The 115,343-nt window shown below is 59.0% G+C and carries 106 protein-coding genes and 1 pseudogene (2 of these 107 cut by a window edge); 66 read left to right on the forward strand and 41 right to left on the reverse strand.

The window, feature by feature from the left end:
- The 5 genes in view from H9C73_RS01580 to rmuC are tightly spaced (at most 51 nt apart) and all read left to right on the forward strand, a layout consistent with a single transcriptional unit that may run on beyond the window.
- On the forward strand, positions 1–163 hold the 3' end of the coding sequence (locus tag H9C73_RS01580; protein ID WP_236014033.1) for an HDOD domain-containing protein. It extends 962 nt beyond the left edge of the window; the window shows 163 of its 1,125 coding nt (coding positions 963–1,125); the start codon falls outside the window, past its left edge; the stop codon is at positions 161–163.
- A gap of 51 nt (positions 164–214) precedes the next feature.
- Positions 215–580: a response regulator gene (locus tag H9C73_RS01585; RefSeq protein ID WP_209286029.1), complete on the forward strand. Its 366-nt coding sequence runs from the start codon at positions 215–217 to the stop codon at positions 578–580.
- Positions 577–1,200 carry a chemotaxis protein CheC gene (locus H9C73_RS01590; protein ID WP_209286030.1) on the forward strand — a complete coding sequence of 208 codons (624 nt, stop codon included), beginning with the start codon at positions 577–579 and terminating at the stop codon, positions 1,198–1,200. The genes H9C73_RS01585 and H9C73_RS01590 overlap by 4 nt, the downstream gene beginning before the upstream one ends.
- Entirely contained in the window at positions 1,197–2,474 is a 1,278-nt protein-coding gene (locus H9C73_RS01595; protein WP_209286031.1) for a sensor histidine kinase, read from the forward strand. Before H9C73_RS01590 ends, H9C73_RS01595 begins: the two co-directional genes overlap by 4 nt.
- A 27-nt stretch (positions 2,475–2,501) precedes the next feature.
- Positions 2,502–3,983 carry a DNA recombination protein RmuC gene (rmuC, locus tag H9C73_RS01600; RefSeq protein WP_236014022.1) on the forward strand — a complete coding sequence of 494 codons (1,482 nt, stop codon included), beginning with the start codon at positions 2,502–2,504 and terminating at the stop codon, positions 3,981–3,983.
- Positions 3,984–4,003: 20 nt separating this feature from the next.
- On the opposite strand, the gene H9C73_RS01605 is transcribed toward rmuC, so the two are convergent.
- Positions 4,004–4,972 carry an L-threonylcarbamoyladenylate synthase gene (locus tag H9C73_RS01605; RefSeq protein WP_209286032.1) on the reverse strand — a complete coding sequence of 323 codons (969 nt, stop codon included), beginning with the start codon at positions 4,970–4,972 and terminating at the stop codon, positions 4,004–4,006.
- A 46-nt stretch (positions 4,973–5,018) separates the two neighbouring features.
- The gene (locus H9C73_RS01610) at positions 5,019–5,948 is read right to left on the reverse strand and encodes a DMT family transporter (RefSeq protein WP_209286033.1); all 930 of its coding nucleotides are present in this window, start codon (positions 5,946–5,948) and stop codon (positions 5,019–5,021) included.
- 165 nt (positions 5,949–6,113) lie between these two features.
- Between H9C73_RS01610 and H9C73_RS01615 the strand changes: the two genes are divergently transcribed.
- On the forward strand, positions 6,114–6,944 hold the full coding sequence (locus H9C73_RS01615; RefSeq protein ID WP_209286034.1) for an ATP-grasp domain-containing protein: 831 nt from the start codon (positions 6,114–6,116) through the stop codon (positions 6,942–6,944).
- Here the strand turns inward: H9C73_RS01615 and H9C73_RS01620 are convergent.
- The 16 genes from H9C73_RS01620 to H9C73_RS01695 all read right to left on the reverse strand — a co-directional run bounded on the left by H9C73_RS01620 (position 6,941) and on the right by H9C73_RS01695 (position 24,282).
- Positions 6,941–7,399 carry a hydrogenase maturation protease gene (locus H9C73_RS01620; RefSeq protein WP_209286035.1) on the reverse strand — a complete coding sequence of 153 codons (459 nt, stop codon included), beginning with the start codon at positions 7,397–7,399 and terminating at the stop codon, positions 6,941–6,943. The genes H9C73_RS01615 and H9C73_RS01620 overlap by 4 nt on opposite strands.
- A complete protein-coding gene (locus H9C73_RS01625) occupies positions 7,396–8,691 on the reverse strand; it encodes a Ni/Fe hydrogenase subunit alpha (protein WP_209286036.1) in 1,296 nt (431 codons plus the stop codon). Before H9C73_RS01625 ends, H9C73_RS01620 begins: the two co-directional genes overlap by 4 nt.
- The gene (locus H9C73_RS01630) at positions 8,684–9,481 is read right to left on the reverse strand and encodes an NADH-quinone oxidoreductase subunit B family protein (RefSeq protein ID WP_209286037.1); all 798 of its coding nucleotides are present in this window, start codon (positions 9,479–9,481) and stop codon (positions 8,684–8,686) included. Before H9C73_RS01630 ends, H9C73_RS01625 begins: the two co-directional genes overlap by 8 nt.
- Positions 9,481–10,323 carry an FAD/NAD(P)-binding protein gene (locus H9C73_RS01635; RefSeq protein ID WP_209286038.1) on the reverse strand — a complete coding sequence of 281 codons (843 nt, stop codon included), beginning with the start codon at positions 10,321–10,323 and terminating at the stop codon, positions 9,481–9,483. Before H9C73_RS01635 ends, H9C73_RS01630 begins: the two co-directional genes overlap by 1 nt.
- Positions 10,316–11,413 (reverse strand): 4Fe-4S dicluster domain-containing protein, encoded by a 1,098-nt coding sequence (locus H9C73_RS01640; RefSeq protein WP_209286039.1) that lies wholly within the window; start codon positions 11,411–11,413, stop codon positions 10,316–10,318. Before H9C73_RS01640 ends, H9C73_RS01635 begins: the two co-directional genes overlap by 8 nt.
- A gap of 70 nt (positions 11,414–11,483) precedes the next feature.
- Positions 11,484–13,445, reverse strand: a complete 1,962-nt coding sequence (locus H9C73_RS01645) for a sensor domain-containing diguanylate cyclase (protein ID WP_209286040.1) — start codon at positions 13,443–13,445, stop codon at positions 11,484–11,486.
- A gap of 202 nt (positions 13,446–13,647) precedes the next feature.
- On the reverse strand, positions 13,648–14,694 hold the full coding sequence (locus tag H9C73_RS01650; RefSeq protein ID WP_209286041.1) for a 2Fe-2S iron-sulfur cluster-binding protein: 1,047 nt from the start codon (positions 14,692–14,694) through the stop codon (positions 13,648–13,650).
- A 112-nt stretch (positions 14,695–14,806) separates the two neighbouring features.
- Complete coding sequence (locus H9C73_RS01655) at positions 14,807–15,832, reverse strand: hypothetical protein (RefSeq protein ID WP_209286042.1); 1,026 nt, start codon at positions 15,830–15,832, stop codon at positions 14,807–14,809.
- Between the two features lie 292 nt (positions 15,833–16,124).
- Positions 16,125–17,456 carry a serine hydrolase domain-containing protein gene (locus H9C73_RS01660; RefSeq protein ID WP_209286043.1) on the reverse strand — a complete coding sequence of 444 codons (1,332 nt, stop codon included), beginning with the start codon at positions 17,454–17,456 and terminating at the stop codon, positions 16,125–16,127.
- A 15-nt stretch (positions 17,457–17,471) separates the two neighbouring features.
- A complete protein-coding gene (locus tag H9C73_RS01665; RefSeq protein ID WP_209286044.1) occupies positions 17,472–18,239 on the reverse strand; it encodes an SDR family oxidoreductase in 768 nt (255 codons plus the stop codon).
- 71 nt (positions 18,240–18,310) lie between these two features.
- Positions 18,311–19,648: a spinster family MFS transporter gene (locus tag H9C73_RS01670; RefSeq protein ID WP_209286045.1), complete on the reverse strand. Its 1,338-nt coding sequence runs from the start codon at positions 19,646–19,648 to the stop codon at positions 18,311–18,313.
- Positions 19,649–19,689: 41 nt separating this feature from the next.
- The gene (gene dmpG, locus H9C73_RS01675) at positions 19,690–20,718 is read right to left on the reverse strand and encodes a 4-hydroxy-2-oxovalerate aldolase (RefSeq protein ID WP_209286046.1); all 1,029 of its coding nucleotides are present in this window, start codon (positions 20,716–20,718) and stop codon (positions 19,690–19,692) included.
- Positions 20,719–20,732: 14 nt separating this feature from the next.
- A complete protein-coding gene (locus H9C73_RS01680; RefSeq protein ID WP_209286047.1) occupies positions 20,733–21,644 on the reverse strand; it encodes an acetaldehyde dehydrogenase (acetylating) in 912 nt (303 codons plus the stop codon).
- Positions 21,645–21,708: 64 nt separating this feature from the next.
- On the reverse strand, positions 21,709–22,500 hold the full coding sequence (locus H9C73_RS01685; protein ID WP_209286048.1) for a fumarylacetoacetate hydrolase family protein: 792 nt from the start codon (positions 22,498–22,500) through the stop codon (positions 21,709–21,711).
- Between the two features lie 10 nt (positions 22,501–22,510).
- Positions 22,511–23,281 (reverse strand): glucose 1-dehydrogenase, encoded by a 771-nt coding sequence (locus tag H9C73_RS01690; RefSeq protein ID WP_209286049.1) that lies wholly within the window; start codon positions 23,279–23,281, stop codon positions 22,511–22,513.
- 32 nt (positions 23,282–23,313) lie between these two features.
- A complete protein-coding gene (locus H9C73_RS01695) occupies positions 23,314–24,282 on the reverse strand; it encodes a flavin reductase (protein ID WP_209286050.1) in 969 nt (322 codons plus the stop codon).
- Positions 24,283–24,480: 198 nt separating this feature from the next.
- On the opposite strand from H9C73_RS01695, the gene H9C73_RS01700 reads away from it, so the two are divergent.
- Both H9C73_RS01700 and H9C73_RS01705 read left to right on the forward strand, forming a co-directional pair.
- Positions 24,481–25,926 carry an aldehyde dehydrogenase family protein gene (locus tag H9C73_RS01700; protein ID WP_209286051.1) on the forward strand — a complete coding sequence of 482 codons (1,446 nt, stop codon included), beginning with the start codon at positions 24,481–24,483 and terminating at the stop codon, positions 25,924–25,926.
- Between the two features lie 2 nt (positions 25,927–25,928).
- The gene (locus tag H9C73_RS01705) at positions 25,929–26,672 is read left to right on the forward strand and encodes an enoyl-CoA hydratase-related protein (RefSeq protein ID WP_209286052.1); all 744 of its coding nucleotides are present in this window, start codon (positions 25,929–25,931) and stop codon (positions 26,670–26,672) included.
- Positions 26,673–26,812: 140 nt separating this feature from the next.
- On the opposite strand, the gene H9C73_RS01710 is transcribed toward H9C73_RS01705, so the two are convergent.
- The 4 genes from H9C73_RS01710 to H9C73_RS01725 form a co-directional block, all read right to left on the reverse strand.
- Positions 26,813–28,327, reverse strand: a complete 1,515-nt coding sequence (locus H9C73_RS01710; protein WP_209286053.1) for a DUF1302 domain-containing protein — start codon at positions 28,325–28,327, stop codon at positions 26,813–26,815.
- 18 nt (positions 28,328–28,345) lie between these two features.
- The gene (locus H9C73_RS01715) at positions 28,346–29,743 is read right to left on the reverse strand and encodes a DUF1329 domain-containing protein (protein WP_209286054.1); all 1,398 of its coding nucleotides are present in this window, start codon (positions 29,741–29,743) and stop codon (positions 28,346–28,348) included.
- 211 nt (positions 29,744–29,954) lie between these two features.
- Entirely contained in the window at positions 29,955–31,049 is a 1,095-nt protein-coding gene (locus H9C73_RS01720; protein ID WP_209286055.1) for a Rieske 2Fe-2S domain-containing protein, read from the reverse strand.
- A 119-nt stretch (positions 31,050–31,168) separates the two neighbouring features.
- Positions 31,169–32,500: a spinster family MFS transporter gene (locus H9C73_RS01725; RefSeq protein ID WP_209286056.1), complete on the reverse strand. Its 1,332-nt coding sequence runs from the start codon at positions 32,498–32,500 to the stop codon at positions 31,169–31,171.
- 152 nt (positions 32,501–32,652) lie between these two features.
- Between H9C73_RS01725 and H9C73_RS01730 the strand changes: the two genes are divergently transcribed.
- From H9C73_RS01730 to H9C73_RS01770, 9 genes are all read left to right on the forward strand, one after another.
- Positions 32,653–33,729: an MBL fold metallo-hydrolase gene (locus tag H9C73_RS01730; RefSeq protein WP_209286057.1), complete on the forward strand. Its 1,077-nt coding sequence runs from the start codon at positions 32,653–32,655 to the stop codon at positions 33,727–33,729.
- A gap of 35 nt (positions 33,730–33,764) precedes the next feature.
- The gene (locus H9C73_RS01735; RefSeq protein WP_209286058.1) at positions 33,765–35,459 is read left to right on the forward strand and encodes a class I adenylate-forming enzyme family protein; all 1,695 of its coding nucleotides are present in this window, start codon (positions 33,765–33,767) and stop codon (positions 35,457–35,459) included.
- A gap of 201 nt (positions 35,460–35,660) precedes the next feature.
- A complete protein-coding gene (locus H9C73_RS01740; protein WP_209286059.1) occupies positions 35,661–37,391 on the forward strand; it encodes an FAD-binding protein in 1,731 nt (576 codons plus the stop codon).
- The gene (locus H9C73_RS01745; protein WP_209286060.1) at positions 37,388–39,079 is read left to right on the forward strand and encodes an FAD-binding protein; all 1,692 of its coding nucleotides are present in this window, start codon (positions 37,388–37,390) and stop codon (positions 39,077–39,079) included. Before H9C73_RS01740 ends, H9C73_RS01745 begins: the two co-directional genes overlap by 4 nt.
- A gap of 12 nt (positions 39,080–39,091) precedes the next feature.
- Positions 39,092–39,850: a glucose 1-dehydrogenase gene (locus H9C73_RS01750; protein ID WP_209286061.1), complete on the forward strand. Its 759-nt coding sequence runs from the start codon at positions 39,092–39,094 to the stop codon at positions 39,848–39,850.
- Positions 39,851–39,860: 10 nt separating this feature from the next.
- Positions 39,861–41,459: a FadD3 family acyl-CoA ligase gene (locus H9C73_RS01755; protein ID WP_236014023.1), complete on the forward strand. Its 1,599-nt coding sequence runs from the start codon at positions 39,861–39,863 to the stop codon at positions 41,457–41,459.
- A 184-nt stretch (positions 41,460–41,643) separates the two neighbouring features.
- A complete protein-coding gene (locus H9C73_RS01760) occupies positions 41,644–42,144 on the forward strand; it encodes a GNAT family N-acetyltransferase (protein ID WP_209286063.1) in 501 nt (166 codons plus the stop codon).
- A gap of 70 nt (positions 42,145–42,214) precedes the next feature.
- The gene (locus tag H9C73_RS01765) at positions 42,215–43,087 is read left to right on the forward strand and encodes an alpha/beta hydrolase (RefSeq protein WP_209286064.1); all 873 of its coding nucleotides are present in this window, start codon (positions 42,215–42,217) and stop codon (positions 43,085–43,087) included.
- A 69-nt stretch (positions 43,088–43,156) separates the two neighbouring features.
- Positions 43,157–43,600, forward strand: coding sequence for a hypothetical protein (locus tag H9C73_RS01770; protein WP_209286065.1), 444 nt, complete (start codon positions 43,157–43,159; stop codon positions 43,598–43,600).
- Between the two features lie 42 nt (positions 43,601–43,642).
- Here H9C73_RS01770 and H9C73_RS01775 read toward each other — a convergent pair whose 3' ends face one another.
- Together H9C73_RS01775 and H9C73_RS01780 are read right to left on the reverse strand one after the other, a co-directional pair.
- A complete protein-coding gene (locus H9C73_RS01775) occupies positions 43,643–46,096 on the reverse strand; it encodes an efflux RND transporter permease subunit (protein WP_236014024.1) in 2,454 nt (817 codons plus the stop codon).
- A gap of 2 nt (positions 46,097–46,098) precedes the next feature.
- Entirely contained in the window at positions 46,099–47,079 is a 981-nt protein-coding gene (locus tag H9C73_RS01780) for a WD40/YVTN/BNR-like repeat-containing protein (RefSeq protein WP_209286066.1), read from the reverse strand.
- A gap of 276 nt (positions 47,080–47,355) precedes the next feature.
- On the opposite strand from H9C73_RS01780, the gene H9C73_RS01785 reads away from it, so the two are divergent.
- The 11 genes from H9C73_RS01785 to H9C73_RS01835 all read left to right on the forward strand — a co-directional run bounded on the left by H9C73_RS01785 (position 47,356) and on the right by H9C73_RS01835 (position 59,226).
- Positions 47,356–48,582 carry an acyl-CoA dehydrogenase family protein gene (locus tag H9C73_RS01785; protein ID WP_209286067.1) on the forward strand — a complete coding sequence of 409 codons (1,227 nt, stop codon included), beginning with the start codon at positions 47,356–47,358 and terminating at the stop codon, positions 48,580–48,582.
- A 10-nt stretch (positions 48,583–48,592) separates the two neighbouring features.
- Positions 48,593–49,636 carry a ferredoxin--NADP reductase gene (locus H9C73_RS01790; protein ID WP_209286068.1) on the forward strand — a complete coding sequence of 348 codons (1,044 nt, stop codon included), beginning with the start codon at positions 48,593–48,595 and terminating at the stop codon, positions 49,634–49,636.
- A 204-nt stretch (positions 49,637–49,840) separates the two neighbouring features.
- Positions 49,841–50,611 carry an SDR family NAD(P)-dependent oxidoreductase gene (locus tag H9C73_RS01795; protein ID WP_209286069.1) on the forward strand — a complete coding sequence of 257 codons (771 nt, stop codon included), beginning with the start codon at positions 49,841–49,843 and terminating at the stop codon, positions 50,609–50,611.
- Between the two features lie 10 nt (positions 50,612–50,621).
- Positions 50,622–51,719 carry an alkene reductase gene (locus tag H9C73_RS01800; RefSeq protein ID WP_209286070.1) on the forward strand — a complete coding sequence of 366 codons (1,098 nt, stop codon included), beginning with the start codon at positions 50,622–50,624 and terminating at the stop codon, positions 51,717–51,719.
- Between the two features lie 15 nt (positions 51,720–51,734).
- On the forward strand, positions 51,735–52,484 hold the full coding sequence (locus tag H9C73_RS01805; RefSeq protein ID WP_209286071.1) for an electron transfer flavoprotein subunit beta/FixA family protein: 750 nt from the start codon (positions 51,735–51,737) through the stop codon (positions 52,482–52,484).
- Between the two features lie 11 nt (positions 52,485–52,495).
- A complete protein-coding gene (locus H9C73_RS01810; protein WP_209286072.1) occupies positions 52,496–53,434 on the forward strand; it encodes an electron transfer flavoprotein subunit alpha/FixB family protein in 939 nt (312 codons plus the stop codon).
- 98 nt (positions 53,435–53,532) lie between these two features.
- Complete coding sequence (locus H9C73_RS01815; RefSeq protein ID WP_209286073.1) at positions 53,533–54,696, forward strand: helix-turn-helix transcriptional regulator; 1,164 nt, start codon at positions 53,533–53,535, stop codon at positions 54,694–54,696.
- Positions 54,697–54,767: 71 nt separating this feature from the next.
- Positions 54,768–55,610 carry an SDR family NAD(P)-dependent oxidoreductase gene (locus H9C73_RS01820; RefSeq protein WP_209286074.1) on the forward strand — a complete coding sequence of 281 codons (843 nt, stop codon included), beginning with the start codon at positions 54,768–54,770 and terminating at the stop codon, positions 55,608–55,610.
- Between the two features lie 6 nt (positions 55,611–55,616).
- Complete coding sequence (locus H9C73_RS01825; RefSeq protein WP_209286075.1) at positions 55,617–56,783, forward strand: acyl-CoA dehydrogenase family protein; 1,167 nt, start codon at positions 55,617–55,619, stop codon at positions 56,781–56,783.
- Entirely contained in the window at positions 56,780–57,976 is a 1,197-nt protein-coding gene (locus H9C73_RS01830; protein ID WP_209286076.1) for an acyl-CoA dehydrogenase family protein, read from the forward strand. Before H9C73_RS01825 ends, H9C73_RS01830 begins: the two co-directional genes overlap by 4 nt.
- A gap of 11 nt (positions 57,977–57,987) precedes the next feature.
- Complete coding sequence (locus tag H9C73_RS01835) at positions 57,988–59,226, forward strand: NADH:flavin oxidoreductase (RefSeq protein ID WP_209286077.1); 1,239 nt, start codon at positions 57,988–57,990, stop codon at positions 59,224–59,226.
- Positions 59,227–59,321: 95 nt separating this feature from the next.
- On the opposite strand, the gene H9C73_RS01840 is transcribed toward H9C73_RS01835, so the two are convergent.
- The gene (locus H9C73_RS01840) at positions 59,322–60,074 is read right to left on the reverse strand and encodes an SDR family NAD(P)-dependent oxidoreductase (RefSeq protein ID WP_209286078.1); all 753 of its coding nucleotides are present in this window, start codon (positions 60,072–60,074) and stop codon (positions 59,322–59,324) included.
- A 31-nt stretch (positions 60,075–60,105) separates the two neighbouring features.
- Positions 60,106–60,897 (reverse strand): enoyl-CoA hydratase, encoded by a 792-nt coding sequence (locus H9C73_RS01845; RefSeq protein WP_209286079.1) that lies wholly within the window; start codon positions 60,895–60,897, stop codon positions 60,106–60,108.
- A gap of 137 nt (positions 60,898–61,034) precedes the next feature.
- On the opposite strand from H9C73_RS01845, the gene H9C73_RS01850 reads away from it, so the two are divergent.
- The 9 genes from H9C73_RS01850 to H9C73_RS01890 all read left to right on the forward strand — a co-directional run bounded on the left by H9C73_RS01850 (position 61,035) and on the right by H9C73_RS01890 (position 70,881).
- Positions 61,035–61,808, forward strand: a complete 774-nt coding sequence (locus H9C73_RS01850; protein ID WP_209286080.1) for an SDR family oxidoreductase — start codon at positions 61,035–61,037, stop codon at positions 61,806–61,808.
- Between the two features lie 56 nt (positions 61,809–61,864).
- A complete protein-coding gene (locus H9C73_RS01855) occupies positions 61,865–62,836 on the forward strand; it encodes an OB-fold domain-containing protein (protein WP_209286081.1) in 972 nt (323 codons plus the stop codon).
- A gap of 9 nt (positions 62,837–62,845) precedes the next feature.
- Positions 62,846–63,979 (forward strand): acyl-CoA dehydrogenase family protein, encoded by a 1,134-nt coding sequence (locus H9C73_RS01860; protein WP_209286082.1) that lies wholly within the window; start codon positions 62,846–62,848, stop codon positions 63,977–63,979.
- The gene (locus H9C73_RS01865; RefSeq protein WP_209286083.1) at positions 63,951–64,370 is read left to right on the forward strand and encodes a MaoC family dehydratase; all 420 of its coding nucleotides are present in this window, start codon (positions 63,951–63,953) and stop codon (positions 64,368–64,370) included. The genes H9C73_RS01860 and H9C73_RS01865 overlap by 29 nt, the downstream gene beginning before the upstream one ends.
- Before the next feature lie 17 nt (positions 64,371–64,387).
- Positions 64,388–65,563: a lipid-transfer protein gene (locus tag H9C73_RS01870; RefSeq protein WP_209286084.1), complete on the forward strand. Its 1,176-nt coding sequence runs from the start codon at positions 64,388–64,390 to the stop codon at positions 65,561–65,563.
- Between the two features lie 9 nt (positions 65,564–65,572).
- The gene (locus H9C73_RS01875; RefSeq protein ID WP_209286085.1) at positions 65,573–66,739 is read left to right on the forward strand and encodes an acyl-CoA dehydrogenase family protein; all 1,167 of its coding nucleotides are present in this window, start codon (positions 65,573–65,575) and stop codon (positions 66,737–66,739) included.
- Positions 66,740–66,762: 23 nt separating this feature from the next.
- Positions 66,763–67,971 carry an acyl-CoA dehydrogenase family protein gene (locus H9C73_RS01880; RefSeq protein ID WP_209286086.1) on the forward strand — a complete coding sequence of 403 codons (1,209 nt, stop codon included), beginning with the start codon at positions 66,763–66,765 and terminating at the stop codon, positions 67,969–67,971.
- Positions 67,968–69,101 carry an acyl-CoA dehydrogenase family protein gene (locus H9C73_RS01885; protein WP_209286087.1) on the forward strand — a complete coding sequence of 378 codons (1,134 nt, stop codon included), beginning with the start codon at positions 67,968–67,970 and terminating at the stop codon, positions 69,099–69,101. Before H9C73_RS01880 ends, H9C73_RS01885 begins: the two co-directional genes overlap by 4 nt.
- Positions 69,102–69,207: 106 nt before the next feature.
- Positions 69,208–70,881: a methyl-accepting chemotaxis protein gene (locus H9C73_RS01890; RefSeq protein ID WP_236014025.1), complete on the forward strand. Its 1,674-nt coding sequence runs from the start codon at positions 69,208–69,210 to the stop codon at positions 70,879–70,881.
- An 84-nt stretch (positions 70,882–70,965) separates the two neighbouring features.
- Here H9C73_RS01890 and H9C73_RS16195 read toward each other — a convergent pair whose 3' ends face one another.
- The 4 genes from H9C73_RS16195 to H9C73_RS01910 form a co-directional block, all read right to left on the reverse strand.
- Positions 70,966–71,403 (reverse strand): Fic/DOC family protein, encoded by a 438-nt coding sequence (locus tag H9C73_RS16195; RefSeq protein WP_209286165.1) that lies wholly within the window; start codon positions 71,401–71,403, stop codon positions 70,966–70,968.
- 164 nt (positions 71,404–71,567) lie between these two features.
- On the reverse strand, positions 71,568–71,735 hold the full coding sequence (locus H9C73_RS16000; RefSeq protein ID WP_209286088.1) for a YhfG family protein: 168 nt from the start codon (positions 71,733–71,735) through the stop codon (positions 71,568–71,570).
- Positions 71,736–71,915: 180 nt separating this feature from the next.
- Positions 71,916–74,045, reverse strand: a complete 2,130-nt coding sequence (locus H9C73_RS01905; RefSeq protein ID WP_209286089.1) for an NAD(P)/FAD-dependent oxidoreductase — start codon at positions 74,043–74,045, stop codon at positions 71,916–71,918.
- A 50-nt stretch (positions 74,046–74,095) separates the two neighbouring features.
- Positions 74,096–74,926, reverse strand: a complete 831-nt coding sequence (locus H9C73_RS01910; RefSeq protein WP_209286090.1) for an alpha/beta fold hydrolase — start codon at positions 74,924–74,926, stop codon at positions 74,096–74,098.
- A gap of 225 nt (positions 74,927–75,151) precedes the next feature.
- Here H9C73_RS01910 and H9C73_RS01915 point away from each other — a divergent pair, with 225 nt between their 5' ends.
- The 6 genes from H9C73_RS01915 to H9C73_RS01940 all read left to right on the forward strand — a co-directional run bounded on the left by H9C73_RS01915 (position 75,152) and on the right by H9C73_RS01940 (position 81,707).
- On the forward strand, positions 75,152–75,883 hold the full coding sequence (locus H9C73_RS01915; RefSeq protein WP_209286091.1) for an SDR family NAD(P)-dependent oxidoreductase: 732 nt from the start codon (positions 75,152–75,154) through the stop codon (positions 75,881–75,883).
- A gap of 7 nt (positions 75,884–75,890) precedes the next feature.
- Entirely contained in the window at positions 75,891–76,520 is a 630-nt protein-coding gene (locus H9C73_RS01920) for a nuclear transport factor 2 family protein (protein WP_209286092.1), read from the forward strand.
- A gap of 38 nt (positions 76,521–76,558) precedes the next feature.
- The gene (locus tag H9C73_RS01925) at positions 76,559–78,388 is read left to right on the forward strand and encodes a long-chain-acyl-CoA synthetase (RefSeq protein ID WP_209286093.1); all 1,830 of its coding nucleotides are present in this window, start codon (positions 76,559–76,561) and stop codon (positions 78,386–78,388) included.
- Positions 78,389–78,406: 18 nt separating this feature from the next.
- A complete protein-coding gene (locus tag H9C73_RS01930; RefSeq protein WP_209286094.1) occupies positions 78,407–79,618 on the forward strand; it encodes a thiolase family protein in 1,212 nt (403 codons plus the stop codon).
- 3 nt (positions 79,619–79,621) lie between these two features.
- Positions 79,622–80,554, forward strand: a complete 933-nt coding sequence (locus H9C73_RS01935; RefSeq protein ID WP_209286095.1) for a bifunctional OB-fold nucleic acid binding domain-containing protein/MaoC family dehydratase — start codon at positions 79,622–79,624, stop codon at positions 80,552–80,554.
- A 184-nt stretch (positions 80,555–80,738) separates the two neighbouring features.
- The gene (locus H9C73_RS01940; protein WP_209286096.1) at positions 80,739–81,707 is read left to right on the forward strand and encodes a GGDEF domain-containing protein; all 969 of its coding nucleotides are present in this window, start codon (positions 80,739–80,741) and stop codon (positions 81,705–81,707) included.
- Between the two features lie 83 nt (positions 81,708–81,790).
- Here the strand turns inward: H9C73_RS01940 and H9C73_RS01945 are convergent, their stop codons facing one another.
- Together H9C73_RS01945 and H9C73_RS01950 are read right to left on the reverse strand one after the other, a co-directional pair.
- Positions 81,791–83,179 (reverse strand): sensor histidine kinase, encoded by a 1,389-nt coding sequence (locus tag H9C73_RS01945; RefSeq protein WP_209286097.1) that lies wholly within the window; start codon positions 83,177–83,179, stop codon positions 81,791–81,793.
- On the reverse strand, positions 83,160–83,831 hold the full coding sequence (locus H9C73_RS01950) for a response regulator transcription factor (RefSeq protein ID WP_328797918.1): 672 nt from the start codon (positions 83,829–83,831) through the stop codon (positions 83,160–83,162). The genes H9C73_RS01945 and H9C73_RS01950 overlap by 20 nt, the downstream gene beginning before the upstream one ends.
- 154 nt (positions 83,832–83,985) lie before the next feature.
- Here H9C73_RS01950 and H9C73_RS01955 point away from each other — a divergent pair, with 154 nt between their 5' ends.
- A complete protein-coding gene (locus tag H9C73_RS01955; RefSeq protein WP_209286099.1) occupies positions 83,986–84,471 on the forward strand; it encodes a GlcG/HbpS family heme-binding protein in 486 nt (161 codons plus the stop codon).
- A 68-nt stretch (positions 84,472–84,539) separates the two neighbouring features.
- On the opposite strand, the gene H9C73_RS01960 is transcribed toward H9C73_RS01955, so the two are convergent.
- Together H9C73_RS01960 and H9C73_RS01965 are read right to left on the reverse strand one after the other, a co-directional pair.
- On the reverse strand, positions 84,540–85,256 hold the full coding sequence (locus H9C73_RS01960; protein WP_209286100.1) for a response regulator: 717 nt from the start codon (positions 85,254–85,256) through the stop codon (positions 84,540–84,542).
- Positions 85,249–86,892 (reverse strand): ATP-binding protein, encoded by a 1,644-nt coding sequence (locus H9C73_RS01965; RefSeq protein WP_209286101.1) that lies wholly within the window; start codon positions 86,890–86,892, stop codon positions 85,249–85,251. Before H9C73_RS01965 ends, H9C73_RS01960 begins: the two co-directional genes overlap by 8 nt.
- Before the next feature lie 181 nt (positions 86,893–87,073).
- Between H9C73_RS01965 and H9C73_RS01970 the strand changes: the two genes are divergently transcribed.
- From H9C73_RS01970 to H9C73_RS01980, 3 genes are all read left to right on the forward strand, one after another.
- The gene (locus H9C73_RS01970; protein WP_209286102.1) at positions 87,074–88,054 is read left to right on the forward strand and encodes a tripartite tricarboxylate transporter substrate binding protein; all 981 of its coding nucleotides are present in this window, start codon (positions 87,074–87,076) and stop codon (positions 88,052–88,054) included.
- Positions 88,055–88,144: 90 nt separating this feature from the next.
- Entirely contained in the window at positions 88,145–88,618 is a 474-nt protein-coding gene (locus tag H9C73_RS01975) for a tripartite tricarboxylate transporter TctB family protein (protein ID WP_209286103.1), read from the forward strand.
- Positions 88,619–88,622: 4 nt separating this feature from the next.
- Entirely contained in the window at positions 88,623–90,161 is a 1,539-nt protein-coding gene (locus tag H9C73_RS01980; protein ID WP_209286104.1) for a tripartite tricarboxylate transporter permease, read from the forward strand.
- Positions 90,162–90,268: 107 nt separating this feature from the next.
- Here H9C73_RS01980 and H9C73_RS01985 read toward each other — a convergent pair whose 3' ends face one another.
- From H9C73_RS01985 to rimK, 6 genes and pseudogenes are all read right to left on the reverse strand, one after another.
- The gene (locus tag H9C73_RS01985; RefSeq protein WP_209286105.1) at positions 90,269–92,278 is read right to left on the reverse strand and encodes a sensor domain-containing diguanylate cyclase; all 2,010 of its coding nucleotides are present in this window, start codon (positions 92,276–92,278) and stop codon (positions 90,269–90,271) included.
- 3 nt (positions 92,279–92,281) lie between these two features.
- A complete protein-coding gene (locus H9C73_RS01990) occupies positions 92,282–93,268 on the reverse strand; it encodes a substrate-binding domain-containing protein (protein WP_209286106.1) in 987 nt (328 codons plus the stop codon).
- Positions 93,269–93,416: 148 nt separating this feature from the next.
- On the reverse strand, positions 93,417–95,345 hold the full coding sequence (locus H9C73_RS01995; RefSeq protein ID WP_209286107.1) for an FAD-dependent monooxygenase: 1,929 nt from the start codon (positions 95,343–95,345) through the stop codon (positions 93,417–93,419).
- A 129-nt stretch (positions 95,346–95,474) separates the two neighbouring features.
- Entirely contained in the window at positions 95,475–95,930 is a 456-nt protein-coding gene (locus H9C73_RS02000; protein ID WP_209286108.1) for an ATP-dependent zinc protease family protein, read from the reverse strand.
- Positions 95,923–96,210, reverse strand: a complete 288-nt coding sequence (locus H9C73_RS16005; protein ID WP_236014037.1) for a cation:proton antiporter regulatory subunit — start codon at positions 96,208–96,210, stop codon at positions 95,923–95,925. The genes H9C73_RS02000 and H9C73_RS16005 overlap by 8 nt, the downstream gene beginning before the upstream one ends.
- Before the next feature lie 78 nt (positions 96,211–96,288).
- Positions 96,289–97,146, reverse strand: a pseudogene (gene rimK / locus H9C73_RS02005) (30S ribosomal protein S6--L-glutamate ligase); the annotation flags it as partial.
- Between the two features lie 537 nt (positions 97,147–97,683).
- On the opposite strand from rimK, the gene H9C73_RS02010 reads away from it, so the two are divergent.
- From H9C73_RS02010 to H9C73_RS02020, 3 genes are all read left to right on the forward strand, one after another.
- Positions 97,684–98,148, forward strand: coding sequence for a hypothetical protein (locus tag H9C73_RS02010; RefSeq protein ID WP_209286110.1), 465 nt, complete (start codon positions 97,684–97,686; stop codon positions 98,146–98,148).
- Complete coding sequence (locus tag H9C73_RS02015) at positions 98,148–99,176, forward strand: serine/threonine-protein kinase (RefSeq protein WP_209286111.1); 1,029 nt, start codon at positions 98,148–98,150, stop codon at positions 99,174–99,176. Before H9C73_RS02010 ends, H9C73_RS02015 begins: the two co-directional genes overlap by 1 nt.
- Positions 99,177–99,439: 263 nt before the next feature.
- Positions 99,440–100,594, forward strand: a complete 1,155-nt coding sequence (locus tag H9C73_RS02020; RefSeq protein ID WP_209286112.1) for a DUF4238 domain-containing protein — start codon at positions 99,440–99,442, stop codon at positions 100,592–100,594.
- 137 nt (positions 100,595–100,731) lie between these two features.
- Here the strand turns inward: H9C73_RS02020 and H9C73_RS02025 are convergent, their stop codons facing one another.
- Positions 100,732–100,908, reverse strand: a complete 177-nt coding sequence (locus H9C73_RS02025; RefSeq protein ID WP_209286113.1) for a DUF6435 family protein — start codon at positions 100,906–100,908, stop codon at positions 100,732–100,734.
- Positions 100,909–101,210: 302 nt separating this feature from the next.
- Between H9C73_RS02025 and H9C73_RS02030 the strand changes: the two genes are divergently transcribed.
- From H9C73_RS02030 to H9C73_RS02105, 16 genes are all read left to right on the forward strand, one after another.
- Entirely contained in the window at positions 101,211–102,101 is an 891-nt protein-coding gene (locus tag H9C73_RS02030) for a VOC family protein (RefSeq protein ID WP_209286114.1), read from the forward strand.
- A 28-nt stretch (positions 102,102–102,129) separates the two neighbouring features.
- Entirely contained in the window at positions 102,130–103,002 is an 873-nt protein-coding gene (locus H9C73_RS02035; RefSeq protein ID WP_209286115.1) for a CoA transferase subunit A, read from the forward strand.
- A 14-nt stretch (positions 103,003–103,016) separates the two neighbouring features.
- On the forward strand, positions 103,017–103,826 hold the full coding sequence (locus tag H9C73_RS02040; RefSeq protein ID WP_209286116.1) for a CoA-transferase subunit beta: 810 nt from the start codon (positions 103,017–103,019) through the stop codon (positions 103,824–103,826).
- 13 nt (positions 103,827–103,839) lie between these two features.
- Positions 103,840–104,769 (forward strand): enoyl-CoA hydratase, encoded by a 930-nt coding sequence (locus H9C73_RS02045; protein ID WP_209286117.1) that lies wholly within the window; start codon positions 103,840–103,842, stop codon positions 104,767–104,769.
- The gene (locus H9C73_RS02050; RefSeq protein WP_209286118.1) at positions 104,766–105,860 is read left to right on the forward strand and encodes an NAD(P)H-dependent flavin oxidoreductase; all 1,095 of its coding nucleotides are present in this window, start codon (positions 104,766–104,768) and stop codon (positions 105,858–105,860) included. The genes H9C73_RS02045 and H9C73_RS02050 overlap by 4 nt, the downstream gene beginning before the upstream one ends.
- 1 nt (position 105,861) lies before the next feature.
- Complete coding sequence (locus tag H9C73_RS02055; protein WP_209286119.1) at positions 105,862–106,614, forward strand: enoyl-CoA hydratase family protein; 753 nt, start codon at positions 105,862–105,864, stop codon at positions 106,612–106,614.
- Positions 106,615–106,622: 8 nt separating this feature from the next.
- Positions 106,623–107,789 (forward strand): acyl-CoA dehydrogenase family protein, encoded by a 1,167-nt coding sequence (locus tag H9C73_RS02060; protein ID WP_209286120.1) that lies wholly within the window; start codon positions 106,623–106,625, stop codon positions 107,787–107,789.
- Positions 107,790–107,797: 8 nt separating this feature from the next.
- Positions 107,798–108,859: an acyl-CoA dehydrogenase family protein gene (locus tag H9C73_RS02065; RefSeq protein WP_209286121.1), complete on the forward strand. Its 1,062-nt coding sequence runs from the start codon at positions 107,798–107,800 to the stop codon at positions 108,857–108,859.
- Entirely contained in the window at positions 108,859–110,013 is a 1,155-nt protein-coding gene (locus tag H9C73_RS02070) for an acetyl-CoA C-acetyltransferase (protein ID WP_209286122.1), read from the forward strand. Before H9C73_RS02065 ends, H9C73_RS02070 begins: the two co-directional genes overlap by 1 nt.
- A 66-nt stretch (positions 110,014–110,079) precedes the next feature.
- Positions 110,080–110,964: an SDR family oxidoreductase gene (locus H9C73_RS02075; RefSeq protein WP_209286123.1), complete on the forward strand. Its 885-nt coding sequence runs from the start codon at positions 110,080–110,082 to the stop codon at positions 110,962–110,964.
- 11 nt (positions 110,965–110,975) lie between these two features.
- Positions 110,976–111,761, forward strand: a complete 786-nt coding sequence (locus H9C73_RS02080; RefSeq protein WP_209286124.1) for an SDR family oxidoreductase — start codon at positions 110,976–110,978, stop codon at positions 111,759–111,761.
- An 11-nt stretch (positions 111,762–111,772) separates the two neighbouring features.
- A complete protein-coding gene (locus tag H9C73_RS02085) occupies positions 111,773–112,258 on the forward strand; it encodes a MaoC family dehydratase (RefSeq protein ID WP_209286125.1) in 486 nt (161 codons plus the stop codon).
- Entirely contained in the window at positions 112,255–113,460 is a 1,206-nt protein-coding gene (locus H9C73_RS02090) for an acetyl-CoA C-acyltransferase (RefSeq protein WP_209286126.1), read from the forward strand. The genes H9C73_RS02085 and H9C73_RS02090 overlap by 4 nt, the downstream gene beginning before the upstream one ends.
- Positions 113,461–113,525: 65 nt before the next feature.
- Positions 113,526–114,281: an SDR family NAD(P)-dependent oxidoreductase gene (locus H9C73_RS02095; protein WP_209286127.1), complete on the forward strand. Its 756-nt coding sequence runs from the start codon at positions 113,526–113,528 to the stop codon at positions 114,279–114,281.
- A gap of 12 nt (positions 114,282–114,293) precedes the next feature.
- Positions 114,294–114,944: a TetR family transcriptional regulator gene (locus tag H9C73_RS02100; protein ID WP_209286128.1), complete on the forward strand. Its 651-nt coding sequence runs from the start codon at positions 114,294–114,296 to the stop codon at positions 114,942–114,944.
- Positions 114,944–115,343: the beginning of an electron transfer flavoprotein-ubiquinone oxidoreductase gene (locus H9C73_RS02105; RefSeq protein ID WP_209286129.1), read on the forward strand. It continues 1,253 nt past the right edge of the window; the window shows 400 of its 1,653 coding nt (coding positions 1–400); it begins with the start codon at positions 114,944–114,946; its stop codon lies off the right edge, out of view. Before H9C73_RS02100 ends, H9C73_RS02105 begins: the two co-directional genes overlap by 1 nt.

Consider the following 115,343-nt stretch of genomic DNA (forward strand, 5'->3'; position numbering starts at 1 on the left):
GCGAAAGCCTGGGCAGGCGTGTGAGCGTGACCGTGCGCTGGCTGCTCTTCATGTTGCCTGGGTACAGGAAACGGAGGGTGACGACAGCGAACTGCTCGATCATGCTTTCCTGGCAAGTGTTGGCATCACAATTGGTTCGGACGGCAATCTCATATTGGAATGAAATAAGTGTCAGGCGCGTGCATGATTTTAAACAGCATCCCATGGGGTATGTATGAAAACACCTATAACCGTTTGCGACGATTCCATGTTATCGCGCAAAAATGTGATCAAGGCATTGCCAGAAAGCTGGGATGTAGAAGTTACTGAATGCAAACATGGCCTTGAGGCACTTGAAGCCTGTCGTGCAGGCAAGGCAGAGGTTCTGTTTCTCGATTTGACCATGCCGATAATGGACGGTCTGGAAGTGCTTGAGCGGCTTAAGGGGGAAGATCTTAAAACAGTTGTAATTGTCATAAGTGCTGATTTCCAGCCAGAGGTGCAGGAAAAGGTAACGGCTCTGGGAGCACTAACATTTATTCGTAAACCGGTTACACCTGAACAGCTTGAGGGTGTGCTAAAAGGTTCGGGGCTGATATGAATTCCCCTGGCGAAAGGGACGAAATGCGCCAGGATGCGCTGCAGGAGATTCTGAACATCTCTATGGGGCAGGCCGCTGATACATTGGCACGGCTGATAAATGAAAGGGTGCACTTGTCCATTCCCAAACTGCACACTGTGCAAGCAAGTTCACTGAATGCTTTTGGAAAAAGGCTTTTGCGCAAGCCGCGCGGTACACTCACCCGGCAGTCCTTTAATGGTTTGTTCAGGGGGGAGGTGCTGGTTTGCTTTGAGCAGGGGGCCTGCCATGCAAAGCTTGCCAACTGCATGGGCTTTCCAGATGAGCCCGCCGGTGGGCGAACAAGTGAGCTGACACTTGAACTCACGAACCTGCTGGCAAGCGCCTGCCTGAAAGGGGTTGCTGAGCAGTTTGAAGGCTCATTACGGTTTGGTCCACCCTCTATCCTGTCAACATCAGTGACAGTGATTGATTATCTTGAGCGACTCAAGCCCTTGTGGAAAGAAGCCCTGTTTATGGAAATCAGCTTCAGTGTTGATAACCTGGAAATGTCAACAGACCTGCTCATATGCGTTGCTGGACAGGATACCGATGAATTGTGGAGTGGAGTCGATCGGCTATTGGGACTGGAGGCAACATGAAGCATGCTCATTCAGAGGTCATTGAGCAACTTGGCTTGGGTATCCTGATTATTGATGCACAGTTCATTGTACGTTACGCGAACCCATTTATAGAAAATAACAGCAAGCAGAAAAGCCTTGCAGGCAAGAGCCTTTTCAGTCTGTTTCCCGAGTTACCCCAAGTCTGGCTACGCAAGCGTGTAGAGTCTGTCTTGATGCTTGATAATACGACATACACTAATTGGCACCAGCGTCCCAGGCTTTTCGACTTTCCGAGCAGTCGCCCCATTACGGGTAGCGCACGGCTTATGTATCAGAGCTGTTCCATTTTTAAATTGAAGTCGGCCGAGAAAGATGATCTGGTTTGTATAACCGTATATGACTCAACCCCCACGGCTGTCACTCAGCAGCGGTTACAGAATAGCCTGAAGCGCCTCGACAAGGAGCGCAATTATCAGGTCGAACTCAATAGAAAACTGGAAGAAACACAAAGCCAGCTTGTTCAATCCGAGAAACTGGCTGGTGTGGGCCAGCTTGCTGCAGGCGTCGCACACGAAATCAATAACCCGGTATGCTTTATCAAGTCGAACGTGGAATGCCTGCGTGACTACATTGGTAAATTGCAATCCTTGATCAAACACTATGATGACCTCCTGGATGCATCGCTTACGCCTGAGCTGAAGGTTAAGCGTGATCAGGTAAGGCAGTCTCTGGATATGGAGTATGTGCAAGAAGAGCTTCCCGAGATTCTGGATGAAACAGATGATGGCATTACCCGTATAGAAGGGATCGTCGGATCCTTGAAAGACTTTGCACGTCTGGATAGTGGCCAATGGCAATATGCGGATCTTAACGAGGGTATTCAAAGCACGCTGAAAATCGTGCACCACGAACTCAAGTACAAGGTTCGTGAAGTTGAGCAGGATCTGGGCGAACTCCCCAAAGTACAATGTATCCCGGCGCAGCTTAATCAGGTTTTCTTGAACCTTCTGGTAAATGCTGCCCAGGCCATCGAAAAGACCGGAAGTATAAAAGTGACCAGTTGTCATATGCCTGAGAGAGCAAGTGTTGTACTGACATTCACGGACACAGGGTGTGGCATTCCGGCCAGCAAACTGGACAAGATATTTGACCCGTTTTTCACAACCAAAGCTGTCGGTAAGGGAACCGGCCTTGGATTGTCGGTTTCCTATGGCATCATACAAAGTCATGGAGGAACAATTAGTGTTGAAAGTGAACCGGGTGAAGGGACCTGTTTCAGGATAGAGCTACCCGTTGAGCAGGATAATCATTAAGCTCGTCCGGATTTGGATCTTGGCAGCATGATGGCACAGAGTATGGATGTGAGCCTGAGCAGCGTGGATATCTCATTATTGTTGGCGTTTGCCACGTGCGTTTTACTGCTGGCGTTGCTGGCCTGGGGAAGCCGCAAACATGCGGCCATAAGAACCCGGTTTGCCATGCGAGAGGAGCAACTTCTGGCGCAGATTGAGCAGTTGCAGGATGAAAGCGACATGCTGCGTGACCAGAGCCAGTCGTTGCAGCAGGAACATACCCGGCTTGAGATTGAACTTGGACGCCAGCAGGCCCGTGCCGAAGAGCGTGATCAGGCGCTGGAGCGTTATCAGAGCTGGTGGCAGCAGGAACAGCACCGGGTGCGCCAGTTGCAGACCGAGTTGCAGCAACTGCAGTCCGAGCACAGTGCACTGAGCACGGCACGAGAGCAGCAGGAACAGCATTTCCGCGAGCAGATTCAGCAGCTGGAACAGAGCCGTGAACTGCTCAAGAAAGAGTTCGAGCAGCTGGCCAGCGAAATCCTTGAGCGCAAGGGCAAGGCGTTTACCGAGATGAGTCAGCAGAGCCTTAACCAGTTGCTCAACCCCATTCAGTCCGAGATGAAAGGGTTTCGTGAAAAGGTGGAGAATATTCACCTGCACGAGACTGAACAGCGCGTGCAGCTCAGGACGGAGCTGCAGAACCTGCAGCAACTGAACCAGGCGATCACCGATCAGGCGGCCAAACTGACCACGGCTCTGCAGGGGCAGAAGAAGGTGCAGGGCAACTGGGGCGAGTTGATGCTGGAAAATGTGCTCGATAATGCCGGCCTGCGGCTGGGGCAGGATTACAAGCGCGAAGTGAGCATCAACACGGAGGATGGGCGTCAGCGCCCGGATGCCATCGTCTATCTGCCGGGCAACAAACACCTGATTATCGATGCCAAGACCTCTCTGGCGGCCTATACACGTTACGTGAATGCGGAACAGGAGGGCGAGCGCCAACAGGCCCTGCGTGAGCATGCCCGGGCGGTATCCGACCGCATCAAGGAGCTGGCCGAGCGCCGCTATGACAAGCTGCCCGGACTGAATTCACCGGAAATCGTGATCATGTTCATTCCGGTCGAGTCCGCTTATGTGGAAGCGCTCAAGGCGGACGAAACCCTGTATCAGCGTGCGCTGGAGCAGAATGTGCTGGTGGCGACGCCCACCACGCTGCTGACCAGCTTGAACATTGTGCGTCAGCTCTGGCGGTTTGAGGATCAGAGCCGTCACACCGCCGAGCTGGCCGACCGTGCCGAAAAGTTCTACAACAAGCTCAACAGTTTCCTCACCAGCATGCAGGATGTGGGCAAGAAGCTGGATGGAGCCCGTGCCAGCTACGACCGTGCCTTTGGGCAGCTTTACTCCGGCCGTGGCAACCTGATCAAGCAGGCTGCCGAGTTCAAGGATCTGGGCGTGTCCGTACAGAAGGAGTTGCCGCCCGAGCTGGTCGACAAGGCACACCTTGAGCTGGACAGCGGCACCTGATCAGCCAGGCCTGGGACGTTTCAGCGCGCCGAAGCGCGTTTCAGCCGGTCCTGAATATCCGCCCAGTGGGCATCTTCCGGCGGCGCCTCGACCAGAATCTGTTGCGCGCCGGCACAGTCCAGTGCATACAGAGTTGCGTACAGCGCCTTGCGATAGCCGGGGTGCTCTGCCGGCAGGTGGCGCACAAGCGGCCCCTCCAGTGACTTGAACCGATCCGAGTACACCAGTGCCGCGCAGTCGGGCGTGGAGGCCAGGCGTACTGACAGTTCATCCGGTGAGCAGATCATCACCGGTGCGTTGGGCTGGTAATGCATCTTCTTGTTACCCGAAACCGCATGCGCGTGCAGGGCGGGTGTCAGCACGGGCACCCGCAGGTAGGGCTGAATGTCGGCCGCCGCAATCGGTCCGCAACGCAGCACTTCAGCACTCTCGGGCCCGACACGCAGAATGGTCGACTCGGTGCCCACGCCACAGGGGCCGCCATCCAGTACGGCGGCAATGCGCCCGTCCAGCCCTGCCAGTACCTGCTCGGCACTGGTGGGGCTGAGCTTCTGATAGGGGTTGGCGGAGGGTGCGGCAACGGCCAGATCAAACTGCTGCAACAGGGGCAGCAACACCGGATGATCCGGCATCCGAATACCGATGCTGTCCAGCCCGCCGGTAATCACATCCGAAACGTCCGAGTGGCGCTCCAGTATCAGCGTCAGAGGGCCGGGCCAGAATGCTCGGGCCAGAGGCTCAAGCCATTCCGGCTGGTGTCTGATCCAGCGCGGCAGCTGTGCCAGTGAGGCGATGTGTGTAATCAGCGGATGGTCAGCGGGGCGTCCCTTGGCTGTAAAAATGTTACGCACGGCCTCCGGATTGCTGGCATCGGCCGCCAGTCCGTACACCGTTTCGGTGGGTACGGCGACCAGTTCACCGGCGCGCAGGAGTTCACCAGCCCGCGCAAGGTCCGCAGGGTTTCGAGCATCAAGTCGTTCTGTTTTCATGCTTCAATTCAGTATTGGGTGCCGGGTGTGCCATCCGGACAGTGGCCTATTTCAGGGCTTCATTCAGGAGCCTTGCTCGGCGGCGGTTCAGCAGGTCTTTGGCACTTACCAGGAAAATGCCCAGAATGACCATCAGGCCGCCGGTGACGAAGCTGGCTGTCAGCACTTCGTCCAGAATCAGCACGCCGAATAATACGCCCAGAAGGGGGGTGATGAACACAAAAGTGGCCATGCGAGAGGCCAGATAGCGTCGGAGCAGCCAGAACCAGGTCAGGTAACTGCCAATGGCAATAAACACGGCCTGAAACGCCATATTGACCGTGGTTTCAGGTGTCCAGTTCATGTCGCCGTTGCCCATCAGGAAAGCGGCGCCGATCAGCATCAGTGCGGCCATGGCCATCTGGTAGAACAGTGTCTTGACGGCCGGTGCTTCGGACAGCTTTGAACCCCTTATCACAACGGTGGTAAAGCCCCAGATCGCCCCGGCGGCCAGCGCAAAGGCATCACCCAGCAGGCTGGTGCCTTCGGCATTGCCCGGGCCCAGAAAGGCGATGCAGACACCGACAAAAGCCAGCGCTATGCCACTCCACTGGATACGGCTCAAACGCTCGTCCGGGTGCACAAAGTGCATTCCCAACGCAGTAAAGATCGGGGAGGTATACAGGAATACGACCATGTGAGAGGCACTGGTGTGGGCCAGACCTTCCCCCACGAACAGGAACTCCAGTGCGAACATGAAGCCGGCAATCAGGCCTGCCTTGAGCGTACCGTCACTGAATACCTGCAGGCCTTCACTGCGCAGCATCAGCAGAAACAGCACGCTGGCAGCAAAAGCGGAGCGCAGGCCGATCTGCAGTGTCGGAACAATATCATCGGCCGCCAGCTTGATGGCAATCTGCTGGAACCCCCAGCCCAAACACAGCATCAGCAGAATGCTGACGGCGAAAAAATCCAGGTGGCGACGACTTTGAGTCATGGACCCTCCGACACAATTCCAAAAAAGGTAACGTAGATTACATTTTTATGCGCCGCTTTGCAGCATCGGTGCGAAAATAAGCCGGTTTTCTGCGCGAAAAAATGCTTTGCGTTGTGCAAAAATCGCACTAATATTTCGCGCTTTCAATCACCGCGGTAGCCAGGTATGAAATGCGTTTCCTTTGATGCATTCCGCACGCTTCACCTTCCCAATACGTACTACATCAAGCCCGAGCACCTGTTTCGCGAGCGGGCGCGTATCGAGACGGCCGACTGGGTTCTGTTCCCGGAGTACTGGCAGATCAATGCGCTCGTATACGGCCTGAAAAAACGGATCTTTCCGAGCCTGTCGGCCTATCATATCGGCCACGACAAGGTGGAAATGACGCGTGCTTTCCAACTGGTCGTGCCGGGGCATACACCCTGGACGCTGATTGAGGCCAATACACCGGAAAACGCCGAGCGGGTCTGGCAGCAGATGCCCTTGCCGTTCGTGGCGAAGATCCCCAAGAGCAGTATGGGACAGGGGGTCTTTTTGATCGAGTCGCAGGCGGACTGGCGCCTCTATCTGGAGCGGACGCCGGTGATCTACACTCAGGAGCTGTTACCGATCGACAGGGACCTGCGCCTGATAGTGGTCGGGGGCAAGCTGGTGGACGGTTTCTGGCGCTGTCAGGGGCACAACGGTTTCCATAACAACCTGTCGCAGGGCGGTTCTGTCGATACCCAAACCCCCTTGCCCGCAGCGGCGGTTGAGCTGGTGTTGAAAGTCGCCAGACTGCTGGATATCGACCATGCCGGCTTTGATGTGGCGATGGTGGATGGCTATCCCTACCTGCTGGAATTCAACCGCCTGTTCGGCAACACCGGGCTACCGGGGCTGAGTCAGCGCGTGTCGGATGCCATTCTGGCACACCTGGAGGCTGCCAACGACCGGGGCGATGATGACGACGACGATCCCAAGGACCCAACGCCGCCCATGCCGATTGCCGTTTAGTCCACCTCAGAGAACAGGGTTTCGGCCAGTTGCCGGGCCCCCTTGATGACAGCCGGTGACAGGCTCTCCTCCAGCCCGGGCGGATCAATGCAAATGCCGAAAATCCGCAGCGATGGCGGCCATTCGCCCAGTGCCTGAATCAGGGCCAGGGCTTGAGCCAGCCCCAAACCGTGGCTCGACGCGGGTTGGCTCTGCTCCAGCTGATCCAGAGACAGTGGCAGCCAGGTGCCAACGGGTTGATCTTCGGTCACCACGGCATCGATCAGGGTGATACGGTCATACTGGCCCAGATACTCGATCAGACGACTGCCGGGCCGGTCCAGTCGCTCCAGCCGGATATGGTCGGGCAGGCTGAGAGCCTGCAGGGCTTCAATCACGGCCCAGCCTGCCTGGTCATCGCCAAACGGGGAGCCGATGCCCAGAATCAGCTCCGTGTCGGCTGAGTGAGCGTTCACCGTTCGTGTTTCTCCAGGGTCAGGAAGTGAGTGGCACAGGAGATACAGGGGTCATAGTTGCGAATGACCTGCTCGGCCCTGAGCCGCAGTGCCTCGGCATCCTGATCCAGCCCGAACGCGGTGAGGGAGCGGTGCAGGTCCGCCTCGATCCGCGCCTGATTCTGGCTCGTAGGGGGAACGATGCGGGCGGCCTTGATCAGCCCGTCCTGTCCCAGTGCGTAGCGATGCCAGAGCAGCCCGCGCGGCGCTTCACTCATGCCGTAGCCGACCCCTTCCGTTAGTGTCAGTGGTGTATGGGCCGAAGGGGGAAGCAGGTACTTACTCAGCCGTTCAATCGCTTCATGCAGTACCCACTCAATCTCGATGGCACGGGCCAGCAGGCTGTGAAACATGTTGTGCGAGGGCAGGGACAGGCCGATTTCGTTCAGGCGCTGCTGCAGAAAGGCAGGCAGCTGTGCGTGGTTCAGGTTCAGCCGGGCCAGCGGACCGGTCAGGTAGGGTTGACCGTCCAGATCAGACCAGAGGGCGGTGGAGTCCGGCTTGTGATGCTCATGAAAGTGCTGCTCGAACTGATGGGCCTTAAGCGTGAGGCCTTCGCTGGTGCGAATGTCACCGGACTCCATGGCATAGCCATCCGGGTGATGCAGTGCGACGCAGATAAATGACTGAGGGTCATCCGGCAGTGACAGGCCGGCACAAAAGTGTGTCAGGTCACGGGCTTCCGGTTGGGCGGCCTTGAGCTTTTCGACGATTGCGGTGACGTCATCGGGCGAAGGCGCATGGTGAAAGCCGCCCAGACGGGCGCCCACCGGATGAACCGACCGGCCTCCAAAGAGCTTGATCAGCGCATTTCCCAGCCCCTGCAACCGCAGCCCTCGCTTGACGGCATCCGGGTGTCGGGCGGCCATGCTGACGGCATCGTCAAAGCCGAGAAAGTCCGGCAGTGCCAGCAGGTGGATATGCAGGGCGTGACTTTGCAGCCATTCGCCACAGTAAAACACCCGTCGCATGCTCCGTGCCCAGTCGGTAAGGGGCTCCCCGGCCAGCGACTCCAGCGCATTGAGGGCGCTGATCTGGTAGGCCACGGGGCAGATGCCGCAGATGCGGGCCACGATGTCGACCACCTCGCTGGCATCGCGCCCTTCAAGAAACTTCTCGAAATACCGTGGCGGCTCAAAAATCGACAGCCCAAGGTCGATCAGCTGACCATCCCTGACCTCAAGCCGAAGTGAGCCCTCGCCCTCGACACGGGTAAGCGCCGGCACATCGATGCGAATACGTCGGCTAGTCATCCTGATCTCCCGCCGGTGTATGAAAAAATACGCGCCCGGTCTGCAAAAAGGCAGGTGCCTGAGAGTTGATCATCAGGAAGCGGCGGGCGATGGCGTCTGGTACCAGCCCCAGCCCTGCAAAGCGCTGTGCCAGAGTGTCGGTTTGAGCGGTTTCGCTGGGGCCGAAGCAGCCATAGCAGTCACGCCCGAAGCGTGGGCAGAGAGCACCACAGCCGGTACGGGTTACCGGCCCCATGCAGGGCCGTCCCTGAGTCACCATCACGCAGACGGCCTGCTGGCGCTTGCATTCAAGGCAGACCCGGTCACGGTCATCCACCGGGGACACCCCAAACAGCAGGGCTCTAACGGCGGCCAGCACCTGATCGCTGTTGACCGGGCAGCCCCAGAGTTCCAGGTCTACCTTGACGGCGGATGCGATGGGCCGGACTTCCTTCAGGGTTTGAATGTATTCAGGCTGGGCATAGATGGCGTCGCGCCATTCGTCATGCCGACCCTCCAGATTGCGCAGGGCCTGCAGTCCGCCGCTGGTGGCACAGGCTCCGAGCGTGACCAGATAACGGCTGTTGGCTCGCACCTGCTGAATCCGCTCCAGCTCATCCGGGGTGGACAGGCTGCCCTCGACAAAGGCGATATCCACCGGTGTGGCCGGGTCGTTCATGCCGGCTTCCAGAAAATGCAGTATCTCTACCTGCTCGCTCAATTCCAGCAGCGCCTCACCCAGATTGAGGAAGGCGAGCTGGCAGCCATCACAGGAGCTGAACTTGTGAACGGCAATACGCGGTCGAGCCATCAGATGCCCTCCAGACCGAGCCGGTCACGCAGGCGCGGGTAGGGCATGACGGGCCCATCACGGCAAATAAAGTCGGCACCGAACTGGCAGTGGCCACAATGGCCGCTGGCACACTGCATGTTGCGCTCCATACTGAGCCAGATGGCGTCCGGGGGGACCTGCTGCCGAATCAGCTGCTCCGCGCTGGCCTGCATCATCGGCTCGGGGCCGCAACAGCACACCAGCGTTCGCTCCGGTTTCAACGGCAGACGCTTGATCAGTTCAGTGACGCGGCCGCTGTACCAGGGCCACCCGGGCGCGGCTACATCGGCGGCCATCATGACGGTGGTGTCCGGCTGTTGTGCCCAGAATTCGTAGCGGCTGCGCCAGAGCAGGTCTGCCGAGTGCTTGACGCCCTGAATGATATGGATATGACCGTAGCGGTCGCGGTTGGCAAAGGCGTGTTCAATGATCGACACTGCCGGCGCACAGCCCAGCCCACCGGTCACCACGCACAGGTCCTGATGTTCGGCGCGCCTGAGGGGCCATCCCTGTCCAAAGGGGCCGCGCAAACCGATATGCGATCCCGGCTTCAGGTCTGCCAGCGCCCGGCTGACGCGGCCAACGCTGCGAATCGTATGTTCCAGCACGGGCTCACCCGCCTCGTCCTGGCTGATCGCCTTGAACGAGATCGGAATTTCACCCACCCCAAAGCGGTAGAGCATATTGAACTGGCCCGGCTGTATCTCGAGCCGCCAGTGTTGCCGAGGGTCGGTCAGCCGAAGCTGCAGGGTGAAAATATCCTCGGTTTCCTGAATTCGGTTCAGAATCAATGCGTTGGTGGGCAGGGCCGGGTTATTCATCGGTGCCCTCCTGACCCAGTTGTTCGAGTATTTCGAGCGGATCGATCCCCACCGGGCACCAGCTGATACAGCGACCGCATCCGGTGCAGCCACTGCGGCCGTACTGCTCCACCCAACTGCCGAACTTGTGGGTCAACCATTGGCGGTAGCGCCCCCTGGTATCGGGACGAAAGCGGTGGCCGTGAATATAACTGTGGCCTTCGCTGAAGCAGGAATCCCATTGGCGCTGGTGGCTGGAGGTCTGGCCGTCCAGTTCAGGCACCTCCTGCTCGCTGAAGCAGAAGCAACTGGGGCACACGGAGGTGCAGTTGCCACAGCTCAGACAGCGGTCCGCCACGGCTTCCCAAACGGCGCTCTGGCCCTGATGTATGAGCCTTTCAGGATCAAACCGAGGCAGTTGTCGCTGTTGTTGGCGGGCATGTCTGTGTTGGTCGTCGGCCTGCTCAAGGTGCTTTTGGCTGGCGGCCTCAAGCGGAAGCGCCGCCAGCACGGCTTTGCCCGGCTCGCTGTTGGCGCGTACCAGATAGCCGTCATCCAGCTCGGTCAGTGCAATATCATAGCCCCGGTCGGCGCCTGGTCCATCGCCGGTGCTGGCACAGAAGCAGGTATCGGCCGGGTGGGAGCAATCGACGGCAATCAGGAGCAGGTTGGCCCGGCGTTGCCGGTAGTAGGGATCCTCGGCAAAGTGCTGTTCCTGCAACGCCAGGGCAGCCAGGTCGCAGCCACGTATGCCGATCACGGCGGTGAGGGACCTGTCGGCCAGCGTTTCCGTGAAACGCAAACTGCCATCCGCGTTCTGCTCCGAGCGCCAGAGGGTTTCCCGGGGGGCAAAGGTGAGGGGTTTGAGCGCCTGAGGGCCGTTGGCCCAGCTGAAATAACGGGCTGATTCGGTCTGGTGCAGGCGGTAATGGCCGGGCTGCTGGGTTTGTTCGATACCCTGAGGGAGGCTGTCGACTTGCGTGAGGGGGTGAAAGACGATGGCGCCATCCTGTACGCCGGGGCCGATCACTTCGTAGCCGCGCTGCTGGAGTTCCGTCAGCAGTGTGACCATCCCTGTGCGGGGCATGTAGTGCTGTTCCTGCGTCAGCATTGCAAAGCGGCCTCGTAAAAACCTTTCCCTTCACGTTAGGCAGATTGGCGCGGGAAAACAAGTTGAATGGCTAGTAACAGCACACCTGGTTGCGGCCACTGGATTTGGCCTTGTACATCGCCATGTCCGCGGCCCTGAACAGCGCACTTGCCGTACCGCCCTCATCGGGATAGGAGGCCAGACCGATGGAGACAGTCATCGGTGGCAGGAGGCTGCCATCGTCGGCCATCAGTTTGAGGCTGCGAATGCCTTCACACAGCTGCTGGGCACGCATGGCGGCGGTATCCCGGCTGGTTTCGGGCATCACCAGAATAATCTCCTCGCCCCCAAAGCGGCAGGCCACATCGCTCTGGCGAATCTGTGCACTGATGTAGTGGCTGAGGCCCTGAAGGGCACGGTCCCCGGCGGCATGGCCCAGAGTGTCGTTCAGCACCTTGAAGTGGTCGATATCGATCATCATCAGGCTGAGTGCGCGCCCATGCCGCTGACTGCGCACCAGCTCCTTTTCCAGCCAGTCCTGCAGGTAACGGCGGTTGTAGAGGCCTGTCAGCGGGTCGTGCGTGGCTTCTTCAACCAGCTTTTCGCGCAGCTTGAGGTTTGTAAGAGCCAGTGTCAGGTGCTCCGTCAACATCTGCAGGACCGCTTCCACTGCGGGGTCTTCATCCGCAGAAGCCCCCAGCAGAACGGCGCCTGCCAGCTCATGGCCAGACTTCAGCGGCAGTACACGGTGGATGCCGTGCAAGCCTTCAGGGTCATAGCTGTAGGGTGAGTGCCAGTGTGCCGGATCTTTGGTCAGTTCGATCTCCGCTGCAAACCGGGCCCCGATGAGCGGGTGGCGCCCCCAGTGCGTGAGAATTTCCAGTTTCCACTCCGGTGTCATGCGGCAGAGAACCCCTTCCATGCGGGGGAGCTGGCGCGGCAGATATTCGGCCAGCGCGTTGATCACTTCATGTGCCGAGTCGGCTGCATGCAGGCGCGAGTCCAGCTGGGCCATCAGGTTCAGCATGTGGTAGCGCTCCTGAAGCTCCCCCTGTACCTTCTCACGCTGACGAATTTCGGCGGTGAGGCGACGATTGCTGCGCAGCACTGACTGATGCGTCTCTGTGAGCCGCTCCGACCAGTAGCGGAACAGGTAGATGCCGAATACTGTAATGGCCGCCATCAGGATCATCAGCACGGTCATCAGTGCACCGATGGACTCCTTGACCATTTGGGCGACCGGCTGCCAGATATAGGGGTCACGGCTGTGTGCCGCCGTGGTGATGGCCTTTTCGGTCAGGCTGGCGCTGAACCAGCTGAACATGATGGCGGTTAACACCAGCATGAGCGCTATGATCAGGCTCTGGCGCAACGCCCGGCGGCCCGGCGTGTAGTGTCGCCAAAGCCGAGTGCCGTTCTGCCAGCGGCGGATGAGCGGGTCGCAGAGCAGCAGAATCGGCAGCACGATGATCAGGTTCTGCAGCATGAAGCCGACCCACCAGCCTTCCCAGACAGGATAGAGCTGGGTGACTTCGGCCTGGGTGGCGTGGCTCCAGATAAATGCCCCCACCGAACTGAGCACGGCACCGGCAAAGCTGAACAGAACAAACAGCAGAATATTGCCGGGCCTGCGGATATCCATGGCATCGGGGAGCGACCAGTAGACCAGCGCAATCAGTGCAAGCCCAAGAGGGTCTGAGCAGGCAAACAGCAGTGCCCATTCCCAGGGCATGCCGTAATGGGTGGCCAGTATGAAGGTGGTGGCCCAGGTCGGGATGGCGGCCCACCAGTAGCCGAACCAGAATAGCCAGAACATGCCCAGAATGAGGGGCGGGTACACCGTGACATAAAACTCGTGGCCATCCAGGCGCACCGGGATGGTGCTCCAGTCCAGCTCAACCGCCGCGACCCCGAACAGGGCGGACATCACTGCACTGGTAACCCACAGCAGCAGAATCAGTTTGCGCAGCATGGGATCAGGGCCACTGAGAAACGCGGCCAGATTGAGATGGCCGGCAACGGTGGTATTGGGCGCTGCGGGCATTCCTTTCATACAATACGCCATGTGTCAGGTTGGGGCTTGTCTATCAGTTATAGCGAAAGGATGCGGTGAAGGTACAGTTTTAAACGAATAATTGTTGTCATTAGGCGACTTTTAATGAGCAACAGAGATCTAAAACATCTGTTTCATAGCGTTCAGGAATAAGGGGGGCCGACAGACCTTGACACCAGGTTCTGCCGGCATGGCAAAGCAGTCAGCCCACCAGTTGTTCGCTCGGGGGCGCTTCTGGCATGGCCTGATCAAAGAAGCCTTCGGTGTGAATCATCTCGTCCTGAGCACCCTGTGCCTTCACGGCGGCGATGCAGTCTTCGACAAATTCGGGGCTGCCTGCGATATAGACCGCGTGGCGGGACAGATCCGGATACTGTTTGGCGATCAGGTCCGGAATCCGGCCGTGCAACATGCCGTCCTTTTCTTCACGCGTCAGTGTAGGCAGGAACTTGAACCGGCGGTGACGGGCGTTCCACAGCTCCAGCAGGCCTCGGCAGTAGATGTCCGCTTCGGTACGGGCCGAGAACATCAGGTGGACCGGTTGCTTGAAGCCACGGCGCAGGGCTGCGTCGGTGAGGCTCAGGATCGGAGCCAGTCCGGTGCCAGCCGCCAGACAGAGTACGGGGCCATCCGTTCTCGGGTCGCCAATGAAGGTGCCATAAGGGCCGGAAAGGTTGACCATGCCGCCTGGGTGTACCTCTTGATGGACCCAGTTACTGGTCTGGCCATCGGGCACGCGGGTAATCTGCAGCACGATTTCGCCATCGGGCCTTGGCGCGTTGGCGATGGAATAGGAGCGGGGAGTCACGGTTTTCTGCGTATCGGTCAGACTGACATACTGACCGGGCCAGAAACGAAGGGGTTCGCCAATGGGGCGCAGGCGAATCTCCGCGATCCGGTCGGTGCGCTCGATTCGGTCCACCACCATGCAACGAACGTTTTCACGGGGCGGAAACAGCTTGGGTTTGGCATCGTCGGTGCCCCAGTCGATCTCGAGCACCTCACCCAGAGGCTTGCACATGCACATCAGGCCATAGCCCTCGGCACGTTCCTCTTGTGACAGCGCCATATCCAGCACCATGCCCTGGTCGAAGTCACCGTCCAGGACTTTTACCTTGCACTCGCCACAGGCACCGGCACGGCAGTTGTTGGGCAGGGCGTAACCGGCATTTTCCAGCGTTTCAAGCACTGTTTCGCCGCTTTTGGCTTCAACTTCCTTGCCGGATGGGGATAAACGAATCGTCGTCATGGGGTACCTCCGGACGCTGGTGTGCAGCATCCTTGAAAACAGAAACAGGACAGAAAAGCAGCCGCCGGACAGGTGTCACGGGCGGCTGCTGATGCGCTCATGCAAACAGGGATCAGAAGATCGGGATGATGTCTGCAGAGTCCAGGTCGGCCTGGGTCACTTCTTCACCGGTGATATCCACTTCCGGAATCGCCGGGAATGGGGTGTCGTACTTGTCCAGTACCGCTTTCAGGTTGAGCATGGCGTTGCGCCAGTTTTCCAGCTTGTCTTCATAGGTCGGAATACCGAAGCCGGCTTCACGTGCCAGTGCTTCCGCTTCACGCTGGGTCGCGATGAAGTCATCCGGCAGGTCCCAGAATTCGGCCGGCGGCTCGAACAGAACGGCAGACAGGAACAGGTAGCCCGCACGGATCTGCTTGGTGATGATGCTCTTCTCTTCATCAGACAGTTTCGGGTAGTCACGCTCCATCAGGGACAGACAGATCGCCATGTGGCGGCCTTCGTCACGGCCGATGTTCTTGAACGCTTCGGTGAAGACCATCTCTTCACAGCTTTGAGACATCTGCTTGAAGATGGTAGCCGCAGCAATTTCACCCATCAGGAAGGAGCTGAACAGTACCGCCAGGCTGTACTTGGGCACGGCCTGCTTGTAGCCGTTCCAGTAGCGACCACCGTTGTAGTAGAGCCAGCGGGCGTTCTTCTGCAGGCGACGGCCCAGATCGGTTTTCGGCTCGTACTCCAGCGGGCTGGCAGATTCGAGCATTTTGGTGATCACCAGACCACACATCTGTTCGTGGTTCTGCTCGTCGCGCGTTACAGAGAAGAAGCAGCGGCGAATCGCGTCTTCTTCGTGATCTTCATAGGTCTTGATAAAGGCTTCCGCAAATACGGGCGGTGCAGAAGCATCGAATACAGAGAGCAGGGTCCACCAGTAGGCAATCGCCTCACGCTCTTCCCAGGAATAGCTGGAGGGGTCAAAGGTGTCCCAGGGCAGGTCTTTCGGGTTCCAAGCTTCACGCAGGGACGCATCCCAGATCTCTTCCATTTTGGAGGTCTTGGTTTCCCAGCGCAGCGGGTAGATATTCGGCTGCGGCGTTTCCGGCGGGAATTCCATGGTGTTAGCGATTTTATCGTGCATGGAGCTTACCTCTGTATAGGTTTTCTTGTTGTTGGAGACCTCTAGAATCTAGGGTTAAGTGATACACAAATCAATTCAAAAAAATTGCATTATGTATCGCTTATTTTATGGGCACGTTTTATGCAAATCATTTAAAAGAAGATTTAAAACAGAGGCTTACCTGCGATGTCGCTGGTTTTTTCAGGTATGAAGTGGGAGGATTAAAGGCGTAAAAACGATAGGGTTATTTGACAGGGGTCAATTAACTGGCAGGAGGCGGGGCAGGGCCTCCCGGGCGGGAGGCCGAAGTAGCTCACTGATCGACGAAATGATCAGCAAGGCGCTGGTAGAGGGGTAGGGTGAAGCAGTCGTTGGCCTTGTTGCCCGCAATCGGGTGTGAGGCAAATCGGGCGATGACAAGTGCGCGAGTGGGGTCGATATAGAGGCTTTGGCCGTGAACGCCACGTGCCATGAAGGCACCGTTTTCATTCCCGGTAACCCACCACATGCTGTTGAATGACCAGCGCTTCATGCTCGGGTGAACGGGGTCGGCAAAGGCCGGAAACTGACCCCCGGCACGAATGGCCTTGACCACATCCGGGTGCAGAATCTGCTCGCTCCCCATGCGCCCCTCGTTCAGGATCAACTCACCGAAGCGGGCCAGATCACGCAGGCTGGCATTAAGGCCACCGCCGGAGAAGGGGGTTCCGTACTCGTCCACCTGGAACAGAGCAGGGCGTTCCATGCCAATCCTGCTCCAGATTCGCTCCTCCAGATACTCTGCCACCGACAGGCCGGTGACGCGCGCCACCAGCCAGCCGATCACCTCGGTGTTGGCGGTCAGGTAATGGAAAGCCTCACCGTGTTCACCCTTTTTCTGCACCATTGGCAGGTATTCATAGTAACCGGTGGGGCCCTTGTAATCCCGGGGCTTGGGGAGGGGATTGCCGGCGGCCGAAAAGACCCATATTTCCGATTCCGGATCGGCATAGTTCTCGTCGAAGTCGATGCCTGTGGTCATGTTGAGCACCTGGTCAACCCTGGCATCACCAAACCCCGACCCTTTCAGTTCTGGAATGTAATGGCTGATCGGCTGTTCTGCGTCGATTTCACCCCGTTTGATCAGATCCAGTGCCAGGGTGCCTGTCACGGCCTTGGTCATCGACATCAGCAGGTGCTGTTCGTAATCCTCGAAACCATCAAAATAGCGTTCGTATACGACCTGCCCCTGATGCATGACCAGAAGCCCGTCGGTGTAGGTTTCCTGCAGCCCCTGCTCAAATGTGATCGGCCGCTCCTGCCCCCAGGGCGTATAGGTCAGCTGCTCGATCTGAGCGTCAGGTGCATAATCGAGCGCACGGGGAGGGGTATTGCGACGGCTGACGAGCGTGGTCGGTAAAAACTCGTTCATATGCCTGACACTGTAACGCAGGGCCGGAAACTGGAAGAAAGAGCCATCGGCCAGTCGCACGCGGCGCTCGGCGGGAGGCGGGCTGCCCTGCATCCAGCCCATCAGGTCAGGCGCCGATTCTGCTGCAGACAGGTGATCATTGGATGCCGGTGCCGGGCACTGGCTGGCCTGTACCGAGAGTGAAGTGGCTCCGAACAGGGCCGCCAGCAGCAGACCGGATGTGATGCGGGACATAACGCCTCCTTTGAATCAGAACGTGTGGGCTCGCACCATCGCGTCCATGCCACCGTCAATGAACAGGACCGACCCGTTCACAAAGGCGGACTGGTCCGACAGCAGGAAATCAACGCCATCGGCAATTTCGTCCGGAACGCCGGCGCGGCCCATGGGCGCGACAAAATTCTTCACCGCTTCTCCGAACCGGGCATCCTCTTTGGATGCCTGATGCAGCGGCGTTTCAACAGCGCCCGGCGCGATCACGTTCAGGCGCATGCCCTGCTTGCCCCAGGCAACGGACTTGCGGCGACCAAACACAGTTACGGCATATTTGGAGGCGGCATAGGCGGCAGCGGGGTCTCCCAGCTCCTCAGCTATCTGGCGGGATCGGGCTTCATCACCTTCCAGCATAGCAGCGGTCATGGGATGCGGCTGTGCCACCATGTGGCTGCCGGCAACGGACCCGATGATCACGGCCTTGCCGTTACCGCTGTTGGCCAGGGCCGTTTCCAGGCCTTCCAGGTATTCGGTGACACCAAAATAGTTCACCCCAATGATGAGTCCGACCGAGGGGGCCGTTACGCCCACACCGGCGCAGGCCACCACGGCATCCAGCCGATTGTCGCAGGCAGCAAGGGTCTGCTCCACGGCAGCCTTGCGGCCTTTAGCGCTGGACAGGTCGGCATTGACATCGGCGTTGCGCAGATCGACCCGGATCAGAGTGTGGCCTGCGGCTTCAAGGTGTTGGCAAACGGCAGCGCCGATGCCTGAAGCGGCGCCGGTAACGGCAATCGTGGACATGTGGCTTTCCTCGTTGTTATCGGTTGTTGCACCAGACTATGCAAGTGATGCCCCGGTGGCACTTCGTCCATTCAGACTATAGCGTCTGACACCCTGTCGGCGCAGCCAGCGGCTGGCTGGCGCTGATGGCGAGCGACCGCCTGCAGCAGAAGGACTGCAGCCAGCGTGCTGACACACCCCAGCAGCAGTGAATAACGCAGGGACTCCGTGCCCAGCATGGGGGTGATCAGGTCGCTGAGTGCCCCCACCGCCAGCGGGCCTACGCCAACGCCGAACAGGGTCACCAGTACGGTCTGGCAGGCCATGGCGACTGCGCGGCTGTCGGGTGAAACCAGACGGGTAATCATGCTGAAACAGGGGCCTACCCACCAGACGGCAAAAAAGCCATTCAGGGCACACCAGACCATGGCGGTTGGTATGGTGTAACCCTGTATCACAAACGTACTGTTGGCAGGCCAGAGCAGGTAAGCCGTCATCGATAACAGGCCGATACCGTGACCGATCTGGGGAATCAGCAGTTGCCAGCGTTGATGGGCGCTCAGGAGCCGATCCGTCATCCAGCCGCTGAACAGCATGCCCAGAGCGGCGGTGCCACCGCCGATGAAACCGGCCAGAATCCCGGCCTGCTGCAGTTCAAGGCCGTGGGAGCGCACCAGAAAGGTCGCGTTCCACATGCCATAGGCGTTTGCGCCCAGCGTGCTCATGCCGGCGGCAAAAATCAGGTAACGATAGGGTTTCAGCGCCCACAGGGATGTCAGGGTGGCACCAAGCGACAGGGCCGGGCTGGACTGGGCATCCTGAGGAGGATCCCAGGCGCCTCGGACCGGTTCTTTCACCAGCAGAATCACCAGCGCAATCAGGCTGGTCGGCATGGCCACGGCCATAAAACCGGTGCGCCAGCCGTACTGTTCGACCAGCCAGGCCCCGACACTCATGGCGATGATTACGGCCAGCGTCGGGGCCGTACTGAAGCAGCTGATGGCAAAGGCACGCCGGTTGGGCGGGTAGAGGTCGGCGATCATGGAGATCGAGCTGGGGGTAACGGCGGATTCACCAATGGCCACCAGCATACGTGCCATTACCAGCACTACAAACCCGGTCGCAAAACCACACAGCAGGGTGGTAGCACTCCAGATGATGGCGCTGGCGGCCAGCACCCGGGTGCGTGGAAAACGGTCGGCAAGGCGGCCCGCTCCCAGTCCGAAGAAAGCATAGACGCCGGCGAAGGCCAACCCTGAGACCAGACCCATGGCGGTATCACTGGCATCGAATTCCTGTTTGATCGGCTCGATCATCACCGCCATGATCTGGCGGCCGATAAAGGTGTTGGTATAGAGCAGGGCCAGCAGCAGGAGCATGCCATGTCGACGCCATACCGGCGAAGAAACTCTTGGGTTGTGCGTCAACATGGGGGCTCCTTTTTACGCAGCAGTTGGCCAGCTGGGCCGCTTTAAATAAGGCCTTTCTCTTTCGCCATGGTCAATGCCAGGTCTTCAATCATGTCTTCCTGCCCGCCGACAGTGCCGCGGCGACCAAGCTCTACCAGAATGTCGCGCGCCGAAATGCCGTACTTCTTCTCCGCACGCTGGGCAAACAGCAGGAAGGAGGAGTACACACCGGCGTAGCCCAGCGTCAGCGCATCGCGGTCCACGCGGATCGGCTGATCCATGATCGGGAACACCCGGTCTTCGGCCACATCCATGATCTTGTACAGATCGATACCGGTCTCCACGCCCATGCGATCCAGCACGGCGCAGAACACCTCCAGCGGCGTATTGCCGGCACCGGCACCCAGGCCCGCAACCGAGCCGTCAATGCGTGAAGCGCCCGCTTCGATGGCCGCCAGGGAGTTGGCGATCGCCATGCCCATGTTGTGGTGGCCGTGGAAGCCGATCTCGACACTGCTCGGCAGTTCGGCACGCAGCAGGCCGATCTTGGCAGTGACCTCATCCGGCAGCATGTAACCGGCAGAGTCAGTGGCGTAGATGCAGTTGGCACCGTAGCTGACCATCAGCTTGGCCTGTTCCAGGATCTTCTCCGGGCTGACCATGTGCGCCATCATCAAAAAGCCGACGGTGTCCATTTCCATCTTGGCGGCCATGCCGATGTGCTGTTCGGACACATCCGCTTCGGTGCAGTGAGTCGCCACACGGATGGTGGAAACGCCGCAGTCCTTGGCCATCTTCAGGTGATCGACGGTACCGATCCCCGGCAGCAGTAGCGCGGAGATTTTGGCGTTTTTCATTTTCGGCACGACCGCGTTGAGGTATTCCTCGTCGCTGTGGGCCGGGAAGCCGTAGTTCACGGACGCACCACCGAGGCCATCCCCGTGGGTGACTTCGATCAGCGGCATGCCCGCTTCGTCCATGCCGGTGGCGATGTTGACCATTTCGTCCAGACTGATCTGGTGACGTTTGGCGTGCATGCCGTCACGCAGAGACATATCGTGCAGCGTGACTTTCTTACCGTTCAGGTTCATGTGTCTTTCCTCCGTTAGCCACGCTCAGGCAAAGTGATGGTGCCGTTGGCCGCTTCTTCCGCGAACATTTCAGCGGTGCGCAGACCGGCTGCAGTCATGATGTCCAGGTTGCCGGCGTACTTGGGCAGGAAATCGCCCAGCCCTTCCACTTCCATGAAGCAGGAGACGCGGTTGCCGTCGAACACCGGACCGTTCACCAGGCGATAACCCGGCACGTACTTCTGCACCTCTTTCACCATCTGGTGAACGGATTCGGTGATGGTGGCCTGATCCGGCTCGCCTTCGGTCAGGCAGTGGATGGTGTCACGCATGATCAGCGGCGGCTCGGCCGGGTTAATTATGATGATCGCCTTGCCGCGCTTGGCACCGCCAACCTTCTCCACGGCACCGGCGGTGGTGCGGGTGAACTCGTCGATGTTCTGGCGCGTGCCCGGACCGACCGAGCGGGACGAGACGGTGGCGATGATTTCGCCGTACTCAACCGGCTGTACACGGGAGACTGCCGCCACCATCGGGATGGTCGCCTGGCCACCGCAGGTCACCATGTTGACGTTCAGCTCCAGGTTCTTGGCGTGCGCTTCCAGATTGACCGGCGGTACGCAGTAGGGACCGATAGCCGCGGGGGTCAGGTCGACCATGATCACACCCAGCTCGTTCAGCTTGCGGCTGTTCTCGGCATGCACGTAGGCGGAGGTGGCATCGAAGGCGACGCGGATGGCGTCTTCGATTACGTGCGGCAGCAGACCGTCCACGCCGGTAGCGCAGGTCTTGATGCCCATCTGTTCAGCACGCTTGAGACCTTCGGACTCGGGGTCGATGCCGACCATCCAGACGGGCTCAATCCACTCGGAGCGCTGCATTTTCATCAGCAGGTCGGTGCCGATGTTGCCCGGGCCGATGATGGCCGCTTTCAGTTTCTTGGACATAGTGTGTTCCACTTATTCTTGTTTGAAGCCTTTGCTCGCAGAGCGCGCTCCGCGCGCGAAAGCATTACTCCACAAAACGGATTGAGCAGCTGCCCATCTCTTCGGCCTTCAGGCTGAAATGATCGCCGGCACTGACCGGAATCAGGGGCGCCAGTGCGCCGGACAGAATGATCTCACCCTTGCGGAAGGGAATGCCGTACTCACCCAGTGTATTGGCCAGCCAGGCAACGGCTGCTGCCGGGTGCCCCTGTACCGCCGAGCCCAGCCCGGAGCCCGCCGGCTCATCGTTCTTGCGGATCTGCATCGCCACGGCAGCGAGGTCGAGCGTGTTCGGATCGGTGTGGGTTTCGCCAATAACAAAGACGCCGCAAGAGGCGTTGTCGGCCACGGTATCGACAATGCTGATGCGCCAGTCGTCAATGCGCGAGTCCACTATCTCGAAGCAGGGCGCAACCCATTCGGTGGCGGCCAGCACGTCTTCGGCGGTAACACCGGGGCCGGTCAAATCGTGCTTGAGGCAGAAAGCGATCTCGCCCTCGGCTCGGGGCTGGATCAGGCCGGCGGCTGACAGGCTTACCTCAGCACCGTCGGCGAAGTGCATGCGGTCGGTCAGGAAGCCGAAGTCAGGCTGATGTACGTTCAGCATTTCCTGCACCGCTTTAGAGGTCACGCCGATCTTCTTGCCGATCACCCGTTCGCCGTCTGCTTCCCTCAATTGCAGTGTGTGCAGTGAAATGTGGTAGGCATCATCAATGCTCAGTTGTGGATGACGCTCGATCAGGGGCGACAGCGTACAGCCTTCTTTGAGCGCAACATGCAGCTCCCGGCCCAGCTTTTCAATCAGTGACGCATTCATGTGTGACTCCTTATCCCCAGACACTGCCTTCGGCACCACCGTCCACTTCGATCACCTTGCCGGTGACCCAGCTGGACGCCGGTGTGGCGAAGTAGAGTGCAGCCGCTGCAATATCCTCGGGCTCTCCAATACGCTGCAGAGGCGTGTTTTTCGCCATGGTCTCCAGCATCGCGGCAGGCGCTGCGTTTTCAAGTGCCGCCGTACGGATGGGGCCCGGCGCGATGGCGTTGACGCGTACCTCGGGCGAGAAGTCCTGCGCCAGCAGTTTGGTCAGGTGCGTCAGGGCGGCCTTGGCGGTGCCATAGGCGCTGAAATGCCTCTGGATATAACGTGCGGCCCCGGAGGTGATGTTGATCACGTTACCGCCGCCGGCTTCACGCATGTGTGGAACACACAGCTGGGTCAGTGAATAGGCGGAGGTCACGTTGAACTCGAGGACGCCGGCAAACTCTTCCGGGGTCATTTTCAGCGGGTCGTTGGGGCCGGAACCTCCGGCATTGTTGACCAGGTGCGTAATCCTGCCCATGCCCTCCATGGCCGCAGCCACGAGTGCTTCCCGCTGGGACTGATCATTGACATCACAACTGACGGCAAGGGCACGACGCCCCAGAGCACGCACCTCCTCGGCAACCGCCTCTACATCGGCGAGGGTGCGGGCCGAGCAGACCACATCGGCACCGGCTTCCGCGTAGGCCAGGGCAATGGCGCGCCCCAGACCGCGACCGGCGCCGGTAATGACGGCAACCTGACCGTCCAGCCTGAATCTGTTGATGATGGACATGGCAACTCCTTGTGTGTATTCGGTGGTCATAATCAGCTGGATACGGCCCAGAGGTCCGGCAGGCCGGGGTCCGTGCGCGCGATCAGGCGTTTGAGCAGCAGTTTCAGGGCCATGGCATCGCCGGGACCCAGGGCTTCCACAATCTCCTCCTCGATGGCCTTGGCCTGTGCAATCTGGTGAAGAGAGGCATCGCGCCCATCCGCGGTCATGCGGTAGCGGCCCTGCTCAATCACCACATGCCCGCACTGAATCAACACGTCCATGTCGTCCTGATCCACGGTATAACCGGTGTAGGCGATGTACTCGTTGATTTGCGCCAGCGTGAGTCCGTCTCGAATACAGAGCACCGATAAAATAAAGAATTGGGCCTGCTCCAGTTGCTGCTCATCCAGCAGGGCCTGCAGTCGGTTGACCATCTGGAAGTGGGCTCGGCCCAGCAGGTAGCCCAGCAGGTCTTCCGTGTAGCTGCATTCGGGAGGTGGCTCGGCCTGAGTCAGGCGTACCTCTTCACGTGGCTTACGTGCGGTCAGGGCATACTGTCCACTCTGGAACACCAGCGGTGGCAGGTCGCTCTGGTCAAACCCCAGTACTTCACCGATAAAGATGATGTGATCTCCGCCGTCGTGCATAAATGCCGTGCGGCACTGGAAACGGGCGGTGCAGTCCGGCAGCAGCGGAGCCTCCGTCATGCCTTCATCCAGCTCCAGACCGGCAAATTTGTCGTCTCCGCGAGACGCGAAGCGGCCGGACAGGGGTTCCTGCTCGACTGAAAGAACATGTACGTTCCAGTGCCTGGATTCTGAAAAGACCGGCAGGCTGTTGGCTGTCTTGGCCAGGCTCCAGAGCACCAGTGGAGGGTCCAGCGATACCGAGTTGAAACTGTTGGCGGTAATGCCGACACGGGTCCCATCGGCGGCAGTGGCCGTAATGATGGTGACACCGGTGGTGAAGGTGCCCAGTGCCGTACGAAAGGCTTTGGAATCGAAATTATTATTAGTCATGGTTGCCTCGGCTGGCCGGTGAGTCTGCATCGAGTATTGCAGTGGCCACAAGGGGCTTCATCGTCTTAATGGACTAAGACTCGGGCACAGGTGTCGTCCGTCTGGACGAGGTTTCCATGGACGTTTGGCGGTAGTAATGTGAGCCTCATAAAAATAAGACAGCCGTTTCTGCGGCTGGGATGATTCAAGGAGACAATGATGGCTGCAGCCGCAACGACACCCGCCGGTATCCAGACTTTGCTGGATGCTCAGCAGCAGGCTTTTAATCGTGAAGGTGCTGTCAGTGCCGACACCCGCAAGGCGCGCATCCAGCAGGTGATCGACCTGCTGGTGGATCACTGCGATGCGCTGGCTGATGCCATGGGGCGCGACTTTGGCGAAGGGGCTGACGGCGGTCGTCCTCGCGCTTTCTCGATCATGAATGACATCCTTGGCTCACTGGGCTCACTCAAACATGCCCGTGACCATCTTGAGGCCTGGATGGCGCCTGATCAGCGCACCCCTTTCCCGCCCTATGATCAGTTGGGAGGGGAAGCACAGGTGCTGCACCAGCCCAAGGGCAGTGTCGGGATCATCGGTACCTGGAATGCCCCCCTGTTTACCCTGTTCAGCCCATTGGCCTGTGCGCTGGGTGCAGGCAATCGCGCCATCCTCAAGCCTTCCGAGGTCGTGCCCGAAACAGCAGCTCTGGTTGCCGAGCTGGTCACTACCCACCTGGACCCGGAGGTGGTTGCTGTTGCCACGGGAGATGCCGAGATCGGCGCCGCTTTTGCCGGCTCTGCCTTTGATCATCTGGTGTTCACGGGCAGCACCGCCGTGGGGCGTAAGATCATGCAGGCAGCGGCACAGAACCTGGTGCCGGTCACTTTGGAACTGGGGGGCAAGTCTCCGGTCATTCTCGGCAAGGATGCTGACGTGGCCGAGAGCTGCCGTCGCCTGGCGATCGCCAAGGGCACTAACGGCGGGCAGATTTGTATCAGCCCGGACATTCTCTATGTGCCGGAGGCGGCGCTGGAGCAGGTGATCAGCGAGTTTACGCAGCAGTTTCGTGCCCTGTATCCGAGCGTAGAGGGCAATCCGGATCTGGTAGCAGCCGTTAACGCGTCGCATCTGGCTCGGGTGGAAGCCTGTCTGGATGATGCCCGAGAGCGGGGCGTTCGCCTGGTCTCAACGCACCCGGAAAGCACTGGCGCTACCCGCAAGCGTCCGGTCCGGCTGGTCATTAACCCCCCGGCCGAAAGCCGGATCATGCAGGAAGAGATTTTCGGCTCGGCCCTGATCGTCAAGACCTATTCAGCCATTGAGGATGTCATTGCGGATATCCAGAGCCGCTCCCGTCCGTTGGCGCTCTATTACTTTGGTCAGGATCGAGCGGAAGAGCAGAAAGTGCTCAGCCACACTCTGTCCGGTGGCGTCACTCTGAATGACATCATGATGCATGCCGCCATGCATGAGGCACCCTTTGGCGGTGTGGGTGGTTCCGGCATGGGGCATTACCACGGTTACGAGGGCTTTCTGGAGTTCAGCCATGCCCGAACCGTTTTCCGTGCCCCCGAATACGATCCCCGTGGCGAGTGGGGCATGCTGCCGCCTCACCACGACCAGTTTGAAGCGATGATGCGTGCACAGGTCACCAGGGATTGATTATGAGCATACTGGAACAGACTCAGGACCACGGTGTGCTGACACTGACGCTGAACCGAGCGCAGAAGCGTAACGCTTTTGATCGCACGCTTTATGCTGAACTGACGGCGGCCGTGCAGGCGGCAGACCAGAGTGCCGAGGTGCGCGTGGTGCATCTCAGAGCAACAGGGGATTGCTTCAGTGCAGGCAATGATATTGCGGACTTTCTGGCTGAGCCCGAATCCGGCCGGCGTACCGATCCGCCGCTGAAGCTCTTGCGCGCACTGCGAGCCAGCCGTAAACCGCTGGTGGCGGAAGTGGATGGCAAGGCCGTCGGCATCGGGGCGACCCTGCTGTTGCACTGTGACCTGGTGTACGCCAGTGAGCGTGCCGCGCTGATCTTTCCCTTTGTCGCGCTTGGGCTCTGTCCGGAAGGCGGCAGTACACAATTGCTGCCGCAGATGGCCGGCCATGTGAAGGCGTTCGAATGGCTGGTGCTGGGCGAGCCCTGCTCGGCGCAGGAGGCTGTCGAGGTTGGGCTGGTGAACCGTGTCTTGCCGCTGGCGGAGCTGGCAGCTGAGGCGGCCAGGGCGGTGAAACGGCTGGCGCAACTGGATGCGGAAGCGGTCCAGCAATCACGTCGGTGTTTGCAACGTGCCTCGGGCGAGCAGCTGGATGCGATCATGCAGGCCGAGATGGATCTGTTTGAGCAGTTGCTGGAGCGCGAACCGGCTCAGCAGGCATTGAATGCCTTTGTGAATCGCTGAGGCTGATCTTCCAGTAACACCAACGGCCGCTGAATGCGGCCGTTTTTGTGTGCGTATACGACAGTTTTTCAGCCAAAAAAAACCGGCCTCAATTGAGGCCGGAAAGAATGAAGAAATGTTGTCGTTCGCGTATTACGTGTTTAAAAAGCGTACTTCACCGACAGAGACAGATTGTCGCGGTCGGACAGGGTGCGCTGCTTGTATTTCTCATCATCACCCACATCGGGATCGCCCATATAGGTCAGATACTTGACCCCGACCTGAACACCCGTGCGGTGTGTAAAATCGGCACCAATACTGAAGCGGTGATCACCTTCGCCGCCTACACCACCGGTAATGGTACGGCCACTGATCTGACGGGAGTAGGCCACAGGGACACTCAGGTCCCAGTTCTCGGTAACACCCGGGTAGCTCAGGGACAGGCTGCTGGAGAACGCCATGCCATGGTTTTTCCACATCAGGTCTTCAGTGGTACTGACGGTACCGAAGGGTGAATCAATACCCCTGGCTTCGACATCCAGAATATCAACGTAAGACAGCTCAGCGGTCAGATTGACCGTGTCAGCCAGCCAGGAGCGGCCGAAGTTGACGATGGCATTCACGTTCGTCTGCAGAATATCGGAACGGGTTGGCATACCGTTGGACAGCAGGGAAGGGGCGCCCTTTTTGTAGGTCACTTCACCGGCAACCGAAGCCATGCCCAGACTGGTTGTCACTGTGGCACCGTAGAGTTCGACATCATCAAAGTAGCGAATGTTGTAATTGCCAGTGGTGGGGCCAAATCCCGTGATGTTGAACTCAGGCAGGGGAATCCTGTCATGGTAGTTCAGGTAATAGAGACCCCACTCGGTTTCAAGGCTGGTGCGGAAGCGTGTGCCCACACCCCACTGACCCATTTCATCAGGTTCCACGTCGCTGGTGCGGCTGTAAGAGCAGCTTGAGCCCGGCGGATTGGACAGGCAGGTCGCACCTTCACCGGTGGCTTCACCGGTTGCCAGATAAGTGCCGGGTTCGGATACCTGTGTCGGGTGCCAGTTGTATTGCGCGTGGGCCAGAATGGACCAGTTCGGATTCACTTCATACTGCATGGAGATCTGGTCTTCCGGCAGCAGAATATCCTTAACCTCTACGCCCGGAATGCCGGATTTGGTGCCATCTGACGGGCCCTGGGCCAGTGACATGCTGGGCATGAACAGCGCTTCGCCCCAGGCAACCACGTGCTTGCCGGCACGGATATCCAGGTAGCTGCCGTTGTCGAAGGCAAAGCTGGTGTAGCCGTATAAATCCAGCAGGCGGGTATAGCCGCCGTGATACTTCTCGGCTTCATCGGTGAACTTGTTATCGTCCTGATAGACATCGTCGTAGAAAGTACTGGCCGACATGACCAGGCCTGAGTTGCCCTTGTGCAGGCGGCCTTCCATCAACAGGTTCAGGCGGTTGTTGATCAGGTCGCCCTGATCAAAGTTGCCGTTGCCGCTGCTGTCCAGGGCGGCATCCTGATCTTCCAGACGCACACCGGCGCCGTAACTCAGGGTGCCTTTCCAGTCCAGAGTCAGGTCGTTACCCAGGTCGATGCTTTCGCCTGCCTGAGCGTGGGTAGCCAGGCCTGCACTGATTACAGCCAGGGCCAGCAGGTTCGGTTTAAATGTTTTCATGATGCATTCCTCGCTGGCTTAGTGGGCACGACGACGCAGTGCGGCCGGGGTGAACATTTCAGGGGTCAGGCCACCTGCATTGAGGATCGGGCCTGTGTCCAGATCCTGGAACAGGTTGTAGGCCACATAACCGCCAGTGGTCAGGTCATGGTAAAAGCTGTTGCCCGCGTGCCAGGCATTCATGTCGTAGGCGTAGTAGTAATTGACGAATGCATGGTTCACCAGCTCACCGCGGGTGTCGTAGTAGTCACTGATCACGCCATGCCAGGTGTCCTCATCGATGTAGAGGACACGCTTGCCATACTTGTGACGGTGGGTGTCTTTCAGCGTCCCTTCCAGTACCCACACACGGCGCAGTTCATAGCGCATCAGGTCCGGGTTGGGGTGGTTGGGTGTCAGGATGTCGTCATACGAGACGCTTTCCTCGTGCAAACGGTAGGGGTTTGCCGGGATGTAGATTTCTTTCTTGCCTTTCAGCTCCCAGTCGTAGCGTTCCGGCGAGCCGTTCATCAGGCGGTCCTGGTCGATGGTCATTTTGCCGGAGGTGCCTGCGGCCGGGGTGTCGAAACCGTACTCAGGCAGCTGACGCACGCGGCGTGTACCCGGGTTATAGGTCCAGGCCAGGCGCTGGCCCTGAGCGAAGTTGACCGGTTCGATGGACACGGTCCGCTTGCCCTTGTCACGGGTGGGCAGTCGGGTGCCGGTGTCGGAGTACGCCATGATCTCGCCGATCGGCTTACCCACATAGTCCGGGTGCGTCACGATGTTGAGACCGGAGTAGGTAGTACGTCCCCAGGTCTGGTCACCGCTGGTATTCACTTCAGCCAGGTCACGCGGGGCCATGACTTCGGTGTAGGCGCGATAGGGGAAGTTGTGGTTGGCCAGCACCTGCATCGCCTGGGTGCGGTTATCACCGGACGGGATCGGGAAGGGAATGGAGCCCATCAGGGCCTTGAAGCCCATGCCGTCATCCACCAGCTCTGCTTCAACGGCATTCTGCTTGGCCACTTCACAGATCTTGTCCGGATAACGGAAGTCACGGCGGCCCGGATAGACCGGGATTTCATAGGTATCCGGGAAGCGCTTGAGCAGCGCGATCTGGCCTTCGGTCAGCTTATCCTGATACTGCTCCCAGTTCTGGCCGTTGATTACCAGTCGTGGCGTGTCTTCCGGGTAGGGGTCAATCGGGTGCTGGCCCACGTTGGGCTCGTAGTCGATTCCCGGCGGGGTGCCCAGCCATTTGCCGGAAAAGGGCGGAATGGTGCCCGCTTCATTGCCGGCGGCGACAGCGCCCATGCAGGTGAGCTCATTGCCCAGCTTGGCGGCTTCTGCGGGGGAAACCTTCGCATGGGCTGATGCGGACAGGGTCAGTGCGATAGAAGCGGCGAGTGGCTTCCACAGTTGCTGCTTTCTCATCTTGCCTCCAGATGTTTACCCGGCGGTCAGCCAGAATGGCTTCAGCGGGCGGCAGTGGGTTTTATTGTTGTTGTCAGTGCATTGTTTGGGATGAGGCTGCGGGAGAAATCGTCTAAAGAGACTAGGCAGCAAATATTTTTGGACTACCGGTATAAAAAAGCGGCCCGAGCGCTGTGCACCGGGCCGCTTAAAGGTGTGGGGCCGTGTCGTATCAGTCCTGGGTGTAGGGCGGAATACCCTTGGGCACGTACACGCCTTCCACCTTGTCGAGGAACTCTGCCTTGCGGTCGCGCGGGTTGTAGAACTGCTTGTACCAGATGCGCGCCTTCATGAAGGGGCCGTCACTGGGAATAAACATGCCGTTCAGGCAGGGTGCCTTGTTGGTCCAGACCTCAAAGTCCTGAGCAAAGGCCAGGCGGCTGGCTTCCTGGAACTGGGCAGCAGCAATCCGGTCCTCTATGGTTACTTCGGCATTGCCGTTCGGAGACTTCACCAGCAGGGCGTGCCAGACGTGCACGGAGCCATCCTCCACCGGAGTGTGGTTGATCATCAGGATGGACTCGTAGTAACCGGTCAGGTGTGAAATCAGAACACCCGGGCCATGATACTTGGTAATCGTATGCAGGATGGGGCTGACGCCGTCATCGCCCACCAGCGTGCGGTGCGGGCCACACTGGCGCTGAATTGCCTGATGTCCCTTGAATTCGTTTTCGTAGCGCTGCACGGTGGAACCGTGGATCGGGCTCAGGTGGCCGTAGTCACAGATGTTGTCGACCACTTCCTGTTGGTGCTGTTCAAGAATGCCCAGATCATCGAATTTCCACTGCACCCAGGACGGATCGTCCCACTCCGGCAGGCTCGGGTGATCCCACTCCGGCTCGCCCCCTTCCGGGTCATGCCAGACCCAGATGGCGCCGAGGCTTTCCTTCACGGTCCAGGATTTCACACAGGCGGTCTTGGGGATCGGCCCTTCATGGTAGGGAATATCGTCACACTCGCCCTTATCGTTAAAACGCCAGGCGTGGTAGGGACAGCGGATGCTGTCGCCTTCGATATTGGTGCCACCCCCGTCGATGATGACATAGGAGGTGTCATTGGGAGCCGCCAGGTGGGTTTTCATGTGCGGGCAGTAAGCGTCCAGCAGCACAACCTTGCCGGTGGCCTGGCCGCGGTAAAGCGCAAAATCGCGACCGAAAAAGCGCACGGCCAGAGGCTTGTGCGTGTTGATCTGGTCAGCAGTCGCAATCATGAACCAGCCGCGCGGGAAGGTGTAATCGCCGAGCCGGTATTCCTGGGATGTAGCCATGGGAAACTCCTTGATCTTGTTGTTATCACCCGATTGATTCTGAATTTCGGGTCGGGCAGGGACATACCCTGTTTGGACGATATGGGTCGTAGAGCCTGATCTGCATCAATACAGGTGCTTCAGGCGATGTTGGCATCCAGTGCTTCAAGCCGATGCCGGTATGGGCCAATCGCCAGCGCGTACAGCAGGGTGGTAACCAGCAGCAGACAGAGCACGGTTACCAGTGCCCAGCGCAGGCCATCCGGCCCCATTGTGCGGGTGTAAACGTCACTCAGCGTGCCCGACAGGAAAGGTCCGAGGCCGGCTCCTACCAGGGTCATGAACAGATTGACGAAAGCAGCCCCCATGGCGCGCTGTGAGCTGGTCAGAAGGTGGCTGACGGCGGCAAAGGTGAGTGATGGCCACCAGCTCTGGAAAAAGGCGAAGCCGGCACAGAAGAGCATCGCCACGGGCACATCAAAGCGGCCGACAGCGAAGGTGGAACTGGTGGGCCAGAGCAGGAAGGCGATCCCCATGGGCAGGCTGATCAGAATGCCCAGCATCGGCAGAGCGATCTGCCAGCGAGTATCGCGCACGATCAACCGGTCGCAGAGCCAGCCACAGAACAGGGTGCCCAGTACGGCAAACAGACCGCTGGCAATGCCGAACATGAAACCGGCCTGAGCGAGCGGCATTTCGTAGCTGCGCAGCAGGAACGTAGGTGCCCAGATGCCAAAGCCATAGCCGACCACGCCGGTCAGCGCGACGCCAAGGCAGAGCAGAACAAAGGCGCGTACGCGAAAAATGGTTTTAATCTGAGGGCCGAATTTGATATCGCGAGCGGTTTGGGCCTGGCGGCGCTCCTCTTCACTGTCAAACACGCCCCGACCGGGGTCACGGGTGAACAGCCAGAGGGTGGCGGCGATGAACAGTCCCGGAATGCCGAACACCAGAAAGGTGGTGCGCCAGCCATAGGTTTGTGCGATGTAGCCACCCAGAACCATGGCGATCAGAATGCCCAGCTGAGGACCCAGCATGAAAATGCTCATCGCCATCGACCGACGATTCTTGGGGTAGAGGTCGGCCACCATGGAAACGGAAGGAGCCATGCCCCCCGCCTCACCGACGGCAACGGTCATACGGGCTACCAGCAGTTGCCAGAAGCTGGTGGCCATACCGCAGGCCATGGTCGCAAGGCTCCAGAGCCCGCAACAGATGGAGATCATCTTGCGGCGATCCGCGCCGCGATCAACCATCCGTCCCAGCGGAATGCCCAGTACTCCGTAAAGCACCGCGAACGCGAGGCCGGTCAGCAGGCCCATCAGGGTATCGGAAGCGCCAAACTCCTGCTTGATCGGCTCGATAACAATGGCGATGACATTGCGGTCGATGAAGGAAAAGATATACACCAGTGCCAGCAGGGCCAGCGTGAAGTGGCTCCGGATGGTCACCTTGGGCGGCATGATCGACATGATGGGCTCCGTTGAATTTATTCTTGTTGTGCACAGGTTACGCTCGGTGCAAGTGGCGGCATCGTCCTTTTGGACGTGGTCGGGCAGGGAGTGAATAACGTCAGATGGGAGCCTCGAAATACTCTGCCCCTGCCACCAATCAGGAGATCGTCATGGCCGCACGAGAAACCGATGCCGAGATCAGCCAGCGCAAGGCGCGCGAGCGTGATGCGTTGAAATACCCCTATGAGCGGCCTGCAGGTCCCGGTGAGGTGACACAACTGGCCAGAGGCGTTTATTGGGCGCGCATTCCCATGCCCATGGCGTTGAACCACATCAATGTGTATCTGCTGGACGATGAGGATGGGTGGTATCTGGTCGATACGGGGCTCAATACCGACGACTCCCGGGCGTGCTGGCGGCAACTGGCGCAGCGTCACTTTCCCGGCAAGCCACTGAAGGGCGTGATCTGCACCCATTTCCACTATGATCATGCAGGACTGGCGAGCTGGTTGATGCGGGAGTTCCATGCGCCGCTGTATATGACGCACGGCGAATACTTCACCATGCGCGCATTGGCCAGTACCAACGCAGAGGTCAAGGAAGATTCGCAGCGAGCCTTTTTCCTGCGTGCCGGCATGCCTGCAGAGCAGTTTGAGAAAATGCTGGGCTCCCATAAGCGGGACCCTTTCGTACCAGATTTTCCGCCCAGTTTTATCCGCTTGAGAGAAGGTGAAGCGCTCGATATCGGCAGCCGGAGCTGGACTGTGGTGGTGGGAGAAGGGCACTCGCCTGAGCACGCCTGCCTATACGCCGCGGAAGACCGCATTTTGCTGGCGGGTGATCAGGTACTGCCTGCCATCAGCTCCAACGTACTGGTAAGCGATGTAGAGCCGCGCGCCAACCCTTTGCGTTTGTGGCTCAAGTCTCTCGACAAGCTGCGCAGGCTTGCAGTGGATACGCTGGTACTGCCGGCACACGGTGATGTGTTCCGTGGCCTGCATGAGCGTGTGGATCAGCTGCATCAGCACCATCAACGTCAGTTGGACCTGATACTAACGCAAGCCTGTGGCGTAAAGGACTTTACGGCCTGGGACGCAATGGGTTGGCTGTTCCCGCGACGACTGAAGTCGATCGAGCTGATGCTGGCACAGGGCGAAACCCTGGCGCACCTGAATTATCTCTGCAGCCTGGACAAGTTGCAGGTAACGCCGGACGTGAACGGACTGGACCGATACCGGGCGCAATGATTGAATTGATTTCACAACAATAAGAGGAGAAACCCATGACCACCATTGCGGAACAGGCTGCCGCCATTCATGCGCAGCTGACCGCGCCGGGCGCGCCGTTTGAGCTGACTGAGGTCGAGACTGCCCGGGGCCGTTTTCCTGTTTACAAACATGCGCCAGCCAGCCTGGTTGACGTTATCAGGCAGTCGCGGCGTGAGGATGACGAGTGTTTTCTGGTCTATCGTGACGAACGCTGGAGCTTCCGCCGTTTCTATGCGCAGGTGGATGCGCTGGCCTCCTGGATGTTCTTTCAGGGGGTGAAACCCGGTGATCGTGTCGCGATCGCCATGCGCAACCGACCTGAATGGGTGGCGGTGTTTGTGGCGGCGGCCCGTCTGGGTGCGGTACCCGCGCCGCTGAACAGCTTTGGTCTGGGGGAAGAGCTGCGGGATGCCTTGAGTGGGCTGGATGCCAGCATTCTGGCGTGTGATACCGACCGCCTGAACCGTATCGATGTCAACGCGGTGGCTGATCAAACGCATATTCTGGTCGTCGGGCCGGAGCCCGAGTTCGGCGCGGGCCGCTGCCATGCCTACGATGACGTTATTTCACGTCCGGTGGGCGAGCTGCCGGAGGTTCAGCCCTCACCCGAAGATCCGGCACTAATACTGTTTACCTCGGGCGCAACCAGCCGTGCCAAGGCGGTGGTATCCAGTCAGCGCGCTGTCTGTCAGGCGCTGTATAACATCGACTACATCAGCGCCGTGTCGGCCATGTCTTCGCCCGAGGCGCTGGCGCGAATTCAGGCGATGCAGCGCGCGCCCGTCATTCTGACGGCGGTGCCGCTGTTTCACGTCAGTGGCCTTCACGCCCAGCTGCTGACCGCCGTGAGAACCGGTCGCCGGCTGGTGTTCATGCACAAATGGGATCCGGCAACCGCCGTGGGCATGATGAAGCAGGAGCAGGTCACCCAGTTCAACGGCGCACCGTCAATGGTGATGCAGCTGCTGCGAGAACCAGACTTTCATACTGACGAGGTCAAGGGTGGCCTCGCGGGCCTTGGTTTCGGCGGTGCCGGTCTGCCACAGGGACTGATCGACGAGGTGCTGGATGCCCTGCCTGACCAGCTGGTCGGTATCGGCTATGGCATGACGGAATCCAATGGCGTTGGCGCCGGTATCTCCGGGGATATCTTCCGCCTCGCACCCTCCGCTTCAGGCCTGATATCGCCGCTGATGCAGGTGCAGGTGAGAGCGCCCGACGGTTCGGTCCTGCCGGAGGGCGAAGATGGTGAAATCTGCCTGCGCTCCATCGCCTTGATGGACGGTTATCTCAACGATGCCGCTGCAACCGATACCGCACTGAGAGACGGTTGGCTGCATACGGGTGATCTTGGACACGTGGATGCCAACGGCCTGATTTTTATCGTGGACCGACTCAAGGATGTGATCAACCGTGCCGGTGAAAATATTGCGGCAGCGGAAGTGGAGTCCTGCCTGATGCGTCATCCTTTGGTGCGCGAAGCGGCTGTGCTGGGCGTACCGGACGAGGAGACCGGCGAGGCGGTGGTGGCGGTGGTTGCCATTCAACCGGGTGAAGAGCTGGAAGAGCCCGAGCTGCAGGCGTTTGTAGCCGAGCACCTGGCCGCCTACAAGGTGCCGTCGATGATCTCGGTGCAGCAGGAAAAGCTGCCACGCAATCCTGCCGGCAAGCTGCTGAAACAGCAGATCAAAAAGCAGCTGTTCCTCTAGGTCATCCCTGTCTGTGAACCACTTCCCGGCGGGCACCTTCTCAGGTGCCCGTTTCTGTTTCTCTCCCTGCATCTGTTTAGTCCGGTTTGACGATGCCCGGACCTCCCTGCCTTGCGCATGATGACCTTCAAGTACCAATGGCTGTGGTGTTTCGCCACGCCGGGGGCGTACGGGTGAACAATAATAAAATGGAGATTGCAGATGACTTCTCAGGCAACAGTCACCGATACCTATGACGTCGTGGTGGTCGGTTCCGGCGCTGGCGCCATGTCGGCCGCCATTTTTGCCGCCGACCAGGGCATGAGCGTACTGATCGTTGAAAAAGGGGCCAAGTATGGGGGCACCTCGGCGTTGTCAGGGGGCGGCATCTGGGTGCCCAATAACCATTTCTTCAAGGCCAGGGGCGGCGATGACAGCTATGAGAAGGCCTGGACCTATTTGAAAGCATCCGTGGGTGATGAGGTGGATGAGGCGCGCCTCAAAGCCTATCTGGATAACGCCCCCAAAATGATCAAATACCTGCAGGACAATACCCGGCTCAACTACACCGTTGCCGAAAAGTACCCGGACTACTATCAGCACCTGCCCGGCGCGGCAGTCGGCGGCCGTACACTGGACCCGGAACTGTTTGATACCACCGCGCTGGGGGATGAGGTGGACAACCTGATGCCGGCATCACCCACCACGCTGTTGATGGGCAAGATCGCCTGGACCGCCCGCCATGCGCACAAGGCGATGGCCCGCGAGCGGGGCTGGCGTCTGCTGCTGATCTGGCTGATGCTGCGCTACAAGCTCGACTTCAAGCAGCGCCGCAAGACCAAACGTGATCGCCGGGCGGCCCTCGGCAATGCCCTGATCGCTTCCTTGCGTGCCTCCCTGATGGACCGAAACGTGCCGCTGTGGCTGAACACCGATTTCCGTGAATTGATCGAAACCGATGGCCGCATCAGTGGCGTGATTGTCGAGCGAGAAGGGAAAGAGCAGCTGATTCAGGTGCGCAAGGGCGTGATTCTGGGGTCGGGTGGCTTTGAGCAGAACCAGGCACTGCGGGACAAGTACCTGCCCAAACCCACCCGGGTGGAGTGGAGTGCAACCCCACCGGGGCAGAATACCGGGGCTGCGCTGGAGGCCGGTCAGGCCATTGGTGCGGCTACGTCCCTGCTGGACTGGGGCTGGTGGGCTCCCACGATCAGCGTGCCCAAGGAAAACAAGGCACGCGGTGTGTTTGCCGAACGTGCCTTCCCGGGGGCCATCGTTGTGAATGGTGAGGGCAAGCGCTTTGTGAACGAAGCGGTGGGCTATCTCGAATTCGTTGACGAGATGTACAAGGACAACGCGAAGACCAACGGCAAGACCATCCCGGCCTGGGTGGTTTTCGACAGCAAGTTCCGTTTCAACTACGCCATGGGGCCACTGATGCCTTCACAGGTGATGCCGGACAGCCGCCTGCCCAAGGCCTGGCACAAAACGGTGTACTGGAAAGCGGACACGTTGGAGGGTCTGGCGAGTGAGATCGGTGTGGATGGCGCCGGCCTCAAACAGACCGTCGAGCGGGTCAACCGCTTTGCTGCCAGTGGTAACGATGAGGACTTCCAGCGCGGCGGCAACCCCTTCGACCGCTACTACGGCGACAGCAACGTCAAGCCAAACCCCTGTATGGCCCCGATCCAGAAAGGGCCTTTCTACGCCATGCGCATGGATGCCGGTGACATTGGCAGCAAAGGCGGCCTGCTGACCAACGAAAAGGGCTGTGTCGTGCGTGAGGATGGCAGCGAAATCAAGGGGTTGTATGCCATTGGCAACTGCTCCGCTTCGGTAATGGGCAAAACCTACCCCGGAGCCGGTGCCACGCTGGGGCCTGCCATGACATTTGGCTATATCGCGGTGAATGATCTGGCACGTCAATCAGAGACACAAGAGGTGACGCCATGAGCACCTCGACCATTACAGAGGTGTTTCCACCGCTGCGAGTCGACTCTGAGCAGGACGTACAGTGGGCCCAGCAGTGCGATGTGCTGGTGGTCGGCTGGGGCGCGGCCGGCGCCAGTACTGCAATTGAGGCACATGATCAGGGGCTTGATGTGCTGGTGACGGACCGCTTTGAAGGCGGTGGTGCCAGTGCCAAAAGTGGCGGCGTGGTGTACGCCGGCGGCGGGACGGAGCAGCAGCGCAAGGCGGGCTTCACCGATTCCCCCAAGGCGATGTTTGAGTACCTCAAGCACGAAACCCAAGGGGTGGTCAGTGATGCCACGCTGCGCCGGTTTTGCGACCAAAGCGCAGCCAACCTGCGCTGGCTCGAAGCCATGGGTACGCCCTACACCCATAGCATGCCGCCGGGGGGCAAAACATCCTACCCCCAGGATGGCTATTACCTCTACTACTCCGGCAATGAGTTGGTACCGGCCTATCGGGGAGCGGGCGAACCGCCACCCCGTGGGCATCGCACGGTAGGCAAGGGGCATGGCGGTGTGGTGCTGTATGGCCACTTGCAGGCGGCGTGTCGCAAGCGGGGTATCCGCAGCCTGACCCAGTCGGCCGTTCGCTGTCTGGTCATGGACTCCAGTGGCCGAGTGCTGGGAGCCGAAGTCTGGTCACTGCCGGCAGGCAAGGTCGCCAGGCAACATGCCCGGCTGGCGAGACGGGCAGAAAAACTGCAGAACCTGGCACCGGGGTACTGTAACCGCTTGCGTCAAAAACTGTCGGCACTGGAAAAGCAGCATGCTTCCCCGCAGTTGATACGTGCTCGCAAGGGCGTGGTACTGAGCACGGGCGGTTTCATTTTCAACAAGGAGCTGGTGAAGGAGCACGCCCCGAAATATCGCCGCAATTTCAAAATCGGTGCCACCGGCTGCGATGGCAGTGGCCTGCGACTGGGTCAGTCCGTAGGAGCGGCAACACAGCGTCTGGATACCGTATCGGCCTGGCGCTTTATCAACCCGCCGCAGAAATGGCCCAAGGGGATCGCGGTGAATGCAAAGGGTGAGCGCTTCAGCAATGAGGAGGTCTATGGCGCCACTCTGGGGCATGCCATTTGCGAGGAGCAGAACGGCAAGGCCTGGTTGATTCTGGACAAGCCGCTGCGTCGGCAGGCGATCAGGCAGTGTCTGCTGGGGCGTTACTGGTGGTTCCAGTCGGTGCCGGCGCTGGTGATGATGCTGCTGGGCGCGAAAAAAGGTCGCACTCCGGCAGAGCTGGCCCGCAAGACCGGTATGGATCCGGCGAGCCTGGATCTGGCTCTGAATGCCTACAACCGTGCCATCAGCGAGGGGCTGCCCGACCCGCAGGGCAAGTCGGACGACTCGCGTCAGCCGCTGCGTCAGGGACCCTTCTACGCGCTGGATATCTCGGTGAGCTCACCCGTGCTGCCGCTGGGTGCGCTGACGCTGGGCGGTCTCAAGGTGGACGAAACCAGCGGCAATGTACTCGGTGAACAGGGCGTACCGATCCCGGGATTGTATGCGGCGGGCCGTGCCGCCGTGGGAATTCCCTCCAACCTCTATGTCAGCGGACTTTCGCTGGCTGACTGTATCTTCTCCGGACGTCGCGCCGGTGCTGCGCTGGCGTCAGAGGCGCGGCAGCAGAGCGTGCATACAACCGGTGAGGCCCTTACTACCGCTTGAAGGAATCTGTATATGAGTTATTCGATGGACACCAGGGTTGCGCTCGTGACCGGAGCGGCCAGCGGCGTAGGCCTTGCCGTGGCAAAACAGCTGGTTGCGGCCGGTGCGCGCGTGGTGATGACCGATCTGCAGCAGGAAAAGGGTGAAGCCGTCGCGGCCGAGATGGGCGAACAGGCCCGGTTCCTGACCATGGACGTGGCCAGCCCCGACGACTGGGACAGGGTACTGACCCATATTCAGGAGCACGAAGGTCGATTGGACGTGCTGGTGAACAATGCCGGGATTCTCAAGACCGGCACCATTGAGTCAACCGAGCTTGAAGACTGGCAGCGACTGCACCGCGTCAATGCGGACAGCGTGTTTCTGGGCTGTCAGAAAAGCCTGCCACTGCTTAAGCAGCAGGGCGGTGCCATCGTCAACATTTCCTCCATTGCCGCGCTCGCCGGGCGCAATGACTACCTGGCCTACAGTGCGTCCAAGGGATCGGTGGCTGCACTGACACGGGCGGTTGCGGTGCATTGTCGACGCAAGAAATACCGTGTGCGTTGCAACTCAGTGCACCCGGACGGCGTACTGACCCCGATGACGCTGGCCGAGCTGCCTCAGGGCATTGACCCGAACCAGATCACTGTGGATGCCGACCCCATGAATCGCATGTGCCAGCCCGAGGATGTGGCGTCGGCCGTGCTCTACCTGGCATCCGATGAGGCGCGCGCCGTCAACGGTATCGAACTGCGCGTCGACAGTGGCCAATTCATCATGAGTATTTGAGATGACCCACATGCATTCACAGCTATCCGTACCCCTGAAAGCCGACACCATACCGGCGCTGGTATTTGAAGCATCACGCCGTTTTACCGGCAGCCCTGCCATCGAGGATCAGGGAGAAAAGATCGACTATGCCGACCTGTCCAGCCGGGCGCTGGAAGTGGCGCGCGGGCTGATGCAGCTGGGTGTAAAGCCCGGTGATCGCGTGGCCGTCTGGGCCCCCAATTCGGCACGCTGGATACTGGCGACCCTTGGGCTGCAGATGGCCGGTGCCGTGCTGGTGCCGATCAATACCCGCATGAAAGCGGCTGAGGCCTGCGACATCATCACCCGCAGTGGCAGCCGTGTTCTGTTCTCGGTGGGGGATTTTCTGGACACGGATTATCCGGCCATGCTGGCAGACAGCTGCGCGGAGCAGCTGGATATGACCATTGTCATGAGTCCGCGCAAAGGGGCGCCTCTTGCCAACAGTCTGGAGTGGGAGGCCTTTATCGAGCAGGGGCAGGCGGTCAGTGAATCCGCTGCTCGTGTGAGGGCCGGGGAGCTGACAGCCGACAGCCTGTCGGACCTGATGTTCACCTCGGGCACCACCGGCAAGCCCAAGGGGGTCATGAGTGCACATGGGGCGGCCCTGCGTGCCTTTTCGGAATTCGTGCGCATTCTGGGCCTGCGCCCGGGGGACCGCTTTCTGGTGGTGAACCCCTTTTTCCACACCTTCGGCTACAAGGCCGGCTGGTTGAGCTGCCTGCTCAGTGGGGCCACGATTTTGCCGCATCCGGTGTTTGATGCCGATGAAGTGCTGGATCGAATTGAGCAAGATCGGGTCAGCGTACTGCCGGGGCCGCCGACACTCTATCTGTCATTGCTGGCACACCCGGAGCTGCAGCGGCGTGACCTCAGTAGCCTGAGAGCGGCCTCCACCGGGGCCTCCACCATTCCGCCCGTATTGATCGAACGGATGCGCAATGAGCTGGGCTTTGATGTGGTGACGACCGCCTATGGCCTGACCGAATGTGGTGGCCTTGCGACCATCTGTGATCCGGACGATCCGGCTGAAACAGTCGCCGGCACCAGTGGCAAGGCGATTCCCGGTACCGAGGTCGCCATTCTGGATAAGGACGGTAACCGGTTGGGGGCGAATGAAAGCGGTGAAATCTGTATTCGCGGCTTTCATGTGATGCAGGGTTATTTCCAGAACCCCGAAGCGACGGCTGAAACCATTGATGCCGATAACTGGCTGCATACCGGTGATATCGGCACCCTCGATGAGCGGGGCTATCTGCGGATTACCGGTCGTCTGAAAGACATGTTCATCGTGGGCGGGTTCAACTGCTACCCGGCCGAAATCGAAGCGGCACTGGTCGAACATCCTGAGGTGGCGCAAGCCGCTGTCATTGGTGTGCCGGATGAGCGCATGGGAGAGGTCGGTTGTGCCTTCGTGGTCAAGCGTCACGGAAGCCAGCTGGATGCCGGCGGACTCATCCAGTGGTCACGCCAGAACATGGCCAATTATAAGGTGCCGCGCCAGGTACGCTTCGTGTCTGCACTGCCCGTCAACGCCTCCAATAAGGTCGACAAGCTGGTCCTCAAGCGGGACTTCACCAACACCTGAAAACAGCACTTCCGGAGGGCTTCGATGCCCTCCGGCGCAACCATCCCTTCCGAACAATCCGCACCGCGTGATCGCCACCGGCTGTCATGCTATCGTCCCGCCGACATCACCCGCGATTCCTGCCCGTGCACCCGAGTGCAGGTTCGTTCAGGGAGCAGTTTTAGCGTTTAACGGACAGCTGTGCATGAATCTACGTGAAGCAACGCCAGAGGACTGGGAACAGATCTGGCCCATTTTCCACGCCATCGTCAGTGCCGGCGATACCTATGCCTATGCGCGCGATACCACCTGTGAGCAGGGTGAAAGACTGTGGCTGGAACAGCCTCGTACCACCTGGGTGGTAGATGATGGCGGTCAGATTCTGGCCACCTACTACCTGAAGACAAACCAGGCGGGCCCGGGTAAGCATGTCTGCAACTGTGGTTACATGGTGTCGCCTCAGGCCCGAGGCAGAGGGCTGGCCACGCTGATGTGCGAACACTCTCAACAGCTGGCGCGTGAGCTGGGCTATCGGGCGATGCAGTTCAATTTCGTGGCTGCCAGCAACACGGGGGCGGTTCGACTGTGGCACAGGCTGGGGTTCGAGACGGTGGGGCGTTTACCCAAGGCCTTTAATCACCCCGAGCAGGGGTATGTGGATGCGCTGGTGATGTATAAGTGGCTGCAGGATGAGCCTCAGGCTTGAGGCCCGTTGAGACTGCTCCGATTCGGCTTTATTTCAGTACGAAGAAGCAGAACTGGCCAAAGAGATGAATATGAGAGCCTTTTTGCTATCGGTCGGTGCGGTGTTGTTGAGTGGCTGTACCCAACTGGGGTTGAGTCTTGCCAACCTGCCTGCCCGCTTCAGTGATACCGAGATCATCCGTGACCTGGCGTACGGGCCGGACCAGCAGCACCGTCTGGACATCTATCTCCCGGACGGGGCCAGTGCGAGCTATCCTGTGCTGGTGTTCTTTTACGGCGGGCGCTGGACCGAAGGCGATAAAGCCATGTATCCCTTTGTGGGCGAGGCTTTTGCCAGTCGCGGCTATATCACCGTGATTGCGGATTACCGCAAGTATCCGCAGGTACGCTTTCCTGCCTTCGTACAGGATGGCGCCCGCGCCCTGGCCTGGGTGCACGAGCATATTGATCGCTTTGGGGGTGATGCCGGCAGGCTGTTTCTGGCCGGGCACTCTTCAGGTGCCCATATAGCGTCTCTTTTGGTGGCAGACGAGCGCTATCTGCAAGAGCAGGGCAAACGGCCCGATATCGTGTCGGCCTTTGTCGGACTGGCAGGGCCGTATGACTTTATTCCCAACGAAGATGACCTGATTGATATCTTTGGCCCGCCAGAGCGCTATCCCCAAATGCAGACCACACAATTTATTGATGGCAGTGAGCCGCCCATGTTGCTGTTGTGGGGCGAAGCAGATGAGCTGGTGTGGCGGCGTAATATCGATTTGCTCAGTCAGCGGATTCGGGAAGCCTCGGGGCAGGTGACCACACGCACCTATGCCGGGATCGATCATATAGGCATTCTGGCCAGCCTGACCTGGTTTTTGCAGCAGCAACGACCGGTCATGACCGATGTGCTCAGCTTTCTGGAGCGTCACCGCGGCGATGACCCGGGGACTGATTCGGGCTAGAATTGCAGCCCCAATCGCCGGTATACAGTGACCGGCACATGTTAAGCCTGTTGCCTGATGAGGAACCGCATGAGTCTCGACTGGAATATTTGCGAGCAGACCCACCCCTTTGATGCAGAGGCGCCGACTGCGGCTGGTTACCGTTTTCATCATGCCGAGTCGGACGCAGCGGAAGATCCGGCCATCAAACAGGCTATGGAAGCCAGCCTTGAAAAGGCGGTTAGCCTGCTGGACAGTAATGTGAAAAACGAATCACTGTTCTTTATGGCGGAGTGGAATCCGGCGGGAGGCGTGTTACGTCTGTCGGTGACCGATGGTCAGAAAGCCAACGACGCGGAAGACATCGTCTGTACCCGCTTCAATGCGCTGGTTGGTGGTGAATCCGGCGGTGAGCTGACGGAGAAGGTGAGTTTCTGGGTGAAGGACTTCTTGTCCATCTGTGAACACTTCATGAATTTTTCGCTGGTTGCGCTGTTTACTGACACCAGCCGTGAGCGTGTGCAGATTCTGTAACAAGGAAACGGGTGGCGATGGCACTTTCGCCACCCGTTGAGATCAGCTGTCGCTGGTCGCCATTGCCTCTTTGCGCGGCGTGCCTGCAGCCGTTGCACGATTCGCTTTCACCTCACCAGTATCCCGGTTCGCTGCCGTTGCCGGCTGACGCGACAGAACAGGACTCGGTTTTACGTTCAGCCAGCAGGCCAGTGCCGGCAGCAGGAAGATGGCACCCAGCACATTCACCATGAACATGAAGGCCAGCAGAATGCCCATATCGGCCTGGAACTTGAGTGCCGAGAAGGCCCAGGTCCCCACACCGATGGTCATGGTTACGGCGGTGAACACCGCAGCCGTGCCGCGCTGGCGCATTGCCTCATAGAAAGAGGTGCGCAGATCCACGCCCCGTTTCAGCGAGTGCTGCATCTGTTCGTAGATATAGATGCCGTAGTCCACGCCCACACCCACACCCAGTGCAATGACCGGCAGGGTCGCCACTTTCAGGCCGATGCCGAGCGTGGCCATCAGGGCGTTACACAGAATGGTCACCAGCGTCAGCGGTACGATCACGCAGAGAACCCCGCGCCAGGAGCGGAAGGTTATCCAGCACAGCAGAGTGATGGCGCTGAAGATGGAGATCAGCATCTGCACTTCGGCGGTTTCCACCGCTTCGTTGGTGGCCGCGGCCACCCCGGCGTTACCGCCGGCCAGGCGGAATTCGACACCCTCTACATTCAGAGTGTCGATAAACCCTTCGATTTCACCGATCACATGCTTGAGCGTGTCGTTCTGGTGGTTATCCAGGTACACCATCATGTTGATGGTTTTGCATAGCTCATTGTTCAGGCCCAGCTCCGGGTTGGCTGCCTGGCTGCCCGAGCGCAACGCCATGGAGGAACGCTGCAGAGTGCGCCACAGCGGGTTGCCTTCGTTATTGCCGGACACGTACAGCTTGGCCATGCCGGCCACGGTACTGACCGACTGAACCCCCGGTACGCCCCGCATGTGGAAGTCGAAGCGATCAACGGCATTCATCACTTCCCAGTCCAGACAGGCTTCAGAGGCGCGGTCGGTTTCCACGTATACCGAGAGCACATCCATGCCGATGGAGTAGTCACTGATGATCTTGTCGTTATCCTGGTTGTAGCGGGAATCCGCCCGCAGCTCGGGTACCCCGGTGCCGATGTCCCCGGTCAGCAGGGAGCGGGACTGCCAGGTGCCCAGCGCCAGCAGGACCAGCATGATGCTGATGCTGGCCAGTGCCGGTCGTGGCTGAGACAGGGCGGAAATCTTCCACCACAGCGGGTGTTTTTCATGGGCACTGTCGTCGGCCTTCAGGGCCATTTTCTCCAGTCTCAGGTGCGACAGGATGATCGGCATGAACATCTTGTTGGTGAGGATCATCAGTGCCACGCCCAGACAGGCGGTGACGCCCAGTTCATGCACGATGGGGATATCGATCACCATGATCACCATAAAGCCCAGGGCGTTGGCCAGAAGCGCAACGGTACCGGGAATGGCCAGTTTGCGGATGGCGCTTTCGGCCGCTTCGATCGCACTCATGCCGGACAGGACATCCAGTTTCCAGGCGTTGGTCATCTGTACCGCGTGAGAGACTCCGATGGAGAAGATCAGGAAGGGAACCAGAACCGACATGGGGTCGATGCCATAGCCGATCAGCGGCAGGATGCCCAGCAGCCAGATGACGGGCAGCAGCGCCACCACAATGGCCAGCAGTGTCAGGCGCAAAGAGCGGGAGTAGAGCCACAGCAGGGCAAAGGTGATGGCAAAGGCGACCGCGAAAAACACGACGACAGTCATCAGGCCATCCATCACATCCCCCATCACCTTGGAAAAGCCGATGATGTGCACGTTGATATTGTCATCGCTCAACTGGCTGCGGATCTTTTCAAGGTGACGCGCCACGGCGGCATAGTCGGTTTTCTCGCCGGTTTCCGGATCCAGCTCCAGCAGCTCGGCCTGCACCATGGCGGACTTGAGGTCATTGGAGACCAGATTGCCCACCTGGCCGGACTTCTGCACGTTGGAACGGACCTGAGCCAGCCCCTCGGCATCTGCCGTAAACCGGGAGGGAATTACCACACCGCCGGTGAAGCCGTATTCGGTGACTTCGATGTAGCGCACTTCCGGCGTAAACAGCGAGCGGACGCTGGGGCGGCTGATACCGGGGGTAAAGAACACCTCGTCGGTGGCTTCACGCAGCTTGTCCATGAACTCGGCGTTGTAGATGTCGCCTTCGCCGGTCCACTCAAGGCTGACCATTACCCGGTTGGCTCCGGTGAACTCTGCAGAGTGTTCCAGAAAGGCCTGCATATACTCATGCTTGAGCGGGATCAGCTTGTTGAAGCCGGGGTCGAAGCGCGTCTGAACGGCCGAGAACCCCAGCAGAACGGTAATCAGAAGAAACATCAGGCCCAGCGGCTTGCGCGCGGTGATCAGGAACCGGGCCGAACTGTCGACAAAGCGTTGTACGAGTGAAGGCTGGTGCGGCATGATCAGGCTCCTTTCGACGTTTTCAGGTCTGCCAGCGACAGGGCCGGCAGCAGGCCACGATCACTGCTCATCAGCAGCTCCCCCGAGTCCAGCCGTGCCAGGTCGGTCACGGTCATGCGCCCGCCCTTGTGCAGAAAATTGAAACTGCGCCCGCCATCTTCACTGCGCAGCAGCACGCCGCCCTGACCCGCGAGCAGCAGGTCGCCGTTCTCGAGCTGTCGATGCGCAAATAAAGAAGCTTTCAGCTTGCCGCCCACGGATTCCCAGGTGGCGCCGTTGTCTTCACTGCGGAAGATGTTGCCGCGCATGCCGTAAATGACCCAGACATCACCGGCCAGGTTGAAGCCGCCGTAGAAGGAGCCGTTGTAAAACTCGGGAATCGGCTGCCAGTTCTGGCCGCTGTCGGTGGAGCGGAAGACGGTGCCTGCCTCACCCACGATGAGCCAGGTACGGTGATCTTCAGACGGCAAGAGGGCGTTCAGGTGCCAGTCCGTTCCATTGGGGGGCGGCATTTCGGACCAGCTGCGGCCATCGTCACTGGATACCAGTGCCTGACCGAATGCCCCGATCGCCATCCATACACCTGATGGCAACTGATTAACGCTCAGCAGCGGTTCACCGCCGGGGTTAAAGGCCACTTCCTGCCAGCTGTTGCCGCCATCGGTGGTGCGCAGAATCCAGCCTTCGTGGCCGATGGCCAGGCCGTTGTTCTGATCCGTGAAATGCAGGCGCGTAATCAGCGCATGGCGCTGATGCGACAGGGTTGCCCGGGTCCAGCTTTTGCCCTGATCGGTGGAGATCAGGATGTGGCCCAGTTCACCGGCGGACAGAAGCCCGGCCGAGGTTTGGGTGATGCTGGTGAGGTTCATGTTGGTCACCGGGATCTGACGGGGGCCGAGTGGATCGGTATCCCGGTGCGAGAACGCAAAGATTCCCGCCGCGGCGACGATCAGTGAGACGGCGATGCCAAGGGTCACACGCATGGCAAAACTCCTTATGTTGAGGCCTTCAGGCAGGGTTTGTTTTTGTACTACTGGCCTGGTGCTCGAACAGTACGGTTTCCATTATTCGCAGACAGGTGCGAGCGGCATCGTCCAAATGGGCTAGGGGTGGCTGACGGTGATAACTGGTGAGGGCTGTTAGTCCGAATTGACGATGAGTACGCACGAAGCGTGTGGAAATCTGCGAGTCGTAAGGAGAAGGTCGGTGCAGCCGGTCATGCCCGATCAACATAAATAATAATCGAGGAGACTCGTGCAATGGGCGTGTTGACGAACAACTTCATAGCAGCGACAGCCGATGAAGAATATATGACGCCGGAAGCGGTCCGCCTGGTCAAGGCAGCCGAAGAGCTGGCGCCCACCCTGAAAGAGCGTGCGCGCGATGCGGACAATGCGGGCATGGTGCCGCGTGAAACGGTTAAGCAGATGCAGGAAGCAGGTCTGTTTCGTGTCCTTCAGCCCAAGCGCTGGGGGGGATACGAGCTGGATCCGCGCGTGTTTTACCGTGTACAGATGGCACTGGCCAAGGGCTGCATGTCCACGGCCTGGATCTATGGCGTGATTGGGGTTCACAACTGGCAGCTGCCGCTGTTCCCGGAGCAGGCGCAGCAGGATGTCTGGGCTGACGGCAATGACGGCACCCTGATCGCATCCACCTATATGCCGGTCGGCAAGGCCGAGGCGGTCGACGGTGGATATCGCTTCTCCGGCCGCTGGGGCTTCTCCAGTGGTGTTGACCACTGCGACTGGATTTTCCTGGGCGGTCTGCTGCCGAAGAAAGACAACCCGGATGAGCTGGAGCACACCACCTTCCTGTTGCCGCGCAGTGACTTTGAAGTCGTCGAAAACTGGGATGTACATGGCCTGCGTGCCACCGGCAGTCATGACATTGTGGTGAAGGATGCCTTTGTTCCGACACACCGTACTCACCGTACCAACGACCACTCCGATGCGGGCTGCCCGGGTCGTGAAACCAATACGGGCTGGATCTACAGGATTCCGTTTACTCAGGTATTCCAGCGTGCCGTGTCCTCTGCCTGTTTGGGTGCCACCGATGGTGCGATTGAAGAGTTCCGTACCCGTGCCGGCGCGCATGTCGGCAAGCATGGCGCGAAGACGGCAGAAGACCCCAATGCCCAGCTGGCGGTTGCCGAAGCGATGATTGCGGTGGATCAGCTCAAACTGGTGCTGTTCCGCAACTATGCACGCATCGTGCACTGTGCCAAGACCGGCGAGAAAATGCCGGTTGAAGAGCGTCTGATGCAGCGGGCACAGGCATCGCTGGTGCCCAAGCTGTGTGCCGAAAGGGTGAGCGAGCTCCTGCGCGCCTGTGCCGCATCCGGGCTCTACCGTGACAATCCGATCGAGCGCATTTTCCGGGATATTCATCAGGCGCGCGGCCATATCGCCAACAATGCCGATGCCTACGCCCGTGCCAGCGGTGCCGTCATGCTGGGGCTGCCCAATACCGACCCGTACATCTAAGGAGTAAGCCATGAGCAGCACGTCCCGCTATCACAGCCTTCAGGTGGAGCAGGTGGTTCAGGAAACTGAGGATGCCGTCTCCTTGCAGTTTGTTGTCGGGGCCGATCTGGCCGATCGGTTCCAGTACCGTCCGGGTCAGTTCCTGACCCTACGCTTGCCCTGGCAGGGCGAGCACCTGTTGCGGTGTTACTCCATGTCGAGCGCGCCGCAGGTGGATACGCGCCTGCGCGTGACCATCAAGCGAGTGGTAGAGGGACGTGGTTCCAATTGGGTCTGTGACAACGTCAAGGCCGGCGATCACATTGAAGTGATGCCACCGGCCGGGGTGTTCACGCCCCAGTCACTGGATGGCGAGTTTCTGCTCTTTGCCGGTGGCAGCGGTATTACTCCGGTGTTTTCAATCTTGCGCTCGGTATTGCTGCGCGGACGAGGCCAGGTACGGTTGATTTATGCCAACCGTGACGAAGCGTCGATCATTTTCCGCGAGCCGCTCAAGGAGTTGCTGGAGCAGTATGCGGACCGGCTGGATGTGATTCATCTGCTGGACTCTGTGCAGGGGCGTCCGACGGTAGGGCTGCTGAAGCGACTGGCCAGAGGCATGGGCAAGGCACAGGCCTTTATCTGTGGTCCGGGCCCGTTCATGGATGCCGCTGAAACGGCACTGCAGGAGCTGAAGGTCGCGCAGCAGAACATTCACGTGGAACGTTTTGTTTCTCTGCCTTCGGAGGAGGCACGCGATCAGGAGTTGCGTGAGGCGCTCAGTGGTTCAGCCGAGGTTGAGCAATCGGTGGTGTCCATTGAGCTGGATGGTCAGGCCCATGAGCTTCAGTGCCAGGGTGATGAAACCATTCTGGAGGCCGCCATGCGTGCGGGGGTAGACCTGCCCTATTCCTGTGAAGCGGGCATGTGTGCGTCCTGTATGTGTGAAGTAACCGAAGGTGAGGTGAAACTGCTGCATAACGACGTGCTGGATGAACGAGATCTGGCCAATGGCATGACGCTGACCTGTCAGGCGGTGCCGCGAACCGGGCAGGTGCACCTGAAATACACCTGATCGGACGCTTTCGATTCAACCCCTTTCAAGACCGGCGGCTGCCGGTCTTTTCGGTTTAGTCTCATTGGACGATGGCAGCCATCGGTCACCCTCTTAATCTGAAATGACTGACTGCGCAGGTGTAAACGCCTGTCTGTCGGGCACCTGCAGGGTGTGCGGCAGCGAGTCTGTATCTCTGGATAACAACAACTCAGGAGACACATTATGCAGGGCTGTCTACAGGGCAAGGTCGCATTCATTACCGGTGGCGGCAGTGGTATTGGCGCGGCCACCGCCGAACGTTTTGCACAGGAAGGGGCGCATGTGGTGATCTGCGGTCGCCGACTAGAACCGCTGGAAGCGGTTGTCAGCCGTATTCGTGCCGGCGGCGGTGAGGCCGAAGCGGTGCAGGCGGATGTGAGCAACGAAGCGGCTTTTGTCGGAGCGCTTGAATCCGTAGCTGAGCGTCATGGCCAGCTGGATATTCTGGTCAACAATGCCATGGCCTTTAACTGGGGCAGCATCGAGGAGATGAGTACCGAAGACTGGCATGCCAACTTCACCACTTCGGTGGATGGCACCTTCTGGGGTACCCGTACCGCTCTTAAGCTGATGAAGCAGCAGGGTGGCTCCATCATCAACCTGTCCTCCATCTGCGGTGAGCTGGGAACCCCCTGGATGTCCGGTTACTCCGCCTCCAAGGCGGCGGTCACCAACTTTTCCCGTGCAGCAGCGGGGGAGGGGGCTCCCTATGGCATCCGCGTGAACGTGGTCATTCCGGCGGTTGTCGAAACCCCGGCAACCGAGGGCATGCTGTCGGACGAAAACGCACGCAAGAGCACTGAAAAGCTGATTCCCATGGGGCGTGTAGGACAGCCCGAAGAGCTGGCCAACGCCATCCTTTTCCTGGCCAGCGATCAGGCGTCCTATATCACCGGTGCCACTCTGCCGGTGGATGGTGGTCGTTCGGCCGTACTGGTGACCGCGCTGGATTGAGGAGCTTCACATGAAAGCAGCCAAACTGGATTCAGTGGTCGGGACTGAGCCCCTGTTCAAACCGGTCACCATGGGAGCGCTCTCGCTTGCCAACCGCATTGTGATGGCGCCCATGACACGCAACCGGGCCGATGCTGATGGTACGCCCAATGCGCTGATGGTGGAGCATTATGCCGCGCGTGCAGAGGCGGGCCTGATTGTGGCCGAAGGTACCTGGCCCAGCGTGACCGGGCAGGCTTATTGTCGTCAGCCCGGGATTGAAACCGCGCAGCAGGTTGCTGCCTGGCGCAAGGTGACGGACGCCGTACATGAGAAGGGCGGCAGAATCATTCTGCAGATCATGCATGCCGGGCGTATCGGCAGCAGCAAGATCAAGCCCGAAGGCGTAGAGAGCATAGCCCCCTCGGCGCTTCAGGCGCAGGGTGAGGTGTATACCGACGCGGCCGGCATGCAGCCCTTTGACGTCCCCCGTGCGCTCAGTACGAAAGAGGTGGAGGCGGTGGTCGAAGAGCACCGTCAGGCGGCCCTGAACGCACGTGAAGCGGGCTTTGACGGTGTGGAGCTGCATTGCACCAGTGGATATCTGCCGATGCAGTTCATGTGCACCGGTACCAATCAGCGCACCGACCGTTATGGCGGCAGCCTGGAAAACCGGGTGCGCTTTGCAGCGGAATGCCTGCAGGCGATGAGCGATGCCATCGGTGCGGATCGGGTGGGCTTTCGTATCAACCCGGGTAACACCTTCAATGACACCCGGGATGACGACAGTGCTGCCACCCATGCGGCGTTGATGGAGGTGGCCAGCCGGATCGGCGTCGCCTTTGTCCACATCATGCGCTCCCCCGACCCGTCGATTGATGCCTTTGCACTGGCCCGTCAGCACTTCACGGGCAGTCTGATTCTGAACGACAGTTTCCAGCCGGAAAGTGCGGCTGAAGCGATCAAAAACGGCGAGGGTGATGCGGTCTCTTTTGCCCGTCATTTCATTGCCAATCCGGATCTGGTGACACGCATCCGTCAGGGGCTGGCGCTGGCTCGCTTTGATCGCAAAACCATCTATACCCCGGGGCCGGCCGGTTATACCGACTATCCCACGGCGGCAGAATAATTCGAGGAAAGCAGTATGAAAGTATTGGTACCGGTAAAACGTGTCATCGATTACAACGTGAAAGTGCGCGTAAAGTCCGATGGCTCCGGCGTGGATTTGAACAACGTTAAAATGGCGATCAACCCCTTTGACGAGATTGCCATCGAGGAGGCCGTGCGTCTGAAAGAAGCCGGTACTGCCTCTGAAGTGGTCGTGGTCAGCATCGGCCCCAAGCAGAGTCAGGAAGTGCTGCGCACCGCACTGGCCGTAGGCGCTGACCGCGCGATTCATCTGGAAACCGATGATGAGCTGGAACCCCTGGCTGTTGCCAAGTGCCTCAAACAGGTGGTGGCGGATGAACAGCCGGAGCTGGTGATCTGTGGCAAGCAGGCGATCGATGACGATTCCAACCAGACCGGTCAGATGCTGGCGGCACTGTTGGGCTGGCCGCAGGGAACCTTTGCTTCAGAAGTTGCCCCGGAGGCAGGCGTGGTGAAGGTAACACGCGAAATTGATGGTGGTCTGGAAACCGTTCAGCTCAACCTGCCTGCCGTGGTCACCAGCGATTTGCGCCTGAACGAGCCGCGCTATGCATCCCTGCCCAACATTATGAAGGCGAAGAAAAAGCCGCTGGAAGCCAAAGCTGTGGCGGAGCTGGGTCTGGATGTGTCCCCTCGCCTGAAAGCGGTGAACTATGCGCCGCCGGCCGCCCGTCAGGGAGGCATTAAGGTGGAGTCCGTGGGTGAACTGGTTGAAAAGCTGCGTAACGAAGCGCGTGTGATCTGAGGGGTAGAATGATGAAAACACTGGTCATTGCAGAACATGATAATCAGCAGCTGAACGCCGTAACACAGAACGCGGTCACCGCTGCGGCCGGCCTGCAGGGTGAGGTCGATATTCTGGTAGCGGGCGAAAACGTCGCCGCGGTTGCCGAGCAGGCGGCCGGGGTGTCGGGCGTTGGCACCGTGCTGGTGGCTGATGCGGAGCAGTATGCGGCCCAGCTGGCCGAAGAACTCGCGCCGCTGGTTGTCGAGCAGGTTCAGTCCGGCGGCTATCAGGCGCTGGTGGCACCGAGCTCCACCTTCGGCAAAAATCTGACACCGCGTGTCGCAGCGCTGCTGGATGTTGCGCAAGTCTCTGATGTTATTGAGGTTAAGGGTGTTGGCAGCTACGTTCGCCCCATATATGCTGGCAACGTTATGCTGACGGTCGAGTCGGCTGAGCCGGTACAGGTTCTGACCGTGCGACCGACCGCATTCGATGCAGCCGAGCAAACCGGCAGCGCCGAGATTCGGTCCGTTGAAGCGACCGCAGCTGTCGGAGTCTCCACTCTGGTGGGGCGTGAGCTGAGCAAGTCGGACCGCCCGGAGCTGGGTTCTGCCGAGGTGGTGGTGTCCGGTGGCCGTGGTCTGGGAGATGGTGACAAGTACCGCGAAGTGCTGGAACCGCTGGCAGATCGTCTGGGAGCCGCGCTGGGGGCATCACGTGCCGCCGTCGACGCGGGCTTTGTGCCCAACGATTATCAGGTCGGGCAAACCGGCAAGATCGTTGCGCCTCAGCTGTATCTGGCGGTGGGTATCTCCGGTGCCATCCAGCATCTGGCGGGCATGAGCGACTCCAAGGTGATCGTGGCCATCAACAAGGACCCTGACGCGCCGATTTTCCAGGTAGCCGATTACGGGCTGGAGGGCGACCTGTTTGAACTGGTCCCCGAGCTGACACAGCAGCTGGCCTGACAGGTCGCTGACTGAGCCATGCCACCTGGCCTTGTGCAGGCTTGACAGAGGTGGCATGGCAGACCCTTAATGAAGACAACAATAAAGGGGCAATAATAATGAATCGTATGGACGTAGTGCAGCTGGATAGCTTGCTGTCCGCCCTCTATGAAGCCTCGCTTGATCACGAGTGCTGGGGTGATGCACTGGAACAGATCAAGGCGTTGTTTTCCGCCAACTATGTGACGCTGATTTTGAAAATGCCGGAGACCCAGGATGAAGACGACCTGGGGCTGATGGTCTCCGTGGGTGAGATGGAGAACTCCGGCCGTGTGGTTTACTTTCCCTACCGGCACAACCTGACACCGTTCGTTAACCAGAAACCGGATACCGTCTTCACACAGGAAGACCTGATGACCCCGGAAGAGTGGCATGACTGCCCCTATCGGATTCACTGGTGTGCCTGCAATGACGTCTACCATGTGATGGCGGTTGATATCTCGACGCCTGACTCCGGTACGCTGCGTTTTCGTATTACCCGTCCGGAAGATGCCACGCCCTTCAGTGACGAAGATCGCGAGCTGTGTCGCTTTCTGCTGCCGCATATCCGCCGTGCACTCAATATTCGCAATCTGCTGGATCGCAGCCAGACACTGGGTTCGCTCTACTCCAAGGCGATCAGCCGCCTGTCGATCGCGACCGTACTGATCGACGAAAACGGACAGATTTTGGATGAGAACGTGTTTGCGCGCGAAATTCTGGACAGTGGCGACGGCCTCAAGGTTGTGGGCGGGCGTCTGGAAGCCAGTTATCCGAGTGATAACCGCGAACTGCGCCGTGTCATCAAGGAGGCCTTTGAAGGCTCCCGTTCCGAGTCCGGCACCCGATTGCCCGAAGCGATGTCGGTGACACGCCCGTCCGGTGAGGTGAGTCTTGGTGTCGTCGTCGAGCCCATTCCCTCAACTGCCTGGGCCGAAGGCAAGGGCCAGCCGGCCGCGGTGGTCTATATCCGCGATGCGGTGGGCAAGTCTCAGGCCAGCAACGAAGTGGCCAAAAAGCTGTTTGGCCTGACTCCGGCAGAAACCGCGCTCTCCCTGCAGCTTGCCAACGGACTCTCGCTGGAAGAAGCGGCCGAGGCGCTGAATATTCGCCGCAATACGGCACGCGCCCACCTGCGTGCAATCTTCTCCAAAACCGGGGTGCGTCGCCAGACGGAACTGGTCCGTATCTTCCTCAACAGCGTGGCCGCGCTGGGGCAGGGTGATCAGGATCCCCGCGATTAAACCTCGTCTTGATGGAGTATGTCTCTTTGCCGTGGGTGTAGCACTCTGACTGAAACAGAGGAGCGACACCCATGGCAAACGTTGCATTTATCACCGGTGCGAGTCGAGGCATCGGCCGTGCCACGGCACTGGCCTTTGCCCGCGCCGGTTATGACCTGGCACTCAGTGCCCGTACCCTGGAGCAGGGTGACACCCACCAGCACAGCATTACCGATAAGGATGGCAAGCCGCTTGGCGGCAGCCTTGCGGAGACCGCTGAGGCGGCTCGTCGCTTCGGCGTTGAAGTGAAAGTGGTTCCGATGGACCTGCTGGATGCCGAGTCGGTTGATCGCGCCGTCGCCACCATTGTTGAGCATTTTGGCCATCTGGATGTGCTGATCAACAACGCCATCTACCAGGGGCCTGACCTCAACGCCCGTTTCCTGGACCTTTCCCCCGAGACTCTTGAGCGCATGGCGCGAGGTTACATTCTGGCACCGGTTCAGATTACGCAGAAAGTTCTGCCGGGCATGCTGGCCCGGGGGCAGGGCTGCATCATCAACCTGACCTCCGGGGCCGGCGAATCCGACCCGCCCGTCCCGGCTGATCAGGGGGGCTGGGGTTACGCCTACGGCGCCGGCAAGGCGGCCGTTTCTCGCCTGTCAGGCATTCTGGCCCGCGAGCACGGTCATGCCGGTATACGGGCGTTTACCGTAAACCCGGGTGTGGTCAACACGGAAACCCTCAGAGCCACCATCGGTGAGCGTGGCGTTCAGGCATTGGGCAAGGGCGTCGTCGAGCCCGAGCTGCCCGCTGCCGCTCTGCTCTGGCTGGCAACACGGGCTGAAGCAGACGCTTTCCAGTATCAAACCATTCACGCCCAGCCGTTTGCCCGCGAGCAGGGCATTGATGCTCAGCCGCTTGAACAGGAGTGATGGGCCATGGAATTTCGCTTTACCGAAGAGCAGCAGATGATTCGCGAAACGGCGGCCGGTTTCTTTGCCGACTGCTCGACCTCCGCCGCCGTGCGAGCGGCAATGGTCACGGAGCGGGGGTATGACCTGTCGCTGTGGCGGCAGATCTGTGACGACCTGTATCTGCACGCCATTACCCTGCCGGAGACCATTGGCGGTATGGGGCTGGGCTATGTGGAGCTGATCGCCGTGATGGAGCAGATGGGGCGCTACCTAGTGTGTGCGCCCTATTTTGCCACGGTTTGTCAGGCGGTTCCCGCGCTTCAACTGGCGGATGCCGCGTCCGTATCAGGCCCCTGGCTGGAACGGATATTGGGTGGTGAGACCGCAGCTCTGGCATGGATCGGACAGGAGCGGCCCGGTTGTGAGGCGGTGACAGCGACCTGTGAGGTGGTTGAGGGCGGCTTCCTGCTGTCCGGTGATTACCGTCTGGTTGTGGATGGTCACAGCGCCGATATTCTGGTGCTGGCGGCACGACAGGCCGGTACGGAAGGTCGTGAAGGCATCAGCCTGTTTGTGGTGGACGCGGCTGCCGAGGGTATTCGGCGTCAGTGGACACCTGCGCTGGATCAGACCCGGCATTTGGGGCGTGTTGAGGTCGATAGCCTGTTGTTGCCGGCCGAGGCCTGTTTGGGCAGCTGTGGAGAAGCCGGAACCGTGCTGGAGCAGGTGCTGCAGCTTGCAACCGTTGCTCTGGCTGCCGAGCAGATGGGGGTTGCTCAGCAGGTACAGGATCTGGCTGTTCAGTACACCCGTGAGCGTGAGCAGTTCAATCGCCCCATCGCCAGTTTTCAGGCGATCAAACACAAGGCCGCAGACATGATGCTGCGCACCGAAGTGGCGCGATCTGCCTGTTATTACGCCGCCTGCATCGCTGATGAGGCTTGGCAGGGAGGCGCCATGGCGGCCGAGTTGCCCGAGGCCGCAGCGGTGGCCAAGTCCTACTGCTCCGATGCCTGCTTCAGCAACGCCGGAGAAGCGCTGCAGATGCACGGTGGGGTCGGTTTTACCTGGGAGTACGACGTTCATCTGTATTTCAAGCGTGCCAAAGCGAGTGAACTGATGTTGGGCACGGCCAGCGAGCATCGTGAAACCCTGGCCAAGTTGTTACTGGATGGAGGAGCCAACGCATGAAACTGAGCTTCAGCGCCGAAGACGAGCGTTTCCGCACCGAGGTCGCCGACTGGCTGGCCGCCAATCTGACCGGCGAGTTCGCCAAACTGAAATTCCGTGGTGGTCCCGGTGATGAGCACAGCTTCCCTGAAGCGCGCAAACGCTGGGAGCAGAAACTGGCCGAAGGTGGCTGGACCTGTGTTGGCTGGCCGCAGGCGCACGGTGGCCGCGGCTGCAGTATCGAGCAGCAGGTGATCTTTTTTGAAGAGTACGCACGAGCCGGGGCGCCGGGGCGTGTGGGGCATATCGGCGAAGGGCTGGCCGGTCCCACAATCATTGCCTTTGGCACGCCGGAGCAGCAGGCCAAGTACCTGCCCGGCATTCTCAATGGCACCGAGCTCTGGTGTCAGGGCTACTCAGAACCGGGCGCGGGTTCCGATCTGGCCAACGTCAAGACCAGGGCCCGGTTCGATACCGAGCGCAACCAGTGGGTGATCAACGGCCAGAAGGTCTGGACCTCGCTGGCGCATGAGTCCGATTATTGCTTCGTGATTGCACGTACCGATCCTGATTCAGTGGGGCACAAGGGGCTTGGCTTCTTTCTGGTCAACATGGATCAGCCGGGGGTGGATGTGCGACCCATCGAGCAGATCACCGGCACCTCGGAATTCAACGAGGTGTTCTTCGACGACGCTGTTTGTGATGCCGGGGATATTGTTGGTGAGCCGGGCGATGGCTGGAAGGTGGCGATGGGGTTGTTGGGCTTCGAGCGCGGCGTTTCCACGCTGGGGCAGCAGATGCAATTCCAGAACGAACTGGACGAAGTGGTCCGGGTTGCCAGAGCAAATGGCAGGGACCGTGATCCGGTGATTCGACAGCGTATTGCACAGGCTCATGCCGAGCTGAAGATCATGCGCTATAACAGTTTGCGCATGCTGTCAGGTCAGAGCGGCAGTGACGGTAGCCTGCAGGGCGAAGCACTGATCTACAAGCTGTTCTGGTCCAGCTGGCACCGAAGTCTGGGTGAGCTGGCAATCGATGTGTGCGGTCAGGAAGGTCAGCTGCTGGAAGCGGCACCCTATGAACTGACGCGCCTGCAGTCGCTGTTCCTGTTCGTGCGTTCCGACACCATTTACGGTGGCAGCAACCAGATACAACGCAACATTATTGCCGAGCGCGGGCTGGAGATGCCACGTGAGCCCAAATGGCGCTAACAGGAGGTCCCATGTCAGAAGTACGTCAGCAGGCGTTTACTCCTTTTCAACTGGGCCCCATCACGCTCAGAAATCGGTTTATCCGTGCCGGTGCCAACGAGGCGATGAGCCTGAACGGCACCCCGACCCGCGCAATGGTCAAGCATCACCGCGATATGGCACGTGGCGGCGTGGCGTTGACCACCGTTGCCTACGGAGCGGTCTCCAAACGGGGGCGGACCCTGCCCAACCAGATCTGGCTGCGTGAAGAGATCATGCCTGACCTGCGAGCACTTACCGATGCGGTGCATGCTGAAGGGGGCAAGATCTCCATGCAGCTGACCCACGGCGGTTCCTTTGTTACCTCGATCAAGATAAAGGGGCGTACCATCAGCGCTTCCTCCGGCATCAACAAGGCAGGGCTCCTGTGTGGCAACCTCCTGCAGCGGGCGATGAAAGAGCAGGACATGGCGCAGGTGATCGACGAGTTCGTCGCGGCGGCCAGAGTCTGCCGTGACGCCGGCTTTGATGCCGTGGAACTGCACATGGGGCACGGGTATCTGCTGAATCAGTTCATCTCGCCCCTGTCCAACAAGCGCAAGGACGAATATGGCGGCAGTGCCGAGAATCGAGCCCGTTTTCCCGCTCGTGTACTCAAGGCGGTGAAAGAGGCGGTCGGACAGGACCTTGCCATTCTGGCCAAGATTAATGTGTCTGATGGTGTTCGGAAAGGTGCCACCGTTGAGGATGCCATTGTCACCGGCCGAATCCTGCAGGCGGCCGGTGCCGATATGCTGGTGCTGTCGGGTGGGCGCAACATCGAATCCGGCTGGTTCATGTTCGGCAGCAACATGAACCTGGACGAGATGAGCAAGGTGCTGGCCGATCAGAAGCTGACGCTGGCCATGATCAAGCTGTCTCAGAAGGGCGTGCCGAAGGTGAAATTCCGGCCCATGTATTTCCTCGATTATTCACGCAGGCTGCGCGCCGAGCTGGATATTCCGCTCGGTTACCTGGGCGGCGTTTCATCCATCGATGACGTGGAAAAGGCTATGGCTGAAGGCTTTGAAGCGGTGGTCATGGCCCGGCCGCTGCTGCACGATCCGGAGCTGGTGCGCAAGTTCCAGCAGGGGCTGGTCAACAGGAGTGGCTGTACCCATTGCAACGGTTGTGTGCCCTACATCTATCATCCCGGCGGCACCCGCTGCATCGAAAACCCGCCCAACGACGTGGCGTTGAATCAACAGCCGGCGCGAGTGGAAGTGGTATAGCCACTATAACGAACAAAAAAAGACCCCCGGGGTGTGCGGCCGCCGGGGGCAAAAAACCATGGTGAAATGGTTGGAACAACAGGAATAAGTCGTGTTCAGGCGGTCAGGCTGCCGCCGTTCAACGGGTGGATCTGGCCGGTCACCCAGCTGGCTTCCTCAGAGGCCAGATAGACGACACCTGCGCCCACATCCTCCGGCGAGCCCGCGCGCGGTACCATACAGCTCTTGGCCGCGATTCTCTCCGAGCCTTCCCAGTTATTCATGGTACCGAGGGATAGGCCGTTAACAGTGATGCCCTGTTTGCCGGTTTCGGCGGCCAGTTGGCGAATAAACCCTACCGCACCGGCCTTGGAGGCGGCATAGGCCGCAATCCCCATGGGCACGCCTGCCCGCCAGGACTCGGAGGTGATGCAGATGATGCGGCCCCAGCCCTGGGTCAGCATGCCGGGCAGCACTGCCTGAGTCGCGTGCATCAGCGCCATCAGGTTCAGGTCCAGAAACTGCCGCCACTGGGCCGGATCAGAGTCGATAAAACGGTCATAGCCCATACCATCAACCGGCACGCCCGCGTTGGCGACAAAAATATCAATGTGCCCGAAAGCCTCCTGCACTGACGCGACCATCCGTTTCAGTTGCGCAGGATCGGTAATATCGGCGGCCACGCCGATGGCGTCGAAACCTTCCTGATGCAGCTGTTCGGCTGCCTGATTGGCACGGTCCTGATAAAAGTCGTTAATGGCTACACGGGCACCCTGGCGGGCCAGTGCACGGGCCACACCGAGCCCCATGCCACGGCCGGCGCCGGTCACAAGAGCGGTTTTGCCCTTGAGCGAAAACATCGGTTCCATCTGCACACTCCTTTAATTGTGCTGTGCGGGTTTATTCACCCGTGAACTGCGGGTGCCGCTTGTCCAGAAATGCCTGCATCCCTTCCTGCTGGTCGCGTGAAGCGAACAGCATGGCGTTGGCCTTGCGCTCCAGTGAGAGGGCACTTTCAAGCGAAGCGTCCATGCCGTGCAGAATGCACTCCTTGATCTGTTCTGCCGCGAGCGGTGGCATGCGCGCGATGGTACGCGCGGTCTTGAGCGCTGTGTCCATCACTTCATCATCGGCACAGACTTCACTGACCAGCCCGGCTACCCAGGCTTCATGTGCGCTGATGGGACGACCTGTCAGGGCCATGCTCATCGCCTTGGCCTTGCCGATGGCTCGCACCAGCCGCTGGGTGCCGCCAATGCCCGGCATGATGCCGATGCGGATTTCCGGCTGGCAGAAACTGGCGCTTTCGCCGGCAATGAGAATGTCGGCATGCATGGCCAGCTCGCAGCCGCCACCAAAGGCATAGCCACTGATCGCCGCTACCACGGGTTTGGGGCAGTTCTGAATGGGTGCCCAGACGCGCTCGGTATGGCGCTTGTAGATCTCGATCGGGTCCGCATCGATCAGGCCGGTAATGTCACCGCCAGCTGCGAACACCTTGTCACCGCCGGTCAGGATGATGCAGCGCACGCTGTCGTCATCAGCCAGTTCCGTGAAGCGTCGATTGAGCTGCTGTTGCAATTCCAGACTGAGCGCATTGGTGGCCTGAGGGCGGTTGAGCCGCAGCACGGCGACCCCCTCAGCCGGTCGCTCCAGCAGCAGAGTATCTTCGGGAGGTTGTGAATCGGACACGGCACTCGCCTCGCTGACAATGGATAGTGATGGCGATTCTGTCAGCACGGGGCAAATAAACATCGTCCGTTCAGACGAAGAGTGAGCAACGGGCCGCTGATTAGACTGCATGCATCAAGAAACATAAGGAGGCGTGTATGACGCAGTTTGATTACAGCGGCCAGGTGGTGCTGGTGACCGGCGGCACCAAGGGAATCGGTGCCGGTATCGCCCGTGCGTTTCTGGCGGCAGGCGCCACCGTGATTGTATGTGGCCGCAATGCGCCGGAACAGCTGCCCTGTGCGCAGGATCGTGAAGCGGTCTTCATGCCGCTGGACGTACGCGACTACGAGGCGGCAGAACAGCTCATGCAGACCATTGTAAACGAATACGGTCGACTGGACGTGCTGGTCAACAATGCCGGAGGAGCGCCCCACGCGCTGGCTGGCGACGTGTCACCGCGCTTCCATGAGGGCATTTTGCGCCTGAACCTGATTGCACCGCTGAATATGGCCCAGCTGGCCAATCGTCACATGCAGCAGCAGGAGCAGGGCGGCAGCATCATTTTTATCGGCAGCATCAGTGCACTGCGCGCCTCGCCCGGTACCGCGGCCTACGGTGCTGCCAAGGCCGGCATTTTGTCCCTGACTGCCTCTCTGGCGGTGGAGTGGGCACCCAGGGTGCGCGTGGTCGCGGTGAGCCCGGGGCTGGTGGAAACCGAGCAATCGCATCTGCATTACGGCGATGAAGCCGGTATTGCCGCCGTGGCGGCCACCATCCCGGCCGGTCGCATGGCTACACCCGAAGACATTGGCAATGCCTGCCTGTACATGGCATCTCCCATCGCCTCCTATGCCGGGGGCAGCAACCTGCTGCTCAACGGTGGTGGCGAAAAACCCGCATTCTTGCAGGCCAAAGCGGCCGACAACTGAATACAACCCGGCGCCGCCCGCGACCGGGTGGCCCCATATCGTAAAGGAGACGTATCTTGGCTGATTACGAATGGTTATCGGAAGTGCGTTCCATGGTGGGGCGGGAATATGGCCGCATCTACGCATGGGATGAAGTGAACCCGGCGATGGTTCGGCAGTGGTGTGAAGTCATGGGCGTGGATAACCCGCTCTATACCGACCCCGAATATGCTGCAACGACCGAGTTCGGTGAGCTGGTAGCCCCGCCGGCCATGCTGCAGGCCTGGTGTCTGGAAGGTCTGCACATGAACAACTATCCGCCGGGGTCTACCGATGAAAACCCCTACGAAGTGCTGGGCCTGATTGAGGCTCAGGGCTATCCGGCAGTGGTTGCCGTGAACTCGGAGCTGACCTTCGATCGCTACGTTCGCATGGGTGAAAAGCTGTACTACACCACCCTGATCAAGGAAGTCAGCGAAGAGAAAACCACTGCTCTGGGCACCGGCTTCTTTGTCACTCAGGTGATGTCGTTCTTCTCTGAAAAGCCCGAGGGCGACGAGAAGGTGGGCGAACTGTTGTTCCGCGTGATCAAGTTCAAGCCGGCTCAGCAGCCCAAGCCGGTCGAGAAGAGCGAGTCGGCAGTGCCCAAGATCAAGCGTCCCAAACCGGGGATCAGCGACGATACCCGTTTCTTCTGGGAAGGCTGCGAAGCGGGCGAGCTGCGCATCCAGCAGTGCAACAGCTGCAACAAGCTGCAGCACCCGCCGGCACCGGTGTGCAGCCACTGTCATAGCTTCGAGTTGGGCTATCAGGTCAGCCCCGGCAAGGGCGAACTCTACTCTTTCGTGGTGATGCACTACCCGGAAGTACCGCCGTTTGATTACCCCAACCCGATCGGACTGATCCAGCTGGATGAAGGTGTTCGCATCCCGGCCGGTCTGGTGGGCGTGGAGCCCTCTGAACTGAAGATCGGCCAGCGCGTGCAGGTCGAATTCCAAACCTTTGACGACGAGTTGACCCTGCCGCTGTTTCGGCCGGTGTCTGCCTGAGGAGGACGCATGGATTTCTCATTGACTGAAGACCAGCGCGCCATTGCCGAGATGGCAGGCGGTCTGTTTACCGATTTTTGCACTGATGAGTCACTGCGTGACTTTGACGAGTCCGGCGCCACCCTGATGCAGGACCTCTGGCAGACCTGTATCGAAACCGGGCTGCACTCCCTGTATATCCCGGAAGCGGCCGGCGGCAGTGGTCTCGGCATGACCGAGCTGATGCTGGTGCTGGAAGCCCAGGGCAAGGGGCTGGGTCTGGTGCCGTTGTGGCGCCATCAGGTGGCGGCGGCCGCGCTGGCTGAGTTTGCGCCGCAGCATTTTGCCGGTGTGCTGGAAGCCGCAGCCAGCGCCGATCAGGTCCTGACACTCAATACAGCCGATCAGAGTCGGGCGACTGGTCTGGAGTTGACTGCTACTCAAAACGCCAATGGCTGGGAGCTCAACGGCATTGCCTATGCGGTCCCCGGTGTGGCTGAAGCAGCGGCAGCGCTGGTGCTGGTGCAGACCGAGCAGGGCGTGCGACCGGCCTGCGTCAATTTTGAGACCGCCGGATTGAAGCGCGTCGAGGGCGTGCTGACGCAGGGTGAAAGCGTTGCGGATCTGGAGTTCGACAACGTGCAACTGCCGGCAGAAGCGGTACTGCCGTCGGAAGCCACCGGTTGGCTGGAAACCCGTGCCATTGCGGCTCAGGCGGCACTTCAGCTGGGTGTCAGCGCCGAGCAGATTCGTCGCACCGTTGAATACGTGACCGAGCGTGTCCAGTTCGGTCGTCCCATCGGCCAGTTTCAGGCAGTGCAGATGAGCATGGCTGACTGTCAGGTGGCGCTGGAAGCGCTGCGTTCGGCGCTCTGGCAGCTCTGCTATCGCATTGACGCCGGCCTGCCGGCACCGTCCGAAGCGCTTGCTACGGCCTGGCTGGCCAGCGAAGCCGGTCACAAGATCGGTCACGTTGCCCAGCACGTGCACGGTGGTATCGGCGTGGACAAAACCTATCCGATTCACCGTTTTCTCTACTGGAGCCGCGCCCTGAGTCTGGGCCTGGGCGGCAGCCGAGCCACGCTTGAGCGTCTCGGTGACTGGTTGGCAACTCACGATACCCTGGGATGGAAATATGACCTCGAAGAAAACCATGCGATTTGAAGATGTCAGCCTCGGTGATCAGCTGCCGCCGCTGGAAATTCCGATTACCGTTGCGCTGATTACCGGCGGTGCCATCGCGACCCGTGACTACTTCCCGGGCCACCACGACAAGGATGCGGCACAGGAACTGGGGTCGCCGCACGTGTTCATGAACATTCTGACCACCAGCGGCCTGGTAGAACGGTTTGTCGAGCAGTGGTGCGGCCCGGAAGGACGTTTTCAGGATCTGAAAATCCGTCTGGGCGCGCCGAACTATCCCGGCGACACCATGACCTTCAAGGGCGAAATCACCGCGCTGGATGCGGACTCTCGCACCGCCGAGGTGACCCTGAAGGGCAAGAATTCCATGGGCAATCACGTCACCGGCACGGTGGCGGTGACCCTGCCCTGAGCCGGAGGAGAACAGACATGAGCGATAACATCAGCAACAAGGCTGCCATCGTTGGCCTTGGCGCCACCGAATTTTCCAAGAACTCCGGCCGAACCGAGCTGCGCCTGGCGATGGAAGCCACTCTGGCTGCGCTGGAAGATGCCGGTATCGATCCGTCCGAAGTGGATGGCTTCAGCAGCTACTCCGTGGACAAGGTGCCCGAGTACGAGATCGCCCGCCTGCTGGGTTGCAAGGACGTGAAGTTCTTCTCTCAGATCCCGCATGGTGGCGGTGCCGCCTGTGCGCCGATCATGCACGCGGCCATGGCCGTGGCCACCGGTGTCGCCAAGACCGTGGTGGTCTACCGTGCCATGAACGAGCGTTCCTGGTACCGCTTTGGCACCGGCAGCTACGGCTTTGCCGACACCCCGATCTTCGAGAACGTGAACTACGGCTGGTACATGCCGCACGGTTTTCATACCCCGGCGGCCTGGGTCGGCATGTTTGCCCAGCGTTATATGCACACCTACGGCGCTACCTCGGAAGATTTCGGCCGTGTGGCGGTGGCAGTGCGTGATTTCGCGGCCACCAACCCCAACGCCTTCTTCTACGAAAAGCCGATCACGCTGGAAGACCACCAGAACTCACGCTGGATCTGTGAGCCGCTGCACCTGCTGGACTGCTGTCAGGAATCCGACGGCGCCGTGGCCATGGTGATCACCAGCGCCGAGCGTGCCAGAGACATGAAGCAGAAGCCGGTCATGATCAAGGCCGGCTCCCAGGGCATCGCCGATGGCCAGCAGATCATGACCTCCTACTACCGAGAAGACATCACCGGCCTGCCGGAGATGGGTGTCGTTGCCCGTGAGCTGTACCGTCAATCCGGCCTGACACCGGATGATATCCATACCGCGGTGATCTACGACCACTTCACGCCGTTCGTGCTGCCGCAGCTGGAAGAGTTCGGTTTTGCCAAGCGGGGCGAGGCCAAGGACTTTATCCGCGCCGGGCATCATGCCCGTGGCGGCAAGCTGCCGATCAACACCCACGGCGGTCAGCTGGGTGAAGCCTATATCCATGGCATGAACGGGGTGGCCGAGGGCGTGCGCCAGGTGCGCGGCAGCTCCGTCAACCAGGTGGATGATGTGGAAAACGTACTGGTCACCGCCGGCACTGGCGTGCCGACCAGCGGTCTGATTCTGAGCGCAAGCTAAGGAGGTCACATGTTTGTCGATCTGACACCCGAGCAGCGTGCGCTGCGAGTGAAAATCCGTGATTACTTCACCAGCCTGATGACCCCGGAGCTGCGCAGCTCCCTGCGCGGCAAGGAAGGCGGTGACGAGTTCCGCAACACCATTCGCCAGATGGGCAAGGACGGCTGGCTGGCCGTGGGCTGGCCCAAGGAGCATGGCGGTCAGGGCTATGCCGCTACCGAGCAGCTGATCTTCTTTGAAGAAGCCAACATCGCCGGCGCACCGCTGCCGTTCGTGACGATCAGCACCGTGGGACCTGCCTTGATGGAATTCGGTACCGAACTGCAAAAGGAAAAGTTCCTGCCGGGGATCGCCAATGGCGAGATCAACTTTGCCATCGGCTACTCCGAGCCGGATGCCGGCTCCGATCTGGCCATGCTCAAGACCAGCGCCCGTGTGGAAGCGGACCACTTTGTCGTCAACGGCAACAAGCTCTGGACCTCCGGTGCGGAGTCGGCCGACTATGTCTGGCTGGCGGCACGTACCGATCCGGATCTGCCCCGTCACAAGGGCGTATCGATCCTGATCGTGGATACTCAGGATCCGGGTTTCTCCCATACGGTCATCCCGACCTGTTCCAACCCGACCGCGGCGACCTACTATGACAACGTCAAGGTGCCCCGCGACATGCTGGTGGGCGAACTGAATGGCGGCTGGAAGCTGATTACCTCCCAGCTCAACCATGAGCGCCTGGGGCTTGGCTCCTGGTCCGACAAGGTGGTGGGGCTGTTCAAGCGTGTCTACCTCTGGGCCAAGACAAAAGATGAGAACGGACGCTGTGCCATGGACAAGGCCTGGGTGCGCTCCGCTTTGGCGGAATGTTACTCGCGTCTGGAAGCGATGCGGCTGATCAATTTCCGCATTGCGGCTGACCTGGAAGCGGGGCAGATGGATGTGGCGCTGGCGTCCATCACCAAGGTATACGGTTCGGAGTCGGCCATCGAAATTCTGCGCCGTTTGGTGGACGTGGTGGGTGCCAACGGTATGATCCGTGAAGGCTCTGCGGCTTCCCTGTTAATGGGCGAGCTGGAATACGAGGTGCGTGCATCAGTCACCTTGACCTTCGGTGGCGGCACCAACGAGATTCAGCGTGAGTTGATCGCCCAGTTCGGTCTGGGCATGCCACGCGGTCGCTGAGCCTGCACGAGGAGATAACAACAATGAGTGCAATTGAAACCTTTCGCGCCGAGACCCGCGCCTGGCTGGAGGCCAACTGTCCCGAGTCGCTGCGCGGTCCGGCGGCAGCCGGTGAGCTGGTCTGGGGCGGCTCCAGCGTCGAGTTCGCGACTGAAGATCAGCGCCTCTGGTTTGAGCGCATGCGTGACAAGGGCTGGTTCTGCCCGGACTGGCCCACGGCCTATGGCGGTGGTGGCCTGAGTCCCGAAGAGGACGCGGTACTGCAGCAGGAGCTGAAGCGCCTCAAGTGCCGCCCGCCGCAGATCAATCTGGGGATCTGGATGCTGGGGCCGGTGCTGCTGGAGTTCGGCACCGAGGAACAGAAACAGCGTTTGCTGACGCCCATGGCGCGCGGTGAGGTGCGCTGGTGTCAGGGCTTCAGCGAACCCAACGCGGGCTCCGATCTGGCCAATATCCGCACCGCAGCGGTCGATGCGGGCGATCATTTCGTGGTCAACGGCAGCAAAATCTGGACCTCCTACGGCGACAAGTCCGACTGGATGTACTGTCTGGTGCGCACTGACAACAGCAGCGGCAAGAAGCAGGAAGGCATCAGCCTGGTGGTGCTGGACATGCATGCCGAAGGCGTGGAAGCGCGCCCGATCGACCTGATCAGCGGCAAGTCCACTTTCTGCGAAGTGTTCTTCGACAATGTGAAGGTTCCCAAGGAAAACCTGATCGGGCCACTGAATGGCGGCTGGACACTGGCCAAGCGGCTGCTGCAACACGAGCGCAGTGCCATGTCCAAGTTTGGCGAATTCAGCCTGCCGACCCATTTTGACCTGATGAGCATTCTGGGTGACTACCTGCCACAGGCCGAGACTCCGTCGGATATTGCCCTGCGTGCCCGGGCGCAGGCCGCGGCACTGGATGAGCACGCCTACAACCTGACCGTGCAGCGCATGGGCCAGCAGGCACGTGCCGGTCAGGATGTGAGCGGCATTGCTGCCATCATGAAGCTGGTGCACAGCGAGCAGGAAAAGCAGAAGTTTGAACTGCTGGTGGATGTGATGGGGCATCGCGCCCTGGGCTGGGATGGCGACGAATTCAGTGAACAGGAGCTGGCGATCAGCAAGGCCTGGCTGCTCAGCTACACCCAGACCATTGCGGGTGGTTCGTCTGAAGTGCAGCTGAACGTGATTGCCAAGCGGGTGCTGAACCTGCCGGATGCCCCCAAAGGAGGTGCCAAATGAGCCTGATCTACAACGAAGAGCAGCGCATGCTGCTGGACACGGCGCAGGAGTTCTTTGCCGAACGCAGCCCCGTTGCATCACTGCGCGCACTGCGTGACAGCGGCGATGAGCTGGGCTTTGAACCGGCAGTCTGGCAGGAGATGACCGAGTTGGGCTGGAGTGCCATCCCTTTTCCCGAAAGCCTCGGCGGTCTTGAGTTCGGGTATACCGGCATGGGGGCCGTATTCGAGTCGGCGGGGCGTCATCTGAGTGCCTCGCCGCTGCTCTCGTCCATCGTGCTCTGCGGCTCCATTCTGGAGCTGGGGGGCAGCGAAGCGCAGCAGTCCCGATGGCTGGCCGAACTGATTGCAGGCAGCAAACGCCTGGCGCTGGCGGTGGATGAGGGCGCCCGTCATGATCCTGCCCGCATCAGCCTGAGTGCCGTGCGTACCGATACCGGTTTTCAGCTGGATGGGGACAAGGTAATGGTCGTCGACGGCTTGCAGGCCGACGGCTGGATCGTCGCGGCACGCACCGGTGAGGCCGATGATGCCCTGAGCCTGTTCATCGTGCCAGCAGGTACGCCGGGCGTTGAGCTTAAACGTCAGAACCTGATCGACTCGCGCAACACGGCTCGCCTGTGCCTGCAGCATGTTCAGGTCGGACCGGAGCAGTTGATCGGTGAGCTGGACCGGGGGGCGCAGGTACTGGAGCAGGCGCTGGATCGGGGGCGAGCCTGTATCGCTGCCGAGCTGCAGGGGGCCTGTGAAGCACTGTTTCAGACCACGCTGGAATACCTGCGAACCCGTGTGCAGTTCGACGTGCCCATCGGCTCGTTCCAGGCGCTGCAGCACCGTGCGGCCTGGATGCATGTCGAGCTTGAACTGGCACGCTCCAGCCTGATGGCTGCACTGGACGCGATCGACTCCGGTAGTGATCAGGCACCGCGCCTGGTGAGTCTGGCCAAGTGGAAAGTGGGCCAGATGGCCGACAAGGTCAGCAGCGAGTCGATCCAGATGCACGGAGGCATCGGGGTGACCGACGAGCTGGACGTGGGCCTCTATTTCAAGCGGATTCGTGTCCTGCAGGCGCTGCTGGGTGATGCGGATTATCACCTTGAACGTGCAGCCTCCCTGCTGGACGCTGCCTGACCCTTTGGCAGGGGGCCTCCGCCCTCTGCCCATTCCCTTCCTCGAACGATGAATGCGCCCTGCGCGGTCCTGCGTATGTGCGCGGTGTAACCCATGAGAGATCGCGATGAAAATAAAAACAAAATTTCTCACCCTCTCGATAGTTCCCATGATGCTGGTGGTGCTGTCCGTCATGCTGGTGGTGCAGTGGCAACTGGAGACTCTGGAGCAGAGTGAGGTCGAGATTGTCCGTCAGGAAATGATCAAAACACGCCAGCAGGAGCTGCAGAACTATATCGACATGGCGATGGGTGCCATTCGTCCCCTGCAGCACCGTCTGGATATGCGGTACAACGAGAAGATCGCCCAGGCCAAGGAAGTGCTGAATGGCATGACTTTTGGCGAAAACGGCTTCGTGTATGGCTATGACCTGGATGGCAATATCGTCTTTCACTCCGGTAACCAGGAGATGGTCGGTAAATCGGTTATCGACCTTGAAGACCCCAATGGCGTGCCTTTTGTGCAGGAAATCATTGATACCGCGCTCGATGGGGGTGGCTTCGTGCGGTTTCACTGGCCACGCGAAGCAGGCGGTGAGCCATCGCCCCGACTGACCTACGCCAAGGAGATCGAAGTCTGGGGCTGGGTGATCGCCACGGGCTTCTACACGGACGATATCGATGCCGAAGTGGCCCGTCGCGAGGCGAGTATTGGCCATACCATCAACCAGATCATGATCTGGATTCTGCTCTCGGGGCTGGTGCTGGCGCTGCTGGTCAGTGCGGTCAATCTGCTGTTGTCGCGCCGTATTCTGGGGCCGCTGCAGCAGACCGCTCAGGCGCTGCTGGACATTGCCGAAGGAGAGGGCGACCTGACCCGGCGTCTGGCGGTACACAGCCGTGACGAAGTGGGTGATGTGGCGCGCGGTTTTAACGGATTCGTGGAGAAAATCCATCAACTGGTACAGGAAGTACAACATGCCGTTGCTTCGTTGAGTCGTTCCACAGAATCCATGACCGAGGTGGTCAGTCAGACCCAGTCGGATACCTGGCGTCAGCGGGAAAACACCGGCCGCACGGCGAATGCGATCAAGGAGATGGTCACGGCCGTGCAGGAGGTGGCGACCAGTGCAGCTCAGGCGGCCGAAGCGGCACAGCGGGCTGATACTGATGCCCGAGGTGGCGACAGAGTAGTGTCCGAAACCATCGAGTCGATCAACCGCCTTGCGGACGATGTGCACCGCTCGGCCGAGGTGATTCTGAAGCTGGGGCAGGATGCCGACAACATCGGCAGCGTCGTCTCGGTGATCAGCGATATTGCGGAGCAGACCAACCTGCTGGCACTGAACGCGGCCATTGAAGCGGCCCGGGCGGGGGATCAGGGACGTGGCTTTTCCGTGGTGGCTGATGAGGTACGCACCCTGGCCAGCCGCACTCAGCAGAGCACTGACGAGATTCAGCAGATGATCGAACGGCTGCAGAGTGGCGCGCGCGAAGCGGTGAACGTAATGGGCAACAGCCGTGAGCAGAGCAGTGCAACGACCGAGCGCGCAGCGGATGCCAGCCAGTCACTGCAACACATTACGACCTCGGTGGCGACCATCAACGAGATGAACACCCAGATCGCCGGTGCTGCCGAGCAACAGACGGCGGTGGCTGCCGAAATCGAAAGCAGCGTGAACCAGGTGGCGGAAATTGCCGACAAGGCCGAGCAGAACGCCCAGGTGTTGGCCGACACCACTCAGGGAATGAGCGAACTGGAGCAGCGGCTGAGCAAGCTGGTGATGGCGTTCAAGGTGTGAGGGTCGGTCAAGCAAGGTTCGCAATATCAAACCCGGCCTATTGGCCGGGTAGTGCAGCTGATCTTTGAGACAGGGAGCATTTCTTTACGGCGGTGTAAAGCGGTCGCCGATACAATGGTCAAATACCACTTTCATCGCTCGGAAGTCGCAGGTTGCCGAGTCGATGCTTGCCTTGAGCCAGAGGTCGGGTTCCACACTTTCCCAGTCAACTTCAAACCCTGCATTGATAATGATGAAATCACACCACATGCGCATGATTCGACCATTTCCCTCCCTGAATGGGTGAATCATGTTCAGGTCTCCGCAGGATTCAGCCATATTGCAAACCAGTTCTTCGCGAGAACAGTTTGACAGCCAGTCCTGGTGTTCAAGTGCATGGAACAGCTTGTCAGCTTCGGGCTTGATTCGGCTGACGGTACAGAAGCGAGTCGAACCTTTGGATATGTCCGTTGTGCGTATTTTGCCTGCCCATGTGTATACGTCAGAAAACAGGCATTCGTGCAGATTTTGTAGAAAGGTCAGATCCTAGGGTGGGCTTTTGAACTCAATTTTTTCACTGGCAATAGTGGTCAGGTCCCGTTCCGCTTGCTCCAAAGCGATTGCGTCCACTATGCCCAGCTTGTTGCTCAGTACCTGTGTTCCCGGAATGCAGTAAGGGTCATCCCCTGTGCCGTACTTTTCCAATATCAGCTCGCGGCCTTGGGTGTGTGATGACGAATGGCTTCCGCTTTGGATGTGGGGGCCTGATCCGTTTGAGTCATATCGAACCCTTCAAGACGCAGGCTCGCCTTGTAATTGCGGCGTCGTACCCTGGAAAAATAGGCAGCTTTGACAGCATGGGCATCTTGTTTCACGGTTTACTCCGTTTTCAGCGTTAATTGCCTGCCATTCAGTATAGCAAGTGTCTGTTGGGCACCATACTCGACCTTGCCCTTGGCATCATGCCATAGAAAAACCTCGGTTCCCAAGTGCCGCCTCAGGCGGTGTTCTGGCGTGTACTCCAGAAAAAAGAGCAGGGCCCGAAGGCCCTGTCATCAAAGCGTGATTGCTGCTTTCATCCCGGTTTTCAGGGCCCCTTCGATATAGGCCACTTCGTTGCCGTCACCGATGTTGATCACTTCGATGCCCTGCTGGGCCAGTGACTGACTGAAGCCTGGGTTGGGTTCGGCGCCAATGGCGAGAACGACAGAGTCGGCCGTGATCTCCTGAGCCGTGCCGTCGGCATCGATGTACTGGACGCTCTTTTTGCCGATGCCCTGTACTTGAACGTTTTTCTGCAGGCTGACCTGATGCGTGTCCAGGTTATGCAGCACTTTCCAGCGGCGCACGATCGACAGTTCGGCCCCCAAGTCCGGGCCGGGTTCGAGGACCTGCACCTTGCGGCCGCGCTCGACCAGGAACTCGGCCAGCTCCAGTCCGACCAGGCCGCCCCCGATGATGACCACGTTTTTGCCCAGCGGCATCCAGAGTTTGGACAGGCTCTGCATCGCTTCTGTGCTGTCCGTGACACCGACCAGTGAACCTGATTTCATCATCATGCGCTGGGTGACGCTGAGCTTGCGCTTGGCAATCTCATCGCCTTCACCGGTCATCAGCTTGCGCAGCTCGTCCCCTGACCAGACGTGTTTCTGGTCGGCACCCAGGATATCCGGCGCGTTGCGGCTGGCACCAACGGCTACGATCACCTGATCGGGTTGCAGTGCCTTAATCAGGGCGTCGTCAGCGCTGGTGTTGAGCCGCACATCTATCGGCAGGTCACGCACCTGCTTGATCAGGTAATCCAGCAGCGGCCCGTTCTCGGGGTAGGCCAGCGCGGCGAAGAAGAGGGTGCCACCCAGTCGACCGCTGCGCTCCACCAGCGTGACCTGATGACCGCGCAGGGCACTGACACGGGCGGCTTCCAGTCCGGCAGGGCCGCCGCCTACGACCAGCACTTTCCTGGGGCTGTCGCTGGCGATCAGCTGCAGTTCGGATTCGTGACCGGTCTGCGGGTTGACGGCACATTTGACGCGCTCGTTAACGAAAATCTGGCTGACACAGGCATAACAGTAGATGCAGGGAAGCACATCGGCTGCACGATTGTCTCTCAGCTTGTTGGGCAGTTCGGGGTCGGCAAGCAGCTTGCGGCCCATGGCCACGAAGTCGCACTTGCCCTCGGCAACTGCCTTGTCGGCAACATCCGGGTCGATACGTCCTGCTGCGGTGACCGGAATATCCAACGCCTTGCGCATGTGGGCGGCCCAGTCGAGGAACATGGCCCGGGTTTGTGGAATCGGGGCTTTGGTGAAGGCGTTACCGCTGCTCAGGTTGGCATAGGCCGACACGCTGACCAGATCGATACCTGCTTCCTGCGCCATCTGAGCGGTGCGGGTGGCGTCCTCAAGGCTGATCCCGCCGGGCAGGTCCAGCTCGATGGCATCCATACGCATCCAGACCGGGAAGTCTCGACCTACCCGCTCACGCACGGCGTGGATCACTTCCAGCAACAGGCGGGCGCGGTTTTCCAGCGGGCCGCCATATTCGTCGTCACGCCGGTTGTAATAGGGCGAGAGAAAACCGGCAATGATATAGGTGTGGCCGGCATGGATTTCGACCCCGTCAAAGCCGGCTTTTTTCGCGCGCTCCGCCGCATCGGCGAACCAGGTGACCATCTGCCGGATATCGTCCTTGTCCATCACACGGATGCGCACGCCGGATTTTTCCCGGCCCTTGGATGAGCTGATGAAGCGGCCCAACTCCGACTGGGTCAGCGAGGCAAACATGTCGGTATTGGCAGCCGGGGGCATTGAGGGCACCCAGAGCTCACGCCCTTCGGCCAGGTCGCGTACCGAGGTCTTGCCTGCATGCTGAAGCTGCATGGCGATCCTGGCGCCGTGCCTGTGCACTCGGTCGGTCAGCTGCTTGAGTCCGGGAATGAAATCGTCAGACGAAACGCCGACCTGAAACGGCTCGGCGGTACCGGCCGGATAAGCGATGGAACACACGCCCATGGTGAGCATGCCTGCACCACCCTTGGCACGGGCTTCATAGAACGCCTGAATACGCTCGCCACAGGTGCCATCCTGCTCGGCGTAGTTGGAGCCCATCGGGGCCATCAGAATGCGGTTCTTCAGCTCCATTGAGCCAATTTTGCCGGGTATGAAAAGATGCTGAAACGCGGCCATGGAGTTACTCCTGAATGAACATTGAGTGTGCAGTGACAGGGGACATGGCTTCAACCCTGTTGCAGGAAATCAAGGCAGGTGCGGTTGAACAGGTCAGTATGCTCGACCTGAACCCAGTGGCCGCAGCGGTTCAACATCAGAAAACGTGCCTCGGGTGCCTTGTCGAGAAACTTGAACACGCCTTCGACCGGGTTGAACCGGTCATTGTTGCCCCAGAAACCCAGGATCGGGCAGGTCAGCTCACTCAGGCGCTTGGTCATGTTGGGCACCATCATGGTCGAGAACAGGTTGGCCGGCTGAGTGACGGCCACTGCGGCGCGCTCTGCCAGCAGCTCGTCTTCGAGTTGAGAGGCGTCAAACAGCTGAAGCTGCATTACCTGACGCATCTCTTCCACCCCCATGGGGCCCTGACCATAGACTTCCACCATGCGCTGGATGCCTTCCATCTGGAAATAGGTTTCCCGCTCTTCGACGCCACCGGGTGCCATCAGGACAAGACGATCAACGGTCGTTGGGTGTGTCAGGGCCTGTCCCAGTGCAATGGCTCCGCCCAGTGAGTTGCCCAGCAACGTGCAGCGTTCAATGCCGGTGGCCTGCAGGAACTGGTTCAGGCACTCGACAAAAAATTCCAGATTGTAGTGGGCGTCTTCCGGCTTGCTTGAGCGGCCAAAGCCGGGCAGGTCGAGCACGATATTGCGGTACCCGGCCTCGGTAAATACGGGATAGTTGGTTTTGAAGTTGCTGTAGCCACTGGCACCGGGTCCGCTGCCGTGCAGCCAGAGTACGACCGGGCCTTCACCCACGTCCAGGTAGTGCAGTGTCAGGCCATTTTCGAGTTGGGCGTAATGGCCGATTGGCAGAGGCAGGTCCTGATGATCCATAGTGTTCTCCTTATTATGGGGCGGTGCGCTGTGCACCACTGACAGATCGGGTTGTGAACATCCTCTTACCCGGCCATGCAAGCGGCATCGTCCATTCAGACCAGTGCAGGCGGGAGGCGGGTTAGTCTTGATGGACGATGTCGCCTCTTTTCCCCTCGTTGAATATGCATCACACAACAAGAACCGAAACAGGATGTGCCGGACGGCACAGTGGAGGCATGTGTGATGAAACATCAGGACCAGGTGGTTTTCGTAACCGGCGCCGGGCAGGGTATGGGTCAAGCGATCGTCAAACACTTTGCGGCGCAGGGTGCCAGGGTAGCTGCCGTGGACATCAATCAGGAGGCGGCCGAGCAGACGGCGGCAGCGGCGGAAGGTGAAGTGATCGCCATCGCCTGTGATATCGCCAACAGCGAATCGGTCAAGGGTGCGATGACACAGGTGAAAGAGGCGTTCGGGCGTCTTGATGTGGTCGTCAACAATGCCGGTACCGGTGCCGTGGATGAGTTTCTGAACACGCCGGATGAAAACTGGGACCGAGTCATCGGTGTGAACCTCAAGGGCACCTTCCTGTGCTGCCGTGAAGGAGCACGCCTGATGCTGGAAAACGGCGGAGGGGCCATCATCAACGTGTCCAGCTCTGCAGCCGTTTCAGGTGAAGGCCCGAGCCACTATGTCGCCTCCAAGGCCGGTGTTATGGGCCTGACCCGCAGCATCGCGCGTGAGCTGGCGCCCAATGGCATTCGCGTGAATACCCTGGTGCCGGGCGCCACCAATACGCCGATGATGCAGGGCATCCCCGAGGAGTGGATGGAGCAGATGATCAGTGCCATTCCGCTGGGCCGCATGGCCGAGCCGGAAGATGTGGCCAAGGTGGCGTCTTTCCTGGCCAGTGATGATGCCGGCTTTGTGACCGGACAAAACATCGCTGTTAACGGCGGCATGGTATTCATCTGAGGTGCGTATGGCTGAGATGACACTGGAACAGCGCATCGACCGCCTGGAGTCCACCGAAGCGATCCGCCAGCTGGCGGGCAAATATTCGTTGTCGCTGGACATGCGCGACCTGGATGCACATGTGAACCTCTTCGCCCCGGACATCCGTGTGGGGCGCGACAAGGTTGGCCGCGAGCATCTGAAGGCCTGGGTCGATACTACGCTGCGTGATCAGTTCACGGGCACGTCCCACCATGTCGGGCAGCACATTATCGAGTTTATCGACGAAGACCACGCGATCGGTGTGGTGTACTCGAAGAACGAACATGAGACAGGCCCCGAGTGGGTGATCATGCAGATGCTCTACTGGGACGATTACGAGCGCATCGACGGCCAGTGGTATTTCCGCCGCCGCCTGCCCTGTTACTGGTACGCAACCGACCTGAACAAACCGCCCATTGGCGACATGAAAATGCGCTGGCCGGGACGCGAGCCTTATGAGGGTACATTCCACGGGCTCTTTCCCTCATGGGGGCAGTTCTGGCGCGAACGGCCGGCACAGAATGCGTTGCCGCAAGTGGCTGAACCCGCACCGATGAATCGCTTTCTGCAAACCATGCGCGGCGACACGCCGGCGCCAAAAATCCGAGTGCGCTGACAGGCGCGTCCGGACAAACAACAAGAAGGAATGAGCGCATGAGTTCCAATCTTTCTGAAGCGTCTCCCGCGGTTGTGCCGCGTGAAGAGACTCAGCGCAAGCTGGATCGCCGCTCCCGGGCTGCAGGGCTGATCAAGCCGCTGGATCACTACACTCTGGCAGACCGGCTTGAGGAGCAGGCCCGCACATTGGGTGAGCATGCCTTTCTGATTTACGGCGATACACGGCTCAGCTATGCCGAAGTCAACCGCCGTGCTGACCGCGTGGCTCAGGCTGCACTGGCATGCGGGCTCAAGCCCGGTGATGTCTGCGCCATGGCGATGGAAAACCGCCCCGAGTTCTTTACCACCTGGTTTGGCCTGACCAAAATCGGTGTGGTGGTCGCTTTCATCAATACACAGATCAATGGTCATCCGCTGGTGCATGCGCTGGAAACGACTGATGCAAAAGCGGCCATCGTGGGTGAAGAGTGTGCCCACAACTTCGCCCAGACCCCCGGTATCCAGGTTCCCCTGTGGTTGCAGCCGGATGCGGAAAAGCCGGCAAGTGCTGCAGACCTGGACGGGCTATCGGATGCCTACATAAAGGCGCTGGAGCAGGCCCCCGATACACCGGTTGACCGCTCGTTGCGGGCGGATATTACATCCGAAACCCCAACGCTGCTGATCTTCACCTCCGGCACGACAGGGCTGCCCAAGGCGGCGATTTACAGCCACATGCGCTGGCTCTGCTCAGGTGACGTGATGGAGGTAACCATTGATGCGACGCCTGAAGACGTTTTCTATTGCTGTCTGCCGCTCTACCACGGTGCGGCCGCAACCTCAGTAACGTCCACGGCGCTGCGGGCGGGGTCCAGTATTCTGGTTCGCCGCAAGTTCAGTGTGAGCCGGTTCTGGCAGGATGTGCGCAACAACGGCGTGACCGTCTGCCAGTATATTGGAGAGATCTGCCGTTACCTGTTGAATCAGGATGCAGAGGCCGGTGAGCACCGCTTGCGCTGCATGATGGGGGCTGGTCTGACGGCCGAGTCCTGGCGCAAGTGGGTTGAGCGTTTTGGCCAGATGGATATCTACGAAGGCTGGGGCTCTACCGAAGCCAATACCAACCTGATCAACGTGGATAACCGCATTGGCTCCTGTGGTCGGGTGCCGGACTGGAACAAGACCAACTTCCGTCTGATCCGCTACGATATCGAAAACGACGCTCACCTGCGCGACGCAAACGGGTTCTGCATCCAGTGCGAACCGGGTGAGGTCGGCGAGGGCATTGGCATGATCATCAACCACCCTGAAATCGGCGGTGGTCGCTTTGAGGGCTATACCAACCCGGAAGCGAGCGAGAAAAAGATTCTGCGCGATGTCTTCAGTGAAGGCGATGCCTGGTGGAGTTCCGGCGATCTGCTGCGCTATGACGAAGACGGCTATTTCTACTTTGTAGACCGGGTGGGCGACACCTTCCGCTGGAAGAGTGAGAACGTGTCCACACAGGAGGTTGCCAGTGCGCTGGCAGACTTCAAGGGTGCTGAGCTGATCAACATCTACGGGGTACAGGTGCCTCAACACGAAGGGCGTGCCGGCATGGCGGCTATCGTCATGCAGGAGGGGCAGAGCTTTGACCCCGAGGCCTTTTACGAGCTGACCGAGGCCCGTATTCCGCGCTATGCCGCGCCCCAGTTTGTACGGGTGAGCAAGGCAGCGGATATGACCACCACCTTCAAGCTGCGCAAGGTCGATCTGCAGCGTCAGGGCTACAGCCCCGAGCATTGTGCTGATCCGCTTTACGTGCGTGACGAGAAAGCGGGTACTTATCGCCCCTACTCGCCGGAAGCGCTGGCCGATGCGGGCCTGCCACCGTTTGAATATCACTGATCGCGTCAGGAGATGATGATGGGATTGAGAGGAGATGCCGCGATCGTAGGTGCGGCACAGTATAAACCGGAAAAATATGCCACGGCGCCGCAGATGTTCCACCTGGAGCAGGTGGCTGATCTGGCTTCACGGGCACTGGAGGATGCTGGTTTGAAGGCCAGCGACCTGGATGGCCTGGTGATCAACGGGCCCCAGTTTCATGAAGCCTCGGTATTTGTACCGGCGATGGCGGCCGAGTATCTGGGTATCGAACTGAACTTTGCTGAAGTGGTCGATCTGGGAGGATGCACCCCGGTCGGGATGATCTGGCGGGCGGCTGCGGCCATCGAGATGGGGCAATGTGAAGCCGTGCTCTGCGTCATTCCGATGCGCATGGCACCCTTTGGTCCCAGCGAAGACCCGGCCTGGATGGCCCGCGCCATGCGCTTTGGCGGCCACAGCACCGCCTACGGCGCACCCGAAGCCGAGTTTGACCTGCCTTATGGTCATATGGGGCAGAACACCGGCTACGCCATGATTGCCCAACGCTACGCGGCCCAGTATGGCTACGACCCTGAAGCCATGGCCAAGATCTGTGTCGATCAGCGTACCAATGCCCAGGCCAACCCGGATGCCATGTTCTACGGCAAGCCGCTGACCGTCGAAGACGTGCTTGGCTCCAAGATGGTCGCTGACCCGTTGCACGTGCTGGAGATCGTTATGCCTGTGGCCGGTGGCGCCGCTGTTATTGTCACGTCCAGGGATGTGGCCAAGCGCACCAAACACCGTCCGGCCTATGTGAAGGGCTTTGGTGAACGCCTGTCGTTCAAGTCGCCGTCCTATGCCAACGACATGACCGTCACCCCGGTGGCGGCTGCGGCCAAGCGCGCCTTCGAAATGGCCGGCGTCAAACCGCAGGATATGGACGCGGCGCAGATCTACGACTGCTACACCATCACCGTGTTGCTGTCGCTGGAGGATGCCGGTTTCTGTCCGAAAGGTGAGGGGATGCGCTTCATCAAGGAGAACGATCTCACCTTCAAGGGCAACTTCCCGCTGAACACCCACGGCGGTCAGCTCAGCTTCGGTCAGGCCGGCAGTGCCGGTGGTTTCTCTCAGGTGATCGAAGCCTACACCCAGATCGCCGGTCGTGCCGATGCACGTCAGCTCAAGCGTTGTGATCAGGTGTTTGTCTCCGGAACCGGCGGCGTGATGAGTGAACAGGGTGCATTGATTCTGCAGGGGGGCTAAGTCATGAGTCTGAAACCGATGCCAGAAATGACCGAGATCTCAAAGCCCTTCTGGCAGGGGCTGAACGAAGGCGAGATCCGTATTCAGCAATGTAACGCTTGTGAAGGCTGGGTGTTCTACCCGCGCCGTCACTGCACTCACTGCCTGTCTCATGATCTTGAGTGGAAGCCGGTGTCCGGCAAGGGCACGCTGTACAGCTACACCCTGACCCGCATTCCGACGTTGCCGGAGTTTGCCGACGAGATGCCTCAGGCGCTGGCAGTAGTCGAGCTGGAGCAGGGCGTACGCGTCAATACCACGCTGGTGGGGCTTGAGGAAGACGAGATCCAGGTTGGCATGGCGCTTAAACCTGTGCTGGATCAGGTGGATGCCAAGGGCAATACCCTGCTGCGCTTCACCGCTGCCGACAAGGCACTGGATAGCCTGCCGTATGAGAACCCGCTGGACAGCCTGCCGCGCAACGACAAGGGCCAGGTACAGGTTGGCGTCGACAACCCGGTCGCCCTGCAGGCACTGGTCAGTGATCAGTTCACCGACTGGAGCAACAGCATTGTGGTCGATCAGGAACTGATCAATGCGTTCGCTGAGCTGTCCGGAGACAACTACTGGATTCATACCGATCCGGAACGCGCTGCCAAGGACAGTCCTTTCGGCACCACCATCGCCCATGGTGCTCTCGTCCAGATTCTGCAGTCGCGCTTAACCTTCGCGCTGCCGTTTGAAATTACGGGATTCCAGACCATGGTCAATTACGGCTCTGACCGTCTGCGTTTCCCGTCACCCGTTCCGGCCGGATCCGAGATTCAGGCCCGGGCGCGGGTGAAGTCGGTGCAGCAGTCCCGCAAGGGCACTGCGCTGACCCTTGAGGTCAATATCCACGTGGTGGGTAATGACCGCCCTTCGGTTATCAACGATCTGGTTATCCTGTATCGCTGATCACCTTCATGTTCATGCTGTGTGCTTTGCTTGCCGCCCCTCGAAAGACGGGCGGCTTTTTTTGCTCTGGCATCTTCTTGTGGCTATCTGTGCAGAATTGCCCGGAGCCAGTATCTGAGTCGCTTTAACGGTGAATGGGAGTGCTATGATGTAAACAGATACCATCATCGGAAGCCGATACCTGATGCTCAAGATTGTATGGAACCGAATCCTGCAGAGTTTGATGTTTTCTGAAGACAAGGCTTCCGGCACGCCTGATGCTGTCCAAAACAGCCTGTCTTCTACCCTGAATGCCATCCCGGACCTGATGTTTGAGCTGGATGCCGAGGGCCGGCACTATGACTTTCGTGCCCTGCGTTCGGATTTGCTGGTAGCGCCTCCGGAACAGCTGCTCGGCTATACCGTCTCGGAAGTCATGCCGCCTGAAGCGGCTCAGGCGGTGATGCTGGCGATCAAGCAGACCAGTATCAGCGGCTATTCGAACGGGACTCAAATTCTGCTGCCCACGCCACTTGGGGAGCGCTGGTTTGAAGTATCAATGGCTAAAAAAGAGCCAGTGGTGGGCGAGCCGCTGCGGTTTATTGCGCTCTCAAGGGATATCACCGAGCGCAAGCAGGAACAGCTCGAAATCGAAAAGCTCGCCTATACCGACCCGCTCACATCCCTGCCCAATCGACTGTTATTGGAAAAGCGTCTCGAAATGACGCTCAAGTCCTGTCAGCAGACCCGTTTGCATGCAGCCGTGCTGTTTATGGACCTGGACAACTTCAAGCAGCTCAACGATCAAAATGGTCATGACATGGGCGATATGATGCTGAAACAGTTTGCCGATCGGCTGGGGTCCAGTGTGCGCTCACAGGACTTTGTGGCGCGCTGGGCGGGGGATGAGTTTGTCGTCGTCATCGAAGCTCTGGGGCCGGATGCTCGGAATGCAGAAGCACAGGCACAGCTGATCTGTCAGCAGATGGTTGAAAGGCTGAAGCGGCCTTATGACCTGGATGGTCGTGAGCATTTCTGCCATGTAAGCATTGGAGTCAGGCTTATCAATGGCGACAGTGACAGCCTTGAGCAGGTGCTCAAACATGCCGACTCAGCGATGTATGAGGCCAAAAGAAATGATCAATCTCAATACGAGCTGTATAGAATCGATTGATAAAAGCAGCCAGTATCCAAGAGGGGCTCGAACGCAGAATCTACTTCGTGAGGTCACGAAGTAAAATCTGAGCCAGGTTGGCTTTACTTTACGAGCCTTGGCAGTACAACCGATATCTTGCACCCTTTGTTCTCAGGGGGAGCAATGGTGATGCTGCCATCATGCGCCTCTACGATCGCCTTAACTAGACTCAAACCCAGACCCACGCCAGGCTCACTGCGGCTCTTGTTCCCGCGATATAACCGGTTGAAAACAAGTTCCATCTCACTGGGGTCTATGCCCGCACCCTCATCTGTAATTACCACTTCGGCAGACGCGGATAACTCATTGAGGGAGATATGTACGTCCCCTCCAGGCTTGTTGTACTTGATCGCATTATCAATCAAGTTGCATAAAACCTGGTGTACACGAACTCTGTCAGCATTGACTGTAACAGGCTGGCCTTCCACCTGTAGCCTGACACCCCGATCTTCCGCAGCATACCGATAGAGCTCCACACAATCCTTAACGGCTTCATACAGGTCTATCGGCTCAGGATGAAGCGTCAGAATCCCGCTTTCTGCCTCTGAGATATCCATGAGAGTCTTGAGCATACCCTCGATTCTTGCGTTTTCTTCCGCACAATCCAGCAAGGCTTCTCTCAAGGGTTTTACGTCATCGCACCCAACGGCTGACTCGATACTTAAACGCATGCGTGCCAAAGGGGTACGCAAGTCATGAGCAACGGCGTCCAACGAGTGCTGCATACCGCGAATCAGGCGACTAATCTGAATCAGCATGGTGTTGAATAACTGAGCCAATTCACCCAACTCAGTATGAGGGTTTCGGACAGGGACTCTTGCATCCAGATCGGTTGTCTTGAGGTTGCGCACTGTCTCTGCAAGGTCTTTCACCTGCCTGAGCGCCCTCCAGTTCATATAGTAGGCCAGTAACAAGCCGACCCCGAGCAGCGGCAGCATGACGATTAAAATGATTTTTCTGTACTCTGCTTGCTGCTCAGCCCGGTGTGCAAGCGATTTGCCAATGCGCAGGCGTGCATTGTCATCCAGGCTGATTTGGCCCACTAAAAACCTGGATCCTTCAGCACCGAAGGTCCCTTCAGCCCATTCACCGTCCTGCATGGCCGGCAGCAAGAGAGACTGCGTCGGGCTCCACTGCTCCGGTTGTACATGCAGCAACCGCTCGCCTTCATCGTCGGTCAGCTCCAGCCACATATCAGATCTTTGAAAGTAGGGGGTGTCGCGTTCTACTACTACGTCCAGTTTGTGCAGCCCTGCGGTCTGCTCAAGTCGTTGATAGCTCTCCAGAAAAGAGCTGATCAGTTGCTGATCCTTATCTTGCTGGGCTCGGTGGAGAAGAGAGTCCACGGTGATGAAGAGTACCAGTGCGGAAATAAAAAACAGCAGAGTAAACTTCAAGGTCAGTTCAAGCGCCGTATTGATGCGGCGTGCCTTAATCAGTCTTGAGAACATATCCCACTCCGCGGAGGGTGTGTAGGAGCTTTGTATTGAAGTCCTTATCGACCTTGGCACGCAGGCGACACACCAGCACATCTACAACATTGGTTTGGGGGTCAAAGCTGAACTCCCAGACATGCTCGAGTATCATGGTTTTTGACAGCACCTTTCCCGGGTTTCTCAACATGTATTCAAGCAGCTTGAATTCGCGTGGTTGCAGCGCAATTTTTTGGCCAGAACGCGTGACCGATTTGGTAACAGGGTCCAGGCACAGGTCTTGGAAACTGAGTTTGGACTGAATGCCGGTTTCTGGAAGCGAAGAGATGCGTCTCATAAGAGCCTGGGCACGGGCATGAAGTTCGCTGAATGAGAACGGCTTGGTAAGGTAATCATCACTGCCAGTCTCAAGGCCTCGGACACGGTCTTCAACCGAGCGTTTTGCACTGAGAATAATCATGGGAGCCGTGCACCCACCCCCCCGTAACTCCTCAATAACAGACAAACCATCGCGACCGGGCAGCATGACATCCACAATCACCAGGTCATAGTCGCCTTCCAGCGCCATGTGAAAGCCGTCATTGCCATCAGCCACCGTATCGACGGTGTCGCCATGTTCACGAAAGCCTTTAGCAACATAGCCTGCAATGGTGGCATCGTCTTCGATCACTAATATCTTCATAACGCATAAATTACCACTGCACCTGCTGTCTGGCACCTTAAAGGTTTCAACATTACAGCTTTGTAATGATGTGGAAAGTATCTGGAAACGCCGCGAGCGCTAGCCTGTAACTGTGTTCAACGACCTTGAAAGGATATCCACGATGAAAATGTTCAAAACCTGTCTCGCAGTTACCGCTCTTGGTGCCAGCCTGTCTGCTCAGGCAGCGGAACTAACGACTCAGCCCGTTCTGCCATTGGCAATGGCGCAGGAGCTGGCCAGTCATGCCGTGATGGCTTGTGCAAAAGACGGATACAACGTAAGCGTCGCTGTTGTGGACGCCTCAGGGGTGACGCGCACAATCTTGCGTGCAGATAAGGCAGGTCCTCATACGCTCGAAAGCAGCCGAAAGAAAGCGTATACATCTGCAAGCATGGGGCGCCCGACAGCCGATCTGGCTGCTCTTATCAAGAAGATGCCTGAAGTCGACGGGCTCAGGGATATGGATCCAAACATCCTGATTCTGGGAGGTGGCCTGCCCATTATGGTTAACGGTGAAAAGGTTGGGGGTATTGGTGTAGGCGGAGCTCCGGGTGGTCATCTGGATCAGGCATGTGCTCAGGCAGCCCTTAACGAAGTCGTGCAATAAGCTTCTGCAGGATGAGCCGGCACGAGAGTGTGGAGTTCTATTCTCTGCACTTGTGCCGGATCCGAAAGTCAGTTCCCCGGGGCCAGTTGATAGCGCCGTTCCGGCCGGCCAACGCTGCCGTAGCTCACACTGGCAACCAGCTCGCGTGTACTGACCAGATATTCCAGATAGCGCCGTGCCGTGGTGCGGCTGGCGCCGATGGCAGCGCCCACCGTCTCCGCGTTTTGAGGTTCGGCATCGGACTGAAAGACCTCTCTCACCTTTTCCAGTGTCAGACCATCGATCCCCTTGGGCAGGCGTTGAGTGCCGGGAGGTTCCGCACCCTCCGAGGCTCCGGCGCTGGTGCTGCCTCTTGGCAGCAGGCTGTCCACATCCGACTGGGCGAGGGAGTTCAGGCTGGTCAGACGCTCCAGGTGTTCGGCATATCCCTGCAGGGCGGCCTGAAGTCGCTCGAACACCAGAGGCTTGAGAATATAGTCGAACACGCCACCACGCAGGGCTTCACGCAGAGTGTCGACTTCGCGCGCGGCCGTAATCAGGATCACATCGGTGGTCTGGTTGCTGGTGCGCATCTCGCGCAGCAGCTCCAGTCCCGTGCCACCCGGGAACTGGATGTCCAGCAGCATCAGTTCCGGTTTCAATACCTCGATCAGGTCTCGTGCCGTGGTCAGGTCGTGGGCCACGCCGACCAGCTCGAAACCCTCGATGCGTTCGAGAAAACGCTGCTGTATTTCGGCGATTTGAGGGTCATCTTCGGCGATCACAACGCGAATGGGTTTACTCATCAGCAGCTCCATGCAGGTTGGTCGAGTGTGGCTGTTTGGGAATGTAGACGGTAAAGCGGCTGCCATCCGGCGTGCCGGGCTCAATCGTAATGGTACCGTTGAGCTGTTGCAGCAGGGAATGCACCAGGTGCAGGCCCAGTCCGTGCCCCTCGGCCTGCTTGCTGGTGACGCCCTTGTTGAAAATCAGCTGGTGCTGATCGTCCGGGATGCCCGGGCCCCGGTCTTCGATCTCAAAAATCAGATCATCCCCCAGGTCGGTCATGCTCATGCGCACAGCCTTGCCATGCCCGCCTTGATTGAGTGTGGCCTCAAAGGCGTTGTCGAGCAGGTTGCCGAGAATGCTCACCAGCTGCTCGCGCGGAATCCACTCGGGCAGGTCACTCATCTGGCTGTCAGGGTCGATCTCCAGCACCAGTCCCAGCTCGCGGGCACGGTTGTACTTGCCCAGCAGGCAGCCGGCGAGGACCGGGTCCGGCACGGCTTCTACCAGCAAATGGATCAGGGCCTGATGGTCCCGGGTTTCCTGCCCGATCAGGGCCAGTGCCTCGTCATTGGCGCCAATCTGGATCAGGCCGGCGATGGTGTGCAGCTTGTTGGAGTATTCATGGGCCTGACTGCGCAGGCTGTCCGCGTATTGCTGAATGCGGCTGAGCTTTTGCCCCAGCTGATGCAGCTCATCCTTGCGGCGAAAGCTGGATACCACGCCCACCACCTGTCCCGAATGGTGCAGGGGCACGCGGTTCACGATCAGGGCCTGCTCACCCAAGCGTACCTCCTGGTCAAACTGGGGCTGGTCACTGCTGAGCACCTCCGGCATGCGGGAATCTGGCAGCACTTCGGTGACCGGCTGTCCCAACAGGTCAGCATCCGATGGCAGCTCCAGAATGGAGCGGGCGGCTTCGTTCAGGGTGGTGATCTCGCCTCGGGTGTTGATGGCGATAATGCCCTCGCGAATCGATTGCAGGGTGGCGTTACGTTCCTGAAACAGCCGACCGATCTCTTCCGGCTCCAGCCCGAAAATGGCTTTCTTGAAGTGCCCGGCAAACCAGACGGCGGTCAGAATACTGAACGCCAGCGCGGCCAGAATTACCAGCGTCATGGTGAGACGGTAGCGGCTGATGTAGGTGTCGACACGGTCCAGCAGATAGCCGACGGATACCAGGCCAACGATCTGTTCTCCAGAGTTGTCGTATATGGGCGCGCGGGCACGCATGGAGAGGCCCAGGCTGCCTTCGGCACGGGTGACCTGTGCCAGCCCATAGGCCAGTGTGGGGGTCAGTTCGTCATCGTCATCTTCCGCCATGGAGCGGCCCAGTCGCTTCGCTACCGGATGCGCGAGCCGCAAGCCATCGCGGTCACCGATGACGACAAAGCGGGCCTCCGTCCGTTCGGCCAGGGTCAGGCTTAATGGCTGCAGCCGGGAGATGTCCCGCTCGGTCACGGCATCAATGACCTGAGGAATACTGGCAATGGTTTTGGCCACGTGCAGTGCACGTTCACCAATCTCTTCTTCCAGACTGGTGGTCAGGTAGTGCAGGGCAAACAGGCCCAGTGCGCCGGTCTGTAACAGGGCGATCAGCCCCAGAATCAGCACCATGCGTGTTTTGAGTGGAAAGCGGCGGAGTGACAGTCGCATAGATCAGCTCTTTTTATTATCTGATACTAATCGCAGTACGTTGAAAATGCCCGTGAACAAAATGCACAAAATGGCGTTTAAGCTCTAAAAACTCATTAAATTCATAAGCTTTTACTGCACCACAAGGCTGCATAGGCTTGCCTCAGGCTCATGCCAAAACAACAATAATGAGGTAATTGCTATGCTCTCCAAACTCTTCACACACCGTTCTACCGTGCTGGCCACAGCGTTGACCACCTGTCTGTCTGCGGGCGTGGTACAGGCGCAGGTCGATAGCGTTCATTTTCTGATTCCCGGTGGTGCCGGCGGTGGCTGGGACAGCACTGCGCGCGGTACCGGTGAAGCCCTGCAAAAATCCGGTCTGGTTGACACCGTTTCTTACGAAAACCTGTCTGGCGGCGGTGGCGGCAAGGCCATTGCACACCTGATCGAAGTGGCTGACCAGTCTGAAGATACTCTGATGGTCAATTCCACACCGATCGTGATCCGTTCACTGTCCAAGGTGTTTCCTCAATCCTTCCGTGATCTGACGCCGGTTGCAGCCACCATCGGTGATTTCGGTGCCTTTGTGGTGAAAGCGGATTCACAGTACACCAGCTTCAACGATCTGGCGGATGCCTATCTGGACAACCCGCGTTCGGTCACCGTAGTGGGCGGCTCGGCACGCGGCAGCATGGATCACCTGGTTGCGGCACAGGCCTTCAAGGCAGCCGGTGGTGACCCGCGCATGGTCAAGTATCTGGCCTATGATGCTGGCGGCAAGGCGATGGCTGGCCTCTTGTCCGGTGAAGCGGATGTACTGTCGACCGGCTTCAGCGAAGCGCTGGCACTGGCAGACGCCGGTGAGGTACGCATTCTGGCCATGACCGGTCCGGAGCGTTCCAAGGCCGCACCGGACGTACCCACGCTGAAAGAGCTGGGCTATGACGCAACCTTCGTGAACTGGCGCGGCTTCTTCGGCGCACCCGGCATGGCCGACGCCAAGCGTGACGAGTTTATCGCCGTGCTGGAAAAGATGTATGGCACCGAGGACTGGGCGCGCGTGCGTGACCGCAACGGTTGGGCCGAAGATTTCCGCCCGGGTGACGAGTTCGTCGCCTTCCTCGAGCAGCAGGAAAAGGAAGTGGGTGAGCTGATGCGCGAGCTGGGCTTCCTGCGCTAACCCCGACTGCTGTACGGCCCCGTACCTGCCCGGTGCGGGGCATGCCTGGTTCCCCCTCAGGTGTGTCACAACTCGTGTGAGGATTCCACTATGCCTTTATCCAAAGACCATATCGGTGGTCTGGTGTTTCTGTGCCTGTCGGTGGCCTATGGCTACTATGCCGGCGAGATCGCCTTGCTGCCGGGTGATGAATTTGCGCCCTTCAACGCCCAGTCGTTGCCCAGTGCGCTGGCTGTACTGGGCGGTATTCTGTCCATTGCGCTGATCGTAACTGCCGACCGCTCCAGTGCCGGTCGCCTTCAACTGGCCGGCTATGACTTCTGGCTGGTGGCCAAGCTCCTGCTGCTGGTTGTGCTGCTGGGCGTTGCGCTGCCCTGGATCGGTTTTCTGGCCTCCACCATTCTGTTTCTGATTGGGGGCTACTGGCTGCTGGGCGTACGCAGTATCAAAACGCTGCTGTTGGCGTCTGTTCCCTTCTCAGTCGTGCTCTGGTTCCTGCTGGCACAGTTGCTGGATATCTATCTGGCACCGGGCCGACTCTTTACCGCCATGTTGGGAGGTTGATGCCATGTGGGATGGAATTTTGACCGGGCTGGGAACAGCCGTGATGCCGTTCAACCTGCTGATGGTGGTCGTTGGGTGCTTTGCCGGGACCTTTATCGGCATGCTGCCGGGGCTGGGGCCCATTTCGGCGGTGGCGCTGATGATCCCGATCACCTACGGGCTTGATCCTGCTTCCGGCATCATTTTGATGGCCGGGGTCTACTACGGTGCCGTGTTCGGCGGCTCAACCTCCTCGATTCTGGTGAACGCCCCCGGGTGTGCCAGCACGGTGGTGACCGCCTTTGACGGCTTCCCGCTGGCGCAGAAAAACCAGGCAGGCAAGGCGCTGGCGCTGGCAGCCTATTCCTCGTTCACCGGCGGCACCATCGGTGCACTGATTCTGCTGTTTGCCGCTCCGGCACTGGCCTCGGTCTCACTGAGCTTTCAGTCGGGCGACTACTTTGCGCTCATGTTGCTGGGGCTGACGGCCGTGGCGGCGTTTTCCGGTAAGGGGCAGGTGATCAAGGCGCTGCTGATGACTGTGTTTGGCCTTATGATCGCCACCGTGGGCACGGATATCACCTCCGGCGCGACTCGCTTTACCTTTGGCAGCGTGGACTTGATCGACGGTGTCAGCTTCCTGCTGCTGGCGATGGCCACCTTTGCCCTGACCGAGGTGATCATGACGGTACTGCGCGGTCAGCACCGCGAGGCAGAGCCGGAGATGGATATGGCCGCGCTGGGCAGCATGAAGCTGAGCCGTGAGGAAGTGAAAGAGGTGGCGCCCACCATCGGTCGCTCTTCCGTATTCGGTTTTCTGGTGGGCGTGCTGCCGGGCGCCGGTGCCACCATCGCATCCTTCATGGCCTATGGGCTGGAACGTAACCTGGCTTCGGCCAAGGAAAAACTTAAGTTCGGCAAGGGCTCACTGCGTGGGCTGGCGGCGCCCGAATCGGCCAATAACGCGGCTTCAACTGGGTCGTTTGTACCACTGCTGACGTTGGGTATTCCGGGCTCCGGCACCACGGCCATTATGCTGGGTGCGTTGATTGCCTATGGTATTCAGCCGGGCCCACGCCTGTTCATGGATAACCCGGATGTGTTCTGGTCCGTCATCATCTCCATGTATTTCGGCAACCTGGTGCTGCTGATCCTGAATCTGCCGCTGATTCCCTATATCTCACGGCTGCTGGCGATTCCGCGTCCGATTCTGATCCCGCTGATCCTGTTTTTCTCCATTACCGGGGTGTATCTGGTCAGCTTCAACACTTTCGATATCCAGATGATGGTGTTGATCACGGTGATTGCCATTTTCCTGAAACTGCTGGCGTTTCCCATGGCGCCCATGCTGCTGGGCTTTATTCTTGGCGGCATTCTGGAGAAAAACCTGGCCCGCGCACTGACCATGTCGGATGGCAGTTTCTCCTTCCTGTGGGATCGACCGCTCACGCTGGTGATTACCCTGATCGCGGTAGCGGTACTGCTGTTCCCGTTGCTGGGGACGGTGCTTGGCAAGCTGCGTGGCAAGGGGCCTGAAGCGGCGGTAGCAGAAGGGGAAGGCTAGGCAAAAGCTGCATACAATGCGGTACTGGCATGCTGTCGGACCTGAGCCTGGCCGGGGGTGAGCCCGGTCAGGCGAGGAAAGGGGAGGCTTTTGAAACGTTTGCTGGACTATCCGGGCAATTGATAGCGGTTTTTACCCTTCTGCTTGGCTTCGTACATCAGCTGGTCGGCCTCGCGCAGCAGGTCTTCCGCATCGGCCGCCCGATGGTGGTCATAGAAGGACGCGCCGATGCTCGCGGATACGCTGACTTCCGTGTTGTGTATTCTGAGCGGGCTGGCGGTGGCATTGAGCAGGCGCTCGATGATCGTGATGCCCGCGTCTCGGTTTTGCAGGTCGGGCAGCAGTATGACGAACTCATCCCCGCCGATGCGAGCGACGGTATCGGTATCACGCACTGCATGATGCATGCGGCGTGACAAATGGATCAGCAATTGATCACCGGCTTCATGACCAAGGGAGTCGTTGACCTCCTTGAAACCGTCAAGATCAAGGAAAAGCACTGCCAGCAGGGCATCATATTCGCGTGCCTGCATCATGGCCTGATTCAGGCGGTCATACATGGTCAATCGATTGGGAAGGCCGGTTAACAGGTCAAACCGCGCCAGATGTTCCAGCTTTTGCTCGTGTGCCTTGAAGTCGGAGATATCCGACAGGATGGCAACATAGCTTTCGGTTGCACCATTCTGACCCTTGATGGCACTGATTTTCAGGTGCACCGGATAGGTGTCACCGGCTTTATGCCTGTTCCAAACCTCACCATCCCAGTTGCCTTCATTGAGCAGGTGGCTCCACATCGCCCGATAAAAATCGCAGTCATGGCGACCCGAGCTGAGAATGCTGGCGTTCCGGCCGGTGACCTCCGAGGGTTCAAAACCGGTCAGCGCAGAGAAGGCCGCGTTCACGTTTTGAATTACGCCCCGGGTGTCCGTGATCATGACGCCGTCATTAACGTGCTCAAAGACGCGGGCGGCCAGGCTCAGGCGCAACTCGGTTTCTTTCTGCCGGGTGATGTCCTGATGCGTGCCATACATCATCAAAGGCTCACCGGTCGGGGTGGTTTTTGACAGTTTGCCGCGGTCCAGTACCCACACCCAATGACCGTCCTTGTGCTTCATACGGGCCTCGCACTGGTAAAAGTCTGTTTCGCCGGCGAAGTGTCGTTGCAGCTGTTTTTCGGATTCTGCCAGGTCATCCGGGTGTGTCAGACGGGCCCAGGTGTCAATAGTGGTGGGCTGCAGCTCCTCCAGTGTATAGCCGACGATTTCGGCCCAGCGCTCGTTGAACACGGTTTCGCCGGTCTGGATATTCCACTCCCAGGTGCCCACATTGGTGCCTTCGATAACGGCCAGCAGGCGGTCACCTTCCTGCTTGATCTCGGCTCGGGAGGCGCGGATAAGGCCGATCATTCGGTTCAGCGTCTCGGAGAGCGAAGAGAACTCGCGGTATTTGAAGCCGGGCAGCGGGTTGACGGGAATGCCCTCGGCATCACGCTCGGACAGGGACGCCAGAAAGTCCTTGAGCGGTGATACGATTTGGTATCTGACGAACAGCCCCAACAACGCGACCAGCGTAATGGCCAGCAGCAGGCTGCTGCGCAGGCTGTCATACAGGATTTCGTTCAGCTTCTCTTCCACGGCTGTCTGGGGCATGTAAATGGAAATCCTGCCCAGAGGCTGGCCGTCAGACTCGAGGGTGCGTTCAAAGAGAAGATAGGGCTGCGCGGTTAACTGAGCCTGCTGCACGGTATCGGCCGGGTTATAGGGGGTAATGCCGGTGTCGGGCATCAGGATCGAGCCTGACACATAGCGAGGCTGGCCCAGGATTCTGGCCATTTGAAAATCGTCTACAAGGATGGCGATATACTGGCCCAGCGCCGCCTCGGTACTGACCAGCTTTTGATACTCTGCAATGGCATAGGATGCCATCAGCGGGGCCGTGTTTTTGGAGAGACTGGCCAGGCTTTCATCCGCCTGCTGCTTCATATCCGCAAGCAGCAGCTGTTTCTGTTCCAGAAAGCTCAGTGTGCCGTGGACAGGCACTACCAGCAGAATACTCAGCAGGGCCAGGAGTATAATCCTGCCCTGTAACGAGGGCTGACGTTGGTGCCTGTCAGTCATGCGTTATTTCGGTCCTGTGCCCAGTACGTTTTTTTCGATGGTGGGGAGCAAGTCGTCAATATTCTGGGGGGAAACAGCCAAAACGGGCAGTTTCTGTCGTTTGGGGACCGGTTCGGACTGGCGGTAAGCATGGAGGGTGGTGACGGCCTTTTCGCCGATCAGCCTTGGCTGCTGCATGCCGGCACCGACCAACTGCCCCGAGCGGATCATCTCAATAAACTCGGGTTCCGCATCAAAGCATACTAGCAGGACCTCACCTTCCTTGCCTGCGTCGCGAATGGCATCAAGAGCCCCCTGATAACGGTCAGACCCCTGCAGCCACAAGGCGCGAAGGTTCGGGTCGCTTTCGATCAGCTCACGGCTGAAGGTGTAGGTTTCCGTGTAGGAAAAGTCGACCTGCTGGCGAATACCGGCTGCCTGGAAACCGGATGAGGACAGGGCATCCACGAAGCCGCGCGTACGGGCCTTGCCGTTTTCACGCTTTTGCGGAATGGCCACGATACCGACCCCGCCTTCCGACCAGCCTCTGGCCTCCAGTGCCTTGACCAGCACCTGCCCAAGCTCACGGGCGCCCTGTTCGTTATCCGAGCCGATGTAGCTGACATATTCGCCACCCTGTGTCCCGATATCGGCTATCACAACAGGCACCCCGGCTTTTTCTGCCAGATCCAGCACCGTCACGGCAGCGGATGAATTGGTGGGAGAAAGAATGATACCGGCAACCTCGTCATGCAGGGCCCTGGCGGTATTTTCCAGCTCCTTGCGTGCACTGTTGTCTGCACTCAGCACCTCGACCGAGTACCCCAACTCTTTTGCCTGCTGCTCCACGCCACCGGCCATGATGCTCCAGAAAGGGATGCGTAGATCCGACACCAGATAGGCCAGACGAGGAGGTGCATCAGCTTCGCTGGCCGCTGCAAAAGGGGACACGAGCAGTAATATGCCCATGAGGCAGCAGAGCTTGAGACGGTGCAAACCTGATCTGAACATAACGGTTCCCTGTTTGGATAACGATTAGAGTTGGTGCGCCCAGTGTACCAGCTTGTTTGTGGGGGTGGGGCAGGGCAATACCATTGAATAAGCCAAAAAAAAACGGCACCTTGACCGGTGCCGCTTTTTGGCCTGTTTGAGGGGGCTGTCAGTCCAGCATGAACGCATCAAAGAAGGCGGATAACGCCTCATGTGCATCAAGAGGCAGGATGGTGGCGATGTGCTGGTCAGGGCGAACGACGACCATGCAGCCCTTATCCGTATCCACACCACGCTGCTGGAAGATGTCATGCTCGGCATCGGCGTGGAATACCTTCTCATAGTCTCTCAGGCCATACTTGCCTTTTGCCGGCCAGAGGTAGTCCGGCAGCGTCTCAATCTCGATGTCCTGCTGTTGAAAGACCGTATAGACGTCAATCAGCGCGTCGATATCCGCCGTGTCTGGCGTGTATTTTTTCACCGGTGAAGCGGCCGAGTCAGACAGGAACTGCACCAGCTGGTGTAGATCCGAGCTGGGTTCCAGCGGGTTTTGCGTGTTGCCGAAAATGAAGATCCGCCAGCGCCCATCCGCCTTGACCAAGTGCCCCAGATGAACCGGGCAGCCGTCTGCGATGCGAACGGCCTTGGCCGAGTGAAAACGCTGACCGATCGGGTAGCCGGTCGCCAGTGCCTGATGCTCATGGCCGGTACAGAGATAGGACGCATCGTAGCCTATGGACGTGCCGGCGATAAAACCGTTCTGGCGGGCGATAAAGGCTTCAATATCGGCCGTGCTTTTCTTCTCTTGCTGCGCCTTCTGTTCCGCCGTGGGGCGCGTTGCAACCAGCGCCGACATCTCGCGGTCAGCATTGATCAGCATGAAGGCCACCTTGCGGCGTTCATCCTCGTAGGTCTGCAGCAGTTTGGGATGGCTCTTGCCCTGAATAACCGCAGCCAGCTTCCAGCCCAGGTTGAACGTGTCCGGCAGCGAGGTGTTCAGGCCCCAGCCCCCCTTGGGGCTGTGGGTGTGACAGGCGTCTCCGGCCACAAACGCACGCGGGATCAGGTCTTCTGCGCCTTTTGCCGGGGTGTTGTCGAAACGCTCGGCAACGCGCTGGCCCACCTCGTAGATCGACCACCAGGCCACCTCTTTGACCTCAAACCGGTAGGGAGTCAGGATCTTCTGAGCCTTGGCGATCAGGTCGTCTGCGGTAAGCCCCAACTGGGCTGCACGCTGGTCTTTCTCCAGCAGCCCCAGTTCAACGTAGAGCCGGACCAGATAACCGCCTTCGCGCGGAACGATCATCACCGCCCCGTCTTCCCGGGACTGAATAAAGCTTTTGACCCGGATATCGGGGAAGTCGGTCACGACCAGCACGTCCATCACGCCCCAGGCCTTGTTGGCCGAATCGCCTTCAAGCTGGATGCCCAGATTCCGGCGCACCGCACTGCGTGCACCGTCACAGCCGACCACATAGCGTGCCTTGAGGGTTTCCACCTTGTTGGACTGATCTGCGGCGATGCACTCAAAGGTAGCGGTAATCGGGTGAGCAGTCAGGTCCTGAGTCAGGTCTTCATCCACCTCCAGTTCCAGCAGGCGGCGGCTGTAATGGGGCTCCAGATGGGTGACGGAGCGCTCCATGCCTTCCAGCAGCAGTTCATGCAGGCGGGCCTGGTTGACGACACCGTGCACAAACTCCGACAGCCCCAGACGGGCGTCGCGTACCTTGTGTGTGCGCTTGATGTGAGCGGGGTTGGCGCTGTCCGGTTCCCAGAAGGCGTTGCGGTGCAGCTGATAGCACTCTTTGACCATCATGTCGCTGCAGTTGAAGGCTTCCATGATCTCCAGGGTGCGGCAGGAGATGCCGTCGGCCTGACCAAACAGCAGCGGGCCGTCTTTCTGATCCACGATGCAGGTGCTGATGTCGGAAAACTCGGACAACTGACGTGCCAATGCCAGACCCGCCGGGCCGCAGCCCACAATCAGCACGTCCACTTCTTGTGGCAGATCTTTCAGGGGAGGGGGCGCTGCCGGCTCTCGCGCCGCGTCAGGAATTTCGTAGTTGCCGGGCTTGAAACCATTCAGATGATACTGCATCACCGTGTCCTCTTGGCTTTTTATCAGATTATTATGCGTGAGCTGTTTGCTTACTGATAACGCAGCCTACGTGGAGACACAGGGCTTGCCTGTCACCCGAAAATGGGGACAGGGGCAACAGGCAAGCAGTTACGACTGTTCTGCCGTAGCGGGTTTGCGCTTTTTCTTGCGCAACAGATAGGACTTGCCGGGGTCGACAAGGTAACGTCCTTTCATGGTCGTCCTGCCGATCAGCATGCGAAACCCCATGGAGTCCCTGTTGGTCAGCGTGACCTCTGCCGTGTGGGTGTCGGACCCGATCACAATGCGGGCTTCGATCACGTACCGCATTTCACTGTGGCCGCCGGAGTCACGCACCTCCCGTTCATCCAGCAGGGGCGCTTGGCATTCGACCACCGTATCCGTATCACGCTGATAGGGGTGGATCTTGAAGTGAACGATCTTGCCCGCGTCGGTTTCCTCCAGCTGAACGTCGAACGCGTGCAGGGCTGAGGTTCTTGCTCCGGTATCCACCTTGGCCTTGATCTTGTCGATGCCCAAATCGGGAAGGGATACCCATTCCCGCCATCCCAGGGTTTCAGTCATCTTGAGTCGGTCCGTTCTCGTCTGTGTTGTTGCCAACGTTTTCCGGCAGGTCCTTGATTTTGAAGCGACGTTTGCGCTGGGTCTTGGCCGGCACCATGCCGCGCATGGATTCCATCTTGCCGAAGCACAGCAGCTTGTCGCCGGGCTCCAGAATGCGATCTCCCTTCGGGTTGGGGATGATTTTGCTGCCCCGGTTAAGGGTCAGAACGTTCAGGTCCTTCGAGTACAGGTCCACGTCGCCGATGGTTCTGCCTACATACTCGGACCCTTCCGGAATCATCAGCTCGTTGACGCCGTAGCCCTTGCTGACCGTGAGGCGCTGGCGGATATCGATTTCGGGGAACTCCACCTGTGCAGCGATGAAATCGATGATGGCGCCGGCCACGTCGAGCTGAGTGCAGGTCTCGATGCCTTCCAGCCCCGGAGAGGAGTTCACCTCCATGATCTGTGGACCCTTGGCGCTTTCCAGCATGTCGACACCGGCAATCTTCAGGCCCAGGATCTGGGCTGCGCGGATCGCCGCTTCGGCATACTCTTCCGGCAGATCGACCGGCTCGGCAACGCCACCGCGGTGGACATTGCTTCTGAACTCCTGCCCCTGTGCCACGCGGCGCATGGCGGCGACCACGCGGTCCCCGACAACCAGGGCACGAATATCCTTGCCTCGGCTTTCGGCGACGAACTTCTGAATCAGAACGTTCTGCTTCTGGCTCTGCAGCAGCTCGATAATCGACTCGGCCGCTTTCACGGTATCAGCCAGCAATACGCCAATGCCCTGAGTACCCTCGATCAGTTTAATGATGACCGGCGCGCCGCCCACACGCTCAATGGCGGGCAACACATCCCGCTTGTCGCGTACAAAGGTGGTTTCCGGGATGCCGATATGGTGGCGTGCCAGAATCTGCAGGCTGCGCAGCTTGTCGCGGGAGTTGGCGATACCGTGCGATGAGTTGGCGCAAAACACATCCATCTCCTGAAACTGACGCACAACCGCCGTGCCGTAGTAGGTGATGGACGCGCCGATTCGGGGCAGTACGGCGTCGTAATCGCTGAGCTGCTTGCCGCGGAAAAACAGATCCGGTTCACCCTGCTTCAGGTCGATGGCAAATTTCAACGTGTCGAGCACCTTGACGTTGATCCCTCGGTCCAGCGCCGCTTCCTTCAATCGGCGGGTGCTGTAAGCGTTGGGTGCTCTTGAAAGTATGGCAAGTTTCATGGTCACTTCCTTGGTTGTCGTGTGGGCTGCCAAGGTTTGCAGATTACCTGAAATCAGCTTAGTTCAATATGCTTTCCGGGGGGCAGAACTCAAGGAAAGTGGCGTTGGTTTTTGCGGGGCAACGGACGTGCCATGCAGAGGTCAATCGGCACTCCAGTTGGCGCTCGCCAATGCATCAGCCGCAGCACCATTCGGGGTGAAGGGCCGATTGCATGCCGTATCTTTGCGCCAGATGCCTTGTGTGCTCACTTTGTCACTTGGCTGTGCTCATTTTTGACTGGAAACACGTACGAAAATCGGCCAGTATCAAGGTACTAAGGATTGGCCGTAGCGGAATACTGCGCACGGCAAAGCTGCAAAACGCGCATGCTCGTTTTCATCGGAAGAGAATGGCTGTGATATCTCGATTTATCATTTCTCTTCATGTCGTTAGATCAGCTCTACCAGTCGTTGGCTGTGAGCGGAAATGCGCATGCTCAGTATTATAATGTTAGGATTTCTCGGAGCAAGAGTTCGTACCAGTAAGGATTGATAATAATGAATATATTAGGGATTAGAGTCGAACCAAAGAAAACCAATTTTGTTGTTCTTGGAAAAGTTAATGGTCAGTTTGAAGTAATAAATAGTGAGGTGATAAAGGTTCCGTCAGCCCTAGACTTTCCGGAGAAGCTTAAGTATATAAGAAATTGCGTCCTTGATATATTGAGAGAGTACTCGATATTTTACGCGGGAATCCGGGTAGCTGAGGCTAATACTCAAAACCTAGATATAACAAGGCTTCATATTGAAGGTGTTGTTCAAGAAGCTTTTTCGAGCAGCAATGTAGGTGGTTACTTTACTGGTCGGAAGACATCAATAGCTGCGAGGCTTAATCTAAAGCCAAAACAGCTTGACGCGGTTTTCAAAGGCCAACGAGATTTCAATGGCATTGTAAACTGGAACATACTTTCCAGGAAAAATTCAAGGGAAGCTGCATTGGTAGCGATGGTGGCTGTCGCGTAATGTTTCCTTATCAAAAAGCACAGGTTTCATTCCAAAAAATAGAAGAAATTGGATTTGAGGGGAAAAACTCAAAAGTATACAGGGCGCATGATGAATATTTGGATGCGGAGCTGGTAATTAAAGAAGTTGAAAAGAAAGATGGTTTTAGCGTCTACGAGTATTTCTCGGAAGCACGGACTTTATATAAGAGTTCCCATCCTAATGTTGTTCAAGTTAGTTATGCCTGTGAAGATGAAAGAAAAATTTATGTCGCCTCTCCGTTTTATAGAAATGGATCTTTGAATAAGCGGATGCAAAATGGTTTCTTAACGGTAAGAGAGATTATACGTTACTCAACACATGCGCTTAATGGTCTGCACAACGTGCATTCTAAAGGCTTGATACATTTTGATGTGAAGCCCGACAACATTCTTATTTCAGATCGAAACGAAGCTCTATTGGCAGATTTTGGATTAACTCAGGTTATGGATGAAGAAGGCATAGCCAAGCAGCCTATGCTATATATCAAGCAGATGCCGCCAGAAGTTTTCGGCAATCGAGAGAAGGAATTCGACAATAGATTCGATATATACCAAGTTGGACTCACCATGTACCGTATGTGTGTGGGGAATAGCGCCTTCTATGAGCAATTCTCCGTATATAATGATGGGCGGAAATTCGCTGAAGATGTCAGAGGTGGAAAGTTCCCTGACAGAAGGGCTTACCCGCTACATATCCCCAAGAAACTTCAGCGTGTTATAAATAAATGTTTGAAGCCAAATCCTGGAGACAGATATGGCACTGCTGTTGAAGTGGTTAATGCCATAGCTGAAATTGATGGACCAATCCTTCATTGGAAGTATTTGCCCTCCGATCAGGGGGACAAATGGGAGCAAGAGCTTGACGGTACGTTAAAGTCTATTAGCATTGATAATATGCGCACATCTCTAGCATACCGTCATCGTGCAAACTCTCCGCCACGCAGAGTTCAGGCTTTTTGTAAGCCCAACATCACGGACGCTGAGATCATAGAGTTTCTTGAGCAATGAAGAAGATAAAAAGCAATCAAAATAAAGGGTTACTGACGAGATCAGAGCTCGTCAATAGACGGCGTTCGTCTTCACGTCGAGACAAACTCCCCCCCTTACGGAAAGGGATGTTTGATGAGATGAAGGGGGTTGACCTCCGTTCACGTCAGTTCATCGACTTTTCCGAAACACCGCAATCCTAACCAGTAGTTCCAGTTCGTTCCGGCCCTGACGGGCCTCCACCGGACCGGTTTTCCGTTGCACTCCAAACCGGCCGCTGAACATTGGCGTTATATGCAGAGGGGCTTGATATTGTGCCTGAAAAAAAGAATCAGCATTTAGTTCCTGCTTGCTACCTAAGGCGTTTCGAAGCCGATGTGTCAGAAATGCGGAAATCCAATCCAAATTACTCCAGTGGAATATATGTAAACGACAATAATCTATCCTCCGGATGGAAGCTTAGATCTGTAACACACAAATCGTTAACGAGGCCATATTTTTATAATCTCCCTGAAGACAATCCAAAAGATCCATTAATTGAAAATTTTCTATCCGTAATTGAAGGGAAATATAAAAAATATTCTGAAGAAATTATAAATGGAACCATAAATAACGAGAATATGTCTTTCATGTCATATTTTGTTACTCTTCAGTTCATGAGGGTCGAATCATTTCTTGAGTCAATTCAGAGCAGTTTCGATAAAGCTGGAGAGTGGATGGATTCTTTTAGCGGTGGGAATTATCATAGTTCAGCTATGAGGGATGTTGCAAAAAAGCAGCTGACAGAGATCGATCTAGGCCATGTTTTACACCCGAATGCCGCGATTATTTATAATAATGCCAACTTCCCTTTTGTTACCTCAGATAACCCTGTTATAAGACGGCATGTTAATATAGTTGATGCAAGGGAAATAATTCCTGAAAGATATCTACATATTGAAAATAATGAAAGTAGAGAGTTTTTATTTTTTTTAATGCCATTAAGCCCTGCAGTGGTTTACATTTCTTGCGAAGTGGTAAAATTCAAGGAAGGTTTAATTTATTCTGACAATGATTTGGAAAATATTTTCTATATCAATTTCTACTCTATAGTTAACTCTTACAAAAAAGTATATTCCTCAGTGATAGAACCTATAAAAGGTGAAAAGCAACTATCTGAATACCTTTCGTCAAAAAACGGAACCATCTTTAAAATATATACGCAATCAAAGCGGGTTATTTGTAAAGGCACTATGGTGAATAGTGATAACTATTCTGTTTCACTCCAACTTGCTGATCTTGATCAAGTAAGCTTCATTAAAAAAAATGAGCAAATTAGTCTAGTTGAAATAATAGAGGACGGCGTGAGTATTAGAGGAATGAGAGACTGCAAATTTTCGTCTGTAAACTACGCTAATGGGGTGGTTACAATTGAATCAAACGTTAAGCTTGGCATATAACAGGCTGTTACGTAGCCCCTGATGTTCCGTTGGTTTTGGAGATGGGTGAGTATGCTGCAGCCCCGTAAGCATACATAAAAGATAATCGAAACTAATAATACCATTCAGCCCCGATATGCCAATCTGGTACCCAAATTTCAGGCTTTGTTTGCGCCCAAACGCTGAATCTCATCAGCCACCTTTTCAGCCTCTGCCGTTAATTCGGAATATGTCCGGATATCTCCCTTTCTCTGAGCCTGCATCGCCTGTTCAAGCAGGATTGAGTGCCGTTTTTTGAGCTTCTTGGTTGGGTCGCTCTTCAGAAATGCAAACATTGCTGACTCCGTTTATGGTTTTCAATGGTACGGAAGGCAATCAGTTTCGGCTCAACTCATATTCAATGAGCCTAAGCGCGGCTGGGGCGTCCTGACTGAAATCCCCTCAACCCACTTGACTCTGCACGCTGTTAGCCATCATCCCGTCCAACACCAACAGTGGTCTAGCACTCTCCAGTCCACCAATCACCCCTAGGCGCTATCCATTCATATTTGCCAATTCTGTTTAGTCTTTATGGACGATGAGGCCCTGTACCACCCTCCTGATAATGGGCAAAACAACAAGACCCCGGAGGGATGTGATGATGGATATTCGCGAGTTGGGTTACTTTGTGGCCCAGGCTGAAAGCCTGAAGGAATGGCAGCACTATGCCGAGAATGTGCTCGGCATGATGACCACGGAAGCCCCCGAGGGTGGCCTTTACGTCAAGATGGACGAGCGCCCCTTCCGTATGCTGATTCTGGAAGGCAGCGAAAATTGCTATCTCGCCTCCGGTTGGGAGCTGGCATCGGAAGAAGCCTTTGCGGCAGCTATCGCCGAGCTGGACCAGAAGGGCATTGCCTGGGAAGCGGGCGATGCGAGGCTGTGCAACCAGCGCGGCGTTCAGCAGCTGGCGATTGTACGTGACCCGGCGGGTAATCGTCACGAGCTGTACTGGGGCCACCGTTCCGACTTCCTGCCGTTTGTTTCGCCGCAGGGGGTGCCGCGCTTTGTCACCGGTGACATGGGCCTGGGCCACATCGTTCTGCCGGCTCCCAACTTCGATGAAACCCGCGACTTCCTCAAGAACGTCCTCGGCTTCGGCCTCTCCGACATCATGAATCACAAGCCTGCGCCGGATGCCGACCTGCTGCGCATTCACTTCATGCACTGCAATAACGCCCGCCACCACAGTCTGGCCATTGCCGAGTTCCCGGTGCCGTCAGGTTGTGTGCACGCCATGGTGGAAGTGGACTCCATGACCGAAGTGGGCCGCGCCCATGACCGTATGGAAGCCAACGGCGTCAAGCTCTCCGCCACGCTGGGTGAGCACCTCAATGACCGCATGACCTCCTTCTACATGAAGACCCCGTCCGGCTTCGATATGGAGTACGGCTTTGGTGGCTTGCAGGTCGATTGGGACGAGCACAGTGCGTTCGAATTTACCCGCGTCAGTGTCTGGGGGCACGACTTCTCGATCGGTTTTAAATGAGCCCTGGTTTTTGAATAAGGAATGACAGATGAACAAGCAGATGACAACCGTGGAAGCGGTAGCCCAGCTGCGCGATGGCATGACCATCGGCTTTGGTGGCTGGGGCCCGCGGCGCAAGCCGATGGCGATCGTGCGCGAGATCCTGCGCTCTGACGTGAAAGACCTGACCGTGGTTGCCTATGGTGGGCCGGAAGTGGGCATGCTCTGTGCCGCTGGCAAGGTGAAAAAACTGATCTTCGGCTTTGCCACGCTGGATGCGATCCCGCTGGAGCCCTGGTTCCGCAAGGTGCGTCAGGCCGGTGAAATCGAGGTGATGGAGCTGGACGAAGGCATGTTCCAGTGGGGCCTGCGTGCTGCCGGCATGCGTCTGCCGTTCCTGCCCACTCGCTGTGGTCTGGCTACCGATGTAACCACCCATAACGACCTGCACACCATAAAGTCACCTTACGACGATGGCGAAGAGTTGCTGGCGATGCCGGCGCTGAATCTGGATATGGCGTTTGTTCACGTCAACAAGGCAGACAAGCTGGGCAACACCCTGATCACCGGCAGCGACCCGTACTTCGATCATCTGGTCGCACGTGCCGCCGAGCGCTGCATCGTCTCCGCCGAAGAAGTGGTCGACAAGCTGGAGCTGGACGCCGCCACGGCACGCTTCAGCACCTTTGAGCGCTATCTGGTGCAGGGCGTGATACATGCGCCCAAGGGTGCTCACCCGACCATGTGTGCGCCTGACTACGGCTGGGATCTGAGCCACATGAAGCGCTACGCCGCCAGTGCAAAGGAAGAGGGGGGCTGGCAGGTCTACCTCGATGAGTATGTAAACAGCGGTGAAGACGCCTACCAGGCCGCCAACGGTGGCGTTGACGCGATGGGCAAACTGCCCCTGCCGACATTCTGAGGAGAGTCACAACAATGACGACCAACTGTGAATTTACGCTGACCGAACTGATGATTGTGGCCGCTTCCGAAGCCTTCCGCGGTGATGGCGAAATCCTGGCCTCTGGTCTGGGCATCATCCCGCGTCTGGGGGCCAGTCTGGCGAAGATGACCCACACCCCTGAACTGTTGATGACCGACAGTGAATCCCTGCTGGTGGAAGAGCCGATTCCGGTCGGCCCGCGCGGCGATTATGTGCCCAAGTACTCTGGCTACATGTCGTTTGAGCGCGTGTTCGAGTGTGTCTGGGGTGGCAAGCGTCACGCCATGATCGGCCCGACTCAGATCGACCGTTTCGGCCAGACCAACCTGTCGGTGGTGGGTGATTACGACAAGCCGAAAGTGGCCATGCTGGGTGTGCGTGGTCTGCCGGGCAACAGTATCAACCACATCAACTCCCTGTTCGTGCCCAACCACAACACGCGCGCGTTCGTGGCGGGTGAGGTCGATATGGTCTCCGGCGTCGGCTACAACCCGGCCCGCTGGACCGAGGACATGCGACAGGACCTGATGGAGATCCGTCATATTGTGACCAACCTGTGCGTGATGGATTTCGGTGGCCCGGATCATGCGATCCGCGTGCGCTCTCTGCACCCCGGGGTGACCTTTGAAGAGGTGCAGGAAAACACCGGCTTTGAACTGCTGAAGGCACCGGATATGGGCGAAACCGCGCATCCGACCGCTGAGCAGTTGGCGATTATCGCCCAGCTGGATCCACACAACCTGCGTGCCCGTCAGCTCAAGGATAACCCGCCGGGTATCCGTGCCGCGTCCACCGAACAGTAAACAGGAGTCTGTCATGACTGCAGCCAATCAAGCCCAGGAATTCGTGCAGCGCGAAGACAAGGCTGTCTACGAGACCGAACAACCGGTGCTGTACAGCGTTGAGAACGGTATCGCGACCGTGACCATGAACCGCCCCGGTTTCAACAATGCGCAGAACTCGCAGATGACCTACGCGCTGGACGCCGCTTTCCGTCAGGCGGTCGATGACGACAGCGTCAAAGTGATCGTGCTGCGCGGTGAAGGCAAGCACTTCTCCGCCGGTCATGACATCGGCACTCCCGGGCGCGACATCAACAAGGAATTTGATCGCAGCACCCTCTGGTGGGACCACACCAACAAGCCGGGCGGCGAATACCTCTATGCCCGCGAACAGGAAGTCTATCTGGGCATGTGCCGCCGTTGGCGCGAACTGCCCAAACCGACCATCGCCATGGTGCAGGGCGCCTGTGTGGCCGGCGGCCTGATGCTGGCCTGGGTGTGTGACCTGATCATCGCCAGTGACGACGCCTTCTTCCAGGACCCGGTGGTCCGCATGGGGATTCCGGGGGTGGAATACTTTGCGCACCCCTACGAACTCAACCCGCGTATCGCCAAGGAGTTTCTGTTCCTGGGTGATCGCATGAGCGCCGAACGTGCCCGCGAAATGGGCATGGTCAACCGTGTGTTCAGCCGTGATGAGCTGGCCGATGCTACCTATGAGATCGCCGGCAAGATCGCACGTCAGCCGCGTATGGGGCTGGCGCTGACCAAGCAGGTGATCAATCACGTGGAAGATCTGGCCGGCAAGCGTACCGGCATGGAAGCGGCCTTTGCCTGGCACCACTTTGCTCATGTGCACAACGAACAGATCTCCGGTGACCTGCTGGGCGGCTTCGATGCGAAGGGCATGGTCAAGGCCAATAAGGCTGAGGCTGCTGAGAAGAACAGCGGAGAGAAGGCATGAGTCCGCTGTTGCAGACCGAGTTGACCCGCCGGCTGGGGTGCCAGTATCCGATCATCCAGACCGCCATGGGTTGGGTTTCGGACGCCAACCTGGTGATCGCTACGACCAAGGGGGGCGGCTTTGGCTTTTTGGCCGGTGCCACCATTGAAGCCTCCCGGCTGGAAGGCGAGATCCAGAAGGTGATCGACGCCACCGGCGGCAGCAATTTTGGCCTCAATTTCCACATGTTCCAGGAAAACGCCATGCAGTGCGTGGAACTGGCGATCAAGTATCGCCTGAAAGCCGTCAGTTACGGTCGTGGCCCGGATAAGAAAACCATCGCACGGCTGAAAGCCGCAGGCGTGCTCTGCATTCCCACCGTGGGCGCGGTGAAACACGCCATCAAGGCGGTGGAGCTGGGGGCGGACATGATCACCATTCAGGGCAGCGAAGGCGGCGGCCATACCGGCGGTGTGCCCACCACCATTCTGCTGCCACAGGTGCTGGATGCAGTCGATGTGCCCGTGATTGCGGCGGGTGGCTATTCCACCGGACGTGGTCTCGCTTCGGCACTGGCGGCCGGTGCCGCCGGTATCGCCATGGGCACCCGCTTCATGATGACCTCGGATTCGCCCACACCGCAGCTGACACTGGAGCGTTATCTGGCGGTGCAGGACCCACAAAAGATCCGCGTCACTCTGGCGGTGGATGGCATGCGCCACCGCATGGTGGAAAACGCTTTCATTCACAAGCTGGAAGGGGCGAGCCCCCTGCGCAAGCTGTGGATCGCACTGAGCAGCGCGCGTCAGTGGAAGCGCGAGACCGGCATGACCTTCGGTCACATGGTTTCCACGTTCTTCAAGGCTGTGAAAGAGGATCCGGCCCAGATGTCGCAGGTGGTGATGTCCGCCAACCAGCCGGTTCTGCTGCAGCGTTCCATGGTTCAGGGCTTCCCTGACGAGGGCATTCTGCCCAGCGGTCAGGTGGCCGCAGCCATCAATGAACTGATTAGCGCACCGGAGTTGATCGCATCGATCGCCGGTGACGCCGAAACCTGTCTGGAGGCGCTCTGTGCCCGCGCCAACGGTCAGGCTCTGGAGGAGGCTTCCTGATATGAGTACCGCTTTTACGACCCAAATTGAAAACGGTGTGGCCGAGCTGATCATTGCCAAGCCCCCGGTGAACGCGCTGGACAGCCGCGAGTGGTTTGAGCTGGCCGAGGGTATCGAAGCCCTGGGACGCAACCCCGAGGTGCGTGTGGTACTGATCCGTGCTGAAGGGCGCGGCTTCTGTGCCGGCGTGGATATCAAGGAGCTGGACCAGCACCCCGAGCGCATTGTCGCTGTGAATGGCGGCAACTATGCCACCTTCAAGGCGGTACACCGCTGTGAGGTGCCGGTGATTGTGGCCGTACACGGCTTCGTGCTGGGCGGTGGCATCGGCATTACCGGCGCGGCCGACATCGTTTTTGCGTCCGAGTGCGCCACCTTTGCGCTGCCGGAAGTGGACCGGGGGGCCATGGGTGGCGGTGCTCACCTGCAGCGACTGTTCCCGGTACAGAAAGTACGCCAGATGTTCTTTACCGGCGAAACCGTCACCGCGCAGGAAGCGGACCGCTACAACTTCATCGAAGCGATCGTGCCCAAGGACCAGTTGCGTGAAACCGCACTGGCCACCGCGGCCAAGATCGCGGCCAAGAGCCCGGCCATGATCCGTATCGCCAAAGAGGCGCTGAACGGTATCGAGGACGGCAATCTGGAAGACAAGTATCGCTGGGAGCAGGGCTTCACCCTGCAGGCCTATACCAGCCCCGATTCGGCGGAAACCCGTCGGGCCTTTGTCGAAAAACGTGACGCCAGTTTCTGAGGTTCGCCATGGATCTGAATTATACCCCCCGTCAGCAGGCCTTCCGTCAGGAAGTGCGTGCCTGGCTCAAGGACAATCTGCCGGCACAGAAGCTGGCCAGTTATGACACCCGTGAAGGCTTCGAACAGCACCGCGAGTGGGAGCGCAAACTCTTTGATGCGCGCCTGTCGATGGTGATGTGGCCGGAAGAGCTTGGCGGTCGCGGTTGCGACCTGACCGAGTGGCTGATCTTCGAAGAGGAATACTACGCGGCCGACGCGCCCATGCGCGTGAACCAGAACGGCCAGCTGTTGCTGGGGCCGACCCTGATGGAGTTCGGCACCGAGGCGCAGAAGAAGCGCTTCCTGCCGCGCATGGCTGCCAGTGACGACATGTGGGCCCAGGCCTGGTCCGAACCCAATGCCGGCTCCGATATGGCGGCGATCTCCTCCAAGGCGATCCGCGACGGTGATCATTACATCATCAACGGCCAGAAAACCTGGTCTACCCGCGCTATCTACGCCGACTGGGCCTTTGGCCTGTTCCGCTCCGATGCCGATTCCAAGCGTCACCACGGCCTGTCGTTCCTGATGGTGCCGCTGGATGCCGAAGGCGTGACCATTCGCCCGATCAAGGCACTGAACGGCAAGGATGCCTTCGCAGAAATTTTCTTCGACAACGTGCGGGTGCCGGTGGAGAACCGCATCGGGGAAGAGGGCAGCGGCTGGCATGTGGCCATGGCCACCGCGGGTTTCGAACGTGGCCTGTTGCTGCGTTCTCCGGCCCGTTTCCAGCAGCCGGTGCGCAAGTTGATCGAGCTGTACAAGGCCAATCAGGCGAGCGCCGACCGTGACCCGAGCATCCGTGATGCGGTGATGGAGGTTTGGGCTGGTGCCGAAGCCTACGCGCTGTCGGCCTATCAGTCAGTGGGCCGTCTGGCCCGTGGCGAAAAGATCGGTGCCGAATCCAGCATCAACAAGATCATCTGGTCTGAGCTGGATCTGAAGATCCACGAAACGGCGATGCGCATTCTGGGTGCCCGGGGCGAACTGCTCGCCAGCGCACCACAGAACGAGGATGACCACGGCTGGCTGGAGGGCTTCCTGTTTGCCCAGGCCGGTCCGATCTACGCCGGTGCCAACGAAATTCAACGCAACATCATCGCCGAGCGCATGCTCGGCCTGCCGAAAGCCTGAGGTGCGCCATGGACTTCACTTTTACTGATGACGAACGCGCCTTCCAGGATGCGATCAGCCGCTTCCTGATGACCGAGGCCGCCCCGGAAGCGCTGCGTGAAATCTGGGAAACCGATGCAGGCCGCTCGCCGGATCTGCGCAACAAGATGGCCGAGCAGGGCCTGACCGCCCTGTCCATTCCTGAAGAGGCCGGTGGCCTGGGGATGGGCGATGTGGTCTGGTCCCTGATGACTCAGGAGCTGGGGTACTACGGCATTCCTGACTCTCTGGCAGATACTGCCTATGTCAGTGCCGGTCTGATTGCGGCCCTGCCTGAGACTGTTGCGGACCGCAGCGGCTGGCTGGAGCAGATTGCCGAGGGCAGCATCCGCATTGCTGTCGGCCATCCGATCAACCCGCTGGTGGCGGATGCCCATCTGGCGGATTTCAGCCTGCTCAATCATGAGGGCGAGATCCATGCGGTGCCGCGTTCGCTGATCGATGTGGAACACAACGCCAGCATCGACTCTTCCCGTCGCCTGTGCCGGGTGATGTGGGAGCCGAGCAGTGCGACCCGTATCGCCGATGCCGAAACCGGTGCGCCGATCTGGGAAGAAGCGCTGAACCGTGGTGCGCTCTCGGTGGCCGGTCAGTTGCTGGGGTTGGCGCAGCGCATGCTGGATCTGTCGGTGGACTACGTGGCCCAGCGCAAGCAGTTCGGTAAACCGATCGGCAGCTTCCAGGCAGTCAAACACCATCTGGCAGACGTGGCGAGCAAGATCGAATTCGCCAAGCCGGTGCTCTATCGCGCGGGCTATTCACTGCAGCACGGCGATGCCGATGCCGCTCTGCACATTTCACAGGCGCATATCGCCTGTGCAGAAGCAGCCCACTTGGCGGCACGCCACGGCATTCAGGTGCACGGTGCCATGGGGTACACCTGGGAAGTGGATCTGCAGATGTTCATGAAACGCACCTGGGCACTGGAATCCTCCTGGGGTGACCGTGCCTTCCACAAGGCGCGCATCAGCGCCGCCATCTTTGCTGACGACGCGCCACTGGGCCCGGGTCAGACATTCGGGAGGTCATGATGGCTGAAGCCTATATTGTCGATTCCCTGCGCACGCCCACCGGGCGCCGCAAGGGCGGGTTGTCCCATGTTCACGCCATCGATCTGGGTGCGCATGTGCTCAAGGCGCTGGTGGAACGCAATGCCGTTCCGGCGGAAGACTATGACGACGTGATCTTCGGCTGCGTCGATACCATCGGCTCTCAGGCCGGTGATATCGCCCGCACCAGCTGGCTGGCCGCCGGTCTGCCACTGAACGTGGCGGGCACCACGGTGGATCGCCAGTGCGGTTCGTCACAGCAGGCGCTGCACTTCGCGGCTCAGGCGGTGATGAGCGGCACTCAGGATGTGATCGCCGTGGGCGGTGTTCAGACCATGACCCAGATCCCGATCTCGGCCGCCATGCTGGCTGGTCAGCCCTACGGCTTCACCACGCCTTTTGCCGAGAGCAAGGGCTGGCAGGCCCGTTTCGGTGATGCGCCGGTGAACCAGTTCTATGCCGCTCAGCGCATCGCCGATCACTGGGGCATCAGCCGCGCCGACATGGAAGCCTTCGCACTGGAAAGTCACCGCCGTGCCATCGCCGCGATTGAGGCCGGTCACTTCGACCGCGAGATCGTACCGCTGGAAGGTGTCACCCGCGATGAGACTCCGCGTCAGACCACGCTTGAAAAAATGGCCGAGCTGGAGCCTGTGGATCCGACCTATCCGTCGATCACGGCGGCTGTCTCGAGCCAGACCTGTGATGCTTCGGCCGCGCTGCTGGTGGTGTCGGAAGCTGCGCTCAAGCGTTACAACCTGAAGCCGCGTGCCCGCATCCATCACATCAGTGTCTGCGGTGACGATCCCATCTGGCATCTGCGGGCGCCCATTCCGGCCACGGAAGCCGCGCTGAAGAAAGCCGGCATGACGATGGATCAGATCGACCTGGTCGAGATCAACGAAGCCTTCGCCTCGGTGGTGATGTCCTGGCTGCAGGAAACCGGTTACAGCCATGACAAGACCAATGTGAACGGCGGTGCCATCGCACTGGGTCATCCGCTGGGGGCTACCGGTGCACGCCTGATGACCGGTCTGCTGCATGAGCTGGAGCGACGTGGTGGGCGATATGGTTTGCAGACCATGTGTGAGGGTGGCGGACAAGCGAACGTGACGATCATCGAAAGGTTGGGTTAACCCTCTAGCCTCAAAGTATCCATTCAAAAGATTTCTGGCCCGCTGCGGCGGGCCCATGGGGGAGTTATGTCTATTCTTCAGGGCCGAGTGGCCATCATTACCGGTGCCGGCGGTGGTTTGGGCGCTGCGCACGCCAAAGTATTTGCCGCCGAAGGCTGCGCTGTTGTCGTCAACGATATCAATGAAGCGGCGGCTCAGGCTGTGGTCGACGAGATCACCGCAGCTGGTGGCAAGGCCGTGGTGAATACCTCCGATATTACCAATTACGAAGACAGCGCCAATGCCATCCAGCAAGCCATCGAGAGCTTCGGTGATCTGCATATCGTGCTGAACAACGCCGGTGTGAACCGCGACCGCATGTTCGCGTCCATGACCGAGCAGGAGTGGGACACCATCATGGCGGTGCACCTGAAAGGGCACTTCTGCATCTCTTCCCATGCCGTTCACTACTGGCGTGATCAGGCCAAGGCGGGCAAGCCGGTGGCGGCTCGCATCATCAATACCACCTCTGGTGCGGGTCTGCAGGGCTCCATCGGTCAGTCCAACTACGCCGCAGCCAAGGGCGGTATCGCCGCGCTGACATTGAACCAGGCCGCCGAGCTGGGCCGTTACGGCATCACCGCCAACGCGGTGGCGCCGGCGGCGCGTACCGGCATGACGACCGCAGTGGAAGCCATGGCGACCCGCATGGCCAAGCCGGAAGACGGCAGCTTCGACTACTGGGCACCGGAAAACGTCTCTTCGCTGCTGGCCTGGCTGGCATCCGAGGAAGCGGGCGATGTCACCGGCAAGGTGTTCGAGTCCGAAGGCGGTCGCATCTGTATCTGTGACGGCTGGCGCACCACCGAAGGTGTGGACAAGGGTGACCGTTGGGAACCGTCCGAGCTGGGTGAAGTGGTCCACAAACTGATCAAGGACGCCGTTCCGGCGCAGAAAGTCTGGGGCAGCTGAGGAGCGCTGAAATGAGCAAGATTCCGACATATGTTGAAGGTCACGGCCTGCTCAAGGGCAAGTCCGTATTGATTACTGCGGCAGCCGGGGCGGGCATTGGCTTTTCCGCCGCCAAGCGTGCCGCCGAGGAGGGTTGCCGTGCGCTGATGATCTCCGACATTCATCCGCGTCGCTTGGAAGAAGCGGTGGCCGCGCTGAAGCAGGAAACCGGTCTGGACGCCATCTACGGCCAGCTCTGCAATGTGACTGTGGAAGAAGAAGTCCAGGCACTGGTTGCCGCTGCCGAGGAGCAGCTGGGCGGTGTCGATGTACTGATCAACAACGCGGGCCTTGGCGGTCAGAAAACCGTGGTCGAGATGAGCGACGAGGAGTGGCACCGGGTGCTGGATATCACCCTGACCGGCACCTTCCGCATGACCCGTGCCATGCTGCCGCACATGCAGGCGCGTGGTGCCGGTGCCATCGTCAACAACGCCTCGGTACTGGGCTGGCGTGCGCAGAAAGAGCAGGCACATTACGCGGCGGCCAAGGCCGGCGTGATGGCACTGACCCGCTGCAGCGCACTGGAAGCCGCCGAGCATGGCGTGCGCATCAATGCGGTGTCGCCGTCCATCGCACTGCATGACTTCCTCAAGAAAGCCTCCAGCGAAGAGCTGCTGGCGCAGCTGGCCAGCCGCGAAGCCTTTGGTCGTGCGGCCGAGGTGTGGGAAGTGGCCAATGTGATGATGTTCCTGGCCAGTGATTATTCGTCCTATATGACCGGTGAAGTGCTCTCGGTCAGCTCGCAGCACGCCTAAGGAGATTAAGGATGGCAAACCAGACGTTTGGCAGCGCCGAGGCGCTGCTGGCCGCCGAAGGGATGGATCTGGGCTGCAGCGAGTGGCTGGAGATCACCCAGGAGCGAATTAACCTCTTTGCCGAAGCCACCGGTGACCACCAGTGGATCCACGTGGATCCGGTAAAGGCGGTCGATGGCCCCTTCGGCAAGTGTATTGCCCACGGTTATCTGACCCTGTCGCTGGTGAATCTCTTCCTGCCTCAGCTGATGGAAGTGGAAAACCTGCAGATGGGTGTCAACTATGGCTGCGACAAGGTGCGCTTCCCGGCGGCGGTGCCGGTGGGCAGTCGCATCCGTGGCCGCGGTGAAGTGATCGCCGTTGAACAGATCAAGCAGGCGGTGCAGGCCACCGTGCGCGTGACCGTCGAGATCGAAGGCAGTGACCGCCCCGGTTGCGTCATCGACACCATCAGCCGTTACACCTTCAATCCGGCTCAGTCAGGAGAATCGAGATGAGCGAAGCAGTCATTGTATCCACGGCGCGTACCGCGCTGACCAAGTCGTTCCGCGGCTCCTTCAACGATACCGAAGCGCCGGTGCTGGGCGGCCATGTGGTCCGTGCCGTGGTCGAGCGTGCCGGTATCGAGCCGGACGCGGTGGAAGACGTGATCATGGGCGCAGCGGTGCAGCAGGGCACCCAGGCCTACAACATCGGTCGTCTCTGCGCCTACACCGGCGGTCTGCCGGACAGTGTGCCGGGCATGGCGCTGGACCGCATGTGTGCCTCCGGTCTGATGACCATCGGGGTGGCGGCCAAGAGCATCATCGCTGGTGAAATGAACGTGGCTATCGCCGGTGGCGTTGAATCGCTGTCACTGACTCAGACCAAGCACAAGAACACCTATCGCGCCCAGTCCGAGGCGGTAAAAGAAGTAGTCCCCAGCGCCTACATTCCGATGATCGAAACCGCCGAGATCGTAGCCGAGCGCTATGGCATCAGCCGTGAAGAGCAGGACCGTTACGCCCTGCAGAGCCAGCAGCGCACCGCTGCCGCGCAGGAAGCGGGTCTGTTCGATGACGAGATCGTGCCGCTGACGGCGCAAAAACTGGTGTTTGACGAAGAGCGCAAGCCGGCCGGTCACAAGGAAGTGGTGGCGGACCGTGACGAGTGCAACCGTCCGCAGACCACCTACGAAAGCCTGGCTGGTCTGGCGCCGGTGTGGAAAGACGGTCAGTGGATTGCCGAAGGCAAGCATGTCACCGCCGGTAACGCCTCTCAGTTCTCCGACGGGGCCGCTGCGACCTTGCTGATGAGTCGTGAAGAAGCGGATCGTCGCGGCATTGCGCCGCTGGGTATCTACAAGGGCATCGCCGTGGCTGGCTGCAAGCCTGAAGAGATGGGCATTGGCCCGGTCTATGCCATTCCCAAGTTGCTGGAGCGCTTCAACCTTAAAGTGGACGATGTGGGTCTGTGGGAGATCAACGAAGCTTTTGCCAGTCAGGTGCTGTACTGCCGTGACAAGCTGGGTATCCCCAATGACCGCCTGAACGTGAACGGTGGTGCCATCTCCATCGGCCATCCGTTTGGCATGTCCGGCGCACGGATGGTGGGGCATGCCCTGATCGAAGGCCGTCGCCGTGGCGTGAAGTATGTCGTCATCGCCATGTGTATCGGCGGTGGCATGGGCGCAGCGGGGCTGTTTGAAGTCTGCCCCTGATCGACGGTAAAGGCGTCCTGCGGGGCGCCTTGTCTTGAGAAACGCTCTAATACAAGGACAAGAAGATGAGCCGGAAACTGTTTGAACTTGAGGGGCTGGTCGCACTGGTGACCGGTGCCGGTCAGGGCATGGGGCTGGGCGTTGCGCGTGCGCTGGCGACTCAGGGTGCCAGGGTCGTGATCAACGACTACTACCCGGAGCGTGCCGAGGGTGCCGCTGCTCAGCTGCGTGAAGAAGGCTTTGAGGTCTGCGCCGCGCCGGGCGATATCACCGATGCCGAGGTGCGTGAAAGCATCGTGGCCACCGCTGAACGCGAGTACGGCCCGGTCAATATTCTGGTCAACAACGCCGGTGTTCCTCCCGGCATGCCCAACTCTCTGAGTCACTTTGAAAACCTGGCGGATGAGGACTTTGAACGCCAGCTGGATCTTAATCTGCGTGCCATTCTGGGGTTGACCCGCCTTGTGATGGACGGGATGGTGGAGCAGGGCTTCGGTCGCATCATCATTATCAGTTCCGAGTCCTGGCGTCAGGGCCTGCAGTTTGGCCTGACCAACTATGCGGCAGCAAAATCGGCCGCATTGGGCTTCATGCGGCATCTGGCCCATGAGGTCGGTCGCAAGGGCATCACCGCCAACGCGGTGTCGCTGGGCACCATGAACAACTTCGGCGACTATGCCGAATACGCCAAGGCCACTGCCGTTGGGCGTACCGGTACGCCGGAAGACGTGGGAGCTGCGGTGGCCTATCTGGCGTCCCGCGAGGCGTCCTGGATGTCGGGTCAGGTGCTGCCGCTCAACGGCGGCTCCATTACATCCTGAGACTCGAAACCGATGCGCCGCACGCGAGCCGAAGCCGAGAGCACCCGCCTTGCCATCATGCAAAAGGGGCTGGAGCTCTTTGCTGATCAGGGCGTGGCGGCCACGCGCCTGAGTGATATCGCCAAGGCCGCGGGGTTTACCCGCGGTGCCATCTATTGGCACTTTCGCAACAAATGGCATCTGTTCGATGCGATCTGTGAGCACTATTCAAAGCCGTTCAAGCAGCTGAGTGATGCCTGCCTGTCAGATCAGGAGGCAGATCCGCTGGGCAAGCTGCGTCAGTTGCTGGTCGAGCTGTTGAGCCGGGTCGAGACGGATATGGCCTTTCGCCGCATGATGCTGATGTTTATTCGAGAAAGCTCGGTGAGCTGTGCAGAAGAAGTCGCCGAGCCAGTTGCCCGCTTCATGCAGTACCAACATCAGCGCCGGCTGGGCGTGATTCGAAATGCCATTCGCCGTTGCCAATTACCGGCTTCAACCGACCCTGAAGCCGCCTCCTGGCTGATCAAGGCGATGATTGACGGCTTTGTCACCAGCTGGCTGCAGCGGGCAGACTATTTTTCAATTTCAAGTAATGCAGACGTGTTTGTGGATACGGTAATCGCCAGCCTGAGTGCGTTACAGCCTGTTCCGGACTCTGTCGATGATGAGGTATGTGTGTAATGAGTCGTGAATCGATGGAATTTGATGTGGTCATCGTGGGTGCAGGCCCTGCCGGTCTGTCGGCGGCCTGCCGCCTGATGCAGCAGGCTCAGTCCGCCGAGCAGGAGTTGACGGTCTGTGTGGTAGAAAAAGGCTCTGAAGTTGGTGCTCATATTCTGTCCGGCGCGGTGATGGAAACCCGGGCGCTGGATGAACTCTTTCCCGACTGGAAAGAGCAGGGGGCTCCGCTCAATACGCCAGTGACCGCCGACCGGGTAGTGATGCTCAAGGATGCCGAGCGCGTGACGGCACTGCCCAATGCATTGGTACCCAAGCCCATGCACAACGAGGGCAACTATATCGTCAGCCTGGGCAATGTTTGTCGCTGGCTGGGTGAGCAGGCCGAAGTATTGGGTGTGG

Source organism: Marinobacterium alkalitolerans, from assembly GCF_017776525.1.
Lineage (GTDB): Bacteria > Pseudomonadota > Gammaproteobacteria > Pseudomonadales > Balneatricaceae > Marinobacterium > Marinobacterium alkalitolerans.

Coding starts and splice junctions, on each gene's coding strand:
- H9C73_RS01965 (WP_209286101.1), bottom strand. CDS start 86,892: ATGCGACTGTCACTCCGCCGCTTTCCACTCAAAACACGCATGGTGCTG.
- H9C73_RS01685 (WP_209286048.1), bottom strand. CDS start 22,500: ATGAATGCGTCACTGATTGAAAAGCTGGGCCGGGAGCTGCATGTTGCG.
- H9C73_RS01645 (WP_209286040.1), bottom strand. CDS start 13,445: ATGAAAGGAATGCCCGCAGCGCCCAATACCACCGTTGCCGGCCATCTC.
- H9C73_RS01740 (WP_209286059.1), top strand. CDS start 35,661: ATGACTTCTCAGGCAACAGTCACCGATACCTATGACGTCGTGGTGGTC.
- H9C73_RS01615 (WP_209286034.1), top strand. CDS start 6,114: ATGAAATGCGTTTCCTTTGATGCATTCCGCACGCTTCACCTTCCCAAT.
- H9C73_RS01605 (WP_209286032.1), bottom strand. CDS start 4,972: ATGAAAACAGAACGACTTGATGCTCGAAACCCTGCGGACCTTGCGCGG.
- H9C73_RS02060 (WP_209286120.1), top strand. CDS start 106,623: ATGGATCTGAATTATACCCCCCGTCAGCAGGCCTTCCGTCAGGAAGTG.
- H9C73_RS02010 (WP_209286110.1), top strand. CDS start 97,684: ATGAATATATTAGGGATTAGAGTCGAACCAAAGAAAACCAATTTTGTT.
- H9C73_RS02030 (WP_209286114.1), top strand. CDS start 101,211: ATGATGGATATTCGCGAGTTGGGTTACTTTGTGGCCCAGGCTGAAAGC.
- H9C73_RS02035 (WP_209286115.1), top strand. CDS start 102,130: ATGAACAAGCAGATGACAACCGTGGAAGCGGTAGCCCAGCTGCGCGAT.
- H9C73_RS01655 (WP_209286042.1), bottom strand. CDS start 15,832: ATGCACGATAAAATCGCTAACACCATGGAATTCCCGCCGGAAACGCCG.
- H9C73_RS02050 (WP_209286118.1), top strand. CDS start 104,766: ATGAGTCCGCTGTTGCAGACCGAGTTGACCCGCCGGCTGGGGTGCCAG.
- H9C73_RS02065 (WP_209286121.1), top strand. CDS start 107,798: ATGGACTTCACTTTTACTGATGACGAACGCGCCTTCCAGGATGCGATC.
- H9C73_RS01795 (WP_209286069.1), top strand. CDS start 49,841: ATGCAGGGCTGTCTACAGGGCAAGGTCGCATTCATTACCGGTGGCGGC.
- H9C73_RS01750 (WP_209286061.1), top strand. CDS start 39,092: ATGAGTTATTCGATGGACACCAGGGTTGCGCTCGTGACCGGAGCGGCC.
- H9C73_RS01980 (WP_209286104.1), top strand. CDS start 88,623: ATGTGGGATGGAATTTTGACCGGGCTGGGAACAGCCGTGATGCCGTTC.
- H9C73_RS01670 (WP_209286045.1), bottom strand. CDS start 19,648: ATGTTGACGCACAACCCAAGAGTTTCTTCGCCGGTATGGCGTCGACAT.
- H9C73_RS01960 (WP_209286100.1), bottom strand. CDS start 85,256: ATGAGTAAACCCATTCGCGTTGTGATCGCCGAAGATGACCCTCAAATC.
- H9C73_RS01595 (WP_209286031.1), top strand. CDS start 1,197: ATGAAGCATGCTCATTCAGAGGTCATTGAGCAACTTGGCTTGGGTATC.
- H9C73_RS01820 (WP_209286074.1), top strand. CDS start 54,768: ATGGCAAACGTTGCATTTATCACCGGTGCGAGTCGAGGCATCGGCCGT.
- H9C73_RS01905 (WP_209286089.1), bottom strand. CDS start 74,045: ATGGCCGCGTTTCAGCATCTTTTCATACCCGGCAAAATTGGCTCAATG.
- dmpG (WP_209286046.1), bottom strand. CDS start 20,718: ATGAACCTGAACGGTAAGAAAGTCACGCTGCACGATATGTCTCTGCGT.
- H9C73_RS01995 (WP_209286107.1), bottom strand. CDS start 95,345: ATGCAGTATCATCTGAATGGTTTCAAGCCCGGCAACTACGAAATTCCT.
- H9C73_RS01660 (WP_209286043.1), bottom strand. CDS start 17,456: ATGTCCCGCATCACATCCGGTCTGCTGCTGGCGGCCCTGTTCGGAGCC.
- H9C73_RS01835 (WP_209286077.1), top strand. CDS start 57,988: ATGTCAGAAGTACGTCAGCAGGCGTTTACTCCTTTTCAACTGGGCCCC.
- H9C73_RS02090 (WP_209286126.1), top strand. CDS start 112,255: ATGAGCGAAGCAGTCATTGTATCCACGGCGCGTACCGCGCTGACCAAG.
- H9C73_RS01990 (WP_209286106.1), bottom strand. CDS start 93,268: ATGTTCAGATCAGGTTTGCACCGTCTCAAGCTCTGCTGCCTCATGGGC.
- H9C73_RS01745 (WP_209286060.1), top strand. CDS start 37,388: ATGAGCACCTCGACCATTACAGAGGTGTTTCCACCGCTGCGAGTCGAC.
- H9C73_RS01800 (WP_209286070.1), top strand. CDS start 50,622: ATGAAAGCAGCCAAACTGGATTCAGTGGTCGGGACTGAGCCCCTGTTC.
- H9C73_RS01755 (WP_236014023.1), top strand. CDS start 39,861: ATGCATTCACAGCTATCCGTACCCCTGAAAGCCGACACCATACCGGCG.
- H9C73_RS01665 (WP_209286044.1), bottom strand. CDS start 18,239: ATGTCCACGATTGCCGTTACCGGCGCCGCTTCAGGCATCGGCGCTGCC.
- H9C73_RS01730 (WP_209286057.1), top strand. CDS start 32,653: ATGGCCGCACGAGAAACCGATGCCGAGATCAGCCAGCGCAAGGCGCGC.
- H9C73_RS01785 (WP_209286067.1), top strand. CDS start 47,356: ATGGGCGTGTTGACGAACAACTTCATAGCAGCGACAGCCGATGAAGAA.
- H9C73_RS01640 (WP_209286039.1), bottom strand. CDS start 11,413: ATGCTGACGCAGGAACAGCACTACATGCCCCGCACAGGGATGGTCACA.
- H9C73_RS01805 (WP_209286071.1), top strand. CDS start 51,735: ATGAAAGTATTGGTACCGGTAAAACGTGTCATCGATTACAACGTGAAA.
- H9C73_RS01710 (WP_209286053.1), bottom strand. CDS start 28,327: ATGAAAACATTTAAACCGAACCTGCTGGCCCTGGCTGTAATCAGTGCA.
- H9C73_RS01890 (WP_236014025.1), top strand. CDS start 69,208: ATGAAAATAAAAACAAAATTTCTCACCCTCTCGATAGTTCCCATGATG.
- H9C73_RS01680 (WP_209286047.1), bottom strand. CDS start 21,644: ATGTCCAAGAAACTGAAAGCGGCCATCATCGGCCCGGGCAACATCGGC.
- H9C73_RS01975 (WP_209286103.1), top strand. CDS start 88,145: ATGCCTTTATCCAAAGACCATATCGGTGGTCTGGTGTTTCTGTGCCTG.
- H9C73_RS01880 (WP_209286086.1), top strand. CDS start 66,763: ATGAGTGCAATTGAAACCTTTCGCGCCGAGACCCGCGCCTGGCTGGAG.
- H9C73_RS01860 (WP_209286082.1), top strand. CDS start 62,846: ATGGATTTCTCATTGACTGAAGACCAGCGCGCCATTGCCGAGATGGCA.
- H9C73_RS01765 (WP_209286064.1), top strand. CDS start 42,215: ATGAGAGCCTTTTTGCTATCGGTCGGTGCGGTGTTGTTGAGTGGCTGT.
- H9C73_RS01830 (WP_209286076.1), top strand. CDS start 56,780: ATGAAACTGAGCTTCAGCGCCGAAGACGAGCGTTTCCGCACCGAGGTC.
- H9C73_RS01925 (WP_209286093.1), top strand. CDS start 76,559: ATGAGTTCCAATCTTTCTGAAGCGTCTCCCGCGGTTGTGCCGCGTGAA.
- H9C73_RS01715 (WP_209286054.1), bottom strand. CDS start 29,743: ATGAGAAAGCAGCAACTGTGGAAGCCACTCGCCGCTTCTATCGCACTG.
- H9C73_RS01935 (WP_209286095.1), top strand. CDS start 79,622: ATGAGTCTGAAACCGATGCCAGAAATGACCGAGATCTCAAAGCCCTTC.
- H9C73_RS02055 (WP_209286119.1), top strand. CDS start 105,862: ATGAGTACCGCTTTTACGACCCAAATTGAAAACGGTGTGGCCGAGCTG.
- H9C73_RS02070 (WP_209286122.1), top strand. CDS start 108,859: ATGGCTGAAGCCTATATTGTCGATTCCCTGCGCACGCCCACCGGGCGC.
- H9C73_RS01985 (WP_209286105.1), bottom strand. CDS start 92,278: ATGACTGACAGGCACCAACGTCAGCCCTCGTTACAGGGCAGGATTATA.
- H9C73_RS01790 (WP_209286068.1), top strand. CDS start 48,593: ATGAGCAGCACGTCCCGCTATCACAGCCTTCAGGTGGAGCAGGTGGTT.
- H9C73_RS02075 (WP_209286123.1), top strand. CDS start 110,080: ATGTCTATTCTTCAGGGCCGAGTGGCCATCATTACCGGTGCCGGCGGT.
- H9C73_RS02000 (WP_209286108.1), bottom strand. CDS start 95,930: ATGACTGAAACCCTGGGATGGCGGGAATGGGTATCCCTTCCCGATTTG.
- H9C73_RS01775 (WP_236014024.1), bottom strand. CDS start 46,096: ATGCCGCACCAGCCTTCACTCGTACAACGCTTTGTCGACAGTTCGGCC.
- H9C73_RS01910 (WP_209286090.1), bottom strand. CDS start 74,926: ATGGATCATCAGGACCTGCCTCTGCCAATCGGCCATTACGCCCAACTC.
- H9C73_RS01635 (WP_209286038.1), bottom strand. CDS start 10,323: ATGAATAACCCGGCCCTGCCCACCAACGCATTGATTCTGAACCGAATT.
- H9C73_RS01735 (WP_209286058.1), top strand. CDS start 33,765: ATGACCACCATTGCGGAACAGGCTGCCGCCATTCATGCGCAGCTGACC.
- H9C73_RS01585 (WP_209286029.1), top strand. CDS start 215: ATGAAAACACCTATAACCGTTTGCGACGATTCCATGTTATCGCGCAAA.
- H9C73_RS01720 (WP_209286055.1), bottom strand. CDS start 31,049: ATGGCTACATCCCAGGAATACCGGCTCGGCGATTACACCTTCCCGCGC.
- H9C73_RS01930 (WP_209286094.1), top strand. CDS start 78,407: ATGGGATTGAGAGGAGATGCCGCGATCGTAGGTGCGGCACAGTATAAA.
- H9C73_RS01810 (WP_209286072.1), top strand. CDS start 52,496: ATGAAAACACTGGTCATTGCAGAACATGATAATCAGCAGCTGAACGCC.
- H9C73_RS01780 (WP_209286066.1), bottom strand. CDS start 47,079: ATGCGTGTGACCCTTGGCATCGCCGTCTCACTGATCGTCGCCGCGGCG.
- H9C73_RS01945 (WP_209286097.1), bottom strand. CDS start 83,179: ATGTTCTCAAGACTGATTAAGGCACGCCGCATCAATACGGCGCTTGAA.
- H9C73_RS16005 (WP_236014037.1), bottom strand. CDS start 96,210: ATGATTCCGGAAGGGTCCGAGTATGTAGGCAGAACCATCGGCGACGTG.
- H9C73_RS01650 (WP_209286041.1), bottom strand. CDS start 14,694: ATGACGACGATTCGTTTATCCCCATCCGGCAAGGAAGTTGAAGCCAAA.
- H9C73_RS01955 (WP_209286099.1), top strand. CDS start 83,986: ATGAAAATGTTCAAAACCTGTCTCGCAGTTACCGCTCTTGGTGCCAGC.
- H9C73_RS01630 (WP_209286037.1), bottom strand. CDS start 9,481: ATGGCTCGACCGCGTATTGCCGTTCACAAGTTCAGCTCCTGTGATGGC.
- H9C73_RS01625 (WP_209286036.1), bottom strand. CDS start 8,691: ATGACTAGCCGACGTATTCGCATCGATGTGCCGGCGCTTACCCGTGTC.
- H9C73_RS01690 (WP_209286049.1), bottom strand. CDS start 23,281: ATGTCCATCATCAACAGATTCAGGCTGGACGGTCAGGTTGCCGTCATT.
- H9C73_RS01915 (WP_209286091.1), top strand. CDS start 75,152: ATGAAACATCAGGACCAGGTGGTTTTCGTAACCGGCGCCGGGCAGGGT.
- H9C73_RS01700 (WP_209286051.1), top strand. CDS start 24,481: ATGGCTGCAGCCGCAACGACACCCGCCGGTATCCAGACTTTGCTGGAT.
- H9C73_RS01725 (WP_209286056.1), bottom strand. CDS start 32,500: ATGTCGATCATGCCGCCCAAGGTGACCATCCGGAGCCACTTCACGCTG.
- H9C73_RS01885 (WP_209286087.1), top strand. CDS start 67,968: ATGAGCCTGATCTACAACGAAGAGCAGCGCATGCTGCTGGACACGGCG.
- H9C73_RS02080 (WP_209286124.1), top strand. CDS start 110,976: ATGAGCAAGATTCCGACATATGTTGAAGGTCACGGCCTGCTCAAGGGC.
- H9C73_RS02085 (WP_209286125.1), top strand. CDS start 111,773: ATGGCAAACCAGACGTTTGGCAGCGCCGAGGCGCTGCTGGCCGCCGAA.
- H9C73_RS01815 (WP_209286073.1), top strand. CDS start 53,533: ATGAATCGTATGGACGTAGTGCAGCTGGATAGCTTGCTGTCCGCCCTC.
- H9C73_RS01850 (WP_209286080.1), top strand. CDS start 61,035: ATGACGCAGTTTGATTACAGCGGCCAGGTGGTGCTGGTGACCGGCGGC.
- H9C73_RS02100 (WP_209286128.1), top strand. CDS start 114,294: ATGCGCCGCACGCGAGCCGAAGCCGAGAGCACCCGCCTTGCCATCATG.
- rmuC (WP_236014022.1), top strand. CDS start 2,502: ATGATGGCACAGAGTATGGATGTGAGCCTGAGCAGCGTGGATATCTCA.
- H9C73_RS01840 (WP_209286078.1), bottom strand. CDS start 60,074: ATGGAACCGATGTTTTCGCTCAAGGGCAAAACCGCTCTTGTGACCGGC.
- H9C73_RS02095 (WP_209286127.1), top strand. CDS start 113,526: ATGAGCCGGAAACTGTTTGAACTTGAGGGGCTGGTCGCACTGGTGACC.
- H9C73_RS01590 (WP_209286030.1), top strand. CDS start 577: ATGAATTCCCCTGGCGAAAGGGACGAAATGCGCCAGGATGCGCTGCAG.
- H9C73_RS01695 (WP_209286050.1), bottom strand. CDS start 24,282: ATGACTAATAATAATTTCGATTCCAAAGCCTTTCGTACGGCACTGGGC.
- H9C73_RS02045 (WP_209286117.1), top strand. CDS start 103,840: ATGACTGCAGCCAATCAAGCCCAGGAATTCGTGCAGCGCGAAGACAAG.
- H9C73_RS01940 (WP_209286096.1), top strand. CDS start 80,739: ATGCTCAAGATTGTATGGAACCGAATCCTGCAGAGTTTGATGTTTTCT.
- H9C73_RS01870 (WP_209286084.1), top strand. CDS start 64,388: ATGAGCGATAACATCAGCAACAAGGCTGCCATCGTTGGCCTTGGCGCC.
- H9C73_RS01865 (WP_209286083.1), top strand. CDS start 63,951: ATGACCTCGAAGAAAACCATGCGATTTGAAGATGTCAGCCTCGGTGAT.
- H9C73_RS01770 (WP_209286065.1), top strand. CDS start 43,157: ATGAGTCTCGACTGGAATATTTGCGAGCAGACCCACCCCTTTGATGCA.
- H9C73_RS01825 (WP_209286075.1), top strand. CDS start 55,617: ATGGAATTTCGCTTTACCGAAGAGCAGCAGATGATTCGCGAAACGGCG.
- H9C73_RS01610 (WP_209286033.1), bottom strand. CDS start 5,948: ATGACTCAAAGTCGTCGCCACCTGGATTTTTTCGCCGTCAGCATTCTG.
- H9C73_RS02040 (WP_209286116.1), top strand. CDS start 103,017: ATGACGACCAACTGTGAATTTACGCTGACCGAACTGATGATTGTGGCC.
- H9C73_RS02015 (WP_209286111.1), top strand. CDS start 98,148: ATGTTTCCTTATCAAAAAGCACAGGTTTCATTCCAAAAAATAGAAGAA.
- H9C73_RS01875 (WP_209286085.1), top strand. CDS start 65,573: ATGTTTGTCGATCTGACACCCGAGCAGCGTGCGCTGCGAGTGAAAATC.
- H9C73_RS01760 (WP_209286063.1), top strand. CDS start 41,644: ATGAATCTACGTGAAGCAACGCCAGAGGACTGGGAACAGATCTGGCCC.
- H9C73_RS01920 (WP_209286092.1), top strand. CDS start 75,891: ATGGCTGAGATGACACTGGAACAGCGCATCGACCGCCTGGAGTCCACC.
- H9C73_RS01970 (WP_209286102.1), top strand. CDS start 87,074: ATGCTCTCCAAACTCTTCACACACCGTTCTACCGTGCTGGCCACAGCG.
- H9C73_RS02025 (WP_209286113.1), bottom strand. CDS start 100,908: ATGTTTGCATTTCTGAAGAGCGACCCAACCAAGAAGCTCAAAAAACGG.
- H9C73_RS01705 (WP_209286052.1), top strand. CDS start 25,929: ATGAGCATACTGGAACAGACTCAGGACCACGGTGTGCTGACACTGACG.